Consider the following 110,799-nt stretch of genomic DNA (forward strand, 5'->3'; position numbering starts at 1 on the left):
CACATGCACCAACGCGCCCGCCTGGTTCAGATGGGTCAACGTAAACGAAATGCCGAACTTAACCGGAGAAAAGCCGATGCCTTTCTTGATCACGCTGTTCTCGGCGTTCCACTTCTGGATGGCTGCCTTGCGCGCGTTGTAGTCGCTGGATTGCAGCAACTTGGCAGTCATGCCGTGCAGTTCGAAGTCACTGACCTCCATCCCGTACGGCGTGGTATTGCCACCTGCGGGCAAGGGACGCACCGGGGCGTTGCCCATCTCAACCGCGCCTCGGCTGGTCAGGTCCTCGTGCGGGTCAGGATGGCCCAGCGGCTTTTCAGCGATCACGGGATCCGCAACAACATGCGCCGGCTCATAGTAGTTCCGGCGACGCAATTCGACCGGGTCCATGCCCAGTTTATACGCGGCGTGATCCATCACGCGTTCGATCCCGACCATACCCTGAGGTCCGCCGAACCCGCGATAGGCGGTAGCGGATTGAGTGTTAGTCTTCAGCCGGTGGCTTTCGATCCGGGCATTCGGCAACAGATAGGCATTGTCCGAATGCAGCATCGCACGGTCCGCGACCGGCAGGGACAGATCCTGTGCCCAACCACAAATCGCATGATGCAGGAAGGAAACGCCTTGGATGTGGCCGTTCTCATCAAATCCGGCCTTATATGCAATCCGGAACGCGTGGCGCTTGCCGGTTATGATCATGTCATCATCGCGGTCATAGCGCATCTTGCAGGCTTTGCCGGTTGCACGTGCCGCGATAGCGCAGGAAACAGCCAAAGCGTTGCCCTGACTTTCCTTGCCGCCAAAGCCGCCGCCCATACGGCGCGTTTCAACGCGAACCGCGTGCATCGGAACACCCAGAGCGTCCGCTACTTTGTGCTGAATCTCGGTCGGGTGCTGGGTCGAAGAATGCACCAACATATCCGCGCCCTCATTGGGCACGGCCAGTGCAGCCTGACCTTCCAGATAGAAATGCTCCTGACCGCCAAGCTCGAATCCACCTTCGATCACATGCGCCGAACCCGCAATGGCCGCATCCGCATCGCCCTTGGCGTAGATGCGCGGACCGTCCTCGAACCGACTGTCTGCGGCAAGCGCCTCTTCAACCGTCAGGATTGGGGTCTCTTCGGCATAATCGATCTGGCCCAAACGCGCCGCTTTCCGCGCGGCAAGGTGGCTGGTCGCAATGACGAGGAAAACGGGCTGCCCGATATAGTGCACCGTGCCATCAGACAGCAGAGGTTCATCATGGATCGACGGTGAGACGTCATTGGCAAATGGCAGATCGTCGGCTGTCATCACCATGACGACACCTTCAGCTGCCTTCACCGCCGACAGGTCCATCGTGGTGATCTTACCCTTGGCAATCGGGCTAATTCCAAAGGCTAGATGCAACGATCCTTTGGGTGTCGGAATGTCATCTACATAGCGTGCGGTTCCCGCGACATGCAGTGGCGCCGCGTCGTGGGGGAGGGGTTTGGTCACGCTCATGCGGACACCTCCAATACATTTGTCACTTCGCCTTGATCCTCAAGGAAATATCGTTCGAGCAGCGCTTTGGCGGTCTGCAGCCGATAGTTGGCCGATGCGCGCATGTCCGTCATTGGCGTGAAATCACTGTCGAAGGCCGGAATGGCGGACTGAACGGTCTCATGCGTCCATGGCTTGCCAACCAGCGCGGCTTCGACATTTGAAGCCCGTTTGGGAGTTCCGGCCATACCACCAAAGGCAATACGGGCATCAGTAACCATTCCGTCCGAAACAGAGATGTTGAAACACCCACACACGGCCGAGATATCCTGATCGAACCGTTTGCTGAGTTTGTAGGCCTTCAAACGATCCGCCTGACGCGGAAAACTTACGGATTCGACAAACTCGCCAGGTGTCCGGTCTTGTTTGCCGTAGTCGATAAAGAAGTCCTCCAATGCGACCGAGCGACGTTCGTCGCCCTTGCGCAGATGTAGCGTCGCGCCCAGGGCGATCAGTGCAGGAGGATTGTCTCCGATGGGCGAGCCGTTTGCGATATTTCCGCCCACGGTGGCCGCGTGCCGCACCTGAACGCTGGCGTAGCGCCGGATCATTTCGGCGTAAGACGGGTGCAGGTCCGCCAGTGCTTCGCCCATCCGGTTCATATCGACCATCGCGCCGAACAGAACCTCGTCATCCGTGATGGTGATCTCTTTCAGATCATCACAGCGGTTCAGAAAAATCACTGGGTCGAGGTCACGCAGTTGCTTGGTCACCCAAAGCCCAACGTCCGTTGCGCCGGCGACCAGAGTGGCGTCCGGGTGTTCCGCATAGATTTTGGCCAATTCATCCGAAGACTCCGGCAACATCTGCGATGTGACCCGCGTGGCGACTGGCTTGTCTTTCACCCAAACTGGCACGGGAACTTCTTCGGCAACCTTGGCGGCGCGAATGATCGGCGCGTAGCCGGTGCAGCGGCACAGGTTGCCAGCAAGCTGGGTGTCATGATCCGTCGCGCCATTTGCATGACTTGCCACCATCGACATGACGAAACCGGGGGTGCAGAAGCCACATTGCGAGCCGTGCAGATCAACCATCGCCTGCTGGGCTGGGTGCGCCTCGCCGTTGGGGCCACTGGCGCCTTCGACCGTGCGAACCGCCTTACCATGCAGTTGCGGCAGAAACAGGATGCAGGAATTCAGCGCCTTGTGGCCACCTTCATCCGTCACCATGACAGTGCATGCCCCGCAATCGCCTTCGTTGCAGCCTTCTTTGGTGCCGGTCAGGCCGCGATCCTCACGCAGCCAATCCAGCAGGGTCGCTGTCGGATTGACATCCGCCAGTTCCACTGTCTCTCCGTTCAGAAGAAACGTGATATTCATTCGAGAAACCCGTCGCCTTACCCGGTTGCGCCCTTGCGTGCCCCCCTTCGATGCGACGTAGAAAGAGTAGCGGGCGGATAGCTTGCCATCTGATGTTAGAAACAGCGCAGGTTGTCTGGCAAGAAAAACTACCTATGTGATACACCATTGAGCACTGACGCTGCGTGATTGTTATCTTCGTTTAGCGATCACTGGATTGAAACTAAAGCGTTTTTTGTCTTTGGCTACTGCCGGGCTCCGAAGCACCTTCTGGAAAAGCCGAATAATCAAAGCCCATCTTTTTGGCAATCCAAAGCCAAGGTTCCTGCTTTTGCCGGGCGCGCGGCTGGGATAGCGTGGCAGTCATGAGCAGTACTCCTCGATTCATTCACCTCCGTGTTCACACCGAATATTCCCTGCTGGAAGGCGCCGTGCGGCTGAAAAAGCTGCCCGGTCTGTGTGATAAGATGGATATGCCCGCCGTCGCTGTGACGGATACTAACAGCATGTTCTCGGCTTTGGAGTTTTCGGTCACCGCCAGCGGGGCCGGAGTGCAGCCGATCATGGGTTGTCAGGTTGACCTGACCTATGTGCAGGCGCAACCGGGCGAAAAGCCCAAAACACCTGCGCCGGTGGTTTTGCTTGCCCAGTCCGAGGTCGGGTATGAGAACCTGATGAAGCTCAGCTCGTGCCTTTATGTGGATAAGGGTGGGCAGTTGCCGCAGGTGACGCTGGAAGAGCTTGCGGACCGATCCGACGGGTTGATCTGCTTGTCCGGTGGGCCGGATGGACCGGTTGGGATGTTGTTGCAGCAGGGTCAACGCCCTGCGGCCGAGGCCTTGGTGGATCGGTTGTCAGCGATGTTCCCCGATCGTCTCTATATCGAACTCCAACGTCATCCGGGCGAGGGTGGTCAGCCAGAGGCCGAGCGCCTGACTGAGCGCGGCCACGTCGAAATGGCTTATGCTAAAAATCTTCCTCTGGTCGCCACCAATGACGTCTATTTCCCGACCACAGATATGTACGAAGCGCACGATGCGCTGATTTGTATCTCGGAAGGGGCCTATGTCGATCAGCAAGAAGGCCGCCGCCGCCTGACCGCGCAGCACTATTTCAAGTCGCAGCAGGAGATGGCGACCTTGTTCGCCGACTTGCCCGAGGCCATTGAGAAAACGGTCGAGATTGCCAAGCGCTGTGCGTTCATGGCCTATCGCCGCGATCCGATCCTGCCGAAATTCGCTGATGACGAAGTTGCCGAACTGCGCCGTATTGCGAATGATGGTTTGCAAAAACGTCTGGCAGTGATCCCGCACGCAGTAACGCCAGAGGAATATCAGGAACGCTTGGACTTCGAACTCGATATCATCGAAGGCATGGGGTTTCCCGGCTACTTCCTGATTGTTGCCGATTTTATTCAGTGGTCCAAGGATCAGGACATCCCGGTGGGGCCAGGTCGTGGCTCGGGCGCGGGATCTCTGGTGGCCTATGCGCTAACGATTACTGACCTTGATCCGCTGCGCTATTCGCTGCTTTTCGAACGGTTCCTGAACCCGGAACGGGTTTCGATGCCGGATTTCGATATCGACTTCTGCATGGATCGCCGAGAAGAGGTGATCCGCTACGTGCAGCAGAAATACGGCCGCGACAAGGTGGGGCAGATCATCACCTTTGGTGCGTTGCTGTCGAAAGCTGCCGTGCGCGACATTGGGCGCGTTCTGCAGATGCCATACGGGCAGGTCGACCGCCTGTCCAAAATGATCCCGGTGGAAGGCGTCAAACCTGTCTCCATCGAGAAGGCGCTGAAAGACGAACCTCGTCTGCGCGAAGAGGCGCGCAACGAAGAGGTTGTGGACCGCCTGCTGACTTACGGGCAGCAGGTAGAGGGGTTGCTGCGAAACGCGTCGACCCACGCGGCGGGAGTGGTTATCGGAGACCGTCCGCTGGATGCGCTGGTGCCGCTGTATCAGGACCCGCGATCCGACATGCCGGCCACTCAGTTCAACATGAAATGGGTGGAACAGGCCGGGCTGGTTAAGTTCGACTTTCTTGGTCTGAAGACGCTGACGGTGATCCAGAACGCGATGGATCTGATCTTCAAATCTGATCGCCCGTTGCATGTCGCTGCTGATGGTACGGAGCTTTACGAACCCGCTGAAGGGGCGGAGAATCAAATCAACGCCATCCCGCTGGATGATGAGGCAACGTACAAACTTTATTCGGCGGCCAAAACGGTGGCGGTGTTCCAGGTGGAATCCTCGGGCATGATGGACGCGCTCAAGCGGATGAAGCCTGACTGTATCGAAGATATCATTGCCCTCGTCGCGCTCTACCGACCTGGCCCCATGGAGAACATCCCCAAGTTCTGTGAGGTCAAGAATAAGCTGAGCGAACGGGACACGCTGCACCCGTCCATCGACCATATCCTGGACGAGACGCAAGGCATCATCGTCTATCAGGAACAGGTGATGCAGATCGCCCAGGAAATGGCGGGCTACAGCCTTGGCGGTGCGGATTTGCTGCGCCGCGCGATGGGTAAGAAAATCCAGGAGGCGATGGACGCAGAGCGGCCCAAGTTCCTCAAGGGTGCTGCTGAGAACGATGTGGATGAGGCCAAGGCGACCGAGGTTTGGAACCTGCTGGATAAATTCGCCAACTACGGGTTCAACAAATCCCACGCGGCCGCCTATGCGGTTGTCAGCTATCAGACCGGTTGGCTGAAGGCGAACCACCCGGTCGAGTTCATGGCGGGTGTCATGAACTGCGATATCCACCTGACCGACAAGCTGGCCGTATATTTCGAAGAGGTCCGTAAGGGGCTGGAACTACCTTATGTACCGCCTTGCGTGAACCGGTCGCTGTCGACATTCGACGTGGTGGACGGGCATCTTATTTATGCGCTGGGCGCGCTAAAGAATGTAGGTGTCGAAGCGATGAACCTTGTGGTCGCGGGTCGCGAAGGCAAGCCGTTCGTGAACCTGTTCGACTTTGCCCGCAAGGTTGATCTGAAGAGGGTGGGCAAGCGCCCGCTAGAGATGATGGCGCGGGCAGGGGCCTTCGATCAGCTAGACAAGAACCGCCGTCGCGTGTTTGAAAGCCTCGATCCGCTGGTGCAGTATTCGGCGGCGATCCATGACCAAAAGAACTCGAACCAGGTGTCGCTGTTTGGCGAGGCGGGCGATGACCTGCCCGAACCGCGCTTGTCGCCTTCGCCTGATTGGCTACCGGCGGAACGTCTGAGCGAAGAATTCAAAGCCATCGGTTTTTACCTGTCGGGCCATCCGCTGGACGACTATATGCCCGCACTGAAGCGAAAGCAGGTTCTGACGCTGGATGAGGTGACCGAAAAAGCACGCTCTGGCCCCTTTATCGCCAAAATGGCTGGTGTTGTTGCCGGACGGCAAGAGCGTAAATCCGCGCGTGGAAACCGGTTCGCCTTTGCGCAATTGTCGGATCCGACGGGCGCTTACGAGGTCACTCTGTTTTCAGAAACGCTCGAAAAGTCACGCGAGTATCTGGAAACCGGAGCGCAGGTGGTGCTGACCGCCGAAGCGACGATGGAAGCCGACCAGCTCAAGCTGCTGGGGCGCTCGGTCGGCCCTGCGGATTCCGTGGTGGCAGAAGCCGGGGCGACGGGGCTGCGTATTTTTGTTGACGAAGCGCAAGCGGTGCCAACCGTAGCAAAAGTTCTTGAGGATGCCGCAACTGCCACCAAAGGCGCAGCGCGCGGTCCGATCCAATTGTTGTTGCTCGACCCAAGTCTGCCGGGTGATGTCGAAATGGATCTGGGCGTTGAGTTTCCGATCAACCCGCAGATCAAAGGCGCGATAAAATCGCTAGAAGGTATTCTGTCCGTCGAAGAGATCTGACCTCTCTTTGTTGCCAGACAGTTAGCACCCCGCTAGGCTGACCCAACAGAGATGTCTTTGGGTCATGCCGCAGGAGGGTGTTGATATGACAATTGCAGGTCTCAATTTCAGAAGAGTTTTGTTCGGGGTGGCGGCATCGCTGGCCTTGGTTGCAGCCTCGGTCGCGTCGGCGGACGACAAGAAGAAAAAGAAGACCCTTGAGGGCGCGCTGATCGGCGCAGGTGTTGGAGCGATTGTCGGTGACGGAAAAGGCGCAGCGATTGGTGGCGTGGCCGGAGCTATTATTGGACATAACTGGAAGTGATTGTGATGCGTTTTTTCAAACTCAAAATGTCCGCTTGCGCCGCAATCCTGGCGGCTCCGTGTGTGGCTGCGGCCGATGAGGCGGCTGAGCAGATGGTACAGGATGCATTGCCCGTCATGCACTATACTTGCGCCTCGATTGCAGAAGAAGCGGATGGTGATGAAGAATTTGTTGTGACTGTTGTCGCAAAGATGACTGCCCTGTCTCTCCACAATCGCCAGATCAATATCGAAGATCATGCGGCCACAGATGAGGAAAAGGCCCAGTTGCGTGAAGCCTTCATAGCCGCGCTGTCAGAAGGATGCGCCGCAGATAAGGATGCGCTTTTGGGCGGAGTGGTCGACAACGCGGTGAAATCGACGCTGGGGTTGTGACCTGCGGTGACTTTGGGCGCGCTAGAGCGTGCCCACCGCGCAACGAACCAGAGCCCAACCTTTTTCCATCCCGGCGGCCTTGAGGCCAGCGACAAGGCGGTCGGACAGGAACAGTAGTGAAGGGACTTTGGGGTCCAGCCATATGTCTGGGCCACTTACCGCTTCAGGAGTAACGACCAACTGGTCTTCTTTCCCGCTTACCGGAAGATACGCTATCCCGCCTCCTCGGCAGTTTAGAGGCGCTCGAATATCGCCTTCCGGGCCAAGCGCTTCATAATTGCCCATGGATCGTTTGTTGCCCACATTCAGCAAATAATACGGCTCTGGAGTTGACAGCCGGGCCTCGTCTGAATCCATCACTGTCAGCGGGTGAAAGACCGTTTCTCCTAGATCGAACTGTTCAAGAACAGCCTTTGCCGACTCGGATACTAGTGGATAACCACCGCCACTGATGAACGGAGGCGGGACATATTCGGGATGTGTATTGTAATACCAGATATCGCCAACCTGCTCTTTGGTCAGAATTTCACCGCGCTTCCAGCCACCAGATTCATCAATCATTCTGCTGGACCATTCCTGTTCTTCCGGAGATCGCCCCCTCAACCAAGTATCTCCGTACTCCTTTCGGAGAACCGCTTGAATTGCGTTGATGTTGTTTACTGTTGTGGAAATCCAGACGCAGAGGTCACCGTTCACATCTTTCGCCATCAGTCAAACCTCAATAATGCGGCGGGCGTTCGTCGCCCAAAACGATTCCGCCCGAGCCTTCCTGTGCCCGTTCGCCTTCGCGGCGCATCAGCATTTCGACACGGCGTGTCAAACGATCAATCTCGTCCTGTTGGCGGGTGACGACCGAGTTGAGGTCTTCGACCGTACGGGCAAGATGGGCGATCTGCTCTTCCAGATGCTGCATGGGGGACTCCTGTGTCTTAGGCCGGTCATAGCGACCCGGACAACGCATGGCCAGCGAAAGCGCGCCTTGCCCCGATGAAGGCCATGGGATAGACCGCGCGCGGAACAAGGCAACTCCCAAGGACGTCCCACATGGCCAAGCCCAAGAAACAGCCCCGCCCCAAGGCCGTAACGCCAAAAGGGTTCCGTGACTATTTCGGCCAGGAAGTCACGCAGCGCACCGAGATGCTGCGGGCTATTGCGGACGTCTATCATCAGTACGGGTTTGACGCCTTGGAAAGCAGCGCGGTTGAAACCGTCGAGGCGCTGGGTAAGTTCCTGCCCGACGTAGATCGCCCGAACGAGGGTGTGTTCGCGTGGCAGGAAGTCGACGAGAATGACAAGGGCGACTGGATGGCCCTGCGCTATGACCTAACCGCGCCTTTGGCCCGGGTTTACGCGCAGCACCGCAACGATCTGCCGACGCCTTATCGTCGTTATGCGATGGGACCAGTCTGGCGGAACGAAAAGCCGGGGCCGGGGCGTTATCGCCAGTTTTATCAATGCGATGCGGATACGGTGGGAACGGCCTCGATGGCCGCTGACGCCGAGATTTGCGCGATGCTGTCGGACACGCTTGAGACCGTCGGCATTCCGCGCGGCGATTATCTTGTGCGGGTCAACAACCGCAAAGTTCTGAACGGCGTGCTTGAGGCGATGGGGCTTGGCGAAGACGTCGTTGCCCGCGACAACGTTCTGCGCACCATCGACAAGTTCGACAAAGTCGGCGAGCAGGGCGTGCGAGAGCTGCTGACCAAAGGCCGTCTGGACGCCTCTGGCGCGTTTATCGACGGTGTTGGTCTTAGCGAGGATCAGGCTGAGCCGGTGATCGCGTTTCTGACCTCCAAGGCCGCGGAAACCGCCGGAACATTGGCCAACTTGCGCGCCGCCGTAGGCGACAGCAAGATCGGCGCGGACGGGATCGCCGAGTTGGAACAAATCGGCACCTTGTTGGATGCGGGCGGGTACGGCGCGGACCGGATCGAGATTGACCCTTCGGTCGTGCGCGGTCTGGGTTACTATACCGGGCCGGTTTATGAGGCCGAGCTGACCTTTGAGATTTTCGATGAGAAAGGCCGCAAGCGGCAATTCGGATCGGTTTCGGGTGGTGGTCGCTATGACGATCTGGTCAAACGCTTCACCGGGCAGGAAGTTCCGGCGACCGGCGTCTCCATCGGTGTCGACCGTCTGCTGGCTGCCCTGCGCGAAAAAGGCAGGATAGCCGCGCAGGCTACGGGTCCTGTAGTCGTGACCGTTATGGATCGCGACCGGATGGCCGATTATCAGGCGATGGTGGCAGAACTGCGCAACGCAGGTATCCGGGCAGAGGTTTATCTGGGTAATCCCAAGAACTTCGGCAATCAGCTGAAATATGCGGATAAACGGAACTCTCCGATTGCAGTGATCGAGGGCGGTGACGAGAAAGCCAATGGGATCGTGCAGATCAAGGACCTGATCCTTGGCGCGAAGATTGCCGAAAGCGCCACGCTCGAGGAATGGAAAGAACGCCCCAGCCAGTTCGAAGTGTCACGTGGTGATCTGGTCGCCAAAGTGCGCGAAATTCTGGACAGTCAGGACTGACCGATGCCCAATCGTTCCCAGATACAGGCCCGCGCCGCGATGATGCGGGTCCGGTTCGAGGCTGCCGGGGCGCAGGTTGTGGATACACCCCTGCTGCAACCGGCGGAAACGCTATTGGACCTTTATGGTGAGGATATTCGCGCCCGGGCTTACGTTACCTCGGATGCGTTGCGCGGTGAGCAGATGCTGCGCCCCGACTTCACCCTGCCGGTGGTGCAGATGCACATGACCGAAGGGGCTGAACCCGCACGCTATACCTATTCAGGCGAAGTCTTCCGTCGGCAAGAGCATGACCCGGATCGGTCCAACGAGTACATTCAGGTCGGTTATGAAGTTTTTGACCGCAATGATCCCGCCGGGGCCGATGCCGAGGTGTTTTCTCTGTTTGCCCTGCAATTGCGGGGGCTGCCCCTGCGCGCGGCAACCGGTGACATCGGCATCCTTACGGCGGCTGTTCAGGGGCTGCGCACCACGGATCGGCGCAAGGCCGCGCTGATGCGCCACCTGTGGCGTCCACGTCGGTTCCGCGTCCTGCTCGATCGGTTCGCCGGGCGAAAGCCCGAGCCGGAACACCGCACAATGCTTTTGGAGGCCGCAGACCCGATGGGGTTTGACGTTCCTATGATCGGCAAACGCCGCGCTGCCGAGATCGAGGCGCGCATCGACGCGTTGCGCGAAGATCGCGACACGCCACCGATTTCTGACAACGAGCTTGCAGGCCTGGAATCTCTGCTGACCGTTCGGGAAACCATGCCCTTTGCTTTGGAGCAGTTGCGGGATGTGGCCGTTGACCTGCCTCAGATCACCCCGGCGCTGGACAGGCTTGAGGCAAGAATTGCCGCCCTGCATGCGCGTGGTGTTGACGTGAGTAGGTTGGATTTCGAGGCTGCCTATGGGCGTACGTCGATGGAGTATTACGACGGGTTTGTCTTTGGGTTTTATGCCGAAGGTCGCCCCGATTTGCCTCCGATTGCCACCGGCGGGCGTTACGATGCGCTGACGCGACAACTGGGCAACGGGGCAGAAATTCCAGCTGTTGGCGGCGTGTTGCGTCCGGACCTGATGCTGGAAATCGAGGAGGCCGCGCAATGACCCTGAAACTGGGTGTGCCCTCGAAGGGCCGATTGATGGAGAAGACCTTTTCGTGGTTCGAAAAGCGCGGCATCACATTGTCGCGCAGCGGATCAGACCGGGAATATGCCGGTAAGGTTGAAGGGATCGACGGAGTCTCGCTGATCCTGCTGTCTGCCGGGGAAATCCCCCGCGAACTAGCAGCTGGCCGCATTCATATGGGTGTCACGGGAACCGATCTGGTGCACGAAAAATTGCCACGGTGGGAACAGCAGATTGAAGAAGTCTCCGAGTTGGGCTTTGGCAAAGCCGACTTGATTATCGCGACACCAGCCTGCTGGGTCGATGTCGAAACTCTGGACGATCTAGATGCTGCCGCGGCAGCGTTTCGCAAAACCCACGGGCACCGGTTGCGGATTGCGACCAAATACCACCGATTGGTGCGCGAGTTTCTGACGGACGCTGGGGTTGCAGATTACACTCTGGTGGACAGCCAGGGCGCAACCGAAGGCACTGTGATGAACGAAACCGCCGAGGCGATTGCCGATATCACCTCGACAGGTGAGACATTGCGCGCAAACCACCTAAAAATCCTGTCGGACGGCCTGATCCTGCAATCACAGGCCACGCTGTGGCGTAGTCGGGTTGCCAGCTATGGTGTGGGTGAAAAAGAGGTTCTTTCCGAATTGCTTGACCGGCTGAGCTGATTACAGCACGCCGATGTCCGCCAACGCGCGATTCAGATCGTCGGGCAGGGAATCATCCTCGGCCCGTCCTTTGGGAAGATCGGCAGGCGTATCTTCGGATTTAAGGTATCGCCACCCTTGGAACGGGCGTTTCAAGGCATTCTGTGTGCGGTGCACCTCAGGGTCCAGCACGATGGCGCAGCGGCGTATACCGTCCTCGCCGCGCACTTCGTCCAGCCGCAGGATCTTCTGGCGGCACTGTACGACACCCTTGATCACCCAATAGATTGATCCGCCGTTCAGAATCTCGGCCTCGCGCTTGGGCCACATGCGGGTGACGTGGCGCGGCAAGCCGTCTTCATAAAGCGGTTTGCGGCTATCCTGCCATTCCATCAGCGTGTCGACGCTTTCCGATCCGACGGAGAGTTTTATGAGGTTTATGTACTTATCCACAGCTTTCCCACAGAGTCGTCCCAAGACCGTCTATACATTGTAGCTCAAGAAAGCCTGTCATCAAGGTGTTGTGGTTAAGGTGTGATCTGGGATAATCTGGATACCTCTTTCAGAACAGGGAATCACCAATGAGCCGCTTTGCCGCCCCCATCGCCGAGCAGATCTGGGACATGAAATATCGTTTCAAACAGGCCGATGGCACTCCCATTGACCAAACGGTTGAGGACAGCTGGCGGCGTATCGCTCGCGATCTTGCGCAGGTCGAAAAAGACCCGGCGCATTGGGAGCAGAAGTTCTTCGAAGCGCTGGAAGATTTCAAATACCTGCCTGCTGGCCGTATCACCGCTGGCGCAGGCACTGCGCGACGTGTGACGCTGTTTAACTGCTTTGTCATGGGCACGGTGCCGGACAGCATGGGCGGTATCTTCGATATGCTGAAAGAGGCCGCGCTGACCATGCAGCAGGGTGGGGGGATCGGCTATGACTTCTCGACCATTCGCCCGCGCGGAGCGGATGTGCATGGGGTCGCGGCGGATGCATCCGGGCCTCTGAGCTTTATGGATGTATGGGACGCGATGTGCCGCACCATCATGTCCGCAGGTTCGCGCCGGGGTGCGATGATGGCGACCATGCGCTGTGACCACCCGGATATCGAACAGTTCATCACGGCTAAGTCCGACCCTGCACGCCTGCGCATGTTCAACATGTCTGTGCTGGTCACCGATCCCTTTATGGAAGCTGTCAAAGCCGATGGCCCGTGGGAGCTGGTGTTCGACGACAAGGTTTACCACACAGTTCAAGCGCGTGATCTGTGGAACAAGATCATGCAGGCCACCTATGACTATGCCGAACCGGGTGTGATTTTCATCGACCGGATCAACAAAGCCAACAACCTCAGCTATGCCGAAACCATCGCGGCGACAAACCCGTGTGGCGAGCAGCCTTTGCCGCCTTATGGCGCGTGCCTGCTGGGTTCGATCAACCTTGCCCGTCTTGTGGCAGAGCCGTTCGAAGATGCGGCCCATCTGAATGAGGCTGCCCTGCAAGAGCTGGTCGCGACAGCCGTCCGCATGATGGACAACGTTGTCGACGCGTCGAAGTTCCCGCTGCCGGAACAGGCCGCCGAGGCGCAGGCCAAGCGCCGTATCGGGCTGGGCGTGACCGGACTGGCGGATGCTCTGCTGATGCTGGGTCTGCGCTATGGATCGGACGAGGGCGCGCGTCAGACCGAGCTCTGGTTGAAAGCGATAGCGCGCGCTGCGTATCTGGCGTCGGTCGACTTGGCGAAGGAAAAAGGGGCGTTCCCCCTATTCGACGCCGAGAAATACTTGGAAAGCGGCACGATGCAGCAGATGGATGATGACGTGCGCGATGCAATTCGCGAACACGGTATTCGCAACGCTTTGCTGACTTCGATCGCGCCGACGGGGACAATTTCTCTCTATGCAGGGAATGTGTCGTCAGGGATCGAGCCGGTCTTTGCCTATGCCTACACGCGGAAGGTCCTGCAAAAGGATGGCTCGCGCACTGAAGAAGAGGTCGTGGACTACGCGGTGCAGATGTGGCGCGACAAATTCGGCGACAAAGAGCTGCCAGACTATTTCGTCAACGCACAGACGCTGTCCCCGTCCGATCACGTTAAGATGCAAGCCGCGGCTCAGAAATGGATCGACAGCTCGATCTCGAAGACGATCAACTGCCCCGAGGACATCAGCTTTGACGCTTTCAAAGATGTCTACATGCAGGCCTGGGATCAGGGGTGCAAAGGGTGCACGACCTATCGTCCGAACGATGTGACGGGGTCCGTCCTGACCGTGTCAGAAAGCGAAGATAAAGCGCCGGGTGAAAGTGCAAGCGCACCGCATGAAATTGACGGTGGCGACGTGATCTACATGTCGGAGCCTCTGGATCGCCCACAATCTCTGGAAGGTTCGACCTATAAGTTGAAGTGGCCCGACAGCGAGCACGCGATCTATCTGACGATCAATGATATTGTCATAGGTGGCCGTCGTCGTCCGTTCGAAGTGTTCATCAACTCGAAGAACATGGAGCATTACGCCTGGACGCTGGCGCTGACCCGCATGATCTCGGCCGTATTCCGCCGGGGTGGGGATGTGTCTTTTGTGGTGGAAGAACTAAAAGCGGTATTCGACCCGCGCGGTGGCGCATGGGTTCAGGGCAAGTATATCCCGTCGATCCTGGCCGCAATTGGTGGTGTGATCGAACAGCACATGATCAATATTGGCTTTCTTGAGGGCGAGGGCATGGCGCTCAAATCCGACCCCCAGGCTCAGGTCGTCAACATGGACGCGCCACGCGGCAAAGCCTGCCCATCCTGCGGCCAGTACGACATGGTGATGATCGAGGGTTGCATGACCTGCCGCAGCTGCGGTCATTCAAAATGTGGCTGATGTCGTGAAATTCAGCGCCGGTTTCAAATTGGTCTGACCAAAGAAGTGCCAAGCCTGTGTTGAGCAGGTTTGGCATTTTTTTTGAAAGCCCTGCAGCACGCAGGCCAAGGACGAGCGGGACGTATTGTATTGAAGGTCGTAATTCATCAAGGTTTCCATAAAACGGGCACAACGACCCTGCAAAAGACGCTCTCGAAAAATCGGGAATACCTGAAAGATCGCGTGAATGTTCTATTGCCTGATGACTTGCAAGAAGCCAGCCTGGCTGCACGGCGGTATGCGGTCGCCCCCAAGGATCGCACCCTTCGCAATTTCGGAGCAATCGTTCGCGAGGCGCTGAAGCCTTTTGCGGACCATGGTGGCAAACCCCTGCTGATCAGCAATGAAGAATTCGCTGGTTTGATCCCCGGTCGCAAAGGGGTTTGGTCATATGAGCAAACGCACGTTCTTGCCAAAATTCTGTTGGATGAGGTCTTGCGCCTGACTGATGCCGGGGATCGCATTATCTTTCTATTTACGACCAGAAACGCGGCTGATTGGATCAGAAGTACGTATTGGCAAAACCTTCGCAGCCACAGAATCCGCGAGGATCTGACACAATACGGCAAGGCGTTGCAACAGGGTGCAGATCTTGAGGCGGTGGTCCGCCGCGTGAAAGAGGTGGTTTCACCGCGCGCCGAGGTGGAATCTGTCAACGTTTCTGGTCCGGACGATCACGATTTCCCGTTGATTAAGGCACTGTCCATTCTAAACGTGAGATCCGATAGGCTCATCACAAGTGACAATCGGAACGTCCAGCCAGCCGGAGGCACGGACTATTTTCTGGACCTGAACCGATCGAATTTGAGCGATGAAGAGGTAGCGGCCGCGAAACGAGCTTACTTGGACAAGCTGAAGCGATCGAATGGCATCCATTGATGAGTTGAAGCAAGGGCAGGCCCAGATTGGTACCACTGCCCAATTTAGTTGCTGTAATGCAACGATCGGACGTCTCAAATCGGATGCCCTGATAGGATTGGATGAACCAGAATATCATGGTTTCCGAAATACCGCTGGGAATTGGTGGTGCATGAAGAGCGAATACCTTAGGTATAATTTGCAATTTAAAAACAAATATTTGAGTAGAGAATCGCTTTGAGCTTTCTTGAGGTTGGTCCATCGCCTTTTTTTCAAAAACAATCTAAGGTTGAATTTATTTCACTTTTAGTATCAGTTTGACTTGACACACCGGAAACATTTACGTGATTGCTGCGCTTCGGTCTCTTTTCCGCCAGATTCTGTCCTGATAAGAAGGTGCAGTAAGCAGTGATTTGTTGAAAGGTACAGGCGGATACAATGACAGCCGGGGACAGCGGTCGCATATCCATTTCGTGGACGCAGACAGAGTTAAACGGACTTGAGGCGGCGCCTCAGTCTTTTTTGAAAATCGGAGCCGCATGGTCGTGGCGTGGGCAGGCTCTTTCATTGGCCAGTCCGGCCGAGCAGGGCCTTGTGTTGTCAGGCCAGGCCGAAGTTTATTCCTCAAAATTGCAAAGCAGCATAGCACCGTCGCCGAATCTGGCGGACGGGGCGCTGGGTCGTATCGTTCTGACCAATGGCGCGCAAAAGTACACGGCGCTCCTGTTTTTGGTCGCCGGAGAAGCAAACCCAACGCTGGTTTTTGAAAACGGGTATCCCGCGCGCGATCAGGAATTCTGGGTCAGTGCGTATACCGAGTTTGAATGCGAAAGCGACTCCAGCCTCCCAGACCAAACTGTTGTCGCTTTCCCGACACGGTCGCCGATGGACAATGGTTGGGAAAACGCAGTTGCGGGCGTCCGAAGCGTAGCAGACTAAGGTTCCAACCAGGCTGCCTGCATTCGCACATAGCAAAAAATCCATAGCCGTGTTGACTCCGCCAGTTCTGCGGATATAAGCGCGGCTTCATTGGTGTTGGTGGGCCCCGTAAGGGGATTCCTGTCATGGGGGAAACCTCAAGAGGACAACGCCCTTCATAGTGGCCTTTGTGGGCCTCGACCTAAAGAAGGAGATCAGCCGTGACCAAACGCACGTCTGCCAAGTACAAAATTGACCGCCGGATGGGTGAAAACATCTGGGGTCGTCCGAAATCCCCGGTCAACCGTCGCGAATATGGCCCCGGCCAGCACGGCCAGCGTCGCAAGGGCAAACTGTCGGACTTCGGTCTGCAGCTGCGCGCCAAGCAGAAGCTGAAAGGCTACTATGGCGACCTGACCGAGAAGCAGTTCCGCCGCATCTACGCCGAAGCCGTACGTGTGAACGGCGACACCGGTGAAAACCTGATCGGTCTGCTGGAGCGTCGTCTGGACGCTGTTGTCTACCGCGCCAAGTTCGTTGCGACCGTCTTTGCTGCACGTCAGTTCGTGAACCACGGCCACGTCAAAGTGAACGGCAAGCGGGTCAACATCCCCAGCTACCGTGTCAAAGAAGGCGACGTGATCGAAGTACGCGACAAGTCCAAGCAACTGGCTGTAGTTCTGGAAGCCGCTGCTCTGGCCGAGCGTGACGTGCCTGACTACATCGACGCCGACCACTCGAAAATGACCGCGACCTTCGTTCGCGCGCCGGGCCTGGGCGATGTGCCTTACCCGGTCGTCATGGAACCGAACCTGGTCGTCGAATTCTACGCGAAGAACTAATCTTCGCCGACATCCAGAATTCCAGGGCCGCGCAATTTGCGCGGCCCTTTTTTGTTTGGACATGCGATGACGCGTATTGGGTTTGAAGGCTGATCCAGCAAGTTGCATCTCGGCTATTAGAAAATATCCACCGAAGTGCCCCAATGGAACGCCTGCAGTGGGTGGGAATGCTGAAGTACACGCTTGGGTGGCGCAGGCTGTGTTTTGAATTGAACGCGTAACAACCTACGAGCAGTATTCCAGCCTGACCATTGAAGAAGTCCGCCGAAGGCGCTGGGTCAAATTGGCAGGGGCCTGCTTTCGGCGATGGCCTCCATCGCAAAGTACGAGGTCACACTGTCTAGTTCGACCTTGTCGATCAATCGCTGATACACCTTGTCATATGACGTCATATCTTGCGTGACGACTTTCAACTGATAGTCATAGTCGCCACCAATGCGGTGAAAATCCACCACCTCGGGGATGGTTAGGACATGGCTTCGAAAGGCTTGCAGCCATTCCGCCGAATGGTGCCGGGTGCGCAGCATAACAAAGACCACAAGGTTCAGCCCCAATTTTTCGCGGGCGATCCGCGCGGTCGAACCGGTAATGACGCCATTTTCGTTCAACGCCTTCAGCCGCCGCCAACAGGCATTTTGCGACAACCCGACCCGGTCCGCCAACTCACGCTGGGACAGTGTTGCGTCTGTTTGAAGTTCGCGAAGGATGCGCTTGTCAATATGATCTAATTTTTCTGCCATAAAGAAGCATATGACACAAAATTTTAGATATCTACCAAAAGAAAGGTGAAGTTTCTGCATCCCTATTCAATCATATTTGGTGATGCAATACGGAGAATTAATCATGACCTTGTCCAAATTTCGCGCAGACCTCCAATCCACCACTCGCAATTCAACCCTGCGCGACGGGCTGATCGGAGAGAATGTTCTGATCCCCGGTCTGAATGGGGACGTGCCGCTGGTTTATGCGGACTACGTCGCTTCGGGTCGTGCGCTGCAGCAGGTAGAGGATTTTGTCGCCCATGAGGTGCTGCCTTTTTATGCCAACAGCCACACTGAGGCCTCCTATTGTGGGTCGTATATGACCCGTCTGCGCCGCGAAGCGCGCGCGGAAATAGCCCGCATTGTTGGAGCAAAGGAAGACGACGCGGTGATCTTTACCGGGTCCGGCGCCACTGCGGGTCTTAACCGGCTGGTCAGTTTGATGGGAATTGAGGGGGCTGACCGGCCGGTTGTTTTGATCGGGCCGTATGAGCATCATTCGAACATCCTCCCCTGGCGGGAAAGCAAAGCGCAGGTCATCGAAATCCCCGAAGCGCCCGAAGGCGGCGTTGATCTCGGTGCACTTGAACGGACATTGGTGGACAATGCCGATTCCGATCTGATTGTCGGTTCTTTTTCCGCTGCCTCTAACGTAACCGGCATCATTACAGACCCGGACCCGATCACGCGGCTGCTCAAGTCTCATGGCGCTGTTTCGATCTGGGATTACGCTGGTGGTGGACCATATTTGCCGATGGACATGGGGCCGGAAGATGCGCGCAAGGACGCCATCGTAGTATCCCCGCACAAATTCCCGGGCGGCCCGGGCGCGTCCGGTGTGCTGATCGTCAATCAGAACGCAGTTCGCCGCACTTGCCCAAGTTGGCCTGGTGGCGGCACTGTCAGCTTTGTGTCGCCCTGGCGCCATGACTACAGCGAGGATTTGGCCACGCGAGAAGAAGCCGGAACACCCAATGTGATCGGAGATATTCGCGCCGCGCTGGCCTTCATCGTTAAGGATGTCGTCGGCACGGATGAAATTGCTGAACGGGAAGCCCGGTACAATGAAATGGCATTGAAAGGGTGGGGCGACAATCCGAACCTGACTTTGCTAGGTACTGAAAACCCGCATCGTTTGCCGATCTATTCTTTCCTTGTGCGGGACAACTCTGGCCAGCCGGTGCATCAGCAGCTGTTTACCCGGATGCTCAGCGACATCTACGGCATTCAGGCGCGCGGTGGTTGCGCGTGTGCCGGGCCATATGCGCATCGCTTGCTGGAAATCGACCGTGAAACGTCCACTGAATTGCATGCTGCTTTGTCCGCAGGGGAAGAGATGAAGAAACCCGGATGGGTCCGCCTGAATTTCTCTTACCTTATGAGCGAGGAGACGGTTCAGTTCATCATCGATAGCGTCAATGATCTGTCCCACCGGACTGAGGAATTCACCCCTTATTACAACGCGGACCCGGCGACCGCCCGCTTCAAAGCGGCGTGACGGAATTGCCGCTTTTCTCAACGCGTTGAGACGGGTATGAGAGGCTCCAACAACGGAGCCTCTTATGAACAAGATCACCCCGCAGCCCGGCATTATGGACATCGCGCTCTATCAGGGCGGCCAGTCGCATGTGGCGGGGGTAGAGCATGTGATCAAGCTCAGCTCCAACGAAAACCCGTTCGGTCCCAGCCCCAAGGCGATCGAGGCCGTGCGCGATAGTGCGGCGACGCTGCATCGGTATCCCAGTACCGATCACGCAAGCCTGCGCTCAGCGATTGGTGAACGGCACGGGTTGGACCCGGCACGACTTATCTGCGGCGTTGGCAGTGATGAAGTGCTGCAATTCATTGCCCAGGCCTATGCCGGACCGGGTGATGAGGTCATCTATACCGAGCACGGGTTTTCAATGTACCCGATCATCGCCCGCATGGCCGGCGCGACACCGGTGATGGTGGCCGAGCGCAATCGCCACGTGGATGTCGAAAACATTCTGGCCGCCGTGAGCGATCAGACCCGGATCGTGTTTGTGACGAACCCGGGCAACCCGACCTCGACTATGATCCCCGAGGCTGAGTTGCTGCGTCTGGCCGAAGCATTGCCTAAGACCTGCCTGATGGTGATCGACGGGGCCTATGCCGAGTTTGTCGATGGGTTCGACGGTGGTGCATCGCTGGTGGATCGGTTTGACAACGTGATCATGACGCGGACCTTTTCCAAGGTGTACGGTCTGGGCGGAATGCGTGTCGGTTGGGGCTATGCTGCGCAATCGATTATCGACGTACTGAACCGGGTGCGTCAGCCCTTTAACCTGTCCTTGACCGCTTTGGCGGCAGCAGAGGCTGCGGTGAATGACATAGAATTCCTGTCCTATTGTCAGGCTGAAAATGCGCGCCTGCGGGTGTGGCTGTCGGAAGAACTGGCCAAGATCGGCGTGCCCTCGGATGCGTCCTGCACCAACTTTATCCTCGCCCGCTTTGCCGATCGGGCAGAGGCTGAGGCGTGTGACGACTATCTGAAGACACAAGGTTTGATCGTGCGCCGTGTGGCGGGCTACAACCTGCCAAACGCTTTGCGGATCACCGTGGGCGACGAAGAAGCCTGCCGCCGCGTTGTTGCGGCCATCACCGCGTTCAAAGGGGGCGTCGCATGAGCCAAGTTTACGACCGTGTGGCCTTGATCGGGCTTGGCCTGATCGCCTCGTCCATGTTCTGGGCGATCAAACGTGCCGGGCTTGCTGGCGAAGTGACTGGCTATGCCCGATCCGAGACCACCCGCGACACGGCCCGCCGCATCGGCTTGTGTGATCGCGTCTGCGATACCGCGCAAGAGGCGGTCGAGGGCGCGGATCTGGTCGTTCTCTGCGTTCCTGTCGGCGCGATGGGCGCTGTGGCAAAAGATATTGCACCTGTCCTGAAACCCGGGGCGACGGTGACTGATGTCGGCTCGGTCAAGCGTCACGTTATTCAGGCCGTCGGGCCGGTAATCCCGGATGGTGTGCATTTCATCCCCGCGCACCCCCTGGCAGGAACTGAGCATTCTGGCCCGGAATCGGGTTTTGCAGAACTCTTTGACAACCGCTGGTGTCTTTTGGTCCCGGTTGAAGGCTCGGACCCGGATGCGATTGCCCGTTTGCGGGCGCTTTGGGAAGGCATGGGGTCAAACGTTGATGAGATGGACGCGGATCACCATGATCTGGTTCTGGCCGTCACATCGCACGCGCCGCACCTAATCGCCTATACGATGGTGGGCGTTGCGGATGATCTGCGCCGGGTCACCGATACCGAGGTCATCAAGTATTCCGCCGCAGGATTCCGAGACTTCACCCGCATCGCGGCCTCTGACCCGACCATGTGGCGGGACGTGTTCCTGACCAACAAGGATGCGACGCTGGAGATCCTTGGCCGGTTCACCGAAGAACTGTTTGCACTGCAGCGCGCGATCAGAACAGGTGACGGCGAGCAGTTATTCGACTATTTCACCCGTACGCGCGCCATCCGCCGCGGCATCATTGATGCAGGCCAGGATACGGATGCGCCTGATTTCGGACGGGGAAAAACGAACCCATGACGCAGGGCTGGAGAACCATTCTGACCGGATTTGCAGCGCTTTGCGCAATGTCAACTCAGGCTGGTTCGCTGGAACGTTCGTTAATACCGATATCGCGACCTCAGGCTACACTTGCGGTCCTTAGCAGCGCAGTGCCTCAGCTGCCTCCGGCCACCATACGACCAGAATTGCGGCCGGATTCACCGCAGGTTTTGGCAGCAGCGGCACGGCCTGCAGAGCTGCCTCTGCTTGGCCCGGACACGTCGCTGATGCCTTACTTGCGGCCCAAAGCCTTGGAGCAGGAGGCGTTGTTCAAAAAGCGCAAACTGCGTAAGGGGTCGGTATGCGGCGACATCGATATTCAGGGTAAGCCTGTCGGGACGGTACCGGGCAGGATCAAGGCTTGCGGGATCAAGGACGCTGTTCAGATCACCTCGGTCTCAGGTGTGACGCTTAGCCGTCCCTCCACGATGGATTGTGGAACGGCAATTGCGCTGAACAAATGGGTTGAGAAAGCGGTCAAGCCGACGTTCAAGCGACGCGGGCCTGTGGTTCAATTGCAGGTTGCCGCACACTACGCGTGTCGGACGCGCAACAACCGGAAGGGCGCCCGCATTTCCGAGCATGGAAAAGGCCGCGCGATTGATATCTCGGCCTTCAAGATGGCCGATGGAGAGGTTGTGACGGTCCTGAATGGCTGGCGCAAGAACCCATCGCAAAAACAACTGGTCAAGATCTGGCGCGATGCATGCGGGCCGTTTGGCACCGTATTGGGGCCAAACGCGGACCGGTATCACCGGGATCATTTCCATCTGGATACAGCCCGCCACCGTCGCGGGCCATACTGCCGTTAACGCAGGATCAGGCGGGGCGCAGGCCCCAGCGGCAACGGCCCCAGCGCCACGAAACCGTCCCGGAAGTTAAGCTGCAGATCCAGCGCATTTGGGTTCCCACCCAGCCCGGCCATGAAATTCAGCGCTCGTGTCACAGGATCAACGGCCTGATCGGGCAGGGCGCCTGCAGCATTAGCCATGGCGATCATGTCACGCCAGTTTTCAGCTTTGACCGCAATCTCGCCCGTTGGGATGCCCTGGTGGTCGATATCAAGCTCGCCTGCTGCAAACAAACGCAAAGCGCCCCATTTCATCTCGGCAAGGTTCAGGTCAATCTTCACCGGCTGTGGTCTACCCTGCTCCAGAGCCGTACGATCCCACGGTTTGTTGAACGTGGCCGTCATGTCCAGTTCGAGCGTCTCAAACGCCTGCGGCAATGTGGTCGCGGACCGCATCAAATCGCGCAGACCATCTCCCGGGGTGAACCCGTCTATTCGAGCGCCGATGGCGTATGTTACCGGAATAGAGGTCTGTTCCATAACCAATGTCAGCGTATCGCCGCCAGCCAGCGCTTCGGCATCATCGGTGATCAACCATGAACCCGCGGTCAAAGCCATTTTTTCCAGCACCAGCGCCACACCGGGTTGCAGCTGCAGCTCGGCTTGCAGATCGCTGGCTTCAATGGTCGCCGTCTGATCAAAATAGGACAGGCGCTGATGGGTGTCAGCAAAGCGCAGCACCTGGCGTCCGGGCCAGATGGCGGGACTTTGGAACTCAATCCAATCCGCGCTCCACGCGGTGCCGTTGACCGGGTCTGCCAGAGCAGGACTGTTCAGGCGCGTAACGTGACGAAACGGATACCCGGCTGTCGAAACATCGGAAAAGTCCGCCTGCCAGCCTTGTTCCTGCTGATTGTCGAACCAGGCGATGATTGCGTTGCGCAATCCGAATCCGGCGACGAACCAATAGGCGCTCCAGATAACCGTTAAGAAAATGACTACTCGTATTAGACCGCGCATGGCAGTTGGCCCTTTTTCCCGCGTTGAATTTGATGTTTATAGGCCGAAACGGGCAAGGACCAGAGCTATGACGATGTGGGTTTTCGGATATGGATCATTGCTGTGGAATCCGGGCTTTCCGGTGGCACGCAGCGAACACGCCACGCTGCATGGGTATGCCCGGTCATTCTGCATGAGTTCAATTCACCACCGCGGTACCGAAGAACACCCCGGCCTTGTACTGGCACTGGACGAACAGGCCGATGCCAATTGCACCGGCTTGGCACTTGCGGTCGAGGCCGGCCATGAAGAGCGCACCTTGCATGAATTGCGCGAGCGTGAGCTGATTTCGTCAGCCTATGTCGAGAAAAACCTTGATGTGCATTTGAACAACGGCGAAGTCGTCACCGCCGTGACTTATGTGATCGACGCAGAACATGTCCAATACTGTGGTGGCATGTCGTTAGAGGAGCAGGCGCAGATCATTGCACATGCGATTGGCGGGCGCGGACCGAATACGGAATATCTGTATAATACTGCGGAACATCTGGCCGAGATCGACCTGCGCGATCCTGATCTTGAGTGGTTAGCGCAACGGGTACGCAGTATCACAGCATAAACCCTTGGCGTCACCGGCGGATTTTGGCTAGATTCAAGCCAGAGCAGGCAAAAACCGGGAAACACGCGCATGGCGCAGGCACATCAGGGCGCGAGACCCCATTTCTCGCATCCCATCCGTCAGATTGTGATGATGTTGGTCGCAATTGGTCTGGCGGGGTTGGGCGTCTTCATGGCGCTGCCTTATGTGCTGCCGGTGTTTCAGGCCAACCCGTACCTGAACGGTTTTATCATTCTGGTTTTCATAATCGGCGTTTTTGCCTGTTTCTTTCAGGTGACACAGCTGATTGGCTCGGTTCGCTGGATCGAGGCTTTTGTTGGCGGCGTTGTTCGCGAGGACGCGCGCACGCCGCAATTGTTGGCGCCCCTGGCATCGTTGCTGCGGGAACGTGGTGCCCGGTCACAGATCAGTTCCAGTTCGACCCGGTCGATCCTGGATTCGGTTGCAGAACGCGTCGAGGAAGAACGTGAGATCACGCGCTATATTACCAATGTTCTGATTTATCTGGGCCTTTTGGGCACGTTCTTTGGATTGGCGACCACTGTCCCAGCTATTGTCGACACGATCCGCAGCCTGAACCCGCAAGAGGGCGAAGAAGGACTGGCCGTGTTCAACCGCCTGATGGTGGGGCTTGAGGCCCAGCTACAAGGAATGGGCGTGGCATTCGGTTCGTCCCTTTTGGGCCTTGCCGGGTCTCTGATCGTCGGGTTGCTGGAACTGTTCACGGGTCACGGTCAGAACCGGTTCTACCGCGAGCTTGAGGAATGGTTGTCCTCAATCACCCGTGTTGGCTTTGCCGCGGCTGAGGAGGGTGGGGCGGAAATTGCGGTCCTGACACCCGTTCTAGACGCGATGTCTGAACAGATGGACGCGCTGCAAGACCTGTTTTCGGGGCAAGAGGCTGATCGCGCCACCGTGTCGGTCAAGCTGGGCCAGTTGGTCGACGCGATTGGTGAGATGAATGTGCGACAGTCTGAATCCGAAGGGGTGACAGCCGCATTGGAACGCGTGGCCCTTGGGCAGGACGCCCTTCTGGATCACATGCGTGATCAGGGCACGGGTGAAGGAATTGACGCCGAAAGCCGGATGCGCCTGCGGTCGATGGACGTTCAGCTATTGCGCATCCTCGAAGAAATCTCGGCCGGTCGTCAGGAAAGCATGAGCGAACTGCGCAAGGATATCGAATTGCTGGTCAAAGCTCTGACATTGCCCCGAGGCGCCGTGCGCACCGCTCCGGAAGGAGAGTAATCCATGGCTCTGTCCCGTCGCACAGGTCAGCGTTTTCAGGGCTCGGTTTGGCCGGGTTTTGTTGACGCGATCACCGGTTTGCTGATGGTGCTGACCTTCGTTCTGACCATCTTTATGGTGGTGCAGTTCGTGTTGCGCGAAACCATTTCCGGGCAAGAGGACGAATTGACCGCCCTGTCGGACGAAGTCGCAGCGCTGGCCGGGGCATTGGGATTGGAGGAGCGTGAGAATAACCGCCTGGAGGCCCGTCTTGGCGCGTTGAACACGACCCTGTCGCAAACTGAAGATACGCTGGCGCGGGCCGAAGTGGACCTGGCCTTGTCGCAGGCACGTATCACGGATTTCGAGGCGCAGGTCGCCGCACTTCTGACGGATCAGGAGCGGGCGCGCGGTGCTATTGCAACACTGGAATCCCAGCGCGCCAAGTTGCTGGAGGACCAAGAGGCGCTGAACCTCGCACTGGCGCAAAGCCGATCTGAGATCGACGAACAGGCCGAAGCCGCCCGGCTGGCTGCCGCCCAACGCGAGGCGCTGGAGGCGTTGGTTGCGGATCTTGAACAAAGCGACGCGGCGCAATCCACCCGGATCAGTGAACTGGAAGAACAGATCAGTGCGGAAGAGGCCGCCAAGCTAGCCGAAGCTGCAGCTGCCGAGAACCTGCGCAACCGTCTGCAGGATGCAGATGCCGAGTTGACAGCAATGACACTGGCCTTGGAAGCACAGCGCAAAGAAGCTGAGGATACATTGACCCTGCTTGCCGCAGCACAAGCCGCCAGGGCCGAGCTTGAGCGCCAGTTCGGTGCGCTGGATGCGGACGAGTTGCAGGCGCAACTACAAGCCGCTTTGGCTGCGCAGACCGCGGCACAGGCCGAGGCACAATCGCAGCGATCATTAGCCGAAGAGCGTGCAAACCTATTGGCTGTGGCCCGTGAAGCGATCTCGGCGGAGAAAACGATTTCCGCAAAAGCGCAGCGAGAGACGGCGTTGTTGAATCAACAGATGGCGGCGCTGCGCCAACAACTTGGCGGGTTGCAGGCGTTGTTGGACGACTATGAAGAACGCAACGCCGCTTCGGACATTCGAATTCAGACCCTGGGTCAGGACCTGAACGCAGCTTTGGCCCGCGCGGCCTCGGAAGAACGTCGCCGGCGCCTGCTGGAAGAGGCTGAGCGTGTCCGGCTTGAAGCCGAGGCAGAAGCTCTGTCTGGACAAAATCAGGAACTGGCGGCGCAGGCCGAAGATCTGCAGCGCTATCGGTCAGAGTTCTTTGGAAGACTGCGCGACGTTCTCGGGGATGAAGAAGGCGTTCGGATCGAAGGCGACCGTTTTGTATTCTCGTCCGAGGTCCTGTTTGACACGGGTTCGGCCGTCTTGTCACCGGCCGGGCAGCAGGACATCGCCAAAGTGGCCAATATCCTGCGCAGCGTGGCGGCTGAAATTCCCGAAGGCCTAAACTGGGTGATCCGCGTCGATGGTCACACCGATAACGTGCCACTTGCCGGGTCCGGGCGCTATCGCGACAATTGGGAGCTTAGTCAGGGCCGCGCCTTGTCCGTGGTACGCTACATGGTCGATGCGCTGGGCATCCCGCCGAGCCGGTTGGCCGCAAACGGTTTTGGTGAGTTCCAGCCCGTAAATCCGGCAGACACCCCGGAGGCCCGGGCACAAAACCGCAGGATCGAGCTGAAACTCACCGAAAGGTAACCGAGACACTCGTTAAGGGTACGGGTCAGCGACGAGCAAACCGAAAGCTGTTATCTGGCTTACCCGCAAAGCAGCGCGGGACGACCGGGTAACTTTCAGTCAGGAAATAGGCATACGTTCCAGATGGATATTCAGGCGAAATCGTAAAGGCTCCGTTACATTCATCCAGATTTCCGGCGCCTGCTACATAAGCGTAGTCCTCATTGAACGTGCCATCATGCTTTCCGTCGGGAGCGCTTCCTCCAGGGCGGTTGCCGCTTTTCAATCTGTACGACGCCTCCATTTGCGTCACTTTCCCATCCAAAACGCCGGTCATTGCGTAAATCGGGAAGCCGTCCGCCGCGTATCCGATCAGCGGTGAATGTCGGCTGGGTGTATAGTTCAGCAGCTCAATAAAGCCCGTGGGGATGCCGTGGTAATGATATTTTCCATTGGGTTGCACATGGGCATAGTTTTCGTCGAACCCCAAAGTAACCGCGCCTCCAAGCGCATTGTAGGACCAGCCTGAGCGGGGATTGCCCTGCCAGAACTCTGCGGCCAACGGGTCGAACACGACGCCGTTCAGAGACACACCAAAGTTCCATCCCATTTCAAGCGGGGTGGTGGATCGATTGGATTTCGGGTTCGTCGGTACTTTCAAGTTGACGCGCTGCTCGGAAATGCTGTGCGGATTGCCTTGGTTCGGAAAGCGCCCGACAAGGTGATCGGGGATCCCGTTGGCCGAGACGCGTATACTTTTGCGGGTCTCAGAGATTTCAGAGTGGCTGCTGCCCGGATCAACCGTTGCGGGCTGCAGGCGCAATGGCTGCGTTTCCGTTTCGTCATGATACCGAAATCTATGCTGAGCGGTTGCTATGGCGGCAACGGCAGAAAGGGCGAATGCTACGCTCCAAACGGCGACGGTTTTGGTCATCAAAATCCCCTTTGCAATTTATCAGTGATAATGAAACGCGCAGGTTTGGCTGTTCCGTCGAAAAAGTTTGTGGCCGAAACGAAATCGCCCGGCTGCTGAACAACCGGGCGATTAGATTCGTTACGCGAATGCGGCGTCTTAATCCGCCGTCAAAAGCGGAGGTTTGTCGCCCGGAATTCGTGGCTGATCGGGGCCAAGGATATCCAGGTTCAAATCGCCTTTTTTGACAGACACGCGGACCACACCACCCTTGGCTAGCTTGCCGAAAAGCAACTCCTCGGCCAGTGGTTTCTTGATGTGTTCCTGAATGACACGACCCAGAGGACGTGCACCCATCTTGTCGTCATACCCTTTTTCAGCCAGCCACGCGGCAGCTTTGGGTGTCAGATCGATGGTCACATTTCGATCCAGCAATTGCGCTTCAAGCTGCAGAACGAACTTCTCGACCACCTGCAGGATGACCTCTTTCGGTAGTGGCGCGAATGAGATCACGGCGTCCAGGCGGTTGCGGAATTCCGGCGTGAACATCCGCTCGATTGCGGCCGTATCCTCACCTTCGCGACGGTCACGGGCAAAGCCTATTGCAGCCTTGGCCTGTTCCTGCGCACCCGCGTTCGAGGTCATGATCAGCACCACGTTGCGGAAGTTCACCGTACGTCCGTTGTGATCGGTCAGCTCACCGTGGTCCATTACCTGCAACAGGATGTTGAACACGTCCGGATGGGCTTTTTCGATTTCATCCAGTAGCAGCACGCAATGCGGATGCTGGTCGACGCCGTCGGTCAGCAGACCGCCCTGATCAAAGCCGACATAGCCCGGAGGCGCGCCGATCAGACGGCTGACGGCGTGCTTCTCCATGTACTCAGACATGTCAAAGCGCAGCAGTTCTACACCCAGCGTATCCGCCAGCTGTTTCGCAACTTCGGTCTTACCCACACCGGTCGGGCCAGCGAACAGATAGTTGCCGATGGGCTTTTCAGGTTCACGCAGACCGGCACGCGCCAGTTTGATCGCACTGGACAGCGCCTCGATTGCCAGATCCTGGCCGAATACAACACGTTTCAACGAAGCCTCGAGATCTTTCAGCACCTCGGCATCATCTTTGGTGACGTTCTTGGGCGGGATGCGGGCGATCTTGGCGACGACCGCCTCGATTTCCTTGACCCCGATGGTCTTGCGCCGTTTGCTCTCAGCCACCAGATGCTGCGCCGCACCGGCCTCATCGATTACATCGATGGCCTTGTCGGGCAGTTTACGGTCGTTGATGTAGCGGGCCGATAGTTCCACTGCGGTCTTGATGGCATCGGCGGTGTATTTGATCTCGTGATGTTCTTCGAAATAAGGCTTCAGACCGCGCAGAATTTTCACGCTGTCTTCGACTGAAGGCTCGCTTACGTCGATCTTCTGGAACCGGCGGCTCAGCGCGCGGTCTTTTTCAAAATGCTGACGGAATTCCTTGTATGTGGTCGAGCCCATGGTGCGCAATTTGCCGCCCTGCAGGGCAGGTTTCAGCAGGTTCGACGCATCCATCGCACCGCCCGAGGTGGCACCGGCACCGATCACGGTGTGAATTTCGTCAATGAACAGCACCGCGTCGGGGTGGTCCTCCAACTCGGTCACAACCGCCTTCAGGCGTTCCTCGAAGTCTCCGCGATAGCGGGTACCTGCCAGCAGAGCACCCATGTCGAGAGAATAAATTGTGGTCTCTGACAGCACATCTGGCGCTTCGCCACCAACAATCTTGCGTGCCAGGCCTTCAGCGATGGCGGTCTTGCCCACGCCGGGATCACCTACCAGCAGCGGGTTGTTCTTGCGGCGGCGGCACAGGACCTGAATACAACGCTCAACCTCATCAGCACGGCCGATCAGCGGGTCAACATCGCCTGCGCGCGATTTAGCGTTCAGGTCAATGCAGTACTTTCCAAGCGCGCTTTCCTTCTGTTCGCCTTCGGTGACGCCAGGCTGAGCCTCTTCCTCGACTTGATCCGCGCCCGAAACCGAGCGGTTTTCGCCGTACGCAGGGTCTTTGGCCACACCATGCGCGATGAAGTTAACCGCGTCATAGCGCGTCATGTCCTGCTCTTGCAGGAAATAGGCTGCATTGCTTTCACGTTCGGCGAAGATAGCGACCAGAACGTTTGCGCCGGTCACTTCGGTCCGGCCCGAGCTTTGGACGTGGATCGCCGCGCGTTGTATGACACGCTGGAAAGCGGCCGTTGGCACGGCCTCGGAACCGTCGATATCCGTGACCAGATTGGACAGGTCTTCGTCAATGAATTCAACCAGAGTGCTGCGCAGTTCTTCCAGATCGACGCTGCAGGCTTTCATGACGCGGATGGCGTCAGGTTCTTCCAGTAACGCCAAAAGCAGATGCTCTAGCGTGGCAAATTCGTGACGCCGTTCATTCGCAGCCGCCAAGGCCGCGTGGATGGCTTGTTCTAATGTGCTCGAGAATGAAGGCACGCGGGTGCTCCTCTGTCTTGGGTCGAAAGGGGCAGGCTTCGGCCGGAACCCCATCCCAACCATGTCCTCATACTATTAGAGTTTGGTTGATCGTGGCCCGGCTTCAAGGGTTTTCTTGCTCTTGACAGTCACATTTCACGTGACCGTGGCCGTGAGGAAGGCAATTTGGGTACTAAAAGCTGTCTTTTCTAGTCCGAATTTCAGCAAAAACTTCTGCGGGGTCCGAATTTTGCATACCCAAATGCGCCTGAATCGCCGGGTCAGCGGCCCGCAAGAACGGGTTTGTGGCCTTTTCCAGCGCCATCGTCGAAGGAACCGTGGGTTCTCCGGCAGCGCGCGCGCGGTTGATATCATCAGCGCGTTTTTGCAGTGCGGCATTGGTTGGATCGACGGTTAACGCGAATTTTGCGTTTGATTGCGTGTATTCGTGGCCGGAGCATACGATTGTCTCATCGGGAAGCGCGGCCAACTTGCCGAGCGAGGCCCACATCTGTGGCGCCGTGCCTTCGAACAAGCGCCCACACCCCAATGCCATGAGGCTGTCCGCGGTGAAAACAACTGCGCTGTTCGGCATGTAAAAGGCGACATGGCCAACAGTATGGCCGGACACATCCAGCACCCGAATCTGCTCGCTTCCGAATTCAAATGTGTCACCGTCGCTGACCTGCTGATCCAGCGGGGGCAGGCGATGCGCATCGGCGGCCGCGCCAACAACTTTGGCCGGATGTCTTTCCAAAATGGCAGACAGGCCATCCACATGGTCCCAATGGTGATGAGTTAAAAGAACATGGGATAATGTCCAGCCGCGCTTGTCCAAATCGGCCAGAATGGGTCCGGCTTCGGGCGCGTCGACCAGTGCGGTATTGCCGCTTGCGGCGTCATGCGCCAGAAATGCGTAATTGTCGCTGAGACATGGGATGGTAACGACCTCAAGAGGCATGGCCTTTTGCCCTTTCGTTGCTAGACTGCGCCCAGCTAAGCCGATTGACCGGGTGTCTGCAATGCATCTTGATGTGCAGGATTTGAGGAACTTCTACTATCGCAGCACTCTGGGTCGTGCCGCGCAGGCGGCGATCCGTGGGCGACTGATCGAGCAATGGCCCGAGGCCAAGGGGCAAACGGTTGCAGGATTCGGCTTCGCGGTTCCATTGCTGCGTCCTTATCTTGCGGACGCCCGCCGCGTGATCGGTTTGATGCCAGGCCCGCAAGGCGTCATGCCTTGGCCGGCCGGAATGCCCAATGTGTCGGTTCTGACCGAAGAAACCCTGTGGCCCATTGAAACGGGCCATGTCGACAAGCTGATTGTGATGCACGGGCTTGAGACGTCGCAGCGGCCTAGCCAATTGCTGAGCGAGTGCTGGCGGGTGCTGGGGCCGGGGGGGCGCGCATTCTTTGTTGTGCCCAATCGGGCAGGGCTGTGGTCGCGGACGGATAAGACACCATTCGGTTTTGGGCGGCCGTACACGGCTTCGCAGCTGGAAAGTCAGCTCAAGGCGCATCACTTCATCCCGGAAAGTCATTGCTCGGCTCTGTATCTGCCGCCGTCATTCCGTCGTTTCTGGCTGAAGTCGGCGAGCCTGATCGAAAAGACTGGCCAAAGGCTGCCAACAGTCATGGCAGGCGGAGTGCTTATGGTTGAGGTGACAAAACACATCCGACCGCCCAGCGGCAGTGTTGCAAAGGATGCCGAACGTCGTCCGATAAAGGCGCTTGATGGCCTTCTGAAACCAGCCTGAGCAGCCCGGTCATTTCCCCTCTTCAATTCGCAAAAATTGAGGGAAAAAGGACACAGGAATCGCAAAAACCTACACTTTCGTAACATTTTTCGTCTGTTTCAGCCGGATAAAAGGGTCGCACCCTCCTTAAGTAATTGAAATTGAACATTTTGTGGATAAACCTGTTGCCGTGATAATATATTGCTAGCTGGGTTCGGCTCTGCTACATCCCCGGTGATTTTGATCCCCGACCGTCTGGCCGGGGTTTCTTCACGCCCCCGGGGTAGCTGCCGCAACGCGAATTCGGGGCCCAAAATATCGGAAGGGTGGACGTGTCCGAACCAGCTTCGATTTCCACAGGCATTGCCAAGCGCTATGCCACCGCGATCTTTGAGATCGCCAAAGAGAATAATGACCTCGCAGGTCTGGAAACCGGAATCAACGATCTGGCAGCAGCATTGGGCGAAAGCGCCGAACTGCGCGACCTGATCGCATCGCCTCTGGTTTCGCGTGCCGAACAAGAAGGCGCCATTACCGCAATCGCTGACAAAATGGGTCTGCACGCCATCATGCGTAACACGCTGGCTCTGATGGCTCAGAAGCGCCGTCTGTTCGTAGTTCCCGAGTTGGTGCAGGTTCTGCGCGACATGCTGGCGAACGAACGTGGCGAAGTGACCGCCGATGTCGCGTCGGCCAAGGCGCTGACCAAGACACAACTGGAAAAACTGTCCAAGACGCTGTCCGAGCGTGTGGGCAAGACCGTGACAATAAATGCGACCGTTGATGAAAGCCTCATTGGCGGTCTTGTCGTTAAAGTGGGCTCGAAGATGATCGATAGCTCGATCCGTTCGAAGCTCAACTCCCTACAGAATGCAATGAAAGAGGTCGGATAAATGGGAATCCAAGCTGCAGAGATTTCTGCAATCCTGAAGGACCAGATCAAGAATTTTGGTCAGGAAGCCGAAGTGGCCGAAATCGGTCGCGTGCTGAGCGTCGGTGACGGGATTGCCCGCGTATACGGTCTGGACAATGTGCAAGCGGGTGAGATGGTCGAATTCCCCGGTGGCATCATGGGCATGGCGCTGAACCTGGAAAGCGACAACGTTGGTGTTGTTATCTTCGGTTCCGACCGTGACATCAAAGAAGGTGACATCGTCAAGCGCACCAACTCGATCGTGGACGTTCCGATTGGTAACGGTCTGCTGGGTCGTGTTGTTGACGGTCTGGGCAACCCGCTGGACGGCAAAGGCCCCATCGAATCCACCGAGCGTGGCGTTGCTGACGTCAAAGCACCTGGCATCATCCCGCGTAAATCGGTTCATGAACCGATGGCAACCGGCCTGAAATCGGTTGACGCGATGATCCCGATTGGTCGTGGCCAGCGTGAGCTGATCATTGGTGACCGTCAGACCGGTAAAACTGCCGTTGCTCTGGACGCCATCCTGAACCAGAAAACCTACAACGATGCAGCAGGCGACGACGAGTCGAAGAAGCTGTACTGCGTTTACGTTGCGATCGGCCAAAAGCGTTCGACCGTTGCGCAGCTGGTGAAGAAACTGGAAGAGTCCGGCGCGATTGACTACTCGATCGTTGTGGCCGCAACCGCGTCCGACCCGGCGCCGATGCAGTTCCTGGCACCCTATGCCGCAACCGCAATGGCCGAATTCTTCCGCGACAATGGCCGCCACGCACTGATCATCTATGATGACCTGTCGAAACAGGCTGTGTCTTATCGTCAGATGTCGCTGCTGCTGCGTCGTCCGCCCGGACGTGAAGCCTATCCTGGCGACGTTTTCTATCTCCACTCCCGCCTGCTGGAGCGTTCGGCGAAGCTGAACGAAGACTTCGGTGCTGGTTCGCTGACTGCTCTGCCGGTTATCGAAACGCAAGGTGGTGACGTTTCGGCGTTTATTCCGACCAACGTGATCTCGATCACCGACGGCCAGATCTTCTTGGAAACCGAACTGTTTTATCAGGGCATCCGTCCTGCTGTGAACACCGGTCTGTCGGTTTCGCGTGTGGGCTCTTCGGCTCAGACCAACTCGATGAAGTCGGTTGCCGGTCCGGTTAAGCTGGAACTGGCTCAGTACCGCGAAATGGCTGCGTTTGCGCAGTTTGGTTCCGACCTTGACGCCGCGACCCAGCAGCTGCTGAACCGTGGTGCGCGTCTGACCGAGCTGATGAAGCAGCCGCAGTACTCGCCGCTGACCAACGCTGAAATCGTCTGTGTCATCTTCGCCGGCACCAACGGTTACCTCGACAAGATCGACGTTTCCGATGTTGGCCGTTACGAAGCTGGCCTGCTGGCGCACCTGCGCGGCAAGCACGCCGACCTGCTTCAGTGGATCACCGACGAAGATCCCAAGATCAAGGGCGACGCTTCCGACAAGATCAAGGCTGCGCTGGACGAATACGCCGCAACCTTCGCTTAAGGGAGAGGCGGGCACATGCCAAATCTTAAGGATCTTAAAAACAGGATCGAGTCGGTCAAATCGACCCGCAAGATCACCAAGGCCATGCAGATGGTCGCGGCTGCAAAACTGCGCCGCGCCCAGGAATCTGCCGAAGCCTCGCGTCCCTATGCTGAACGGTTCAATGCCGTGATGGCCGGGCTGGCGGCATCGGTCGGGGGCAGCGACAGCGCCCCCAAGCTGCTCCGTGGTACGGGCAGTGATGATGTCCACCTGCTGGTTGTCATGACAGCTGAACGCGGCCTGTGTGGCGGCTTCAACTCGAGCATCGCCAAGCTGGCCCGTGTCAAAGCGGAAGAGCTGCGCCTGAAAGGCAAGACGGTCAAGGTTTTGACTGTCGGCAAAAAAGGCCGCGACGCGCTCAAGCGTGACCTTGGCGATCTGTTCGTTGGACATATCGACCTGAGCGAAGTCAAGCGTCTGGGTTACACCAACGCGCAAGACATCGCCAAGGGCATCCTGTCCCGTTTCGATGGGGGTGAGTTCGATGTTGCCACGATCTTCTACTCGAAGTTCGTCAACGTTGTGACCCAGATCCCGACGGCACAACAGGTCATCCCAGCCTCGTTTGAGGATACCGAGGGCGACGACAGTGGTGCCGTGTTCGACTATGAGCCCAGCGAAGAGGCCATTCTGGCCGACCTGCTACCAAAGGGGGTTGCGACTGCAATCTTCTCGGCTCTGCTCGAAAACGGAGCCTCGGAACAGGGTGCACGTATGTCCGCGATGGACAACGCAACACGCAACGCGGGTGAGATGATCGACAAGCTGACGATCCAGTTCAACCGTTCGCGTCAGGCCGTGATCACCAACGAGCTGATTGAAATTATTTCCGGCGCTGAGGCGCTGTAGAGACAAACCGGAGACGAAACATGGCGAATGCAAAAGGCAAAGTCACACAGATCATCGGGGCCGTCGTCGACGTGCACTTCGAAGATCAGCTGCCTGAAATTCTGAACGCGCTGGATACAACCAACAACGGCAAAAAGCTGGTTCTGGAGGTTGCACAGCATCTGGGCGAAAACACTGTCCGCACCATTGCGATGGACGCAACCGAAGGTCTGGTTCGCGGCGAAGCTGTAACTGACACCGGCGCACCGATCGCGGTTCCGGTCGGCAACGCAACACTGGGACGAATCCTGAACGTTGTGGGCGAACCTATCGACGAAAAAGGCCCCGTTGAAACCAAAGAAACGCGCGCCATTCACCAGCCTGCGCCAGACTTTTCGGATCAGGCAACGGAATCCGAAGTTCTGGTTACCGGCATCAAGGTTGTTGACCTGCTGGCCCCTTACGCCAAAGGCGGTAAGATCGGTCTGTTCGGCGGCGCCGGCGTTGGTAAAACAGTTCTGATCATGGAGCTGATCAACAACATCGCCAAAGTGCACTCGGGCGTGTCCGTGTTCGCGGGTGTTGGCGAACGGACCCGTGAAGGCAACGACCTGTATCACGAGATGATCGAATCCGGTGTTATCGTTCCCGAAAAGCTGGAAGATTCGAAAATCGCGCTGGTGTACGGCCAGATGAACGAGCCTCCGGGTGCACGTATGCGGATCGCTCTGTCGGGCCTGACCCTTGCGGAACAATTCCGTGACGCAACCGGTACCGATGTTTTGTTCTTTGTCGACAACATCTTCCGCTTCACACAGGCAGGTTCCGAAGTGTCCGCCCTGTTGGGCCGTATCCCTTCGGCGGTGGGCTATCAGCCGACGCTGGCGACCGACATGGGCGCGATGCAGGAACGGATCACCTCGACCAAGTCGGGCTCGATCACCTCTGTGCAAGCCGTCTACGTCCCTGCGGATGACCTTACCGACCCCGCGCCTGCGACGTCGTTCGCGCACCTCGATGCGACCACCGTTCTGAACCGTGCGATCTCGGAAAAGGGTATTTACCCTGCTGTTGACCCGCTCGATTCGACCTCGCGTCTGCTTGATCCGGCAATCGTCGGTGAAGAGCACTATACCGTAGCGACCGACGTTCAGCAGATCCTCCAGCGCTACAAGTCGCTGCAGGACATCATCGCCATCCTCGGCATGGACGAACTGTCGGAAGAGGACAAACTGACCGTGGCCCGTGCCCGTAAGATCGAACGCTTCATGTCGCAGCCGTTCGACGTGGCACAGGTCTTCACCGGCTCGCCCGGCGTTCAGGTTCCTCTGGATGTCACCATCGCGTCGTTCAAGGCCGTTGTGGCCGGCGAATACGATCACCTGCCCGAGGCAGCCTTCCTGATGGTTGGCGGCATCGACGACGTGATCGCCAAAGCGGAGAAGATGGCCGCAGAAGCCGCCTAAGGAGCAAACCTGATGGCAAACACGATGCAATTCGACCTCGTCAGCCCCGAGCGGAGCCTTGCTTCGCTCAGCGCGACCGCGGTCCAGCTTCCCGGCGCGGACGGGGACATGACGGCGATGCCTGATCATGCCCCCACCATCACGACGCTGCGCCCGGGTATCCTGAAGGTCGAGGCACCCGAAGGGTCCAGTGAATATCTGGTCACCGGCGGGTTTGCTCAGATCAATGGCGATGGCCTGTCGGTTCTGGCTGAAAAAGCCATTCCGGTCGCCGAAGTGACACGGTCGCATCTGGACGATCTGGTCGCCGAGGCGCGTGCTTCGCACGAAGCAGCCAAGGCAGGCGATGATCAGACAATTGTCGATGACGCTGCCAAACTGTTGGCCGACATGGAAGCCCTTGGAACGCATATGAGCCTGTAAGGCTCACCGCATTCCGACAGTTAGAAACGGCCCCGTAAACACGGGGCCGTTTTTTTTATCGTGATTTTATCAATGCGACGGGTTAAGGTCCGGAATTACATAGATAAAGACAAATCAATGAAGACGTTTCGAACCCATCCAATTGGTATTGACCAAGGCGAGGCAGTTATTTTTTCCGAATTCGCCGATGGTGGCGAAATGTGGACGGGCGAAGGACCGCGCCAGCGGCGTTCGAGCGTTATGTTCAACCAACCCTTCCGATCAAATCCGGTGGTTCAGATCGGTGTCTCTTTGTGGGATGTGGATACATCTTCCGCTCTGCGCGCCGAAGTCACGGCTGAAGACATCACGCCAGAGGGCTTTAGCGCCGTTTTTCGCACATGGTCCGATACACGGATCGCCCGGATACGGGTCACATGGACCGCCATCGGAGAGGTGGCCCATGACGACGATTGGAATATCTCTTAACGCATCCCGGGGCTAAGGTCTGGCAATACCTTTGTTATTTTTGCTCATAGTTACTGCAGCGCAGAATTGAAATATTCCAAGAACTGAATGGGAAATCCTGTGAAGCGGACGGTCGAATAAGTCGCCAAAGCACCGATTAGAAAGTACACCGGCACTCGAACCAGCGCATATCTGCGCAGAAGAACGCCAACTAACCCAATGACGATCGAGGCAACAAGCAATAAAACCGAAGTATGAAAAGCAATCGAAAGAACTGATACGCGGTCTCGGTTGCAACTTTTGTAGCTCCGGCTCCTAGAATTAAGCTTGTGCATGCACAAACGCCGAATATCAGGCCTAAAACAGAACTAAGCGTCCGCGCCCTTTTGGACGCCGTGCGGTTCTGACCCGGGCCTGTTTCTGACCCGTCGGAGATTGGTTCGTTCCCCTGTTTATTGGCCGCAGTGAAGCCTCGGTACATCAGGACAACGCCAACCACCAGCGCCACCGCGCCCGCAAGCCCCAACCCGGCTGCTGCACCGATCCCGTAGCTCTGCTTTATCGCTTCGTAGTTTTCGTTCGCCTGCCTTACCGCATGTTGTCCGGTGCTCATTAACACAGCGCCAATCAATACCTTTCCGTAATTTGGTCGGGATGACGGGGTTTTGGCAGCCCTTTGTGCAAGAGCAGAATTCGGCTGTGGGCTTTTGGCGTTGATGCGTTGAATTCGATCTTGAAAATTGGTGTTTGACATATGGTATCTTCTTTCAGCTTCGAAATCACTTCATCGTGCCGACGGAATGTGGTGACAATTGGTCGGGAGGGAGCTTCTGAGTTTTCCCAAACAGGCGCAACGTTGAAACCCGTTGTAACTGGGTGTGCGACAAGGACGGGCGGCTAGGCTGAACCACCCACCCGGTTCATAGGGGGCAGGCGCTACATGTTTGCATCCGTGTCGTGGACACGCGGTGATGCACTTAGTTTCACTTTGAATGGCCTTTGGAACGGAGCCCTAACCGTCTTTTTCTTCGATCATGTCCACACGGGTTGCGTGACGCCCGCCTTCGAACTCGGCCTCCAGAAACGCATCTACGATATCCAGGGCCTGACCTTCACCCACGACACGTGCGCCAATCGACAGCATGTTGGCGTTGTTGTGCGCGCGGATCATGCGGGCCGAGAAGGCGTCAGAACACACGCCACAGCGAATGCCCGGAACCTTGTTGGCCGCCATCATGATGCCCTGACCTGTACCACACAGGACGATCCCAAGGTGGCAATCGCCCGAGGCAACGGCCTGAGCCGCAGCTTTACCGTGGATGGGATAATGTGTGCTTTCAGGCGTCTTGGGGCCGATATCGACGACCTCCCAGCCTTGCGCTGCGATGTGGTCGGCGACCGCTTGGCGCAGCTCGATAGCCGCGTGGTCGCTGGAAAGAACAATGCGTTTTGAGGCTGTCACGGGTACGTCCTGTCTTGCTGTGTTGACAAAAAAGGGCGGCTGTAACGCCGCCCAACTCGGTCAGTCCATGTGATACATCGACTCGTAGATCGGTGTCAGTGTCTTGTCCTCGAACAATGAAGACACGCTTGTTCCGTTCCAGATGTTCAGGATCGCCTGAGTAAAAATAGGCGCGGTTGGCACGATGCGGATGTTCTTGGCGTTGGTGATCTCTTTGGTGGGCTGGATCGTGTCGGTCAGCACCAAAGATTTCATTACAGAATTCGTCACACGTTCGACCGCCGGACCGCTCATGACGCCGTGGGTGATGTACGAATGTACCTCTTTCGCGCCGTTATCCAGCAGGACCTGAGCGGCCTTGCAAAGCGTACCGGCAGTGTCGCACATGTCGTCGACGATCAGGCAGATTTTGTCTTTGACGTCGCCAATCACTGTCATCTCAGCCACTTCGCCAGCCTTTTCGCGGCGCTTGTCCACGATCGACAGGGGCGCGTTGATGCGCTTGGCCAATTCCCGCGCGCGGGCAACGCCACCAACGTCAGGTGATACGACCATAAGCTCGTCCAGATTGTCCTGGAACTGGTGTTTCACATCCAGCGCAAAAATCGGCGATGCATAAAGGTTGTCGACAGGCATGTCGAAGAACCCCTGAATCTGTGCTGCGTGCAGGTCCATGGTCAGGATCCGCTCGATCCCTGCACCGGTCAGCATGTTGGCCACCAACTTGGCGCTGATTGGCGTCCGCGCCTTGGTGCGGCGGTCCTGACGGGCGTAACCAAAATAAGGGATCACGGCGGTGATACGCTGTGCGGAAGACCGACGCAGCGCGTCAGCGATGATCAGCAGCTCCATCAGGTTGTCATTCGCCGGATTCGACGTCGGTTGGACAATGAACATATCCTCGCCGCGCACGTTTTCGAAAACTTCGACGAAAATCTCGCCGTCATTGAAGCGCTCGACCCGCGCATCGACAAGATTCTGATCGACGCCGCGATACAGGCTCATGCGTCGCGAGATAGATTCGGCAAGAGGAAGGTTGGCGTTCCCAGCGATAAGCTTGGGTTCGTTGAGTGTCGGCATCGGCTGAGGTCCCCGGGCAGCAATGGCAATGTGACAGATTCGTGATGTTGACACCGCTTAGCACGGGTCTAACGTCCAGCAAAGATAACGCAGCGGAGAAAGTGCAGATGACCCAGATTGACTACTATTTTGCGACACTCTCGCCCTATACCTACCTTGCAGGTATGCGGTTGGAAGAGGTGGCGGCGAAACATGGCGCGACGATCAACTACAAACCGCTGGATATTGTCGCTCTGTTTGGGCGTACGGGGGGCACTCCTCCCAAAGACCGCCACATCTCTCGCATCGAATATCGGGCGCAGGAACTACAGCGACAGTCCAAGCAACTTGGTATGGAATTCAATCTACAGCCCGCGCATTGGCCGACCAATGCGGCGCCGTCATCCTATGCGATCATCGCTGCGATCAAGGACGGGTCAGGGGATGTTGGCAAACTTGCGCATTCCTTCGTGCGGGCCTGTTGGGCCGAGGAGAAAGACATCGCGCAGGACGATGTGATCCGCGATTGCCTGACAAAGGCCGGTTTTAATCCGGGGCTGGCGGATAGCGGCCTTCTGGTGGGCGCGGAAACTTATGCCGCCAATCTGGAAGAGGCCGTGGATCGCGGTGTATTTGGCGCGCCGTTTTACATCACCGAAGACGATCAGCGGTTCTGGGGGCAGGACCGGCTGGATGATCTGGACCGCCATTTGTCGGAACTGAAGGGGTGAGGGACACCCCCCTGGCAGACAACACTTTTGTCAGAACGTTGGGGCAGGGCGCGCGCGAGGTGCTCGCCCTGCACTGCACAATCGCGCATTCCGGGGCGTGGTCGGGGCTGGCGACGGCTCTAGAGGGCGAGGCGACATTTACGGCCCCCGACATGCCGTCCCATGGCCGCAGCGCGGACTGGGATGGGCACGGGGATCTCTTTGACCAAGTGACCCAACTGTCGGCCGCGCATTTGACCGAACCGATGGACGTGATCGGGCATTCCTTTGGCGGGATGCTAGCCCTTCGGCTGGCTGTCGAGTTTCCGGACCTGGTCCGCAGTGCGGTCCTGATCGAGCCAGTGTTTTTTGCGGTTGCGATTCAGGACACGCCCGATTTGGTGCGGCAACATTATGAAGAGGCGAAACCTGTCTCTGATGCGCTCGCGGCCGGAAATTTTGAGCAGGCCGCCCGTTTGTTCAACCGGATGTGGGGCGCACAGGACGGCCCACGATGGCCCGAATTGCCAGAGCGGACACGCGCGGGAATGATCCGTGGTATTCACGTTGTGCCCGCCGTTGATGACGCTTTGTTCCTTGATCAGAAGGGGATGCTGAACCCTGGCGTTCTCGACCGCGCATCTATGCCGGTTCTGATCCTGAGCGGGTCTGAGACGCACCCCGTCATGCCCGCGATCGGAGAAGGTCTTGCCCGGCGGCTTCCCAATGCCGGAACGGGCGTTGTTTCGGGTGCTGACCACATGGTCCCAATCACTCACCCGGTTCAGACAGCTGCCGTCATTCGAAAGTTTTGGGGTGGTCTATCCTGAACCATGTTGTGGACAGGATGACGCCCCTAATCCCTGAAATCACAACAAGCCGATGAACCGGTCGATATCATTCGAGTTGATCGACCAGTCGCAGACCAGTCGACAGGCCAGGATCTCGTCGTCATCCGTACCGTCCAGCTCTGCGCCCCACAGATGATAAACCGCACCCGCTTGGTGCAACTGCTTGTGACGCGCGCGCGAAAACTGCGCAAAGATCATGTTGGCTTGCGGCTCATGTAGAAAGGTTGCGCCTTTGCCGCGTAGACCATCGGCCAGATGCGCGCAGTTGGCGTTGGCTTGTCGCGCCATCTGCAGCCACAGATCATCGTTCAGATATGCGGCCATCTGGGCGGACAAGTAACGATGCTTGGAGAACAGATGCGCACCACGCTTGCGCCGCAGTTCGAATTCCCAGGCCTTGGATTCGTCAAAGAAAACTACCGCTTCGACACCCATCAACCCGTTCTTGGTGCCGCCAAAGCTGACCGCATCGACGCCCGCTTTCCACGTCATCTCAGCAGGCGAGCAATTGAGCGCGACCAACGCGTTGGTGAACCGGGCACCATCCAGATGAACTGGCAGGTCGTATTCTTTGGCGATACTGCAAAGCGCCTGCAATTCGGCCAGTGAGTAAACCGAGCCACGCTCTGTCACCTGAGTGATCGACACGGGCCCACGCTGGGGGCCGTGCACGCCACGTGTTTCTTCGGCCAAAATCGAGCGACGCAGCGCTGCGGGCTCCATCTTGTCGCCGCCCGGCACCAGTGTCAGCTTTGCGCCGCTATAGAACTCGGGCGCGTTGCATTCATCCTCGTGGATATGCGCGACGGGTGAACAGAACACGGTTTCCCATGGGTTTGAGAGTGTCGCCAGAGCCAGCGAATTCGCGGCTGTCCCGGTGGCCACCAGATAAACTGCGGCCCCTGGCGCTTCGAAGATTCCGCGAATACGATCGCGCACTTCGTTCATCAGGGTGTCCGCGCCATAGGCCATTTGATAGCCCTGATTGGCTTCGTTCAACGCGGCCATGACCTGTGGGTGAACCGGACCGGAATTGTCAGAGGCGAAATACATCAGCTGGGTTCCTCAATGATATAGTCTTCCCACTCTTCCAAGGGGGTTTCGAATTCGGACACCGTGCGCCCCTGAACTGACATGCCAGCTGCGTGCACGCTGTCCGGTGTACCTGATATCAGGGGATGCCATTCGTACAGCGGTTTCCCCTCCCACAGCAGTCGATAGGCGCAGGTTTGGGGCAGCCAATAGGCGTGATCGTCGATGTTGTTGGGCTTCATCACGATGCATTCCGGGACGAATTGGTGGCGGATGTCGTATTGTGTGCAGCGGCAAGTCTCATCGTCCAGCAGACGGCAGGCGACGCAGGTCAGGGCGACCTCGCCGGTGTCCTCATCCTCAAGCTTGTTCAGGCAGCATTTGCCGCAGCCGTCGCACAAGGCTTCCCATTCGCGCTGGTTCATCTTGGTCAGCGGTTTGCGTTCCCAGAACTGCGGGCCAAGGCCTTTGCGATTGATCGGATCGGTGGTCATAGCGCGGCCAGCAGGATGCGCGCCTTGTCACAATCGGCATCCATCTGCGCGATCAGGGCATCCAGCCCGTCAAACGTCATCTCGGGGCGCAGGTATTCGACAAGGCCGACGGACAAGGTCGAACCATATAGATCGCCTGAGAAATCGAACAGGAAGGTCTCGATATTCGGAACCTCTCCGTTGAACATTGGCCGTACGCCGACAGAGGATGCGCCGTGATAGCTGCCCTGATGAGGTCCGTCGAGCACATCGACCAGCACCGCATAGACGCCAAATTTTGGCGGGTGCAAACCTTCGATAGACATATTCGCGGTGGGGAACCCAAGCTCGCGCCCGCGTTGTTCGCCGCCGATCACTTCGCCCTCGACGCGGTGCCAATGGCCCAGCATTGCCGCGGCGTCGCAGGGGCGGCCATCGGTCAACGCGGTGCGGATACCAGTCGAGGATACCACATCGTCAGACCGTTCCATCAGCGGTGCAATGGTGACGCCAAACCCCATCTCTTGCCCGAACCGGGCCATATCTTCGGCGGTGCCACTGCGCCCTTTGCCGAAACAGAAATCCGCGCCGACCACGACGTGCGATAGACCAAGTCCCTCGCAGATGACATTGCGGGCAAAGCCTTCGGGCGTCAGACCGGCAAGCGCTGCATTGAACGGCAATTCGTACAGCTTTTGTACACCCAGTTTCTCCAACCGGTGCGCACGTGCGTTTCCGCGCATCAGACGAAAAGGTGGGGCATCGGGTGCAAAGTACTCGCGAGGGTGAGGCTCGAACGTCAGAACACCAAGCGGAGCATCCGGGGCCACGCTTTGTGCAAGTTCAATCACCGACTGATGGCCCACATGTACGCCATCGAAGTTCCCGATTGCCACACTGGCACCGCGGTCTTCTGGCTCGACAAACTGGAAATCACGGATGATCTGCATGCAGCTTGCCTAGCGGGACTGGAGACCGGGTTCAAGCACCTGATTGGTCCAAATGCTGCGCAACAAAAAAGGGCACCGTTTCCGGCGCCCTTCAAAAGGATAGAGGTATCGAGGCTTCAGTCGAATTTGCGCGACGGGGCCAGAACCATCGCTTCGCCCACCAACACCTTCTTGCCGTCGACCGCACAGTGACAATCCAGTTTCACGCGACGCTTGGCAAAATCAATATCGATCACTTTGACCTCGGCATAGACCATATCACCGGGGCGCACCGGAGCCAGAAATTTGAGAGACTGACCCATATAGACCGTGCCGTGGCCCGGCAGCTGCTCGCCGATCACGGCCGAGATCAGGCCCGCCGTCAACATGCCGTGGGCGATACGCCCTTCAAAGATCGTGTCGCGGGCATAGTCGTCGTCCAGGTGTACCGGATTCCGGTCCGTCGAAACCTGCGCGAACATCTCGATATCTTCGTCCGTCACCACTTTGCGCAGGTGGCGGGTCATGCCCATCTCGATGTCTTCAATACAGATCGTGCCGCGTGGAAGATTATCCAACATGTCGCCCTCACTCGAGTTCAATGGGCAACAAAACAACTCAAGTTGCCCCGGTTTGGCAACTTTATTACTTCGCAACTGCAGAAAATCAAGTCTTTTCTGACTACCTCAATCGACCGATTGTGTAGGTAGGATTGATGTTTTCCTTTGCAATATAATCACTTAGGGATTCATGATGCGGATGATGCTCAGTTTTTGTTTCCGCTGCGGCCAAACCACCCGAGATGAACAGAGAATCAATCCCTTCGCCCATACCGCCGAGAATGTCCGTATGTGGGCCGTCGCCGATCACAAGAATGTCGCCATCAGGGATGTCATGACCCAATTCCTGCAGCCTGCGCCGCGCAAGATCATAGATCGGCGGGTGGGGTTTTCCGAAATACAGGCTCTCGCCTCCCATCTCGGTATACAGCTTCGCCAACGCGCCCGCGCACCATTCGCGTATCTCGCCCCGGTCAACAACGATGTCGGGGTTGGCGCAGAGCAGCTTCATGCCTTTCTGCTTGGCATAGAGGAAATCGGCGCGATTGACCGCCGGATCCGCCATTGGGTCGAACGGCCCGCAGCAGACGATCCCTTCGGCCTCATCCAGCGGGACACGTTCGATGTGGATCGGATGGTGTAGTATTTTTAGCGGCTCAAAGAAACCCGCGTCGCGTTCCCATTCCCCCATGAAATAGACTTTTTCACCAACCGCCCCACGGAACATGGCCGACCGAGCCGAGTCCCCGCTGGTTGCGATGGTGTCATAGGCATCTGCGGGGACATTGAATTGTCCAAGCTGCTCAGCCACGCCAGCACGCGGTTTGGGTGAGTTGGTGACCAGCACAACGATCCCGCCTTGCGCCCGGTAGTTTTGCAAAGCCGCGACCGCATCGGGATAGGCAGTGATGCCGTTGTGAACGCATCCCCACAGGTCAACGAACAGTGCCTTGTAGCGGCCTGAAATCTCGGAAAGCGTGTGGATGATCTGGGTCATGGGAGCCTCGGGACCTGAAATTCTGAGTTGTGACAGCTATGGCAAAGCTTTCACCTCTTGGCCATCCCGCAATACCAATTGCGGGTCGAACACGGTGTGTCTGATCGCGTCATTCGACGATTTCTTCGACATCGGGTGCTTGTTGGACGTTTTCGGTGCCCAATATGATCTGTGCTCCGATCCTGTTCTGGAAACGCACTACGACCAGATAACCCGGCCCCAGTTCTTTCTGAAGTACGTCGACCAAAGGCGTGTCGCGCAGAGTCTCGGGTAGCAAACCGGCGATCGAGGATACTTTGTAAGCGGCTTCAATCGGAAGGTCCACGATCAGCCAAATATCGGCTTGTTTACGTTTGGCATTCACGTCCACGCGGATGATCTCGACCGACACCGGATCGGCCCAGTCCCGGATCGTTTGCGCCAACTGCGCCTCTGTCCGGGTTTCGAGGTAACGGTTGTAGGTCGACTTTCCCAGTTGAAGGACAACGAAGGCTAGGAATGCCAGTGTCACCACCACGCTTGCGGTGAAGTTCAGCTTGCGCCGACCCTTGCTAAACACCACCGCCCGCGCTGCATATACGATGTAAATCGCGCAGGCCGACAGAATGATCGCTCCAAGGTTGGTGGCAAAAAGAAGACCGGCCTCATAGGCCTCGGCGGGCTCGTCGAAATACAGCAACACACCCGAAGCAGACAGAGGTGGCACCAAGGACACCCCGATGGCTGCACCGGGAAGCAGGCTGGCCTCGGACCGGTTGATTTGAACGTAAGCTGCGGCCACTCCGGCGGCGAGGGCAACGATCAGATCCTCGGTGCCCGGATCCGTTCTGGCGAGAATCTGATCGGGGATCAGAATGCCGCGCGGGACGTCTGCGACATAGACAAGAAGCCACGCCAGCAAGACGCTGATTACCGCGGCGCCGCAGACAATCAAAGCCAGTTTGAACGCGCGACCCAGCCATCCCATCACCATCGCCGCCGCAACCCCAAGGATCGGCGTCATCAATGGCGCAACAAGCATTGCGGCAATGACGACCGCACTGGAATCTCGCAGCATGCCCATCGTGGCGATCACCACGGATAACGTCAGAAGCATGGCAAACCGCCGCCAATAGGCAGATTTGTCCTTGCCTTCAAATCTCAGGATGTCGCGTGTGGTGCTGAACTTGCGGGAACTCATGAACGTCGTCTGACCCAATTCGCTGTCTGGCTATTGATGGCAGACTACCAACGGATGCCGTTCGCGCAAAACATTAGTAGCAAAGAAAAAAGGCGCCCGGGTGGGGCGCCTTTCGGTTGGGATGTTTGTCAGCGTCAAACCTTGAGGTTCGGGATGATCTGTTTTTTGCGGCTCATGATGCCGGGCAGGACTACGGCATCGCCGTCCACGCTTGCGCCAAAGCTCTTTTCCGCGACGCCTTTGACTAGATCGTTCGGCACCAGCAGGGTGGCCTCTTCGTTCAGGATATCGACCACGAACAGCAGAACCTGATCAACGCCGTCTTCCTTGGCCACGTCAGCCATCGAACCCGCTAGGCTTGCCTTGCGGTCTAGCACAACGCCCGGTGCGGTGGTTTCCAGAACCGAAACGCGGAACTTGGTACCGTCGACCTCATATTCCTTGCTGTCCATGCGGATCAGTTCGGCGTCCGAGAAAGACGACACATCCGATTTGGCCGCGAACATTTCCGCGGCATAGGTCGCGACGTCCAGACCCAGCTCGGCAGCCAGCTTCTCGGCCACTGCACGGTCATGTGCGGTGGTGGTGGGTGAGCGGAATTCCAGCGTATCCGACAGGATGCAGGTCAGTGCGGCGGCTTTGATGGCGTCGGGCATCTTGGCGGCGTCGTCACCGATCAGGTCCATCATGATGGTCGCCGTGCAGGCCAGCGGGCGCACGGTGATGTCGATCGGGCCTTTGGTTTCCAGGCCACCAACCAGCTTGTGGTGGTCGATGATTGCGCGGATGTCGGCGCTGTTTACGCTAGCTGGCAGCTCGGCCGGGTTGTTGGTGTCCACGATGACTACCGGTGCGCCCTCGGCCACGTCCTCGATGATGCGCGGCTTTGGCAGGTCCCAGCGCTGCAGCAGGAATGCCGCTTCGGTGTTGGGTTCGCCCAGCAAAACCGGCTCAGCCTGTTCGCCTTTGATTTCGTTCAGGTACCATGACCACAGGATAGGTGAGCCTGTGGAGTCGGTGTCGGGGGATTTATGTCCAAATACGAGCGTTGTCATGTCAGCGTCCTGAGGGTGATCATTTTGCGCGCCTTATAGGGCGGTCCGCCGGGGTTGTCACCCAACAGTGTTTACGCTGCGACGGTTGGTCTGAAATCGAGGTGGGGTCAGAACGGGGCGCGGGTCAGGGTGTACCCAGTCTGTTGCAATTGGTTCAGCAGCCCGTAGTCGCCCCCAAGATGCCCGGCACCGACCGCGATCACGACAGTTTGGTCCTGAATGTTTAGAATTTTCTGCATCCAGTTGCTGTTGCGCTCGACCAGGAGTGTTTGCTCGAAATCATTCCATTCCTCGTCGAATACTTCGGGCGACAGGCCCGAGTCTTCCAAGCCCTGCAGGCGGGCGAGTTGGATGATTTCGACATGTTTCTCTTCCAGGTAGGCGTTGGCCATCGTCGCCAGTTGATCCTCGCTGCCGCCCATGGCACCGGCCATCCGCACAAGGGACTGGACCTGCTTTTCGATGGGGTGGCTGTCGAACATACTCATAAGATCGGAAATCTGTTCAAGCGAGCGTTTGGGGATGCCCAATTCGTCAGCCAGCTGATCCAGACGGGCGTCCATCCCGTGGTTTGCAGTGGGGTCCTGCATCATGCACGGGGGGATGCCCAGCATCATGCTTAGAAACCACGGCCGCATTTTGGCTGCCATCCAACCAGGGATACCGCGTTCGGATAACCCGTCAGACAGGGCAGACCAGTCCTCCTCGGACATCAGGTCAATCAGGCTGGGTCCCGAGGTGATCATCACCGGGCTCATGTCCTTGGCCAGGTCTTGTTCGAACGCGTCCATTTCTTCCTGCGTTACCTCGAAATAATACGCGTCCGCATTGCTGAGAGCCGGCGTTAGCCGTTCGACCACTGCGTCCATGCGTGGGTCATTGGCATGCAACGTTCCAACAAGGTGCAGGATCGTGTCGCCCTTGGACGCGATCCAGTGATTACCTTCGGGAAACGGGATATCGGCCACTGCCTGTTGCAGTTCGGACTTTACCGCAGGGTTCAGTCCCGGCCTCAGATCATTCCCTTCGCATGCGGCCTGTACGGCGGCGGGCAGGAATAGGAAAAGCAGAGGTGCAAACAAGCGCATAAGGATCATCTCGGAATCTTCAGTGTGACAGCGACATTGCCTTTGCGCAGCATTGTATTCAAGCCAGATGCAGGTGATGGCTGGCGTTCGCGGCAAATTTGCATAGCATGGCGGAATGGACCGCGAGCAGGATCTATACCCGCCGATCAAGGCGCTGTTCGAGCGTCAGGGCTACACCGTCAAAGGCGAAGTCGGTGCTGCCGATATCGTCGCTGTTCGGGATGGCGATGAGCCGGTGATTGTTGAGCTGAAGCTGCGGTTCTCATTGGCGCTGTTTCATCAGGCGATCACGCGGTTAAGGGTGACTGACCAGGTCTATGTCGGCGTGTGCAAACCCAAGGGGCGAACGGCGCGGCGTGCGTTAAAGGACAATTTGGCGCTGTGCCGCAGACTTGGTCTCGGTCTGATCACTGTACGTGCTGACGGCGCGGTCGAGGTGCAATGTGACCCTGGCCCGTATGCACCGCGAAAAAACAAAGCAAAAGCGGCTCGTCTTTTGCGTGAATTTGACCGGCTTGAAGGTGACCCCAACGCAGGTGGGGCCACCCGGCACGGGATCGTGACGGCCTATCGTCAGGACGCGCTGAAATGTGCAGCCCATCTGGCCGAATGCGGCGCGACAAAGGGGGCGGAAGTTGCCCAATCCACCGGCGTCGCCCAGGCCACGCGCCTGATGCGGGACAATCACTACGGGTGGTTCGACAAGGTCGAGAAAGGGGTCTATGCGCTGTCGGCTACGGGGGCCGAAGGGTTGAAGCACTGGGCGTATAGCTGGGAAGATGCGAACTAGTCAGGCCGTGCGGCGATTTCGGAAATCATGGCGCGGCCAATATCTGAAAGGACGGCATTGCGTTCAGGAAATGGCGCATCGCTTTCGGTCAGATAGATGGCGGCCAGATAGGTGCGGGGCTCGGGGGTCTGCAAAAAGGCAACGATCGCTCGGCTGCCGTGGCCTCCGGCACCGGTCTTGTCCCCGATCGTCCACCCGTCAGGCACGTGCGCGCGGATAAGACCGTCGGCCACTTGATCGTCTATCATCCATTGCCTGAGTTGAGCAGAGGATGCGGGTGAGAGCGCCTGGCTAAATAGCAACCGGTCCAGCGTCGCCAGTATTGTCCGAGGCGTTGTAGTGTCGCGCGGATCGCCTGGAGTGGCTTCGTTCAGGGCCGTCTCCCATCGATCAAGGCGGGTGATGTCGTCGCCATTTGTCCGAAGAAACTCGGTCAGTCCGGCAGGCCCATCCAAGCGGCGCAACAGCAAATTGGCCGCAGCATTGTCGCTGATCGTCATCGTTGCTTCGCATAACGCTCCGACAGTCATACCGGTCTCAACATGTTTGCTGGTGACAGGGGAGTATTCTACCAGGTCCGTCGTCTGGTACGTGACGTGATCTGACAGGCTTTCCCTACCTGCATCCACCTCTGCCAGCACGGCGCCGCACAAGAGCGATTTGAACGTGCTGGACATCGGAAACAGCTCATCGGCGCGGTATGAAACTTCCCATTCGTTGCTGGGATCATATAGGAGCAGCCCGATCCGGGCATCAAGGCGGCGCTCCCAGCTCTGAACCGTTTCGGTAAGGGGCTGCGCCTGTGCTGATGTGGCTAAACCAACAGTAATAGTAATTAAAAACAACAGGGTAGTTGTGATTTTCCGGAGCCCACGCATCGAATCTGCCTTGGTCAAATGTGGTTGCCATCACCTTAGTTGGCTAGGGCGCTGTGTAAACCGGGCGTTCTGGGGCTCTGCGTGCGAAAAATATTCAGGCAACTTGTTGACTCGGTCATTTCGACCCCCTAGCTATGCGTCGTTATCACTCTCTACTACCGAGTGCTAACGCCTCGCTGAAAGGCGGGGGGAGGATAGATAAACTTTGAGCCCAAGGAGCTGCAAAGATGGCATTGAAACCGCTTCATGACCGTGTGCTGGTTCGTCGTACCGAAAGCGATGAGAAAACCGCAGGCGGGTTGATCATTCCCGAAAGCGCAAAAGAAAAACCCAGCGAAGGCGAAGTCGTTTCGACCGGTGAAGGCGCGCGCAAGGACAGCGGCGAACTGATCGCAATGGCTGTAAAAGCTGGCGACAAGATCCTGTTCGGCAAGTGGTCGGGCACCGAGGTTCAGGTCAACGGCGAAGAGCTGCTGATGATGAAAGAAAGCGACATCATGGGGATCATCGAGTAAGCGCCCACGCTTCTCTGATCTTCATTTCCAACATTTTTCTCAAGGAGAAACAACATGGCTGCTAAGGACGTCAAGTTCGACACCGATGCCCGCAACCGCATGCTGTCAGGTGTGAACATCCTGGCCGATGCTGTCAAAGTAACCCTGGGCCCCAAAGGCCGCAACGTGGTGCTGGACAAATCCTTCGGCGCACCGCGCATCACCAAAGACGGTGTATCGGTTGCCAAGGAAATCGAACTGGAAGACAAGTTCGAAAACATGGGCGCGCAGATGGTGAAAGAAGTCGCCAGCCGCACCAATGATGAAGCTGGCGACGGCACCACCACTGCAACTGTCCTGGCTCAGTCGATCGTCAAAGAAGGTCTGAAGCAGGTTGCTGCTGGTCTGAACCCGATGGACCTGAAGCGCGGCATCGACCTGGCAACTGCCAAAGTCGTTGAAGGCATCAAAGAGATGGCGCGTGAAGTCAAAGACTCGGCAGAAGTCGCTCAGGTTGGCACCATCTCGGCCAACGGCGAAGCCGAAATCGGTCAGCAAATTGCAGACGCGATGCAGAAGGTTGGCAACGAAGGCGTTATCACTGTCGAAGAAAACAAAGGTCTGGAAACCGAGACCGATGTTGTCGAAGGTATGCAGTTCGACCGTGGCTACCTGTCGCCTTACTTCGTCACCAATGCTGACAAGATGATCGCAGATCTCGATGATTGCATGATCCTGCTGCACGAAAAGAAACTGTCCTCGCTGCAGCCGATGGTTCCGTTGCTGGAGCAAGTGATCCAGTCGCAAAAGCCTCTGCTGATCATTGCTGAGGATGTTGAAGGCGAAGCGCTGGCAACTCTGGTTGTCAACAAACTGCGCGGCGGCCTGAAAATTGCTGCTGTCAAAGCACCGGGCTTCGGCGATCGCCGCAAGGCCATGCTGCAGGACATCGCAATCCTGACCGGCGGTCAGGTCATCAGCGAAGATCTGGGCATGAAGCTCGAGTCCGTCACTATGGACATGCTGGGCACTGCCAAGAAAATCGAAATCACCAAAGACGAAACCACCATCGTCGACGGTGCTGGCGAGAAAGCCGAGATCGAAGCACGTGTTGCTCAGATCCGCACTCAGATCGAAGAAACCTCGTCGGACTACGACCGTGAGAAGCTGCAAGAGCGCGTTGCCAAACTGGCAGGCGGTGTTGCTGTTATCCGCGTAGGTGGCATGACCGAAGTTGAAGTGAAAGAGCGTAAGGATCGTGTTGACGATGCTCTGAACGCAACGCGCGCAGCCGTTCAGGAAGGCGTTGTTGTGGGCGGTGGCGTTTCGCTGGTTCAGGCCGGTAAAGCACTGGACACTCTGAAAGGCGCAAACGCTGATCAGGACGCAGGCATCAATATCGTGCGTAAAGCCATCGAAGCGCCGCTGCGCCAGATTGCTGAGAACGCGGGCGTCGACGGCGCAGTTGTTGCAGGCAAAGTTCGCGAATCTTCGGAAGCGGCCTTTGGTTTCAACGCTCAGACCGAAGAGTATGGCGACATGTTCTCGTTCGGCGTTATCGATCCGGCCAAAGTTGTCCGCACTGCGCTGGAAGATGCAGCATCGGTTGCTGGCCTGCTGGTCACCACCGAAGCAATGGTTGCTGACAAGCCTGCCAAAGACGGCGCGCCTGCTGGCGGCGGCATGCCCGACATGGGCGGCATGGGCGGCATGATGTAAGACGTCGAATTCGCCTCGGCGAATTCTGACGGTCCCGACAGGCGCTTGGCTGTAAGGCCAAGCTGCCGAAGGGGAAGCCTTAAAATATAGGGACGGGGTCGCCTTCGGGTGGCCCCGTTTCGTTTTACGGACCACCCGCGGGGATGTGAGTGTGCAAAACGCGCCGAAACCGGTTATGCGGTTGATATGAAACTGTTCCTACTCACGTGCCTGACGATGTGCGCCTTTGCGTCCAACTCAATACTTAATCGTCTGGCGATTGATAGTGGCGCCAGCGATCCTGCTGCCTTTGCCGTGGTGCGGGTCTTAGCTGGTGCAGTGGTGCTGGCCGGGTTGGTTCTTCTAAGGGCTGGCCACTTGCCCCTGTTTGACCGACACAGGATTGCCGGGGCGGGGTCGTTGTCCCTGTATATGATCGGATTCTCGGTCGCCTATCTGACGCTGGACGCGGGTCTTGGCGCGCTGATCCTGTTTGGGGTGGTGCAGGTGACGATGTTCACTGTGACATCAGTGAAAGGCACGCTGCCCACTGGTCGGCAGATCGCGGGCGCCGCAATCGCGTTGCTGGGGTTGGTCTACGTGCTGTGGCCGTCCGGATCGATACAGGTCAACCCGATCGGGGCTGTCCTGATGATCGCCGCCGGGATCGGCTGGGCGATCTATTCGTTGGTTGGCAAGTCCGAACCGGATGCCTTATCCGGCACTGCGGCCAATTTTGTCGTGGCATTGCCCGTGACAACGCTGGCTTTGTTGGCGACAGGAGGGGCCTGGCACATGACCGCTAACGGATACTTGCTGGCCGCGTTGGCCGGCGCGGTTACTTCGGGGATGGGGTATGCGCTTTGGTATCAGGTTTTGCGGGAATTGACGCCCACAACGGCGGCCGTCGTGCAACTCAGCGTTCCGATCATAGCCATTGTTGGCGGTGTCCTCCTGCTGGGCGAGGCCGCCAGTCTGCGCCTGATCCTGGGGGCGGGTCTGGTATTGGGCGGAATTGCACTGGCCGTTCTGCGCAGGACGCCGCGGTAGGGGTTTATTCGGTGGACGTTAGGCCTTATCTGGCGGCTATGCGTTGTTTGCTTGCACTCTTTCTGTTCTTTGTGCCTGCCATTGTGCAGGCAAAATGCGTGGTCCTGCTGCATGGGCTGGCACGGACCGAAGCGTCCTTTACCGTGATGGAGCAGCTGTTCAAGACGCATGGTTATACCGTCGTGCGCCCGGGATATCCGTCCACTGACCTACCTATTCCCGAATTGGCTGCACAGACACTGCCGGACGCGTTTGCTGAATGCGGTGACGATAAAGTCAATGTGGTTGCGCATTCGATGGGTGGTATCCTGTTGCGCTATTGGCTGCAGGATAACCATCCGGAGAATCTGGGCCGCGTAGTCATGCTCGGGCCGCCCAATCAAGGAAGTCAGCTGGTGGACGAACTTAGCGCGTATGAGGTGTTTGGGATGCTGAATGGCCCAGCTGGCCTGGCGCTGGGCACAGGCCCCGAAGGTATCCCAAGGCAACTGCCGCCAGCGGATTTCGAACTGGGTGTCATCGCCGGTGAGAATTCGCTGAACCCGCTGTTTTCGTCGATGATTGACGGTTCGGATGACGGCAAGGTCTCGGTTGAGACCACCAAGGTCGAAGGGATGGCGGACCATATCGTTTTGCCGGTGACACACACATTCATGATGAACAACCCGCGCGTAATGGCGCAGGCGTTGCATTTCATAGAGTTTGGGCAGTTTGACCCACAGATTACTTGGTTGGACGGGGTGATGGAAATCATCGACGAAATCTGCATCGGGCAGGATTGTTCGGAACCCGCGTCGGAGCCCTCCCAATGACTGCACTTTCTCTGACTTTAACCGGCGCAGAGGTCTTGTTGCCGGACCAAGGGATGACTCGTGCAGACCTGCCCATTGCCGAGGGGATCGTGCAAGAGGACCGCGCAGGCAGAACAATCGATCTATCGGGATATCTTGTGATGCCCGGTATTATCGATCTGCACGGTGATGGGTTTGAGCGTCATATCGCACCGCGCCGCGGGGCGATGAAGCAGATGGGCGAGGGTATTTTGTCGGTCGAAGCTGAACTGGCCGCCAACGGGATCACGACGGCGGTCCTGGCCCAGTTCCTGAGTTGGGAGGGCGGCGTACGCGGCCCTGAATTCGCTGGCCAAGTTTTTGATGCTATTGCGTCGGTCAAAGATCGCGTCGTGACCGATCTGCTGCCTCAGCTACGGTTCGAAACACACATGCTGGCGGAATACCCCAGCCTGCCTGAACGCATCACCGATTGGCAGGTGCCCTATGTCGTGTTCAACGACCACTTGCCGCATGACCGGTTGGCCGAGGGGCGCAAGCCGCCACGTTTGACGGGGCAGGCGCTTAAGGCAGGGCGCAATCCGGACGCACATTTTGAGATGCTGCTGTCCATGCATGCCCGCCGGGATGATGTGCCCGCTGCCTTGGACACGCTCTGTACGGCGCTGGCCGAGCAGGGTGTCCGTATGGGCAGTCATGACGACGCAACCGCCCAAACCCGCGCCGATTGGCGGGCGCGGGGGGCGCAGATCGCGGAATTCCCAGAAACGCTAGAGGCAGCCGAGGCTGCACGGGCTGCTGGGGATCACGTAATTCTCGGATCGCCCAACGTGGTGCGTGGCGGATCGCACAAGGGCAACGTCAGTGCGTTGGATCTGATCACGATGGGGCTGTGTGATGCCTTGGCATCGGACTATCACTATCCCAGCCCGCGGCGCGCTGCGCTGATGCTTGCCAAATCTGGCCTGCTGGATTTGGCAATGGCGTGGGCGCTGGTGTCATCAGGGCCGGCGCGAGTTCTTGGGTTGCAGGACCGGGGCACACTTGCCCCTGGTCAGCGCGCAGACATGGTGATCCTTGATGCTCGGTCCCACCGCGTCGCCGCCACGCTGGCTGGTGGGCGGGTTAGTTTCATGTCCGGCGATATCGCCGCACGGTTCGTGGGCTGAGTCACCGCGTGATGCGGTTGAAATGCGCCATCTTGCGGCCCGGTTTGACCTCAGCCTTGCCATAGAGATGAAGCGCCACGTCGCGTTCCCGTGCCAATTCCGGCACACGGTCCATATCATCACCGATCAAGTTCTCCATGACCACGTCCGAATGGCGTTGACCATCACCCAGGGGCCATCCCGCCACAGCGCGGATATGCTGTTCGAACTGATCCACCGCGCAGCCGTTCTGTGTCCAGTGACCCGAGTTGTGCACCCGAGGCGCAACCTCATTCACGATCAACCCTTCTGACGTGACGAACAGTTCGACACCCATGACACCGACGTAATCCAGCGCGTTCAAGATATTGGCGGCCAGAAGAACAGCATCGGTTCGTTGCGCCGGGGCAAGGCGGGCGGGTACCGTGGTGGTGTGCAAGATGCCATCGCGGTGCACGTTTTCACCGGGGTCGAAACAGGACACTTGACCGTCGATGCTGCGGGCGGCGATGACCGATACCTCGTAGTTGAAATTTACGAACCCTTCGAGGATTGCTGGCGCGCCTGCCATATCGGCCAGTGCGGCCTCGGCATCCTCGGGGCCGCGCAACCGCGCCTGTCCCTTGCCGTCATAGCCGAAACGACGTGTTTTCAGGATGGCTGGCGTGCCAATCTGGTCAATCGCTGCCTTTAGGCTGTCCAGATTGGTGATGTCGGCGAACGGCGCTGTCTTCAAACCCAACTCGGCAAGGAAAGTCTTTTCGGTCAGTCGATCTTGACTGACACGCAGCGCCTCGCGCCCCGGATGGATAGGGCAATGTGCTTCCAACAGGTCCAGCGCTTCGGTCGGGATATTTTCGAATTCATAGGTGATGACATCGACGGACTCGGCAAAGGCCTTCAGTGCCGCAGCGTCATCATAAGCTGCAGTCGTCACATGATCCGCCACCTGACCGGCGGGTGGGTTGGCTCCCGGCTCAAAGATGTGGGTTACAAAGCCCAACCGGGCCGCCGCGACGGACAACATCCGGCCTAATTGGCCACCGCCCAGAATTCCAATCCGCGCCCCCGGAGCAAGCATGTCCGTCATCAATCAGTCTCCAACCTTTTTCCAATCGCCTGCAGGGCCGAGCGCAGCGCATCATGTGCGTTGCCCGCATGCAAGGCCTGCGTCATTTGCAGGCTGAGTGTTCCATCAGTTGCCAGCCCGTCCCGTTCTTCGGCCAAACGCCCGGCTTGCCCGGTTTGCATTGTGTGCAGAAACCCGGATAGCAGCTGTGTCGTATAAAACTCTGAGGCATCCGCGTCGCCCGTTTGCTCGGCCAGCCACTCGGCACCCGTTGCCAACACGTCCAGAATGCCCGGGACCATGGCGCAGACGGCAAAATGTGCATTCAGCGCGGCCTCGTTGGATACCTTGACGACCGGGTTTTCGGGCTCGAACAATTCAGCCAGCAAGGCGTCGTTTCCGAACGCTGCAAGCGGGCATCCACCTTGCTGAAGAAAACCCAATGGGATCGTTTGCACAAAGTCAGTTGCGGGGGCGCATAACGCAGCAAGCTGATCCACCGATACAGCCGCCATCACTGACACGATCTGCTGATCCGAGCGAAAGTTTAGCTGTTCCAATACTTCCGGGGCGATTTGGGGGCGCAGGCAAAGAAAAACGATATCTGATGCGTCAAGAACCGCTTGTGGGTTCGCGACCACGACATCCAGTTCAGCTTTCAGTTCGGCCGAGACTGTGGCGTTGCGCTCTGTCACAGCGATCTCGTGCCCTTTTGCCGCAAGAAAACGCGCAATGGGGGCTGCAATATGTCCGGTTCCGATGAAGCCGATACGGCTCATCCCTGCGGTTCCTCGGGGATCGAGGCCGAAAGGGCCGCGCGCCAGGCATCCAGGCGATCAGCCAGCGCTGGGTCTTGCAGAGCAAGGATACCGGCCGCCATCAACCCGGCATTGGCCCCACCGGCCGAGCCGATAGCCATCGTCGCCACCGGAAAGCCTTTGGGCATCTGCACAATGGAATACAGCGAATCGACGCCGGACAGGGCCCGCGTCTGCACAGGCACGCCGATCACCGGCACGCGGGTTTTTGAGGCCATCATCCCAGGCAGATGCGCAGCACCGCCCGCACCGGCGATAATCACATCCAGGCCGCGCTGAACGGCGGTTTTGCCATAGTCCCAGAGGCGATCAGGGGTGCGGTGGGCCGAAACGATGCGTTTTTCATACGCAATGCCCAGTTCATCCAGAATATCTGCGGCTTCTTTCATCGTGGGCCAGTCCGACTGGCTGCCCATGATGATCCCCACTTTCACATCGCTCATCCGCTTGTCGCCCTTGCCTGTCGAAAGAGCGCGCACTATAGCCAAATCGGCCTATCTGGCAATGCGGTACAGGGCCTTCAGGCGATGATATCCGGGGTCAGACGATCCTCGATCAGGCGAATGATGTCCTTAAGGCGCAGTTTCTGCTTTTTCAGCCGCTTGATCGTCAACTGATCCGACGTCCCCGTGGCTTGCAGCGCCTCGATCGCTTCGTCCAGATCGCGGTGCTGGCGGCGAAATACCTCCAGCTCGACCCGAAGAACTTCATCTGTTTTCATTGAAATGTCAGTGGGCGCGTTCATGGACGACTCGGTTGTTGTTGTGGTGCTTTCCACACAAGATAGTGTGTCAGGGTTTATCCGGCCAGACCTTGTGGACATCCCTGCATATTCCCATATTCTATCATACGCGGTTGCCAAAACGGGACCGCACCACACGTCGCTTTGGCAATAAAGGACGAAAATACGTGTCGAAACTTACTCTTGGCTCATACCCGCATCTTTTGGGGTTCGAGCAATTGGAACGCCTTCTAGAACGGTCTGCAAAGGCCGGAAACGAAGGATACCCGCCCTATAACATCGAGCAGACCTCGGATTTTTCCTATCGCATCACCCTGGCTGTGGCCGGCTTTGCGGAACAGGACCTGTCGATTACCATCGAGGATCGCCAACTGGTGATCCGGGGCCGTCAACGCGACGATAGCGAGGGGCGCATCTTTCTGCATCGCGGCATCGCGGCGCGTCAGTTCCAGCGCATGTTTGTGCTGGCGGACGGTGTCGAGGTAGGCGAAGCGATCATGGAAAACGGTCTGCTGCATGTGGATCTGACCCGCGCCGTGCCTGAAACCGTGGTTCAGACAATCAATATACGGAAGGGGTAAGAGCAATGAATACACCGATTGAAATCAACACCGAAGGCGACCGGATCGTCTATGTAAAAGCCGTCGATGTTGCTGACCTGCCGCGCGAAGTGCGCGAACAGGCCGGTGATCTGGATCAGCTCTACGCTGTGCATGACTCGGATGGTCAGCAACTGGCCCTGGTCGCAGATCGCAAGCTGGCCTTTATTCTGGCGCGCGAACATGACTTTTCCCCGGTGGCCGTGCACTAAATCGGTCCCCGCAGCGTGTGATTTTCCCGTGACATCCGCCGCCCCACGGGTGAGATATGCGAACCAATACGGGTTCGCAGGGCGGAGGCACCAAACATGAGTTGGTTTGATTTTGACTGGGTGGACGCATTCAGCGACCGCGCCTTTGGCGGTAATGGATGCGCCGTGGTGCATGGTGGGGCCGTCCTACCCAAAGATGTCTGCACGGCATACGTGCGCGAAACGTCCTTGGTCGAATGTACCTTTACCGGGCCGTCTGACGTGGCCGACTTCCAAGTGCGCTATTTTCTGGCCAGCCGTGAAATCCCTTTTGCGGGGCATCCAACCATTGCCACTGTCGCGGCGATGCGGTCGCGTGGGCTGTTTCAGGGGGATGCACTGACACTGGACACCGGGGCAGGGATCGTTTCCATCCAACTCAATGGTGATGAGATTGAAATGACGCAGGTTGCCCCGCAATTTGGTGCGATGGTTCCTGCCGATCTGGTTGCCGCCGCCATCAGCCTGCCGGAAAGCGCGATCATCTCCCCACCTCAGATGGTATCCACAGGGTTGCCTTTTTGTGTCACCGTTTTGCGTGATCATGAAGCCTTGCGCGCCGCGAAGTTGGTTGAAGAACCTTTGCGAAAAGTGATCGAAGCAGGCAGGTATTCGGGGTCGGACATGGCCGAGCCCTTCCTTGTGACGCTGGAAGGTGCGACCGAGGCGGGCGACACATTCTCACGTCTGTTGATGCTGCCGCCCAGCCCGCCCGAGGATCCCTTCACGGGATCCGCAACCGGGGCGATGGCAGCTTATCTTTGGAAGTATGGTTTGATGCCCAAAGATACGTTTACGGCAGAACAGGGCCACGACTTGGGCCGCCCCGGCCAAGCGACCGTTACACGCGTTGGACCCGCCGATGCGATGACCGGTATCAAGGTGGCGGGTCGCGGCTATATTCTAATGCGCGGTCAGGTCAATTTTCCCGGGCAACTGTCATGACCGAACCCGCGATCGCCATCCTGCCTTACGGGCATCGATTAGGGCCGAAACTGGCTTCGGTTCCATTGTCCGATCTGATCTGGCCCGAAGGGTGCCCCGAGCGCTTGATGGGCAAAACAGTTGGCGATCTTGAGCGTACCGACCATCTGATTATGTATCCCAATTCTACCGTGCATTTGCGCCTGCGCCGGGGCACCCGCGCCCGGATTTCGCTGATGATGGGCGAACCGTCGGCAATTCACGCCAAGCACGACAAGATGCTCCGCTACACATGGCGGCGGTTCTTTCGGGTGATGACGTTTCATGATGTGCTGTTGCGAAACCTTCCCAATGCGGTGTTTCTGCCCTACGGCGTGACGATGGTGCCGGATTGGCGTGACCTCAACGTAGAGAAAACGAAGTCCTGCTCGCTCATTGCCTCAGCCAAACGCGATCTGGAGGGGCACCAACTGCGCCATTCGGTGATTGACTGGGTGCGGGAAACGGGTGCTGACGTTGATATCATGGGGCGGGGATACATGCCATTTGACCGCAAATCCGACGGCTTGGCCCCGTATCGCTATTCCGTTGTGATCGAGAATGTTCGCGAGAAGAACTATTTCTCGGAAAAGCTGACAGATGCGATCTTATGCTCAACGGTCCCGATCTATTGGGGGTGTCCGAATATAGGGGACTTCATGGACACAGCCGGTATGATCCTCTGCGAATCCGAGGCCGACATTCAGCGCGCGATCAACAGCCTGTCCGCTGACGACTATGCCGAACGCCTGCCGCATCTGAAAGCTGCGCAAAGCAAGGCGGCAGAGTTCGGTGACTTTGAAGGCCGTGCGGTGCGGACCCTGCGCGAACAGATAAACGCGGCCTAGTGGTGCGATGGCCGCGGGGCCAGCCACCCCACCGGCAAGATCGGATTCGCCGAGGCGTCGATCCCATGTCGAAGGCAAAGCCGCTGCAGATATGATCCGCTGACCGGCAGCCCGGCGGTTTTGCCTGCCATGAACTTTTTCTGATGTCCGTAGATGTGGACTGAATGCACCTTATCCCGTTCGATCTCGGCCGTGGAAATGCGCGGATCGTGCAGTTGCCATAGCTGATCCTTGTCCAAAGGATAGAACACTTCCGGCTGCATCGCGTGGCTGTCTTCGCCAGTCTGGCGCAGAAAGAACTCCAGCGCCTTGGGGCCAGAGCTGCCCCAGGGCAGTGTTTCAATGCCCCAGGTTTCACCGTTTCGGATGCGCCTGCGATTGTGTCGAAGCAGCCGACCGCCGCGCCAGGGCTGTGTTGGGTTGGCAGAGGTCACGAAGTCAATCCATAACGCCAGTGTCTCTGAACCTTCCGGCAGCCGCAGGACGCCGTTGGGAAAGGTGCCTGATTGCGACGACCCGAAAACGTAAGCCGAAGAAAAGTCGAATGGCCTGACGCAATATGCATCCAGATCGACCCAGATGAACGGAGTTTTCTGCATAAGCCGCAGTCGAAAGATGTCAGAAAACACTGCGACCCCTAACCGGTCTTCCGGTCGAAAATCAAACGGCGCTGGCCAAAGGATATCAGAAGCGGGCCGTATCTCGGTGCCGCTAGGCACGCCTTGGATGTCATGCACGGTATACAGTATAAACCGGTGACCGTTATCCAGATAGGATTGAATGCATAACGCCTCGAGCCAGCTCAAGTCTGAACCAAACCAGAAACTGGCAATTGCAGGCAGGTCGCGGGTCATGGGCACATTGCGTTTTGGTTAGGGTCTGCATTTGCACCAAGGCAGCGTGCGCTTGTCAATCCAACAAAAAAAGCGGCCAATGCTGGCCGCTTTGCTTGTTCGTTGTAGCAGTTAGGATGCTGCAATGAGACCCATGCTTTCCAGTTTCAGGAGAACTTGATGGGCGCAGTTGTCGACCTCGACATTTTCGGTCTCGACGCTCAGTTCGGGGTCCGCGGGAACATCATAAGGGTCCGAGATTCCGGTGAACTCTTTGATCTTGCCTTCGCGGGCCAGCTTGTACAGTCCCTTGCGGTCGCGGCGTTCGCATTCCTCAATGGTGGTGGCCACATGAACCTCGCAGAAGGCGCCGAATTGCTCGATCTCTTCCCGGACCGCACGGCGGGTCGTGGCATAGGGCGCGATCGGGGCGCAGATTGCGATGCCGCCGTTCTTGGTTATCTCGCTGGCTACATAGCCAATGCGGCGGATGTTCAGGTCGCGGTGTTCCTTCGAAAAGCCCAGCTCTGACGATAGATTTTTCCGAACGATGTCACCATCCAGCAATGTGACAGGGCGGCCGCCCATCTCCATCAGTTTGACCATAAGCGCGTTGGCGATAGTGGATTTGCCCGAGCCCGAAAAGCCGGTGAAGAACACAGTAAAGCCCTGCTGGCTGCGCGGTGGGCGGGTCTTGCGCAATTCGGCGACAACCTCGGGAAAGCTGAACCATTCCGGGATCTCCAGACCTTCGGCCAGACGACGGCGTAACTCGGTGCCCGAGATGTTCAGGATAGTGACATTGTCCTTGTCCAGAATCTCATCGTTTGGCTCGTATTGCGCGCGTTCCTGCACATAGACCATGTGTTTGAAATCGACCATCTCGACGCCGATCTCATCCTGGTACTTGCGGAACAGATCCTGCGCATCGTAGGGGCCGTAGAAATCTTCGCCCTGACTGTTCTTGCCCGGGCCCGCATGGTCACGGCCGACGATAAAGTGGGTGCAGCCATGATTTGCGCGGATCAGCCCGTGCCAGACGGCCTCGCGCGGGCCGGCCATGCGCATTGCCAGGTTCAACAACGACATCGATGTGGTCGAGGCCGGGTATTTGTCCAGTACCGCCTCATAGCAGCGCACGCGGGTGAAATGATCCACGTCGCCCGGTTTGGTCATGCCCACGACCGGATGGATCAGCAGGTTGGCCTGCGCCTCTTTCGCGGCGCGGAAGGTCAGTTCCTGGTGCGCGCGGTGCAGCGGGTTGCGGGTCTGAAACGCAACGATACGCCGCCAGCCGACTTTGCGGAAATAGGCGCGCAGCTCGTTCGGAGTGTCGCGGCGCGCGCGGAAGTCATAATGGACCGGCTGTTGAATACCGACCACAGGCCCGCCCAGATAAACTTTGCCCGCGACGTTGTGCAGGTAGTTCACCGCCGGGTGGGCGTCGTCATCTGCACCAAAGACTTTTTCGGCCTCGCGTGCCTTGTTAGGCGTCCAGCGGTCCGTGACTGTCATGGTGCCCAGAATGACGCCTTCCTGATCACGCAGAGCGATGTCCTGGCCCAATTCGATTTTGTCGGCGAACGCCTCGTCTACGTCCAGAGTAATGGGCATCGGCCACAGTGTGCCGTCGGCCAGACGCATGTTCTCGACGACGTTGTCGTAGTCCGCCTCGCCTAGGAAACCTTTGAGAGGGTTGAACCCGCCGTTCATCAGCAGTTCCAGATCACAGATCTGGCGCGGGCTCAGGTCCCAGCTGGTCAGATCTGCGGCTTCCACCTTCAGTTTCTGTGCTGAATCGTAGGACACGAACAATTCGGGGATCGGGGCCAGGTTACTTAACATCGTCATGGGATTACTCTTGTAAAAGTGCTGCTTTGCCATTGATTAAGGGGCGTTTGCCCCGGCTTTTGGGTGAAGTCCATATACATTGGTGAAACAAAGGACGATATGCGCGGTTTTTTCACGCAATGGAAGGATATTCCGGTTTGTGTGGCAATCTGCGAAGCTGGTTCCCGAGGTGGGCAACAATTCCACCCAATTCAGGGCGAGTGTTCTTATGCAGCCGCACTGGCGCTCAAATCCGCCGCTTTAGGGACGGGCAGGGCGGGAATCGGTCGCGTCACGCCACGCAGGTCGAAAGGGCGAACCTGCCGCATATCGCCGTCATATCCTGCCGCCAGCAACAACTCTTCTGAGACCAAAAGTTCGCAGCCCAAGTTCTTGGTTTCCGCCTCTAACCGGCTGGCCACGTTTACGGTGTCGCCGATGATTGTACGGGCGGCGTGGCCCGCGGCACCGATTTCACCCAGAACAAGGTCCCCCAGATGCAGGCCCATTCCGATGCGGATCCGAGGGCTGCCCTCTGTTTCCAGCTGCTGGTTGAAACGCTGCAAGGCAAGGCTGATATCAATGGCCGCTTTCATCCCTGCCCGAGCAGAGCTTTGGGCGTCGTTGGTTTCGAACACGGCCAACAGGCCGTCGCCCATGTATTTGTCGACCACTCCGCCCTCGGCCGTGATCGCGGGGACGATGGCGTCGAAAAAGCGGTTTAGCAGGAAAACGATGTCGTAGGGCAGTTGGCCAGCGGTGCGCGAGGTAAAGCCGCGCATGTCCAGAAACAGGACCGCCAATTGCCGTTCCTGACCCTGGCTTGCATGTGCCCGGTGTCGGGCGCCATCTGGGCGGAACATGCGAAACGCTGTGATCGGAGCCATCGGTCGGATTTGACATGCCAGCCGGGCACCCGCCGGGGCGCTGACCGCAGCTAGGCTTCGGGCTTCGACCTCACCAGGTTCAGGCAGTTGATCCCCGCCCGCCTCGACAATCACGCGGCAGGTGGTGCAGCGCCCTTTGCCACCGCATAGCGCCGTGTGTGGAATGCCGTTGGCTTGGGAAATTTCAAGCAGGGTCATCCCTTTTTCGGCAACGACCTCAGGGCCTTGAGCGTACTTGACGCGCACGGAATGTCGGCGGCGCCACAGCTTGCGGATCGCAAATACCGCCAGGGATGCGCCAAGGGCCACCCAGAACGCCATGAGCGCATTGTCTTTTACGCTGAACAGGTGCTGGAAGTCTTCGGGAGAGGGCCAGTTGTAATGCTCGATATATTGTTCGCGCAAAAACGGGTCTGCAAAATCAGCCCAGATACGGCGCCCCTCCGTCAACACTCCGGCAAGGGCAAATGTCGGAACAAACACAGCCAGGCCAATCAGATATGGCACCAATTTGGGCCACCAGCGGGTCAGCCGCAGCCACATGTGCAGTCCGATACAGCCATGCACCCACACCACCAGCAACAACAGGCTTTGCATCCAGACCGCGTAGCTCGGCCACATCAGAACGATGATATAGCCCATTTCATCGTTCACATCGTAAACCGTGTTCGCATAGCGCGTTTGCACGATATGCGAGATCAGCTGCAATGGGATCAACAACCCCAGAACCATCTGCAACCCCGTGCTGAACGGCATGCGCAAAGTCCGGCGCTGGCTGATCGAGTACAGGGCTAACCCCGCGTGAATCAAAAGAGCAGCATAGAGTATTATGCTGCCTACATCGTGACGTGTGATTACATGCCGGGCATCCTGCATGTCATGCAGGTAGTCCGTGTGAAACAGACCAAGGCCGATGTTGATGAAGTGAAAGAACGCAAAGGCGAACAGAACTAGGCCGCTGCCGATCCTCAGCCGGGTCGCCCACCCGCCTTGCCACAGAACAGTTTTCAATCAGATCACCTGCGTTGGTCTCGCTTGAGGCCGAGTCTGATACGCCGCAGCTTAGCGGTCAAGCGCAGGTTGCGGATAGGGCGGTGTCCAATCTGTTGACGGCGTATTCACACGGATCAGCGAAGGAGACGGGTCGAACAGGACAATGTGGCTGAGTTCGGGGCGCGAGCGTGAGCTGTATAGCAACCCGTCAGCGCCTGCGTCACGCGCGCGGTCCGAGAACGTCCATGTCGGCGAGGTGCCCTGCTTGGCGTGAATGTCCTGCCAAACGACCGATGCCTTGCGCTGTCCACGTAAGTCGACCAGTTTTGCGCCTGTCACGGTTGCCCGCTGTAAGACCCGTGGTGGATCGCCCGCCGAAACATATCTTCGAATAGCGACCCCAGCACCTTCTGCGCTGAGCGAGGCGTAAAACGCCGTCTGCCCCGAGTAATGAAAACGCCCCTCTGGCGCCCGAGCAGGGGCCAAAGGGGCGTCCAATTGCGTCAGAAAAAGAATTCTCCAGACCGGGCCAGAGAATTCCAGCATCAGATCAATCCTGTTCGGCCAGGAAACGCTCGGCATCCAGCGCGGCCATGCATCCCATGCCGGCGCTGGTCACAGCCTGCCGGTAGATATGGTCCGTCAGATCCCCGGCGGCAAATACACCCGGCACCGAGGTCTCGGTCGAACCTGGCTTGGTCACGACATAGCCGCCCATATGGCTTTCCAGTGAGTCCTTGACCAGTTCATTGGCAGGTGCGTGTCCGATCGCGACAAAAACGCCTTTGCAGGGGATCTCGGTAATCTCGCCGGTCTTCACGTTTTTGACCCGCACACCTTCGACACCCAGCGGGGCATCGGTGCCGGTCACTTCTTCCAACTCGTGGAACCACAGGGGTTCGATTTTTTCATGCTTCAGCAGCCGGTCCTGCAGGATCTTTTCCGCGCGCAGCTCATCACGACGATGGATCAAAGTGACCTTGCTGGCAAAATTGGTCAGAAACAGCGCCTCTTCTACGGCGGTGTTGCCGCCACCGATGACCACGATTTCCTGTCCGCGATAAAAGAAGCCGTCGCAGGTCGCGCAAGCGGAAACGCCAAAGCCCTTAAATTTCTCTTCCGACGGCAGGCCCAGCCATTTGGCGCGCGCGCCGGTGGCCAGAATGACGGCATCTGCTGTGTAAACAGTGCCGCTGTCGCCGGTTGCGGTGAACGGGCGTTTGCTGAGGTCCAGATCGTTGATGATGTCACCGATGATTTCACAGCCCATCGCCTTGGCATGGTCCTGCATACGCACCATCAGGTCGGGGCCTTGAACCTCGGTGTCTCCGGGCCAGTTTTCGACCTCGGTCGTTGTGGTCAGCTGGCCGCCCGGCTCGATGCCCTGAACCAGAATCGGCTCCAGCATCGCGCGGCTTGCATAAACGCCGGCCGTGTAACCGGCCGGTCCCGATCCGATGATCAGAACCCTGGTGTGTCGTGTTTCGGCCATAGTACCCCCAACTCGATCTGCCTGATTGGGGCGCGTGGCCCCTGACGGATGGATATAGCGAGCGTCGCGCAGGGCTTAAACCCCCAACCTTTTGACAGGCAGTCATGCATTTGCGGCAAGGTGCCCAAAAAAAGAACATTGAAAATATAGAATATTGCGCAGGTGCGAAAGATAATTGCGCATTGGTCGGGTGCTGATATAACAACCGAAAAATTAGGAGCATTTCATGGTCGCGATACGGCTGGATGAGATTGACCGCAAGATTTTGGCAGAATTGCAGGCAGACGGTCGCATGACCAATGTCGAGTTGGCAAAACGCGTAGGTATTTCAGCGCCGCCTTGCCTGCGGCGCGTGCGTACGTTGGAAGAATCCGGGCTTATTCGCGGCTACCATGCCGATGTGAACTCACGCGAGTTGGGGTTCGAGGTTCAGGTCTTTGCCATGGTGGGGTTGGAAAGCCAGGCCGAATCCGAACTTAACGCATTTGAGGAACGCTGCCGCGAATGGCCGCTGGTTCGGGAATGCCACATGTTGAACGGCGAGGTGGACTTTATCCTGAAATGCGTCGCCCCCGACCTGAGCAGTTTTCAGCAGTTTCTGACGGGCGAGCTGCTGACTACGCCCAATGTAGCCAGCGTAAAAACATCGCTGGTTATTCGCGGCGCCAAGGACGAACCCGGCGTTCCCTTCGACGTTCTGGAAGAACGAATGAACCGGACGGCGTGAACATCATTCGCTTTTGATGCGATTTTGACGGCGGCAGAAATGCTGCGACCGTCAATGATAGAACCCAACTAATTATCAGCTGCATAATGCCCCCACACTGCAGTTAGTTTTTTGTTTTCAGGCCGTAAGCGCATCTATCTCACCGTCTCCGGCGCGTGGCAAAACCAGCGGGCCAAAATCGCTCAGCGATTCGATATGCGCAAACAAGTTCAGGTAGATCGATCTGAGCGATTGGCTAACCTGGCGTGCGGCATTGACTCCTGGATGGTATGATTCGAATTGCAGGCCATCGACCTTGATGACCGAATGACGTTTCAGGCAGATGTGAAACAGCTCAATCGGGGTCGGCGGCAATGTTTCGATCACGCTCATACCGTCCTGGAATTCATGGACAGGGGTCAGAATTTCGGCCCCGTCGTGTAAATGGCGCAGATGCGCAGGTGTGCCCAGCAGACGTGCTGCGGGTCCCGCGATTACGCCGGACAGCGGCTTTTGCATTCCAAATGTATCGGCCATGATCCGAGTTAGCGGGCGTGTTCGACCACGCGAATCCTCGCGTCCGGGAATCAGGGTCACCGACCCCTTCCACAACACGGTCTGCAGCGCGCCATCCTGTGTCAGAACCAAGTCGCCCGGCAGCAGATCTTCGATCGCCAATGGGCCGTTTTCGGTTTCCACCAGGGATCCGCGTGTAAAGGCACAAAAGGCGTCTTCGAACATGGGCAATGCCGGAGCGATGTGGCGCGTTTGCGAAACATCTCCGTTTGGCATCAAGGTACTGACCTCATAGCGCCGCAACTGGGCCTTTGGTCTTGCGTTTGTCCTCGGAATTTCGCGCAGCATGGCCGAAGTTTCGACCGCGTTTCTGGCTGCGCGCGTCAAGGAATGTGGAATTGTCATTTTCATTCCGTCCCCTCTAAAATACCGTTCAGACGGGTAAAGCCCTCCGTACAGGGCAACCTGACCGGCGTTTTCTTTGTCTTTAATGAGAGAGCGACCATTATGGGCACGCCATTCCGGCGTCGCGACGCGATAAGTTTTTGCTTTTCTTTGGTCAACACACTGACCCCCCAGACAAACTCACTAAAACGCAGGCGGAAATTACCTGCGCACACACACCCCTGAACATGGCCGCTGGAAATTTCAGCGGTTAGTCACACATCGGCCCGGAGCACCCCTCCGATGTGCGTCTTGACCCTTGGAACCGGCAGCATGGTTCCTTGGGCTTTTGGTCAGCGTTGGCGTGCCAAGCGGCGCGCGACCCTGACCGAAGTACTGGAAACCCGTTTCCACGGCATTTCCGGTGCCTGCTCTCGCGTCGCCGCAACAACGGCGCTAAGAAAGCGAGATTTAACCTTCATGTTATTATTCCTGCTCGTATCGGGGTGAACACCCGGTTTCCCTTGTCGGATCACTGTGATGCGTCAATACGGCACCGATAAGGCTGATCCGGGGTTAAAGCAGCAAAGTTGAAAGTCAGCAGATCCTCTTCTTTCGGAATGCCTCGCACTGCTGGATAATCGTTTGATAAACACCTGAGTACGGACAATAAAAATCAAAATGTCTCGACTCAAACAGACACAACAAATGTGGCAAAAAAGCGGCGTTTTTGCCACATTTGGGACGAGCCCTATAATTTTATGGCGGAAATCAGGCGGCCATAGTCGACTTCTTTCGCGTGGGTGGAGCGGCGGTAGGAATAAAACCTGTCCGGGTCCGAATAGGTGCAGTGCCGCGTCCATTCGGCCTCACCCACCCCGGCTTGCCGCAATTTGTGCAGACCATAGGCGGGCAGGTCGAACTGCAGTCGATCCCCATTGCCATTCGCAAAGAACCTAAGGTTTTCGGGTGAATCCGCCGCGAATTCATCCAGAAAATCTGGACCGACTTCATAGGCGTTTTGAGAAATCGTAGGACCAATGACAGCCACGGTGTTTTCCCGCTTTGCGCCCAATGCCTCCATCGCGTCCAGGGTTGCCTCCAATACACCGTCCAAAGCACCGCGCCACCCGGCATGCGCAGCCCCGATCACATTCGCGTCAGAATCGGCAAACAGGACCGGTTGGCAATCCGCTGTCAGAATCGTCAGTGCCAGTCCCGGGGTTGCGGTGACAACCGCATCCGCTTTGGGTTTGTCGCCATTTATCGGAGCGTCCACCGTCAGAACAGTTGGAGAATGCACTTGATGCACGCCAACCAAAGCGTCTGGGCTGACTTCCATCGCGGCGGCCACGCGCTGACGGTTCACTGCCACCGCTTCGGTTTGGTCCGACGAGCCATAGCCGCAGTTCAAGCCCGCGAATATTCCGGAAGAGGCACCGCCCCGACGGCTGAAGAACCCGTGGCGGACAGGCGATAAGATGTCCGAGGTCAGAATTTCCAATGTCATGGTTCCAGTCCCGGTGGAGGTGCAGCGTAAGAAGGATAGAGACCCAGTACTTTGAACAGATTTCCCATTTCCTCGGGATGCGTCAACCGGCGATGTGCAGCAATGAGCGTCTCAAGCTCAGACCCGCCGAGTGGCGCAGCCAGCGCCTGTGCGCGGGCCGTGATGCCCAACCGTTCCAGAAACATGCCCTGAGGTGTCAGCTTTGTATGGGCGCAACCGGCGGCCCGTGCGGCTATGGCAAGGGGCTCGAAATCTACATGCGCAGTCAGATCCGCCCGACCCGGAGCTTGCAGGGGATCAACACGTTCATGTGATTGCAAAGCTTGAAACGTGTCGCCCAGCGAATGCCAGTCACCGTAATCCACGATCAGACCCGCCCCGCCATAAGTGGCGATCCGCCCGGCGATCACGGTCAGGATCGGAATTGCGGCCGCGCAGAGTTCAACCAGATCGCCATCTTGGGTGTCTATCATGCGATCCGTTAGCGCGACCTGAGCTGTGTTCGGCCCCAGCCCATACGTCAGCGATTCACCCTGCACACCGATCAGACGTTCGCACCAGCCATCGCCGTCACGTATGAATTGGCGGACTGGCAGGGCATCAAAAAATTCGTTCGCCACCAGAAACAGGGGTGCATCGGGGAGGTCTGTGAGCATATCGATCCAACGCGGGTTGTGACCGCTCAGCGATTGCGCCTGTCTGTCCCGCAGGGCAGGGGAGGCTTCGAACAAAACAATTTCTGCGGCCTCGTGAAACCCGGATACGCTGCTGGTTGCGCGCAGGATATCCGCCATCAGGGTGCCGCGACCCGGTCCCAACTCTGCTAGAATGAATCTGTCCGGCTTGTCCTGATCCATCCAGCTTTGCGCCAGTGCAAGTCCGATCATTTCTCCGAACATCTGGCTGATTTCCGGGGCGGTGGTGAAATCCCCCTGCGCGCCCAGCGGATCACGAGTGGTGTAGTATCCAAACTTGGGGTTCAGCAGGCATTCAGTCATGAAATCGGCCACGCTCATCGGGCCATTCAGCGCAATTTGCGCCAGTAGGTGATCCTTAAGGTTCATTGAGTGCGTCGCGCGCGCAGCGCAAACCACAGGCCAAGCGCGATCATTGGCAGCGACAGCATTTGCCCCATGGTCAGGCCATAACCACCCACGTGCCATGCCAGCCCCAGCGGATTCCCGGCCGAGACGAACTGTGCGTCAGGCTGACGAAAGAACTCAACAATGAAACGCGAGGCACCATAACCTGCCAGAAATACACCCATCACCAGACCGGGCTTGTGAAACGCCCCACGTCGATAGGCCATCCACAGCAAAAGTGCGCCCAGCAACAAACCTTCCAGTGCGGCTTCATAAAGTTGTGAAGGGTGTCTGGCACACATCCCGGCTACAACACCCGGGCAGTCCTGTGCGGCACCACCTGGAAAGATCACCGCCCATGGAACGTCGCTGGGTCGCCCCCAAAGCTCGGCATTAGTGAAGTTCGCCAACCGCCCTAACAACAGCCCGGGCGGCACAGCATGTGCGATCAGATCAGCCAAAGACAATACCGGCACCTGGTAACGCCGAGCATAGAGATAGGACGCAACGACAACCCCCAGCAGACCACCATGGAAGGCCATGCCGCCCTGCCAGATCATCAAAATCTCTAGTGGATGCGATAAGTAATAGGCCGGTTGATAAAACAGAACGAATCCCAGTCGCCCGCCGAGAATCACCCCAAGGATGATCCAGGTGATCAGATCCTCTAGTTGCTGCGGTTTCATCGGTGGTGTTTGATCAGGCCAAAGGGCCGGACGCTTCAGCGCCGCAGTACCCAATCGCCATGCGATCAGAATACCGGCGATATAGGCCAGCGCGTACCATCTAAGTGCGAACTCCATCCCGAACAGCGAGATCGAGAAAACTTCGGGCGAAAGGTCGGGGAAATTCAGAACAGCCTGCATGTGCGTCTCATTGCCCGGGGTTAGCGGGGCAAGTCAACCTTGAGCCCGGGCCATTCTTTACCCATATAGAGACCAACCGCGATACCGGAGTAAAGCCATGCAAACCCGTAACAAGATTCTTGATGACGTTTCCCAACTGATGACCAATGCCATGGGCGTGGCCCAAGGCGCGAAAGACGAGGCCGAAAACGCGATGAAGTCGATGATCGACCGCTGGCTGGCCGACCGCGATTTCGTCACGCGCGAAGAGTTTGATGCTGTGCGCGCCATGGCCCAGAAAGCGCGCGAAGAGAACGCCGCACTTGAGGCGCGCATTGCGGCGCTTGAAGCCAAACTGGACAAATAAGTTCCGCACACTCGAGATTTTGAAAAAAGAAAACCGCCGCGCAATCCACGCTGGGATTGTGCGGTGTTGTGTATTCTGACGCCTTACCAAATTTAATCAAGACAAAGCTGGCGGTAGCACCAATATTTTGATCGCCGTTGCTGACTGTCCACAACTTATTGCTGTTATCCCCAACAAATAGGGTTGCCAGATCCCTGCCCGCGGCGCACCATATCTAGTACAGGCAGACTGGGGAAGCCCGGCTTGTAGAGCAAGCAACTAGCGCTGGGGCGCTGCCAGCCCCTAAAAGGCTAGAGATTAGTGAGGTGGCATTATGGCCCTTTCCGAACAGTTTCTCGAAGAAGACCTTCATCCAATCGACATTGTTGAACATCTTGCCGAACACCACGACTGGGATTTCGACCGGATCGGGGATGATCAGATTGCCATGGCTGTCGAAGGACAGTGGCGCACCTATTCGATCACCTTGGCCTGGTCCAACTATGACGAAACGCTCCGCATGGTGTGTTCTTTCGAAATGGAGCCGCCTTCCGAGCGTGAAAACGTGCTTTATGAGCTGCTCAACAAGATGAACGATCAGTGCTGGGCAGGGGCGTTCACCTACTGGGCCAATCAAAAGCTGATGGTCTACAGGTATGGTTTGGTTCTAGCGGGTGGCCAGATGGCCAGCCCGGAACAGATCGACACGATGATCACCGCTGCGGTTCTGAGCGCCGAGCGCTATTACCCCGCGATCCAACTGGTCACCTGGGGCAACCGCGATCCCGAGGATGCAATGCAGGTCGCCATTGCAGAGGCCTACGGCCGCGCGTAAAGCTTTGCCCCAAACCGGATAAGGAGAGGGGCAATCATGGACATGTCACGCGTCGCCGAGCAGGGGCTGGTTCTTCTGGGGTGCGGCAAGATGGGTTCGGCCATGCTCGCCGGTTGGCTGGAGCATGGCCTTCCTGCGTCAGCTGTCTGGGTGATTGATCCGTACCCCTCAGAATGGCTGAAGGCGCAGGGCGTCAATATCAACACTCCATTACCCGAGGCCCCGGCGGTCGTGCTGGTTGCCGTCAAGCCGCAAATGATGGGCGATGCGCTGCCATCGATCAAGGCGCTGGGCGGTGGCGGTAGCCTTTTCGTCTCGGTCGCGGCGGGTACGTCTATTGCAACCTTCGAGAATGTACTAGGCGAAGGCACTCCGATCGTGCGCGCCATGCCGAACACTCCGGCAGCAATCCGGCAGGGAATCACGGCGCTGATTGGCAATTTGGTTGCATCCGATGCTGATGTTTCTCTTGCCGAAAACCTGCTGTCCGCCATCGGTGACACAGTTCGCCTTGAGGAAGAATCGCAGATGGATGCGGTGACAGGTCTTAGTGGCTCTGGTCCGGCTTATGTCTTTCATCTGATCGAAACGCTGGCCGCTGCCGGGCAGGCTCAGGGTCTGCCGCACGATCTGGCGATGAAGCTGGCCAAATCCACGGTGGCCGGGGCAGGAGCTTTGGCAATGGCGGCCGACGAGGACCCTTCGCAACTGCGCGTCAACGTAACGTCGCCCAATGGTACGACGCAGGCCGCGCTTGAAGTGCTGATGCATGAGGAAGAAGGTTTCCCGGACCTGCTGCACCGCGCCGTCAAGGCCGCAACTGACCGATCCAAGGAGCTGTCCCGTGAGTGAGATTTCATTCGACGATTTTCTGAAGGTCGACATCCGCGTCGGCAAGGTCATCCGGGCAGAACCCTATCCTGAGGCCCGTAAGCCCGCGATCAAGATGTGGATCGACTTTGGTGACGATATTGGCGAGCGCCGAACCTCAGCCCAGATAACGGCGCATTACGATTCGGAGACGCTGGTGGGCAAACAGGTGATGGCCGTTGTCAATTTCCCGCCGCGCCAGATCGGCAAGTTCATGTCCGAGGTTCTGGTGCTGGGCCTGCCCGATGACAAGGGCGAGATCGTTCTGATCGGTCCGGATGGCGAGGTTCCAACCGGCGGACGGATGCACTGATGAAACTTTTGATCGCACGCCCCATGACCGCCGCTGTCGAGGCGCGCGCCCGCGCCGAGTTCGACGTCGAAATCCGCAGCAGCACGCTGCCAATGTCGCCCGACGAAATGCGGCGCGCATTGGCTGAGTTCGATGTGGTGGTTCCGACGCTGGGGGATCAGTTTTCGGCCACAATCTTCTCCGAAGTGCCGCAGCCGCGCTGTAAACTGCTGGCCAATTTCGGTGTGGGGTACAACCATATCGACGTCGCTGCCGCACAGACCGCAGGGATTCAGGTCACTAACACCCCCGGTGCGGTTACCGATGCCACTGCTGACATCGCGATGACCTTGCTGTTGTCGACCGCGCGCCGCGCGGGCGAGGGAGAACGGCTGGTCCGCTCGGGCAACTGGCAAGGCTGGCATCCGACGCAAATGCTGGGGCATCATGTGACCGGAAAACGCGTTGGGATCGTCGGGATGGGCCGTATTGGTCAGGCGATCGCGTGGCGTTGCCATTTTGGTTTCGGGATGGACGTGGCGTACCAGTCGCGCAGCCCGAAAGAGGTGGAATTTCCCGCAGAAAACATACCCGACCTGAAAGAACTGGCCGCTGCGGTCGATTTCCTGGTGCTCGCCGTGCCCGGCGGTGCGCAAACGCGCCACCTGATCAATGCGCCGGTGCTGGAGGCGATGAAACCTTCGGGCATCTTGATCAACATCGCGCGCGGAGAAGTTGTGGACGAACCCTCCCTGATCGCTGCCCTGCAATCCGGTCAGATCGCAGGCGCGGGCCTTGATGTTTATGAGTTCGAACCCACCGTTCCGCAGGCCCTGCGCGATATGGAGAATGTGACGATATTTCCCCATCTTGGCACCGCGACCGAAGAGGTCCGCACCGATATGGGGCATATAGCGCTGGACAACGTTACAGCTTTCGTCGCGGGGCGATCTTTGCCGAACCCGGTCTAGCGCCCGACGGCCTCGCGCCAATGTTTGCGGCAGAGCGAAACATAGGTTTCATTGCCGCCGATCTGTACCTGCGCGCCTTCGGTGATGGCGTTGCCGTTTTCGTCCTGACGGATGACCATCGTGGCCTTGCGCCCACACTCGCAAATGGTCCGCACTTCGCGCATCTCGTCCGCCAACGCCAGCAAGGCAGCGGAGCCGGGAAACAGGTGGCCCTGAAAATCCACGCGCAAGCCATAGGCAAGGACAGGCACCCGCAGATCATCCACCGCGCGGGCCAATTGCCAGACTTGCTCTTCGGTCAGAAATTGCGCTTCATCAATAAAGACGCAGGTGACGTTCCCTTTTTTCAGGCGCTGTTCAATCATCGCAAAAACGTCGGTTTCGGCGGCGAACGTGTCCGCATCAGCCGATATGCCGATCCGCGACGCAATCCTGCCAACACCGGCCCGGCCATCAAGGGCCGCGGTCATCAAATAGGTGTCCATCCCCCTCTCACGGTAATTGTGCGAGGCTTGCAGCAACACGGTCGATTTTCCCGCGTTCATCGTCGAATAATTAAAGTATAGTTTTGCCATGGGTTGGGTCTAAAACGCCTGTCCAATTCGGGCAAGCCATCAATAGCCTTCAATAAGCGACGCCGCCATTATCGTTGCGGAGGTCGAGCGTAAGCCCATTGGGGATGGATCCCCCCGCCCCAACAACGGCGACGCCGTCGGCCAACATGCGGCCTAACCGTAGCGGGACAAGAATACCGACCCGCAATCACTCATTACCGGCATTAAATGCCGCCACTCACTCACAAAACCCCCGCATATCTGAGGGATAGCCAACATATGACATTTCAATTATGAATCGAGTATGGGAATTTTCTTTTCCCTTTCCCCCGCAATGGCAGATTTAGTGGGGCGTGCAGGCAGTAAAGGTAAAAACATGGCAGATATCGGGGCCTACCTGAAAAAACACACAGAAGCGCTGGTTAAAGACGTGGGAATCGAATCCGCGTGCGAGATTACCGGCAAATCCAAAGCCACGTTGGGCCGTTATTATTCTGACAATGTCGAACATACTGATCGGTTCATGCCGGTCGATGCGGTGGCGCGGCTTGAGGCAGTGGCAAACTTCCCTCACGTCACCTCGGCGCTTGCCGATCTGAAGAATATCACCCTGTCCTATGACGGGCGCAATGACGACAGCCCCCGCACCGGTGGAGTGAATTCCGACGTCATCGCGCTGAGCCAGCGGTTTGCGATGCTGATGACCGAATATCAATCGGCGATCGAGGATGGCATCATCACGGTGAACGAAGCCAAGCGTCTGTTGAGGGAAACGAGCCAGCTGCAACAGGTCCTGCTGGACATGAAGCTGCACCTGGAAGAGGAAAGCGTGAGCTGACGGCGGTTTGCTTTGTTTTTGCTACGGTCAATTACCCCTCGCATGGGGATCACGCGATCAACTATGTTTGACTTCCATACGCCCAAGCTTCCTAAACCTCTGAATCTTGACCTTGCCTTGCTGAACGGCGGCGGGTCATGCCCGAGCCAGTTCTATGGCCAAACCCATGACGAACAGGATGTTTATGTTCGCTACCGAGGCGGTCGGCCGAGCGTTCAGATTGCTGAAAAACCAGGTGCCGACCCCATCAGCGCCGAGCCTATTTTGTCAGTTGATGTTGGCCCGACCTTAGACGGAACGATTTCGCAGAGGCAGTTCTGCCACTATTTTGGTGTCACTGTTCAGGGTGTTGTACCCACGGAAACCAGCCCTGATGCAGACAGAAACACTGACCTGTCCGGACAAACAACCTACCTTCGAGCTTACTTGGACCGGATCACGCTCGAAACGTCTCGGGTAATTTTAAAGGTCTGCACGCAGGCTTTTCCGAATGCGATTTTGGTGCGTCCGGTCTTGGACGAAAAGTTCAGGCTGAAAGAGTTGGCCGAGGTGACAACGGATGTAACTGATGATGGTGTTTGGCTGATCGACGGTACAACAAGCGTTGCGGACATAAAAACATGCCCAAGCCGTTACGTTTTGCCAAAGGAGGGGCAACTCCAGATTCATTTGAGATTCGATCTTTGGAAGTGGCCCCGCCCTCGGTACTCTCAAAGAAGCTGTGAAATTGCCTCTCAGGATCTGGGACGAAAGCTGATTGTCGCTGGTTTAAGGGGAATGCCCAAAGATGAAGAAGTGGCGTTTTCCAGTTTTCAAATTTCGACACAATTCCCGACGTCGGATATTGCGGCGCGGGCCGGGTTGTCCGCACTAGGTGATGCGCTGAAAGCGAAATTGCCCGAAGCTGGTTTAAAGCAGGTCAATTTGGACACGGATCAGGTTGTAGCGACGTTCACTCGGCCACTAGACCCAGCCTTGTACCAATGGTGTAAGTCAGAGCCAAACCGTTGGTTGGAAGTAACACGCGAGAGCCGCGACGGCCCTTGGCTTGGTGTTTGCCCCGAGTGATCTCGGCATATCACCCGTGCCGCTTTACAATCACCGACCCAACCGAATACCCCGCACCGAACGAACAGATAAGGCCGACATCTCCGTCCGACAGGTCATCCGAATACTTGGAGAACGCGATGATGGACCCGGCCGAGGAGGTGTTGGCATAATCCTGCAGGATGTTGGGCTGTTCGCTTACTTCGGGCTCGCGTCCCAGAACCTTTTTGCCGATGAAATCATTCATCGTCTTGTTGGCCTGGTGCAGCCACAGGCGCTTCAGGTCATCGCTGTTCACGCCTTCCGCGTCCATGTGATCTGAGATGTGTTTGCTGACCATTGGCAGCACTTCTTTGAAGACTTTGCGTCCGTTCTGCATGAACTGCATGTCACGGCGGTCGACCACCCCGTCAGGGCGTGAACGACGCAGGAAGCCGTTGTTGTTGCGGATATTGTTCGAGAATTCGGTCGCGCAGCGTGTCGACAAAATTTCGAAATGCGGACCCTTCGCGTCTTCGACCCGCTCGATCAAAGTGGCGGTGGCCACGTCGCCAAAGATGAAATGACAATCGCGGTCGCGCCATTCCAGATGGCCTGAACAAATCTCGGGGTTCACTACCAATGCGGCGCGGACCGAGCCAGAGCGGACCATGTCCGCGGCGGCCTGGATCCCGAAAGTGGCCGAAGAACAGGCGACATTCATATCAAATCCGAACCCGTTGATGCCCAGGGCCTGCTGAATCTCGATGGCGACGGCAGGATAGGCGCGTTCGTGGTTCGAGGCAGCGCAGATCACCAGATCAACGTCCTCGGCGCAGCGCCCGGCTTGTTTCAGCGCTTTTTTGCAGGCGTCCACGGCCATCTCGGTCATAATGCCCGGTTCGTCATCGCCACGTTGACGCAACAAGGGATGCATCACGTCAGGGTCCAGAACACCGTCCTTGTCCATCACATAGCGTTTCTCGATGCCGGAGGCCTTGAAGATGAACTCTTCCGATGAATGCTGCATCGGCTCAATCTCACCTGCCGCGATTGCGTCTGCGTTTTGGGCGTTCATCTTGTCGGCATACTTATTGAAAGCCGTGACAAGCTCGGCGTTGGTGATGACGTTTTCGGGGGTGAAAACACCTGAGCCAGTGATCGCGGGCGTGTACATGATAAGACCTGAATGTTTCGGATTCGCCCAAAATGCAGTCATATATGGGTTAGATCAAGAGACGTTGACCCAAGGGAATGTCAAAGTTTGCGCTGAAACCCACTTCACATCTTGAATAGTTCATATTTCGAAGTATATGCGAGGCCAAAGTTACAAACGGATTCACCGATGACCCATGACGACAGTGCGCTGATCCGCTGCCTCAGCCCCGAAGTGCAGGCGATGATGGGGGTCTATGCGCTGTACTGGAAACTGGAAGAAAGCCTGGACGCACTAGAGGTCGGGCTGAGCCATCAGGAATGCCATATGATGGTCAAGCTTGAGCGACCCAAACGCATGGGCGTTTTGGCTGCAGACATGCTGACGGTGCCGTCCACCATCACGTCAACCGCTGACGCGCTAGAAGAGGCAGGATACCTGACCCGCCAGCGCGATCCGGAGGACCGTCGGGCGTGGTTGTTGGTTCTGACGGACAAGGGGCTTGAGATGCGGCAGGTGCTGATGTCCGAAGCGGGGGATCTGTTCCGCCGAGCCTCTGGGCTGGATGCTGACGAAACTGCCGAATTTGCACGACTGGCCCGGAAAATCCGGGAAAATATAATGAAAACAGGAATTCCTGAGGGATTGAAGAAATGAAACTCTTCACTGTACTGAGCGTCGCTCTGACCGTGTTCGCCACTTCCGTTTTGGCGCAGGATAGCGCCAAACCCGTAAAACTAATGATGGTCCAAGAGACATCGCCCGGTTTCTCGCGCCAGTTTTTTGGACGCGTCGCTGCGCGACAGACGGTCGACCTGGCCTTTCAGGTTTCCGGGCAAATCGTCGAAATGCCGGTGACCGAGGGGTTCGTGATACCCAAGGGCGAGCTGATCGCACAATTGGATCAAGAACCATTCCAGCGCCGCTATGACCGCGCTGTCCTGCAAAAGGATCAGGCAGATCGTACCGTCGCCCGCCTTTCCCGCCTGCGCGGAACCACAGCCAGTCAGGTGGCAGTGGATGACGCGGAAACCGAAGCGCAACTGGCGGATATCGCCGTCCGCGATGCAGAATACGATCTGGAACATGCAACACTGACCGCGCCGTTTGACGCGCTGGTCTCACGCCGAACGGTCGAGGCTTTTACGACTGTAAACGCAGGGGCGCCCATCGTGCGTATCCACGATATGTCCGAATTGCGGATCGAAGTAGATGTTCCGGAAATCCTGTTCCAACGATCGGGTCAGGAAGATGACATTGCGATTACGGCGAAGTTTCCAACCAGCGATGAGGTCTTCCCTCTGCAGATACGGGAATTTGATGCCGAAACCTCAAGCGTGGGTCAAACTTTCCGTATCCAATTTGGCCTTACCCCACCTGAAGGGTTGCAGATATTGCCGGGTTCGTCGGTGACCGTGAATGTGAAGGTCCAGGACGCTCGGACAGGTATCGTTGTGCCCGCAACGGCCATCATTTCGGACGCTGAGGGCGGTCTGGGCGTCATGGTGTTTTCACCAGTTGGGGCCGATGAAGGCGCCGTCCAGCTTGTGCCGGTTACCATCGAACCCACACAGACCGGCGAAGTCCGTGTTCTGACAGGGTTGAAAGATGGCGATGAGATCGTCGTCGCGGGTGGCAGCACCTTGACAGATGGTCAAGCCGTTCGCCGCTTTGCTGGCTTTGCGAACTGAAGGGCGGATCGATGAACATTGCGCGCGCATCCATTGACCGCCCGATCTATACGTGGCTGATAATCCTGATCGCCCTGTTTGGTGGCGTCTGGGGTTTCCTGTCGTTGGGACGTCTGGAAGATCCGGCCTTCACCATCAAAAACGCGGTCATCGTGACCCAATATCCCGGTGCAACCGCTGAACAGGTGGCGCTGGAGGTATCCGAGCCTCTAGAATCCGCCATCCAGCAAATGGGTGAGGTTGATACGATCACATCCGTGAACCAGCCCGGTCTTTCGCTGATCGAGGTTGAGATCCAATCAACATATGACGGAACCGAATTACCTGAAATTTGGACCAAGCTGCGCGCCAAGGTGCGTGACACGGCCCGTAGCCTGCCGTCCGGAGTGCAGGCGCCGCTGGTCAACGACAGGTTCGGCGACGTGTTCGGGCTGTTCTATGCAGTAACGGCTGATGGGTTTTCAGACGCTGAAAAACACGAACTGTCGACCTACTTGCGGCGCGAATTGCTGACCGTCGAAGGCGTCGCAGACGTAGAAGTGATGGGCCTGCCGCAAGAAGCGATCTTTGTAGAGCCCGATCTGGCCATCTCGGTGAACCAGAATGTGCCACTGCAGTCCCTCAACGAGGCCATTGCCAATGCGGATTCGGTGAACGCTTCGGGCTCGGTCCGCTCAGAGAATGACCGCACGACCATCCTTACTGCCGAAGGGTCGGACAGTGTCTCAGCAATTGCGGGATTGTCGGTAGGCTCGCAAGGGCAGGTGATCAACCTGTTTGATATGTCCGACGTGTATCGTGGTCGCCAGACCGACCCCGAGGTGATGATCCGGTTCAACGGGACCGAAGCTTTCACATTGGGCATTGCGGGTCTGTCTACCGAAAACATTGTCGAGGTCGGCAAACGCGCTGATGCAAAACTCGCCGAGCTGGACTCGCAAATCCCGTTTGGCGTCGAAATCCTGCCGATCTACCAACAGCACGTGGTGGTCGAGCAGGCCTCGAATGACTTTCTGGTAAATCTCGCCATGTCCGTGACCATTGTGGTTATCGTACTCGCGGTGTTCATGGGATGGCGCGCGGCGGTTGTTGTCGGCTCAACCCTGTTGTTGACCGTGGTGGGAACGCTGCTGTTCATGTCGATGTTCTCAATCGAGATGGAGAGGATCTCGTTGGGTGCGCTGATCATCGCGATGGGTATGTTGGTGGATAACGCCATCGTTGTGGCTGAGGGCATGCAGATCGCGATGTTGCGCGGGAAAAACTCGCGCGATGCCGCGGATGAAGCTGCTTCCAAGACGCAAATCCCGTTGTTGGGCGCAACCGTCATCGGGATCATGGCCTTTGCAGGGATCGGTCTCAGCCCCGATGCGACGGGCGAGTTCCTGTTCTCTCTGTTTGCGGTGATCGGTATTTCACTGCTGCTGAGCTGGGTGCTGGCTCTGACGGTGACACCAATGCTGGGCCACTATTTCTTCAAGCAGGGTGAGGCAGGCGCTGTGGATGCCTATGGCGGGATCATGTTCCGTGTCTACGGCAGCATCCTGCGCTGGGCGCTCCGGTTCCGATGGCTGGTTGTTGCCGGTTTGATTAGCGTCACTGTTGCCTGTTTCGCCGGGTTTGGACTGGTCAAACAGCAGTTCTTCCCGGATTCGAACACGCCGCTGTTCTTCGTGCACTACAAACTGCCGCAAGGTACGCCCATCGCGCGAACGGCCGAGGATATGGCTGTATTCGAAGAATGGCTGGACAAACGCGACGATGTCGTTGCCGTCACCACATTTGTTGGGCAGGGCGCAACCCGGTTTCTGCTGACCTATTCGGCAGAGAAACCGAACCCCAGCTATGGCCACATGATCATCCGTACCGAAACTCTGGATGACATTCCCGCATTGCAGGCTGATCTAGAGGCGTTTGGCTCAGCTCAATTCCCGGAAGGCGAGTTCCGCACCAAGCGTCTGATCTTTGGCCCCGGCGGCGGTGATCCGATCCAGGCCCGGTTCTCGGGTAGTGACCCGGCCGTTCTGCGGCAGCTTGCGGACGAGGCGATTCAGCGGATGCGCGGTGCGTCCGAGAACGCTTTGCATGTCTATCAGGACTGGCGTGAGAAAGAACTGGCGGTTCAGCCTATCTATGCGACAGAACGAGCGCAGACTGCCGGTGTCACCCGTGAAGATATCGCGGGAACGCTGCAATTTTCGACCGATGGCATCAGGGCGGGTGTCTTCCGGGAACGCGACCGTTTGATCCCGATCATTATCCGCCGGCCTGCGGACGGAGATTACTCGATCGTCGATCAGGTCGTGTACTCGGACCAGTCCGAAAAGTTTGTGCCAATCGAACAGATGGTCGACGGGTTCGAGTACAAATCGCTCAACACGCTGGTTCATCGTCGTGACCGGGTGCTGACCATTACCGTCGGCGCCGAAATTCCGGCGGGTCTGACGGCGGCTCAGGTCCACTCGGAAGTGCGCGCTGCCATCGAAGAGATGGAACTGCCCGCAGGGTATCGCATGGAGTGGGGTGGCGAGTTCGAAAACGCCGGTGACGCCAACGAAAGCCTGGGCCGTCAGCTGCCGGTCAGCCTGCTAATCATGGTGCTGATTTCGGTGCTGATTTTTAACGCCATCCGTCAGCCGATAATCATCTGGTTGCTGGTGCCGATGTCCGTGAATGGCGTAGTCATTGGGCTGCTGGGCACGGGACTGCCGTTCACATTCACGGCGCTGCTGGGTCTGCTCAGCCTGTCGGGCATGCTGATCAAGAACGGAATTGTTTTGGTCGAGGAAATCGATCTGGTCCGCGAAACCGGCAAAGGCCTGCGCGAGTCGATCATCGAGGCCTCGGTCTCACGTCTGCGCCCAGTGATGCTGGCCGCGATCACCACTATTCTGGGCATGGCGCCATTGCTGACGGATGCGTTCTTCAAGTCCATGGCGGTGACGATTATGGGCGGCCTGGCCTTCGCGACAATCCTGACGATGGTCGCAGCGCCCGTCTTCTACATGATCTTCTTCGCGCGGGATGAAAAGCGTGAGATGAAAGAAGCCGCTGCGTAAGATGTCCCGGGCGGCGATTTCAGCCGCCTGGGTCCCTTGCCGGGTTGTAGTGATAGAAAATCAGGACAGCTTGTTCCCATCGGGATCACGCAGATAAGTGACATAAAAATCAGGTGCGAAAAAGTTCGTCGACTCGGTGCCGCAGCCCGCACGTTTTTAAATCAGCGGGACAAAGGGCACATCACACGCTGCAAGCGTCATCATTGCGGCGAAAACCATAAACCTGCGCATTTGTTTTTTCCTTCTGCTCAATCACAGAAAAGATGCGCGCCCGGCGACATAAGGTCAACGGGCGCGCGAAACGTTCGGGTGTGTAAGCAGGTTAAGGCCGATCAGCCCTGCAGCGATCTAACCTCGACATCACCCTCGGCCTGCGCCTTGATCGCCAGCGCGGCGGCGTGGCTTGCGGCAGCTGTCGTGTAGTACGGGATCTTGTCATACAGTGCGATGGATCGGATGGCTTTGCTGTCCTCAACCGCTTGAGCACCTTCGGTGGTGTTCATCAACAGCTGAACCTGGCCGTCTTTCAACATATCGACCACGTCCGGGCGGCCCTCATAGACCTTGTTGACGATCTCACAGGCAACGCCCTGCTCGGCCAGCCAGCTTTGTGTGCCGCGGGTCGCGACAAGCGAGAAGCCTTGTTCCGTCAGAACTTGAGCGGCTTCAAGCATAGCGGCACCTTTATCGGCGTCCTTGATCGAGATAAATGCGCGACCCGAGGACGGTAGAACCATGCCTGCGCCCATCTGCGCCTTGAGGAAAGCACGCGGGAAGTCGCGGTCCCAGCCCATGACCTCGCCAGTGGAACGCATTTCCGGGCCCAGAATGGTGTCAACGCCGGGGAAGCGGGCAAAAGGCAAAACAGCCTCTTTCACCGAGAACCACGGCATGTCCGGATCGGCCAGCGTCATCTGGTCGGCAATCTTGGTGTCCTGACCTTCCTTATAAGCGGGGCGCATGGGGAAGTTCGACAGTTTCTCACCGGCCATGACGCGCGCTGCAATCGAAGCAATCGCACTGTCGGTCGCCTTGGCCACAAACGGTACGGTCCGTGAGGCGCGCGGGTTCACTTCGATCAGGTAGATCTCATCGTCCTTGATCGCGAACTGCACATTCATCAGGCCGACAACGTTCAGTGCCTTGGCCAGCTTGAACGTCTGGCCCTTGATCTGATCGATAATCTCTGCCGATAGCGAGTAGGGCGGCAGCGAACAGGCCGAGTCGCCGGAATGTACGCCCGCCTCTTCGATATGCTGCATAATGCCCGCAACATGCACGTCGGTACCATCGCACAGCGCATCCACGTCCAGCTCGACCGCACCGGCCAAGTAGCTGTCCAGCAGCACAGGGCTGTCGCCCGAGACGACCACGGCCTCGTTGATGTAGCGCCTCAGTTGATCCATATCGCGCACGATTTCCATCGCACGACCGCCCAAAACGTAAGAGGGGCGGATCACCAGCGGAAAACCGATCTCTTCAGCAATATCCAGCGCTTGCGCGTCGGTTGAAGCGATGCCGTTTCTGGGCTGTTTCAGGCCCAGATCATTAACCAGCGCCTGAAAGCGTTCACGGTCTTCGGCCAGATCGATGGCATCCGGAGTGGTGCCCAGGATCGGGATGCCTTCGGCTTCCAGCGCGTTGGCTAGTTTCAGGGGGGTCTGACCGCCGTACTGAACAATCACGCCGTGCAGTGTTCCGTTTTCCTGTTCCTTTGTCAGGATTTCCATGACGTGTTCAAAAGTCAGCGGTTCAAAATACAGACGATCCGAGGTGTCGTAGTCGGTCGACACGGTCTCGGGGTTGCAGTTGATCATGATGGTTTCATAACCAGCGTCGGTCAGCGCGAAACAGGCGTGGCAGCAGCAATAGTCGAACTCGATGCCCTGACCAATCCGGTTCGGGCCACCGCCAAGGATGACGACTTTCTTGCGGTCAGACGGACGCGCCTCGCATTCTACGTCACCCATCATGGGGGCTTCGTAGGTCGAGTACATATAGGGCGTCTGCGCCTCGAACTCGGCGGCGCAGGTGTCGATGCGTTTGAACACGGCTGTAACGCCCAGATTGCGGCGCGCCCGGCGGACGTTGTCTTCGTCACGACCAGTCAGATTTCCCAAACGCGCGTCAGTAAAGCCCAGCATCTTGAGCTTACGGATGCCTTCCTCGGTCACGGGCAGGCCGTCTTTGCGTACTTGGCGTTCGGCTTCGATGATCTCGCGGATACGGGCAAGGAACCAAGGGTCGAACTTGGTGACGCCAAAGATCTCATCATCGGTCAGCCCGTGGCGCATTGCTTGAGCAATGGTGCGCAGACGATCAGGCGTCTGCTGGCTGATTGCCTTGATAACGGCGGCCTTGTCTACGGCTTCGTCCCAGACGCCTACGTTCAGGCCGGGGATTTCAATCTCATCAAACCCGGTCAGGCCCGATTCCATTGAAGCCAGCGCCTTTTGCATCGATTCGTGGATAGTGCGGCCGATGGACATCGCCTCACCCACCGATTTCATCGCGGTGGTCAGGTAGGGCTCGGAGCCGGGGAACTTTTCGAACGCGAATTTTGGGATCTTGGTGACAACATAGTCGATGGTCGGCTCAAAGCTGGCCGGGGTGACCTTGGTGATGTCGTTGTCCAACTCGTCCAGCGTGTAGCCCACAGCCAGCTTGGCGGCGATCTTGGCAATCGGGAAACCGGTTGCCTTTGACGCCAACGCCGAAGACCGCGATACGCGCGGGTTCATCTCGATCACGACCATCCGTCCGTCGACCGGGTTGATCGCCCATTGCACGTTCGATCCGCCGGTCTCGACCCCGATCTCGCGTAGTACGGCAATCGAGTGATTGCGCATGACCTGGTATTCTTTGTCGGTCAGCGTCAGGGCCGGGGCAACGGTGATCGAGTCACCCGTGTGCACGCCCATTGGGTCGATGTTTTCGATGGAACAGACGATGATGGCATTGTCGGCGGTGTCGCGCACCACTTCCATCTCGTATTCTTTCCATCCCAAAAGGCTTTCGTCGATTAGGATCTGGCCCACTGGCGAGGCATCCATGCCGGTGCGACAAATATGGATATAGTCTTCGCGGTTATACGCCACGCCGCCGCCTGTGCCGCCCAGCGTAAAGGCGGGGCGAATGATGGCGGGTAAGCCGACATTTTCAAGGGTTTCGAGGGCCAGCGCCACACCGGCGTCCAGGTCTTTCTTGCCGCTTTCGTTCTTGGGGGCAGTCACGATCTCGGCCTTGGGATTTTCGATGCCCAGCCGGTCCATCGCCTCGCGGAACAAGGCGCGGTCTTCGGCCATTTCAATGGCGTCGCGCTTGGCACCGATCATCTCGACGCCAAACTTGTCCAGCACGCCCATCTCTTCCAGCGCGAGCGAGGTGTTCAGGCCGGTCTGCCCGCCCATGGTGGGCAGCAGCGCGTCGGGGCGTTCTTTTTCAATGATCTTGGCGACAACTTCTGGCGTGATCGGTTCGATATATGTCGCGTCGGCCAGCCCGGGGTCGGTCATGATCGTGGCGGGGTTTGAGTTCACCAGAATGACCCGGTATCCTTCTTCCCGTAGTGCCTTGCAGGCCTGAGCGCCGGAATAGTCGAACTCGCAAGCCTGACCAATAACAATGGGGCCCGCCCCGATGATCATGATCGACTGAATGTCGGTTCTTCTCGGCATGGCCACGTTCCTTCGATTGTCCGCGATTCAGGGCACCCCCAAGCGCCCAAATTGTCCTGCGTTATAGGGACCGCGCGAAAAGGTGCAAGGGGGATCGGAAACAGGGGCGAAATTGCCGCTTTCCCCCCTTTCCCTTGGCGGCGTATTCTCTATACCGCGCAGCACGGCAAATGAGGATGCAATTGCGTATTCGTTTTGATCAGGGGCCAGCCGGGTCAGGAACCAGTTTTGACCGGCCAGCCGAGATGATCCGCGCGGACAATGCGGAGGACGTGCCCCAAGCGTTGGAGGCGCTGGACGAGGCGCGCGCGCAAGGGGCTTGGTTGGCTGGCTATGCTAGCTATGAGCTGGGGTACGTGCTGGAACCGCGCCTGTCTGACCGCATGCCAGATGGCCGTCGGCTGCCTTTACTATGCTTCGGCGTTTATGATCACCCCATTCAGCGGGAATTGCCCGCTGCATCCGGTGGGGTGACCCATTTTGAACCGCGCTGGGACGAGGCGCGGTACACGCAGGCGTTTCAACATGTGCATGACGCCATTGGGGCAGGGGATATTTATCAGGCCAACCTGACATTCCCGATTGATATGACCGTACAGGGCAACAGCGCCGCGCTTTATGCCGCGCTCACAGCCGGACAGCCCGTAGGTCATGGCGCGCTGATCCAGCAGGATGGGTTGCCCGATCTACTCAGCCGGTCTCCCGAGCTGTTCTTTCGCACGAACGCGGACCGCGGGATCGAAACCCGCCCGATGAAGGGGACCCAACCCCGCAGCGAGGATATGGCTGAAGACGCCCGGCGTCGGGCGTTCCTGGCGGTCGACGAAAAGAACCGGGCTGAAAACCTGATGATCGTGGATCTGTTGCGCAACGATATCAGCCGCGTCGCGATGCCCGGATCCGTCAAGGTGCCCGAGCTGTTCAAGGTCGAAACCTATGCGACTGTGCATCAGATGATCTCGCTGGTGCAGGCGCAGCTGCACATGGGCGCCGAGCTGTCCGATATCCTGACGGCTCTGTTTCCCTGCGGTTCCATCACCGGTGCTCCCAAAATTCGAGCCATGGAGATTTTGTCCGATCTCGAACCCTGGCCTCGCGATGTTTATTGCGGTGCGATCGGCTGGGCCGCGCCGGACGGGCGTTCAGAATTCAACGTGGCGATCCGGACGCTGATGGTCGAGGATGGCTCGGCCACCCTCAACGTCGGCGGTGGAGTGATCTGGGACAGCACGGCCCCATCGGAATATGAGGAAGCGCTATGGAAAGCTCGCTTTGCCCACCAGCTGACCCTGACTTCCGCCTGATCGAAACACTGGCCTTTCGACCCGGGCAAGGGTTCGTTCGCCGAGATCGGCATCTGGCCCGTATGGCTCGGTCAGCTGTGGCCATGGGCATTCCTTTCGATGCGGGCGCCGCTATCCAGGCACTGGACAATGTCGTAGGGCAATCACCTCAGCGTTGCCGGCTTACGCTGGCAGTTGATGGAACATACGATGTGACAACCGGAGTACTGGCCGGTAACCCACCATTATGGCGGGTCGCGGTCACTAAAATGCGGCTTTCCGCGTCGGATGTTTGGTTGCAGCACAAGACGACCCAACGCTCTGTTTACGACACGGCTCGCGCATCGCTGCCGGACGGAATAGACGAATTTCTGTTCCTGAACGAGCGTGACGAGCTGTGCGAAGGGACCATCACCAACCTGTTCCTGCACATGCCGGACGGCCGACGTCTGACGCCAAAGCTGACCTGCGGATTGCTTCCGGGAATTCTACGTGAAGAACTGATTGATAATAAACAGGTTACCGAAAGCGTCTTGTTCTTGACCGATCTGAAAAACGCGGAAAAAGTTTTCGTAGGGAATTCCTTACGTGGCCTGATCCGGGCGGAGTTGGCGGTATTGTGAGCAAACAAAGCGATTGGGCGCATGAAGGGGCGCATCACGGGCGGCTACGGCTGGAGTTCGGTCTGTTCTTTGTCGCAGTACCAGTTCTGATTGCAGTCTTCTTCCCTCCGAATTGGATGTTTCCGTCGCTGTTCACGTTCACGGCCATCGGTATCATCCTGCTCCACTACACACCTGGCTTTGCCTGGGCCGAACTTCGGTACAATTGGCGCAATTGGACGTGGCGCGAGCTCGCTCTCTTCACTGTCGCCATGACGGCGTTTTGCTCGGCGGTCGTTATGGCGATGCGACCGGACGTTGCATTTCGCATGCTTCTCTACCGGCCCGAATTCCTGGCAGTGATCTGGCTGGCGTACCCGATCGCTTCGGCTCTGCCGCAAGAGCTTTTGTTCCGATCACTGTTTTTTCGCCGCTACCAGGCGATCCTTCCAAACGGGAAGGCGGCTTACCTACTGAACGCGTCCCTGTTTTCGCTGGCCCACCTGATGTACTGGAGCTGGATCGTCGCCATCATGACCTTTGGCGGAGGGCTGTTGTTCACTTGGGCCTACCGCCAACGCGGGTCGTTTTTCTACGCGGTCCTGCTGCACGCTATTGCGGGGAACGTTATCTTTGCGGCGGGTCTGGGCATCTATTTCTATTCCGGCAACGTGCAAAGGCCGTTTTGACGGCGCGACCTGCCTTGACTTTCCAAGCCTGACAGGGTGTACCGGCGCGACGAATTCTACGCCCGAAGGGATAAATCCATGCACGCCTACCGCAGCCACACCTGCGCCGCACTGACCGCCGCCAATGTCGGTGAAACCGTCCGCCTGTCCGGTTGGGTGCATCGGGTACGAGATCACGGCGGCGTGCTTTTCATCGATCTGCGCGATCATTTCGGTGTGACACAGGTTCTGTGTGATGGCGACAGTGCAGCTTTTGCCGAGCTTGAGAAAGTACGTTCGGAATGGTGTATCCGCATCGACGGCACCGTCAAAGCACGTGACCCGGAACTGGTGAACTCGAAACTGCCGACCGGTGAGATTGAGGTTTACGTTCGTGAACTTGAGGTTCTGGGTGCTGCGGACGAGCTGCCGCTGATGGTGTTCGGAGATCAGGAATACCCCGAGGAAACGCGTCTGCGCTACCGTTACCTGGACCTGCGCCGCGAGGCGATGCAGAACAACATGACCTTGCGATCGGACGTTGTCGCCTCGATGCGCAAGCGTATGTGGGATCTGGGCTTCCGCGAGTATCAGACGCCGATCATCACCGCATCTTCGCCTGAAGGCGCGCGTGACTTCCTTGTGCCGTCGCGTTTGCACCCGGGCAAGTTCTACGCGCTGCCGCAGGCCCCACAGCAGTTCAAACAGCTGATCATGGTGTCGGGCTTCGACAAGTATTTTCAGATCGCGCCCTGCTTCCGTGACGAAGACCCACGTGCCGACCGCTCTCCCACCGATTTCTACCAGCTTGACCTTGAGATGTCGTTTGTCGAACAGCAGGACGTGTTCGACACGATCCAGCCGGTTCTAACCGGTGTGTTCGAAGAGTTCGGCGGAGGGCGTAAGGTCGATCAGGAATGGCCGCAGATTTCCTACAAGGATGCGGCGCTGTGGTACGGTTCCGACAAGCCTGACCTTCGGAATCCTATCAAAATGCAAGTGGTCTCCGACCACTTCCGCGGGTCTGGCTTCGCGATTTTCGCGAAGCTGTTGGAGCAGGAAGGCACCGAAATCCGCGCAATCCCCGCGCCGACCGGTGGTAGCCGAAAATTCTGTGACCGCATGAACGCATTCGCTCAGAAAGAGGGTTTGCCCGGCATGGGTTACATCTTCTGGCGCGATCAGGGCGAAGGGATGGAGGCCGCAGGTCCGCTGGCCAAAAACATCGGCCCCGAACGCACCGAGGCCATCCGTCAGCAATTGGGGCTGGGCGTTGGTGATGCGGCGTTCTTCCTGGGTGGTAAGCCGAAAGCCTTTGAAAAAGTCGCAGGCAAGGCGCGTGATGTGATCGGTGAGGAACTGAATCTGACCGAGAAAAACCGCTTCGCCTTTGCCTGGATCGTAGATTTTCCGATCTACGAGCAGGACGAAGAATCCGGGGCCATCGACTTTGAACACAACCCGTTCTCGATGCCGCAAGGCGGGATGGAAGCGCTGCTGGGGAACCCCTTGGACGTGCGTGGCTATCAGTACGATCTGGCCTGTAACGGGTATGAGCTGGTGTCGGGTGCGATCCGGAACCACAAGCCGGAAATTATGTTGAAAGCCTTTGAACTGGCTGGATACGGCGAAGAAGAAGTGAAAAGCCGTTTTGGGGCGCTGTTCAACGCCTTTCATTATGGTGCCCCGCCGCACGGTGGCTGCGCCGCTGGTATCGACCGTATCGTGATGCTGTTGGCCGATGAAGCCAACATCCGCGAGGTCATGATGTTCCCCATGAACCAGCGTGCCGAAGACCTGATGATGGACGCACCATCCGATCCGACCTCGGATCAGATGATGGAGCTGGGCTTGCGGATCATCCCTCAGGACTGAGAATAACAAAACCCGCTGCTTACCCTGCAGCGGGTTTTTTCATGGTTTGCACTGTTGCAAAGGTCATGGCTATGGACCGGTATTCATAGCTTGGTCGCAGGTCTGCATAGCCCGTTAGTCGGGGGTCTATTCCCACGGGTCCCTAAATGACTTCCGGCTAGAGCGAATATCGCGGGCGGTGGCGCGAGTTTGCCAGTAGACCCAAAGGCACAGGATCGTTGCGGTTATGAAGTAAGCGGTCGTCATCTCAAATCGCCTCACGCTGTTCCAAACGGGACTGCACAATCCCGGCGACCTGAGCGGCCACGGCCGTTACTGGGGTCCCGTCTGCCCGGGATTCGGCAAGCCGCTGCGCCGCTTCTGCCAGGACTGTATCGTCGGCATCGCGGGCGACCCCGCGCAGAAACTGTGCCGCGTAATCCAGCGTGCGCTGATCATTCGGACCGGCCAGAATGTCGGCGATATGGGCCATGTCATCCTGATAGGCCAACGGATCGGCGTTAATGATCTCATCCCGGACGGCATGCAGGCTGCTGGGGCGGCGATCTTCGGGCAAACGTTCCAAAACGGATGTCTGGAAATAGGCCAGCGATTTGAGGGGTTTTTCCAGAAACCCATCAGCACCGGCCCGCATTGCGGTGCGTTTCATGTGGTCATCCCCGGACATGCCAAGAATGGCCCCAATACGGGGCGCAGCCTTAGACAGATCGGCGATCAGATCCGCGCCGGACCCGTCCGGCAGACCCATGTCCACAATGATGACAGACGGGCGGTAGATCTGCAGGTGACGCCGTGCCGATTGCAGGCAGTCCGCCCGCCTGATGCGCGCGCCGCTGTGCAGGCACATCAACCGGATGGCGTCGCAGGCATAGCGGCTGTCTTCCACAACCAAAATAGTTTGTCCCAGCAGGGGCCGCGTGGCCGTCGGCTGCGCGGGAGAGGCGAAGGGGCTCGAATCGTCCATGGCGGAACTCCTAATCAGCAGATGCCTCACGCTAGGAACTTCTGGCTAACAGGGCGTTAACGGCAATTTGGCGCACTTGTTCTTTGTTCAACCAGCCCCCATAACCGCTGCAACGCAGAACAGAGGAGAGTTCCATGATTGGTCGCCTGAACCACGTAGCCATTGCCGTACCCGATCTTGAGGCCGCCTCTGAGCAGTACCGCAACGCGCTGGGCGCGAAAGTCGGCGCGCCACAGGATGAGCCGGATCACGGCGTCACAGTTGTGTTCATCGAACTGCCCAATACCAAGATAGAACTGCTCTATCCGATGGGCGATGACAGCCCGATCAACGGGTTTCTGGAAAAGAACCCCTCTGGCGGCATCCACCATGTCTGCTATGAGGTCGAGGATATCATCGCTGCCCGCGATCACCTGAAGGAAACCGGCGCACGCGTGCTGGGTTCGGGTGAGCCCAAGATCGGTGCGCATGGTAAACCGGTGCTGTTCCTGCACCCTAAAGATTTTAACGGCTGCCTGGTCGAGCTGGAACAGGTGTAACCTAACCCCGGAGGGGATGAGATGTCGATTACTGGTGCGGCCGTTCTGTTCGCCGTGATCTGGTTCATGACCTTGCTGGTGGTGCTGCCAATCCGCATCAAGACGCAGGGCGATCTGGGTGATATCGTTCCGGGCACCCACGCGGGCGCACCGGAAGAGCATCACCTGAAGAAAAAGATGTGGATCACCACCGGTATCACGGTGGTGCTCTGGGCCATTATAGCAGGCATCATCCTGTCCGGCGTGATTTCTGTGCGTGATTTCGACTGGCTGAACCAGCTGGAGCCGCGCGGTTGATCTTTAAGCCATAGGCCCTGATAGCTTGTGGTAGATATGGGTGAACGTTGCGACGCCAAGGATTGGGATCACAAGGTTCACCAGGGGCACGGATAGCGGGATCGCCATCAAAATGCCTGCCATCCAGATGGTCGTTGCGTGTTTGGCGCGCAGCTTACGTGCACCTTCCCGACCCAACCTGCGCATGGCAGCCAACGTAAAGTATTCTCGTCCCAACAAGAAACCGTTCATGCCCCAGAAGATGAAGGGGGCGAGCGGAGTAAAGATCGCATAGAGGATCAGGGCCAGCAGATTGGCAACGACCAAAACCCCCATGAAGCTCAGCCCGTCGCGCAGGCTTTCGCTGAACGGAATGCCGGGAACAGTTGGCAAAGATGGGTAATGCTTGTCTTCGACCGCTTGCGCAACGTCTTCCAGAAACATCGACGTAATCGCCGAGGCCACCGGGACCATCAGAAATACGGGCAGGATCAGGACCACAAAGATGCCGGAATAGTTCAGCACGTCGTTCAGCCACGGCACGGCACCAATAAAGGGCAGAGAGATCTCGTTCCCCGACAGCCGGTTGATCAGCCAGATTGCCAAAGCACAGGCGGCGATCAGCAAAACGATCGTCAGACCAACGCCGCGCAACAGGACAGCCCGGAACTTTGGGTCGCCGATCTGTCCCAGCGCTGCAAAAAAGGCGTTGAGAATGGTCATTCCGAAACCCACTGCGTCAACCCATCCACGTCAGGGCGGGGTCTTTCGGGCGGTGCTTTGCCCTCGGTCGCGATATGGACCAGACCCGCGACGCGTTCGTTTTCTTGCAGCCCGAACGCTTTTTGGCAAAAGTCGCGGTCGTGGGTCTGCCAACCGGACAGCCAGTTTGCGCCCCAACCCGCAGCAAGTGCCGCGTTCAGCAAAGCCAGGCACACTGCGCCAGCGGAATAGGTCTGTTCGATTGCAGGGATTTTCGCGGAGGGTTTTTGAACCTCGATCACGGCGACCGCCAGATGGCCCATGTCGAACTGGTTGCGGGCCTTGGCTATGTCCTCAGCGGATTTACCCAGCGCCGAGCCACATTCTTCGGTCAATTGCGCAAGGCGCGGCATGGCACTATTCTCAAGCACGATAAAACGCCAGGGTTCCAGCTTGCCATGATCCGGGCTGCGTGCAGCGGCGGTCAGCAGGGGCAACAGCTGGTCCCGCGTGGGGGCGGGTTCAATCAGCGTTTTTGCAGGGCGCGACCGGCGCGATTGCAGAAACTCCAGAGCGGCCGGATTCTTCAAGGACATATGTTAACTTCCTTTACATAGGCGGTTGTGTATGTGGTTGAACATCTGGCGGGTTTCAAGGGCAAGTGGCTGGATGCAGGAGATCAATTTCACTCCCTGAGCGTTCGTGCAAGGGTGTTCAAGAAGAAGAAAGGGAAGATGGCCAAACCAAAGCTGCGAAATGTACCGGATCTGAGTGCGCGCGCCGTACCCGATGAAGGGATCGAGGTCCGGGTCACGCCGAAAGCTGCGAAGGATGGGATTTTGACCGATCAGGGAAACATTCGCATCTTCGTCACCGCGCCGCCCGAAAACGGCAAGGCAAACGAGGCGGCGCGTAACATATTGGCCGTGGCCATGGGGGTGGCACCGTCTACTCTGATTCTCAGGCGGGGGCAGGCGTCGCGCGACAAGGTATTTGTCTATTTACCCTGATCCGGTGTTTCCCGGATTTGGTACACGCCTTCCGGCAGATCTAAAGCCGCCGCCAGATCGCGCACCTGTTCAGGGGATAACGTGATCCTCTGAATCTGATCCGTGCGCGGGTCCAATTGTTCAAGCGTCACACATTCGGCGAAGCTGTTGATGACGACATCCTCTTGCAAAGGCTTTGGGCCTTCGTCCACCAGAGTAATGACTGTCGAGTCGAATTCATGCTCAATCGAAAACATGAAAGCAGAGTGCAGGTCAGCCGAATGCAATGCAACCCGTAGCTTACCAATCGGGCTGTGGTGATTGGCGCGGCTCCGCGCTATGGTCGTGAAAACGGGCCGACCGTTTCAAAGGATTATGAATGTATCGTCTGATCTGTTTGTTTCTTCCTCTTTTTCTGGCGGCCTGTAGTGCTGGCGAGATGCGATTGCAGCCCGCGACCCAATGGTCGGGGACCTTGGGTGAGTATCAGGTAGAGGCGGCTGCGGTTCGGGATGTCAGCCGCTCCATCGGCAAGGAAGCCCGGGCAGAGTGTCTGAAGCGGGCCAAAGTCAAAAATTGTGATTTCACGGTTCTTGTTGATCTCAATCCACAAGCGGAAGCGAATGCGTTTCAGACCTTGGATGACAGGGGCCAGCCGGTGATCATAATGACCCGATCCATGATTCAGTCGGCGCAAAATCCAGATGAGCTGGCATTTGTACTCGGGCACGAGACTGCTCATCATCTGCTGCGTCACATTCCGCGCCAGGCCGAAAACGCGCAGGAAAGCGCAGTCATATTCAACAATCTGGGCGAACTCTTTGGAGAAGAGGGAGAAGACCTGGAGCGTACACAGAAAATTGGGGCGGAAGTGGGTGTGCAATTGAATGTTAAGGCCTTCGAGCTTGAGGCTGACCAGTTGGGCACAATCATTACCCACAATGCCGGATATAACCCGTTGATCGGTGCAAAGTACTTTGACCGCATCCCGGACCCGGAGGACAGTTTTCTGGCGTCACATCCGCCGAATGCGCAGCGTGTGCAGATGGTTCAGAACACGGCCCGAAAACTTGGGCTGACGCAATGACCCAAATAACAAGGCTGGGCGTAATCCTGACGGATCGTGGATCGAAATACGCGGTGTCGGGGGCTGCTGTGCAAACGCGCGAGGACGTGGATGCCGTTCTGCAAGACCTCAAGTCCGACAAAGCCTATGCCAAGGCGACGCACAATACCTGGGCGACGATCTTGCCGACAGGGGCTCTCAAGGCCGACGACGGAGAAAGCGGTGCCGGAATGGTCATCCTGCGCATGCTCGAAAGGGCTGGACTGGAGGGCCACGTCATCATTGTCACCCGCTGGTACGGGGGCAAAAAACTGGGCGGTGACCGCTTTCGCAGGGTGCAGGATGCCACCCGCGCCTATCTGGACCATATCGGCGCCGGGTCTTGACCTGAGTCAAATGCCTGTTCGGGCCGCTGCGCTATCCTGTCAGAACTCTGCGACAGGGAGACAGCGCAATGCTTGGCAAAAATACTCTGAAACGACATGCGGAACTGGTCGACCAGATGGCAACCCACGTCGGGGTCGATCTGGAAGATGCGGCCATAGGTGGTGATGTCTCGATTGACCAGATCTCTGATGCGGTCCTGCGTTGCAGTGATTGTTCGAACCCAGATCATTGTGCGCAATTTCTGGCACAATCTGCCCAAGACCAGAAAACCCCGGAATATTGCAGGAACACGTCCCTGTTTGACCGCCTCACTTCGCTGTCGGAAAGCAAACTCGACGGCTAGGAATAATCATGCCCCGCCATCGCCGCGTTTGATGGCGCTTTGTGCAAACAAAAGGCAGATCTGCCAATGACCCGAGACAATCTGGGCGACGTGGAGAAACACTTTTGGCTAACCCGGTCGGTGGCCAGATGTATGGATGTTTCGTTGACCGAAGCGATGGCCGAGGGGCGGTTGACCACCAATGGTTATGCGGAGATCGTGACGCGCTGTCGTGCCTCTGGGTGCAGCGACCAATGCGAATTGTGGCTGTCGAAACAACAGGTCAAAGCCGATTCGGCCCCTGAATTCTGCGCGAATGCGGAAACGCTGAACGCTTTGAAGACTTAGTCAGAGCTTGGAATGCGAACCGTCGCACAGCGGCGGATTGGCCGTTTGTTTGCACCCGCAAAAGAACACCTTCTTGCTGGTCTCGGCAGTAAACTTCACCGGTTCAAACTGGGTTCCCTTGTGTGAACCATCGCAGAAGGGCTGACGCTCTGACTTGCCACAGGCACACCAGAAATAGGTTTTCCCTTCGGTCACTTCGACCGGGTAGGGGGCTTTTTGGGCAGGTTTCGGCTGATCTGACATGTGGCTGCTCCGCTTTTGGCTAATGTCGTGAAACAACTATAAGGCCTTCGCGCGGGGCGGGTAGAGCGCTTATGTTTCTTTATGTAAGCAGCATGGTTTTGCCGCTCTCACGAATCTGTGATTGATTTTGTTGCAATAATATCAACGAGGTCGTATTTTGAGACTGGCCCCAGATAATAGGGCAATATGAGAAAATTTTTAGAGGAATGACGGACATGAAACTTAAATTTGCTGCCGTTAGCGCAATTGCCCTGGTTCTGGCTGCATGCTCGCAGCAGGAAGAGCCGACGCCGGTTTACATCACACCTGAGTACGACAAGTTCGGCACACCGAGCTGCCCGGCTGGAACCGAGCTGGCCACGACCGAAGCGGGACAGACCATCTGTAACCCGGTCGCTCAGTAAGAATTCTGCGGGCGGTCTTGTTTTGGCCGCCCGCTTACTCAACGCAGCCGACCGCCCTTGTTGGGCGGTTTTTTTGTGCCCGCTTTATGCCGACGCGGACTCGGATCAGAATACGTCGGTAATTGGCAATCATCACCTCACCAGCCGTCAGTAACCGTGTCCAAATGACTTGCGGTTATAGTGTTGACGCTTTGACCCGTACCGTGGCGCATAAAGGTAGCGATAGGATTTCTTTTTTAGCTTTTGCTGAACGTAGGGCGCGTTCTTAGGAACCGGGTTTGGGTGGTAGACTTTGGGTGTGTGGACTTTCGGAGAGTAATAGTGCCGGTGAATGCGGATTTTATTGCGGCTATGAGCATTCTGCGAATTTGACCCAACAACAATTTGGCCGATCGTTCCAACGGTGATGCTGCCTGCGGTAGCCGGGAAGGCAAAAAGTTGGGACGCAAGTATCGCGGCCATGCAATTGAAAGAGATTGCACGAAAGTATGCCATGAAAACCCTCCTTCTAGCGAGTTGAGGTTTTCATTCATGGTCCGGGAAAATCCCGTCTCAAGCCAATAAACTTAAATCACGCTCTGCCTATCGAGGGTGAACGGCACATTAGGCTTAGGTGCGTGTACCCCATAAATCGTATTCGCCGGCCTCATCAATCTCGACCGACACGATGTCACCAGGTTTCAGGTCATCAAAACCCTCATCGATGAACAGATTCCCGTCGATCTCGGGCGCGTCTGCCTTGGTGCGGCACGTGGCGGCTTCGTCATCAATCTCGTCCACGATCACGTCGATGGTCTGGCCAACCTTGGCGGCCAGCTTAGCCTCGGAGATGGCCTGCGCTTTTTCCATGAAGCGGTCCCAACGCTCTTGTTTGACCTCGGCTGGTATGTGATCCGGGAGGTCGTTTGATCGCGCGCCATCGACGTTTTCGTATTGGAAGCAGCCAACACGATCCAGTTGCGCCTCGTCCATCCAATCCAGAAGGGTCTGGAACTCGGCCTCGGTCTCGCCCGGATAACCGACGATAAAGGTCGACCGCAGCGTGATGTCCGGGCAGGTTGCGCGCCATGCGGCGATCTCCTCCAAAGTCTTGGCTGCCGCTGCCGGGCGCGCCATACGTTTCAGAACGTCCGGATGGGCATGCTGGAACGGAATATCCAGATAGGGCAGGATGTTGGATCCGGCGTCTGCCATAAGGGGGATCAACTCGCGAACATGCGGGTAGGGGTAGACATAGTGGAGCCGAACCCAGGCATCCAACTGCCCCAGCTCACGCGCCAGATCGGTGATGTGGCTGCGCACCTCGCGGTCCTTCCACGGGTTCACATCGTATTTCCGATCCAACCCATAGGCGGATGTATCCTGCGAGATCACCAGCAATTCTCGTACACCATTGTCGACCAGCTTTTCAGCTTCGCGCAGTACCGCGTGGGCTGGGCGGCTGGCCAGTTTGCCGCGCATGTCGGGGATGATGCAGAACTTGCATTTGTGGTTACAGCCCTCGGATATCTTGAGATAGCTGTAATGGCGTGGTGTCAGTTGCACACTTGCGGCGGGCAGCAGGTCCACAAACGGGTCAGGATCAGGCGGCACTGCCGAATGCACTGCATCCAGCACCTGCTCGTATTGGTGAGGGCCGGTAACGGCCATTATGCGCGGGTGATGTTCGCGGATGTAATCCGGTTCCGCACCCAGACAGCCGGTCACGATGACTTTGCCATTCTCCACCAATGCCTCACCAATAGCGTCCAGCGACTCGGCCTTGGCACTATCCAGAAACCCGCAGGTATTCACGATCACGGCATCCGCGCCTGAATAGTCGGGCGAGATGCCGTATCCTTCGGCACGCAGGCGGGTCAGTATACGCTCACTGTCGACCAAAGCCTTAGGGCAGCCCAAAGAGACCATACCGATGGTCGGCTGGTTCGAACGTGGCGTCTCGGGGATCCGGGCGGCAGGCGCCAGGTCGGGGCGGAGGTTTGGCGGGTTCGTTGTCATTGCGCGGCATATAGTGGGGAACGCTTCCCCTTGCAAATGCGGCGCAGGCTTTGGATGATCTTTTTAACGCATGAAAAAGGCGGAGAGCAGAATATGAAGTGGCTGTTGCGCATAGTTTTCCTGTTGGTGGCGGTTTTTGGCTTGGTCATCGGGGCATTGCTGCTGATGCCCGGCGACAAGCTGGCCACCATATTGGCTGAGCAGGTCCGCACCCAAACCGGGCGCGACCTGAAGCTTACGGGCGATGTGAACCTGTCTTTCTGGCCCGTGCTGGGGCTGGAAACTGGTCCGGTGACTTTTGGAAATGCGCAATGGGCCGGTCCTGAACCCATGCTAAGCGCCGAAAGCCTGGCCGTGGGGGTTGATGCTGCCGCGCTGATCTCAGGGGACCTGCGCATCAAACGGGTGGTCGCCGATAATCCGGTTCTGCGGTTGGAACTTTCGGATGGGCGCGGGAATTGGGAGCTTTCGGCACCCGCAAACGCAGCCTCGGTAGGCGCCACAAGCGGCGCGGCACCGCAAGGGCAGCAGGGCGAGGTGACGCTGGATCATCTGAAGCTGACGAATGCACGTTTGGTCTATATCGAAAACGGCGCAACTAAATTCGATTTTGCCAATGTCGATCTGGCGGCCAGTTGGCCGGACGTTTCGGCGCCTCTGCAGGTTCAGGCTCAGATGGCAGTGCCCGAGGGGGCGGTCGATGTCGACCTCAAGATTCAAGATCTGCCAGCTTACGCGTCCGGCGCGGTAACGCCGCTGGATTTGACCATGACCGCGCCCGGCGGAGAGTTCGGTTTTGCAGGCCGGGTCAATCTGGCTGGTGAAATGGATGGCAGAATGCTGGCCAAAACGACGAACACGGAACGTATGCTGGCTGCTTTTGGTCAGGCCGGTGTTGGGGTGCCATTGGGTCTGGGGCGCGAGGCCGACGTGGCCGGGCAAATGACCTATACCAGCGATGGTCGGATTTCGCTGCGCAATTTGGTGGCGTTGCTGGATAATAATCGCCTGACTGGTGAGGCAGATATCGTTATCTCGAACCCGCCGCAGATTACCGCGCGGCTGGAAGGCGGTGACCTGGATCTTACTCATTTCAATGATACGCCTGGTGGCGCTGGCGGCGGGTCGGCGCCGTCACCTGACCAAGGGTGGTCGACCACCCCGATTGATGCGTCTGCGCTGGCCTTGGCGAATGGCAAAATCCGCCTCAAAGCCAATTCCATTGCCGTACCGGGTCTGACGCTGGGACCCAGCGATCTGACGCTTAACCTTGATCGATCCAGAGCGGTTCTTCAGATGAACCCTGCCACATTGTTTTCAGGGCATCTGAACGGGCAAGTGGTCGCCAACAACCGGAACGGTTTATCGGTCGGCGGCAATCTGACCGCGGATGGCATGGATGTGCAGCAAGCTCTGTCCGCCCTTGGCGGGATCGAGCGGTTGTCCGGCACCGGATCAGGGTCGTTTGAATTTCTGGGAGTTGGACAGACCGAGGATCAGATTATGCGCTCACTCAGCGGCAAGGGTCGTGTGGACGTGGGCAAGGGCGTGATCTCGGGATTTGATCTGGACCGCCTGATGGGCCGCAGCGGGGGCGAGCGCGGCACAACGGTGTTCAACAGCTTGTCTGCCAGCTTCACCATGGATCAAGGGGTGTTGTGGAACAACGACCTGTTGATGTCGCTGGATAACTTCCGGGCCGACGGTTCCGGTCGGGTCGGAATCGGCAACCGCGATATCGACTATCTTTTCACACCTGTGGCGCTGCGCGCGAACTCGGGAAACGGCATCGCGGTACCAGTGAAAATTGTCGGGCCGTGGAGCGACCCGTCGATCAAGCCGGATCTAACCAAAGTCATCGAAGCTGTTGCTGAAGGAAAGGCCAAAGAGCTTGAAGATGAGGCCAAGCAAAAAGTTTTGGACAAGGTCGGGGACGAGCTGAATACGACGATTTCGGACAGCGATCAGATCGAAGACGCGATCAAGAACAAACTGGAAGACGAAGTGAACAAGGGGCTGCTGAAGCTGTTTGGCGGCAACTAATCAGCGCCAATACGCAAGGGTTTCGGGGCAGAAAGTGCCCCGAAACGCAGTAGCGCTTAGATGGTCTGATCGTAGTCGCCAACACCGGGTTCCGTGCGAATAACCGCGTCGATATCGCCAAAGATTGCGCGCATCTCATCCTCGCTTTCGCTGCTTTCGCAGACCACGACAAGGTTCGGAGTGTTCGAGGATGCGCGCACCAAACCCCAGCTGCCATTGTCCAGAATGACACGAGCCCCGTTGACGGTGACAACCTCTTTGATCGCGCGACCGGCAAAACTGTCTCCGGCATCTGCCTTGGCAACCAGCTTGCCGACCAGCCGCTGAAGGATGTCATACTTCTCAGTATCGGCAGCATAAGGCGACATGGTCGGGGTAGACCAGGTTTTTGGCAGCGCCTTGCGCAAATCCGACATCCTTTGATCCGGGTTGCGATCCATCAGCTTGCAGATTTCAACGGCGACGCGCATCCCGCAGTCGTAGCCGCGCCCGATAGGTTCAGCCAGAAAGTAATGACCAGACTTCTCAAAGCCGGCCAGCGCGTTGATCTCCTTGACCCGACGCTTCATGTGGCTGTGGCCGGTCTTCCAGTAGTCCGCTTTGACACCAAGGGCCTGCAATTCGGGATCGCTGGCAAACAGACCAGTGGATTTCACATCTGCCACAAAGGTCGAGTTCGGATAAAGTTTCGCCAGATCGCGCGCCATGATCACACCGACCTTATCGGCGAAAATCTCTTCCCCCTCATCATCCACAAGACCGCAGCGATCGCCGTCGCCGTCAAAACCCAGAGCCAAATCGGCGCCGCTGGCTTTCACCGAGGCGGACATGTCGTGCAACATCTCCATAGCCTCGGGGTTGGGGTTGTAGTTGGGGAAGGTGTAGTCCAATCGGGTGTGGCTGGGTACCATTTCGACACCAATGCGCTCGAAAATCTCAGGTGCAAAGGCCGAAGCCGTTCCGTTTCCAGTTGCGCATACGACTTTCAGGGGGCGGGACATTTTGAAATCGCCGACCAGATCGTCGATGTAGGCTTCTTTTACACCATCAACAAATTCGTATGTTCCGCCTTCATGCGGGGTGCCTTCACCGTTCAGGACAATGTCACGCAATTCCGACATCTCATCGGGGCCGTGGGTCAGTGGGCGGTCAAAGCCCATCTTCACCCCTGTCCAGCCGTTCGGATTGTGGCTGGCTGTGACCATGGCTACGGCGGGCACATCCAGATGGAATTGCGCGAAATAGGCCATCGGGCTAAGCGCAGGGCCAATATCTTTAACCTGAATACCCGCCTGCATCAGGCCCAGGATCAGCGCGTTTTTGATCGCCAGTGAGTAGTCGCGATAGTCATTACCCACCGCGATCACCGGTTCGATCCCACGCTTGCGCATCTGTGTGCCCAGACCCAAGCCAAGCGCGGTCATGCCGGGCAGGTTGATCTCTTCCGGGTATTTCCAGCGCGCGTCATATTCGCGAAAGCCGGTTGGCTTGATCATCGGATCGCGCAGAAAACTCCAGGTGTTCGGGGTCACCTCTGGGATGGGTTTGGTCATGCTATTGCTCTTGCTTAAATCTGTATAGGATTGGCCTTGGCCAATGCATCAAAGCGCATCAATGTGTCAATCAATTGAGGCATTTGATCCAGATAGATCATGTTAGGCCCGTCTGACGGAGACTTGTCCGGGTCTTCGTGTGTTTCAATAAACACAGCACCTACGCCGATGGCGGCGGCTGCGCGCGCCATCACCGGAGCAAATTCACGCTGACCGCCGGTCGAACCTCCAAGCCCTGCAGGCTGCTGAACCGAGTGGGTTGCGTCCATCACAACCGGATAGCCTGTCGCCGCCATCTGCGGGAGCGAGCGCATATCTGTCACCAAGGTGTTGTACCCAAACGAGGTGCCACGTTCTGTCAGCAGAATATTCGAGTTACCAACACTCTCGATCTTGGCGACAATGTTCGCCATATCCCATGGTGCCAGAAATTGCCCTTTTTTGACATTGATCGCTGCGCCTGTTTGGGCTGCGGCCAACACCAAGTCGGTTTGACGGCACAATAACGCGGGAATCTGCAAAACATCACAAACGTTGGCCGCGTCTGCACATTGCTCTGGCGTATGTACGTCAGTCAGGACAGGCACCCCAATTTGTTTTTTTACATCATCCAGAATGTCCAGTCCTTTAGCAATTCCGGGTCCACGGACACCTGAAATTGAGGTGCGGTTCGCCTTGTCATACGAGGCCTTAAAGACGTACTGCGCACCGGCGGCATCACAGGCTTCTTTCATTTTGCCTGCGATCATCTGCGCATGATCCGCGCTTTCAAGCTGACAGGGGCCGGCAATGATCGTCAGAGGCAGATCATTGCCGACCGTGAGGTCGGAGATTTTTACATGTTTCATGTGTCTTACGAGGATACCTGTTCACGAAGGACCGACGCGGTAAGCGAGATCAACAGGTAGATACCAGCAAACAACAGAAAAGCCAAAATCGTATTTTCGAACTTGCGCGGATAGGTGGGTTCCTGACTTGGCACCGGCCTCACAGACACTGTCAAATAGCGCACTTTACGGTTTGCTTCGGTCCGCGTGGTTTCCATTTGCTGCATGGCTGTCTGCAGCATCATGTCCCTGGCAACAAGATCGGCTTGTGCCATCTGAATTCGTAAGCTGAGCCGGGCAAGCGAGTTTTCGCCTGCAGACACATCCAGCATTTCCGAGTTGAGTTCTTCCAACACAGTCTCAAGCCGCGCAATGTCCGCGCGGGCACCATCCACCTTGGCCTGGTTCGGACGACGGTTGTCCAGCAAAGCGGCCAGCTGCAGCTCTTTTTCTTGAATCTGTGTTTCCAGGGCGTCGATGCGGCCGCGCAAACTGACGATGACGTTTTGCGGGTCCAGCAGCGCGCCTTGAATCTGAAGTTCGATCAGATCTTCCTGTGCTCTCCTGCGCTCCTTCTGTGCCATTTCAAAACCATCCAGCGCGTCGCGCATCTGGTCCTCGCGCTTGAGTTCTGTGAGCCCGTTTATGGTTTCTTCGGCGTAGGACAGAAGACGGTCAGAGATGGCCACCGAAATCTGCGGATCAGGTGCCGCAACTTCCATTCGGATAATGCCATCGCTCGGGTCGTATCCGATGGTGATCATGCGCCGGAAAAGCTTGTAGGCTTCTTCCAGCGTGGCGTCCGGCGAAAGCCGTTGAATAGGGTCGATCCAGTCTTGCTGGAAAATCTCTGCGAAGCCCATGTCACGTTCAAGCCTCAGCAGCGCATCCTTGGACTCAAGAAATTCCTGAGTAGCGACAGAATCCTGTGCGGTGGCGAATTGTGTGCCCGCCAAAAGCCCGCCAAAAGCTGCACCGCCCCCGTCCGCCTGCAGGATCGAAAAGGCCGAGTCGCTGGCATACATGGGCGTCGCCACACGGTAGAAATAGAACCCGACAATAAAGGTGGGCAGGAAGACGAAAACCGTCAGGCGGGCAAACAGGGCAAGCAGTTTGCGACGGCGACGGCGGGCGATGTCTTTTTGTATCTCGCCAATTTCAAGCTCGCGTCGTTGCGCAGGAGACATCTCGGGCCCGGGCAGGGTCTTTCCACCTTCACTGACCGTTTGCGGCAAATGAATCGTGACTTTGTCCTTGGCTTGATCCTCGGTCTGTGCCGTTTCACCGGCCATCCCCAGCAAATTGGCGCGATGAAACGCGTCGATGCCCTTTTGGCGTAGCAAACGCACCGCATCATAGTCCGAGGTCGCCTCTAGGCCGTTCTTTTGCGCCAATCTGCGTGCCAACCGCAATTGGCGCCCGGTCAGTCCCTCGCGTTTGATGGCGTCAATCTCGGTATTGGACTCCGAGTCATTGGCCGCAGTGGGTGGCTGGGTCGCGTTGCGAATGCGTGAAATGGCATCAGCGCGGTCTTCTTCCGTTCCCGCGTTGCGGCGTTTGCGGCGCCAGTTGTAGATGCTAGCCTTGGGTTTGGTAGTCATATAGCTGCTTTGCCTCTTCCAAGGTGTCGAACATATAAAGCTGGCCATCCATCAAAACGGCAGCCTCTTGCGCAAATTTCTCCAGCACGGCGGGACTGTGCGACACGATCACCATTGTAGTCGTGCGTAGTTTTTCCCGAAGGATGTCGCCGGCCTTCCTGTTGAATTCCACATCCGTCGACGCCGGCATCCCTTCGTCAATCAGGTACATGTCGAAATCCAGGGCCAACATCAACGCAAACGTAAAGCGCGCTTTCATACCGCTGGAGTAAGTGGCCAAAGGTTGGTTGAAATACTCCCCCAATCCGCATAGCCATTTGCAGTAGGCTTCGACGTAATCGGGGTCCATCCCGTAGATGTTGGCGACGTAGCGCGCGTTTTCCAGGGCGGACAGTTTGTTTGCGACACCTCCGGTGAAACCCATAGGAAAAGACACTCGGCAGGACTTTCGAATCACGCCTTCATCGGGCTTTTCCAGGCCGGCCATCATATTGATCAAGGTAGTCTTGCCGGTTCCGTTAGGTGCAAGAATGCCAATCGAACGGCCCAATTGAACCCGAAACGAGACACTGTCCAGGATCACCTTGCGGCGTGTCCCGGTCCAGAAGGACTTACTGACATTTTCAAACTCAAGCATTGAGGGCCTGCTGCTTGCACCATTTTATAAGTACCGGATGTGCCGGTAATCGGGTTGTTATCCTACGTTTTATGTGGGCCATATTATGTCGAGTTTTGGTGGCAATGATCAATGTACCGGCACGTGTGCTGTTGGTAATGTGACTTTTCCATCGGTTGGACCCACGCATTGCGTTGACTATCTTTCAGGGTGACCGTCAACCAATTTGATGCAGGAAACCTTGCCATCTGATGAATTCGCTACAGAAAGAAATCTCGGCCTGCCGTATTTGCGCGGAAAGATTTGCTGCGACAGAGACCGCGCATCAGCCGCGCCCAGTGGTCTGGTTTCAGCCGGGAACGCCGATTTTGGTTGCCGGTCAGGCCCCTGGCGCACGAGTGCATGAGTCGGGCCGACCGTTCACCGATCCGTCCGGAGATCGCTTACGGGACTGGCTTGGGGTGGATGAAGCTGTGTTCTACGATCGGTCACAGGTTTCGATCGTGCCGATGGCTTTTTGTTTTCCGGGGTATGATGCGCGCAAGGCGGATTTGCCGCCGCCCCCCGTCTGCGGGCAAACCTGGCACAACAAAGTCATGCAAACGCTGGGGGAAATACCCCTTACTATTTTGGTGGGTGGGCACGCTCATAAATACCACCTGCATGTGCGCAGCTCGGTGACGGAAACGGTTCGCAACTGGCGGGACCATGCGCCGCGCGTCTTTGCCTTGCCTCATCCCTCGTGGCGGAATACGGCATGGATGAAGAAAAACCCGTGGTTCCAGACCGACCTTCTGCCGGTTCTGCGTGCACGGGTGCAAGAGGTTCTGAATGACTGAAACCACGGCTCTGGACACTACCTACGCCGCAATGACTGCCGCGCCACAAGATGATGCAGCGCGATTGAGGTTCTTCGAACGGCTTGCCGACAGCGAGCTGTTTCTGATGCTGACAGAAGAGGCGAAGGGCGAAAACATCTCACCCGAGTTGTTCGACGTCGCCGATGGGCGCTTTGTGCTGGCCTTTGACCGAGAGGACCGGTTGGCGCAGTTTGCCGAACGTCCTGTCCCTTATGTGGCGCTTTCGGGCCGGGTGTTGTCCTCCATGCTCGCGGGGCAAGGGATTGGGCTGGGCCTCAACCTCGAAGTTGCGCCGTCCTCTATGCTGATCCCGTCCGAGGCGCTGGGCTGGCTGGCGGAAACTCTGCAACATGAGCCAGAGGAGGTTCAGCAACGGTTGGCAGAGTTCTTGCCCCCTGCGGGCCTGCCCGACGATCTGTTGACCGCGCTAGACGCAAAACTTGCCACCGCAGTTGGGCTGGCGGAAGCTGCATATTTGGTGGGAACGAAGTCCGAAGGCGGCGGTTCCGGTCACCTGCTTGGGTTCATTGGTGCGGTAGAAGGGGCAGAGCCCGCACTGGCCAAGGCCGCGTCCGAGGCGCTGACGTTTTCCGGGATTGAGGCCGGGGCAATGGATGTCGGGTTCTTCGGTGCACACGATCAGGTTGCTGCCTCATTGGCGCGGATCGGTTTGCGGTTCGATCTGCCACAGCCAGAGGCGCGTGTTGTCGCGCAGACGACACCCGGCAGCAACCCGGATAAACCGCCTATTCTGAGGTAGGAAAAAAGCCCCGCGCACAACTGATCTGCGGGGCTTTTTGTGATTATTCCGCAGCTGCTTCCAGTTTGTCCTGGGTGCGGGTTTCGAAATCGCTGGCCTCGTGACGTTCGTGCAGCTGGGTATGTGGCTCACCGAACGGGCGGTTGACCATGCGGCCCCGCTGAACGGCAGGGCGTGCGTCGATCGCCTTGGCCCACCGCATGACGTTCTTGTAGGATTCCACGTCTAGGAACTCGGCGGCGCTGTAAAGGCGGCCCAAAACCAGCTGGCCATACCATGGCCAGATCGCCATATCCGCGATGGTGTAATCCTCGCCTGCGATATACGTCTTGTCGGCCAGTTCGCGATCCAGAACGTCCAGCTGGCGCTTAGTCTCCATCGTAAAGCGGTCAATTGGGTATTCGAACTTTTCCGGCGCATAGGCGTAGAAATGGCCAAACCCACCGCCCAGATAGGGTGCACTGCCCATCTGCCAGAAGACCCAGTTCATGACTTCCGTACGTTCCGGTCCGGACGCGGGCAAAAACGCCCCAAACTTTTCGGCCAGATGAAACAGGATCGAAGCGCTTTCGAACACGCGTGTCGGCCTATCGCCCGAGCGATCCCAAAGAGCGGGGATTTTAGAATTTGGGTTGGCCCCGACAAAGCCCGAGCTGAACTGATCGCCTTCGCCGATATTGACCAGCCAGGCGTTGTATTCGGCACCTTCGTGACCCAGCGCCAGCAGTTCCTCCAGCATCACGGTCACTTTCACGCCGTTCGGCGTGGCCAGTGAATAGAGCTGCAGGGGGTGCCGTCCAATTGGCAGATCCTTGTCGTGGGTGGCGCCAGCGATTGGGCGATTGATGTTGGCAAATTGGCCGCCATTCTGGCTGTCCCATGTCCAGACCTTTGGGGGCGTATAGGTCGGTTGCTCGCTCATTTCTTGCCTTTCTTCGCAAAGTGCAGGTGAATTGTCCGTCCATCACAACAGCTAATGTTGCAAAGCACCAAGTCCAACCCCCCAGAGCGCAGCGTTTTTGTAACAATCCTCACCCTACATCTCACGAATTCTCATTCAACGTCACAGCGACGCGAGGGGGACTTCGCAAGCGGTCTGAATCACCTATTGTATGTTCAGACCCGCAAGTTCGGGCAAATCAACAACCCCGAGGACAAAAGGACTTACCACCATGAAACGTTTTGCCCTGACTGTAGCTGCGGCTCTGACCCTTGCCGCTCCGGCCTTTGCTGGTGACCAGTATATTGACGGCACCGGGTTCGCCGTGTCCGGCTACGATGTCGTCGCATACCGTGGTCTAGATCAGGTTGCGGTTGGTCAATCTCAGCCCGCGCCTGTGCGCGGCCGTGCAGACATCACCGCGGAATACAATGGTGCCACCTGGGCATTCTCGTCTGAAGAGAACCGCGACAAATTTCAGGAGAACCCAGCCTTCTACGCGCCGCAATATGACGGACATTGCGCATACGGTGTGTCGAAGGGCGGCAAAGTCCCGGCGAACCCGAACCTGTGGCGCATCGTCGATGACAAGCTTTACCTGAACATCACCGATGTCGTCGTCGGTTTCTGGGAAGAAGATGTGCCCGGCAATATCAACCTCGCCGAAGGCAACTGGCCGGGGATCGAACCCGATGGCGCATCCTCCAGCGTGATCCCGAAATTCACCTCGGAAGGCCCGATTTCAAACTAAGTGGCCACTCACCAAGCCAAAGCCCGGCGCATTTAAGCCGGGCTTTTTCGTCAATGCGCAAACGAGAATTCGTCCCGCATTTGCTGATCGGCATCGAACCGAATGCGAACGCTTTTGGCCCCAGGGAACGTACGCGCAGTAATCGCTTCGGGCACAACAACCTCGCCACCGCCAGAGTCGTTGGACTGGAAATTCAGCACCTCGGTTTCCGTCTGGCGTGAACTCGCCAAAACCGATGTGGGCAATGCCACGCGGTTTGCACCTTCATAGACCGGCGTTGAGACAAAGAATGTCAAATGGCGGCCAAAGAACCCGACCGCATCGGGCACATGGTCCGACTTGCACATCAGCTCGGAATACGGTGTTTCAACCTCGTCTGATCGGTCCGGCAACGCGTTGTTCAGCAGGGCGCGGCATGCGTTGATATCGGCGGTTTCCAGTGTCAGAATACGACGGCGCAGTTTCGGGCGCCGGGGTTTTCCCGATCCAACACCCTTGCCCGCCAACCCTTCTTTACGCAAAAAATCATATGCATCCTTGGCGCGGGTAAATCCGGAACTATCGCCCTCGGCCTGGTCGGGATGACCATGGAACGCAATGTCCCGCCAAGCGCTTCTGATGTCGTCCGAACTGGCGTTT

At 57.6% G+C, this 110,799-nt stretch carries 115 protein-coding genes (2 of these 115 cut by a window edge); 63 read left to right on the plus strand and 52 right to left on the minus strand.

Translation table 11 applies throughout. The features are described from left to right. Positions 1 to 1,488, minus strand: partial view of a xanthine dehydrogenase molybdopterin binding subunit gene (gene xdhB / locus AC2FID_RS05530; protein WP_496835810.1) — the 5' portion only. Its footprint begins 915 nt before the window's first position; 1,488 of the gene's 2,403 nt are visible here — the first part of the coding sequence; it begins with the start codon at positions 1,486 to 1,488; the stop codon falls past the left edge of the window. After that, the gene (gene xdhA, locus AC2FID_RS05535) at positions 1,485 to 2,846 is read right to left on the minus strand and encodes a xanthine dehydrogenase small subunit (protein ID WP_496704842.1); all 1,362 of its coding nucleotides are present in this window, start codon (positions 2,844 to 2,846) and stop codon (positions 1,485 to 1,487) included. The genes xdhB and xdhA overlap by 4 nt, the downstream gene beginning before the upstream one ends. Positions 2,847 to 3,190: 344 nt before the next feature. On the opposite strand from xdhA, the gene dnaE reads away from it, so the two are divergent. From dnaE to AC2FID_RS05550, 3 genes are all read left to right on the plus strand, one after another. Next, positions 3,191 to 6,691 carry a DNA polymerase III subunit alpha gene (gene dnaE, locus AC2FID_RS05540; protein WP_496835812.1) on the plus strand — a complete coding sequence of 1,167 codons (3,501 nt, stop codon included), beginning with the start codon at positions 3,191 to 3,193 and terminating at the stop codon, positions 6,689 to 6,691. Between the two features lie 85 nt (positions 6,692 to 6,776). Next, positions 6,777 to 6,995, plus strand: a complete 219-nt coding sequence (locus AC2FID_RS05545) for a YMGG-like glycine zipper-containing protein (RefSeq protein WP_496835814.1) — start codon at positions 6,777 to 6,779, stop codon at positions 6,993 to 6,995. Between the two features lie 5 nt (positions 6,996 to 7,000). Next, the gene (locus tag AC2FID_RS05550) at positions 7,001 to 7,369 is read left to right on the plus strand and encodes a hypothetical protein (RefSeq protein WP_496835815.1); all 369 of its coding nucleotides are present in this window, start codon (positions 7,001 to 7,003) and stop codon (positions 7,367 to 7,369) included. 21 nt (positions 7,370 to 7,390) lie between these two features. On the opposite strand, the gene AC2FID_RS05555 is transcribed toward AC2FID_RS05550, so the two are convergent. Both AC2FID_RS05555 and AC2FID_RS05560 read right to left on the minus strand, forming a co-directional pair. Continuing rightward, positions 7,391 to 7,930: an imm11 family protein gene (locus AC2FID_RS05555; protein ID WP_496835817.1), complete on the minus strand. Its 540-nt coding sequence runs from the start codon at positions 7,928 to 7,930 to the stop codon at positions 7,391 to 7,393. Between the two features lie 157 nt (positions 7,931 to 8,087). Continuing rightward, a complete protein-coding gene (locus AC2FID_RS05560) occupies positions 8,088 to 8,282 on the minus strand; it encodes a SlyX family protein (RefSeq protein WP_058275721.1) in 195 nt (64 codons plus the stop codon). A 131-nt stretch (positions 8,283 to 8,413) separates the two neighbouring features. Between AC2FID_RS05560 and hisS the strand changes: the two genes are divergently transcribed. The 3 genes from hisS to hisG are packed head-to-tail and all read left to right on the plus strand — an operon-like array spanning position 8,414 to position 11,679. Then, positions 8,414 to 9,901 carry a histidine--tRNA ligase gene (gene hisS / locus AC2FID_RS05565; protein ID WP_496835819.1) on the plus strand — a complete coding sequence of 496 codons (1,488 nt, stop codon included), beginning with the start codon at positions 8,414 to 8,416 and terminating at the stop codon, positions 9,899 to 9,901. Positions 9,902 to 9,904: 3 nt separating this feature from the next. Next, on the plus strand, positions 9,905 to 10,993 hold the full coding sequence (locus AC2FID_RS05570) for an ATP phosphoribosyltransferase regulatory subunit (RefSeq protein ID WP_496696217.1): 1,089 nt from the start codon (positions 9,905 to 9,907) through the stop codon (positions 10,991 to 10,993). Beyond that, on the plus strand, positions 10,990 to 11,679 hold the full coding sequence (gene hisG / locus AC2FID_RS05575) for an ATP phosphoribosyltransferase (protein ID WP_058276022.1): 690 nt from the start codon (positions 10,990 to 10,992) through the stop codon (positions 11,677 to 11,679). The genes AC2FID_RS05570 and hisG overlap by 4 nt, the downstream gene beginning before the upstream one ends. Here the strand turns inward: hisG and AC2FID_RS05580 are convergent, their stop codons facing one another. Then, entirely contained in the window at positions 11,680 to 12,111 is a 432-nt protein-coding gene (locus AC2FID_RS05580) for a DUF1489 family protein (protein ID WP_282168994.1), read from the minus strand. Between the two features lie 128 nt (positions 12,112 to 12,239). Between AC2FID_RS05580 and AC2FID_RS05585 the strand changes: the two genes are divergently transcribed. From AC2FID_RS05585 to rpsD, 4 genes are all read left to right on the plus strand, one after another. Then, on the plus strand, positions 12,240 to 14,522 hold the full coding sequence (locus tag AC2FID_RS05585) for an adenosylcobalamin-dependent ribonucleoside-diphosphate reductase (RefSeq protein WP_282168993.1): 2,283 nt from the start codon (positions 12,240 to 12,242) through the stop codon (positions 14,520 to 14,522). Between the two features lie 129 nt (positions 14,523 to 14,651). Beyond that, entirely contained in the window at positions 14,652 to 15,440 is a 789-nt protein-coding gene (locus AC2FID_RS05590; protein WP_496835823.1) for a hypothetical protein, read from the plus strand. 417 nt (positions 15,441 to 15,857) lie between these two features. Next, positions 15,858 to 16,358: a hypothetical protein gene (locus AC2FID_RS05595; protein ID WP_496835824.1), complete on the plus strand. Its 501-nt coding sequence runs from the start codon at positions 15,858 to 15,860 to the stop codon at positions 16,356 to 16,358. 200 nt (positions 16,359 to 16,558) lie between these two features. Next, positions 16,559 to 17,179 (plus strand): 30S ribosomal protein S4, encoded by a 621-nt coding sequence (rpsD, locus tag AC2FID_RS05600; protein ID WP_058275494.1) that lies wholly within the window; start codon positions 16,559 to 16,561, stop codon positions 17,177 to 17,179. Positions 17,180 to 17,457: 278 nt separating this feature from the next. On the opposite strand, the gene AC2FID_RS05605 is transcribed toward rpsD, so the two are convergent. Then, the gene (locus tag AC2FID_RS05605; protein ID WP_496755295.1) at positions 17,458 to 17,919 is read right to left on the minus strand and encodes an Lrp/AsnC family transcriptional regulator; all 462 of its coding nucleotides are present in this window, start codon (positions 17,917 to 17,919) and stop codon (positions 17,458 to 17,460) included. Between the two features lie 103 nt (positions 17,920 to 18,022). Here AC2FID_RS05605 and AC2FID_RS05610 point away from each other — a divergent pair, with 103 nt between their 5' ends. From AC2FID_RS05610 to AC2FID_RS05625, 4 genes are all read left to right on the plus strand, one after another. Further along, the gene (locus AC2FID_RS05610) at positions 18,023 to 19,438 is read left to right on the plus strand and encodes an aminotransferase class V-fold PLP-dependent enzyme (RefSeq protein WP_496835827.1); all 1,416 of its coding nucleotides are present in this window, start codon (positions 18,023 to 18,025) and stop codon (positions 19,436 to 19,438) included. A gap of 64 nt (positions 19,439 to 19,502) precedes the next feature. Continuing rightward, positions 19,503 to 20,588, plus strand: coding sequence for a histidinol-phosphate transaminase (gene hisC / locus AC2FID_RS05615; RefSeq protein WP_496835829.1), 1,086 nt, complete (start codon positions 19,503 to 19,505; stop codon positions 20,586 to 20,588). Further along, the gene (locus tag AC2FID_RS05620) at positions 20,585 to 21,505 is read left to right on the plus strand and encodes a prephenate/arogenate dehydrogenase family protein (RefSeq protein ID WP_496696203.1); all 921 of its coding nucleotides are present in this window, start codon (positions 20,585 to 20,587) and stop codon (positions 21,503 to 21,505) included. The genes hisC and AC2FID_RS05620 overlap by 4 nt, the downstream gene beginning before the upstream one ends. Further along, entirely contained in the window at positions 21,502 to 22,338 is an 837-nt protein-coding gene (locus AC2FID_RS05625) for an extensin-like domain-containing protein (protein ID WP_496835832.1), read from the plus strand. Before AC2FID_RS05620 ends, AC2FID_RS05625 begins: the two co-directional genes overlap by 4 nt. On the opposite strand, the gene AC2FID_RS05630 is transcribed toward AC2FID_RS05625, so the two are convergent. Further along, the gene (locus AC2FID_RS05630; protein WP_496835834.1) at positions 22,335 to 23,336 is read right to left on the minus strand and encodes a DUF2125 domain-containing protein; all 1,002 of its coding nucleotides are present in this window, start codon (positions 23,334 to 23,336) and stop codon (positions 22,335 to 22,337) included. The genes AC2FID_RS05625 and AC2FID_RS05630 overlap by 4 nt on opposite strands. Before the next feature lie 67 nt (positions 23,337 to 23,403). On the opposite strand from AC2FID_RS05630, the gene AC2FID_RS05635 reads away from it, so the two are divergent. From AC2FID_RS05635 to AC2FID_RS05645, 3 genes are all read left to right on the plus strand, one after another. Then, entirely contained in the window at positions 23,404 to 23,934 is a 531-nt protein-coding gene (locus AC2FID_RS05635) for a gamma-glutamylcyclotransferase (RefSeq protein ID WP_496835836.1), read from the plus strand. Between the two features lie 69 nt (positions 23,935 to 24,003). Continuing rightward, positions 24,004 to 25,182: a biopolymer transporter ExbB gene (locus AC2FID_RS05640; protein WP_282118959.1), complete on the plus strand. Its 1,179-nt coding sequence runs from the start codon at positions 24,004 to 24,006 to the stop codon at positions 25,180 to 25,182. 3 nt (positions 25,183 to 25,185) lie between these two features. Beyond that, entirely contained in the window at positions 25,186 to 26,886 is a 1,701-nt protein-coding gene (locus tag AC2FID_RS05645; RefSeq protein WP_496835838.1) for a peptidoglycan -binding protein, read from the plus strand. 25 nt (positions 26,887 to 26,911) lie between these two features. Here the strand turns inward: AC2FID_RS05645 and AC2FID_RS05650 are convergent, their stop codons facing one another. The 3 genes from AC2FID_RS05650 to gloB form a co-directional block, all read right to left on the minus strand. Further along, positions 26,912 to 27,799 (minus strand): YHYH protein, encoded by an 888-nt coding sequence (locus tag AC2FID_RS05650; protein WP_496835840.1) that lies wholly within the window; start codon positions 27,797 to 27,799, stop codon positions 26,912 to 26,914. Positions 27,800 to 27,937: 138 nt separating this feature from the next. After that, entirely contained in the window at positions 27,938 to 30,262 is a 2,325-nt protein-coding gene (clpA, locus tag AC2FID_RS05655) for an ATP-dependent Clp protease ATP-binding subunit ClpA (RefSeq protein ID WP_058275504.1), read from the minus strand. Positions 30,263 to 30,434: 172 nt separating this feature from the next. Next, positions 30,435 to 31,202, minus strand: coding sequence for a hydroxyacylglutathione hydrolase (gene gloB / locus AC2FID_RS05660; protein WP_496835842.1), 768 nt, complete (start codon positions 31,200 to 31,202; stop codon positions 30,435 to 30,437). Positions 31,203 to 31,263: 61 nt separating this feature from the next. Between gloB and AC2FID_RS05665 the strand changes: the two genes are divergently transcribed. From AC2FID_RS05665 to AC2FID_RS05695, 7 genes are all read left to right on the plus strand, one after another. After that, positions 31,264 to 31,998: a class I SAM-dependent methyltransferase gene (locus AC2FID_RS05665; protein WP_058275506.1), complete on the plus strand. Its 735-nt coding sequence runs from the start codon at positions 31,264 to 31,266 to the stop codon at positions 31,996 to 31,998. Between the two features lie 311 nt (positions 31,999 to 32,309). Next, positions 32,310 to 32,870: a F0F1 ATP synthase subunit delta gene (locus AC2FID_RS05670; RefSeq protein ID WP_496835844.1), complete on the plus strand. Its 561-nt coding sequence runs from the start codon at positions 32,310 to 32,312 to the stop codon at positions 32,868 to 32,870. Then, on the plus strand, positions 32,871 to 34,409 hold the full coding sequence (gene atpA, locus AC2FID_RS05675; protein WP_058275507.1) for a F0F1 ATP synthase subunit alpha: 1,539 nt from the start codon (positions 32,871 to 32,873) through the stop codon (positions 34,407 to 34,409). 15 nt (positions 34,410 to 34,424) lie between these two features. Beyond that, a complete protein-coding gene (locus AC2FID_RS05680; protein WP_058276006.1) occupies positions 34,425 to 35,300 on the plus strand; it encodes a F0F1 ATP synthase subunit gamma in 876 nt (291 codons plus the stop codon). A 20-nt stretch (positions 35,301 to 35,320) separates the two neighbouring features. Further along, positions 35,321 to 36,745: a F0F1 ATP synthase subunit beta gene (gene atpD / locus AC2FID_RS05685; RefSeq protein WP_058275509.1), complete on the plus strand. Its 1,425-nt coding sequence runs from the start codon at positions 35,321 to 35,323 to the stop codon at positions 36,743 to 36,745. Between the two features lie 12 nt (positions 36,746 to 36,757). Next, positions 36,758 to 37,168 (plus strand): F0F1 ATP synthase subunit epsilon, encoded by a 411-nt coding sequence (locus AC2FID_RS05690; protein WP_058276005.1) that lies wholly within the window; start codon positions 36,758 to 36,760, stop codon positions 37,166 to 37,168. Between the two features lie 117 nt (positions 37,169 to 37,285). Continuing rightward, a complete protein-coding gene (locus tag AC2FID_RS05695) occupies positions 37,286 to 37,636 on the plus strand; it encodes an H-type lectin domain-containing protein (RefSeq protein WP_058275511.1) in 351 nt (116 codons plus the stop codon). Positions 37,637 to 37,826: 190 nt separating this feature from the next. On the opposite strand, the gene AC2FID_RS05700 is transcribed toward AC2FID_RS05695, so the two are convergent. From AC2FID_RS05700 to AC2FID_RS05710, 3 genes are all read right to left on the minus strand, one after another. Next, positions 37,827 to 38,369, minus strand: a complete 543-nt coding sequence (locus AC2FID_RS05700) for a hypothetical protein (protein WP_496835848.1) — start codon at positions 38,367 to 38,369, stop codon at positions 37,827 to 37,829. Positions 38,370 to 38,627: 258 nt separating this feature from the next. Continuing rightward, a complete protein-coding gene (rpiB, locus tag AC2FID_RS05705) occupies positions 38,628 to 39,077 on the minus strand; it encodes a ribose 5-phosphate isomerase B (RefSeq protein WP_496755275.1) in 450 nt (149 codons plus the stop codon). A gap of 60 nt (positions 39,078 to 39,137) precedes the next feature. Next, positions 39,138 to 40,157 (minus strand): ribose-phosphate pyrophosphokinase, encoded by a 1,020-nt coding sequence (locus AC2FID_RS05710; protein ID WP_058275513.1) that lies wholly within the window; start codon positions 40,155 to 40,157, stop codon positions 39,138 to 39,140. Between the two features lie 107 nt (positions 40,158 to 40,264). On the opposite strand from AC2FID_RS05710, the gene AC2FID_RS05715 reads away from it, so the two are divergent. Continuing rightward, positions 40,265 to 40,867, plus strand: a complete 603-nt coding sequence (locus AC2FID_RS05715) for a 2-hydroxychromene-2-carboxylate isomerase (protein WP_058275724.1) — start codon at positions 40,265 to 40,267, stop codon at positions 40,865 to 40,867. Continuing rightward, entirely contained in the window at positions 40,864 to 41,676 is an 813-nt protein-coding gene (locus AC2FID_RS05720; RefSeq protein WP_496835850.1) for an alpha/beta fold hydrolase, read from the plus strand. The genes AC2FID_RS05715 and AC2FID_RS05720 overlap by 4 nt, the downstream gene beginning before the upstream one ends. A gap of 39 nt (positions 41,677 to 41,715) precedes the next feature. Here the strand turns inward: AC2FID_RS05720 and AC2FID_RS05725 are convergent, their stop codons facing one another. The 8 genes from AC2FID_RS05725 to AC2FID_RS05760 all read right to left on the minus strand — a co-directional run bounded on the left by AC2FID_RS05725 (position 41,716) and on the right by AC2FID_RS05760 (position 49,020). Beyond that, entirely contained in the window at positions 41,716 to 42,750 is a 1,035-nt protein-coding gene (locus AC2FID_RS05725) for a threonine aldolase family protein (RefSeq protein WP_496835852.1), read from the minus strand. Further along, positions 42,750 to 43,223, minus strand: a complete 474-nt coding sequence (locus tag AC2FID_RS05730; RefSeq protein WP_496835854.1) for a YcgN family cysteine cluster protein — start codon at positions 43,221 to 43,223, stop codon at positions 42,750 to 42,752. The genes AC2FID_RS05725 and AC2FID_RS05730 overlap by 1 nt, the downstream gene beginning before the upstream one ends. Continuing rightward, positions 43,220 to 44,152: a bifunctional riboflavin kinase/FAD synthetase gene (locus tag AC2FID_RS05735; RefSeq protein WP_496835856.1), complete on the minus strand. Its 933-nt coding sequence runs from the start codon at positions 44,150 to 44,152 to the stop codon at positions 43,220 to 43,222. Before AC2FID_RS05735 ends, AC2FID_RS05730 begins: the two co-directional genes overlap by 4 nt. Positions 44,153 to 44,268: 116 nt before the next feature. Beyond that, positions 44,269 to 44,712 (minus strand): MaoC family dehydratase, encoded by a 444-nt coding sequence (locus AC2FID_RS05740; RefSeq protein ID WP_058275996.1) that lies wholly within the window; start codon positions 44,710 to 44,712, stop codon positions 44,269 to 44,271. Between the two features lie 100 nt (positions 44,713 to 44,812). Beyond that, the gene (locus tag AC2FID_RS05745; RefSeq protein ID WP_282151786.1) at positions 44,813 to 45,688 is read right to left on the minus strand and encodes a TIGR01459 family HAD-type hydrolase; all 876 of its coding nucleotides are present in this window, start codon (positions 45,686 to 45,688) and stop codon (positions 44,813 to 44,815) included. Between the two features lie 109 nt (positions 45,689 to 45,797). Continuing rightward, positions 45,798 to 46,868: a DUF389 domain-containing protein gene (locus AC2FID_RS05750; RefSeq protein WP_496835859.1), complete on the minus strand. Its 1,071-nt coding sequence runs from the start codon at positions 46,866 to 46,868 to the stop codon at positions 45,798 to 45,800. Positions 46,869 to 47,002: 134 nt separating this feature from the next. Continuing rightward, a complete protein-coding gene (locus AC2FID_RS05755) occupies positions 47,003 to 47,923 on the minus strand; it encodes a manganese-dependent inorganic pyrophosphatase (protein WP_472723122.1) in 921 nt (306 codons plus the stop codon). Positions 47,924 to 48,030: 107 nt separating this feature from the next. Next, positions 48,031 to 49,020: a TraB/GumN family protein gene (locus AC2FID_RS05760; protein WP_496835861.1), complete on the minus strand. Its 990-nt coding sequence runs from the start codon at positions 49,018 to 49,020 to the stop codon at positions 48,031 to 48,033. A gap of 106 nt (positions 49,021 to 49,126) precedes the next feature. Here AC2FID_RS05760 and AC2FID_RS05765 point away from each other — a divergent pair, with 106 nt between their 5' ends. Further along, positions 49,127 to 49,801, plus strand: a complete 675-nt coding sequence (locus AC2FID_RS05765) for a DUF2161 domain-containing phosphodiesterase (protein WP_496755261.1) — start codon at positions 49,127 to 49,129, stop codon at positions 49,799 to 49,801. Here AC2FID_RS05765 and bla read toward each other — a convergent pair. Then, complete coding sequence (gene bla, locus AC2FID_RS05770; protein ID WP_496835863.1) at positions 49,798 to 50,679, minus strand: class A beta-lactamase; 882 nt, start codon at positions 50,677 to 50,679, stop codon at positions 49,798 to 49,800. The two genes, AC2FID_RS05765 and bla, sit on opposite strands and share 4 nt — an antisense overlap. A 227-nt stretch (positions 50,680 to 50,906) precedes the next feature. Here bla and AC2FID_RS05775 point away from each other — a divergent pair, with 227 nt between their 5' ends. From AC2FID_RS05775 to AC2FID_RS05795, 5 genes are all read left to right on the plus strand, one after another. Next, the gene (locus AC2FID_RS05775; protein ID WP_058275523.1) at positions 50,907 to 51,194 is read left to right on the plus strand and encodes a co-chaperone GroES; all 288 of its coding nucleotides are present in this window, start codon (positions 50,907 to 50,909) and stop codon (positions 51,192 to 51,194) included. Positions 51,195 to 51,248: 54 nt separating this feature from the next. Further along, entirely contained in the window at positions 51,249 to 52,892 is a 1,644-nt protein-coding gene (gene groL, locus AC2FID_RS05780) for a chaperonin GroEL (RefSeq protein WP_058275524.1), read from the plus strand. 186 nt (positions 52,893 to 53,078) lie between these two features. Further along, entirely contained in the window at positions 53,079 to 53,921 is an 843-nt protein-coding gene (locus AC2FID_RS05785; RefSeq protein ID WP_496835865.1) for a DMT family transporter, read from the plus strand. Positions 53,922 to 53,959: 38 nt separating this feature from the next. Beyond that, positions 53,960 to 54,733 carry an alpha/beta fold hydrolase gene (locus AC2FID_RS05790; RefSeq protein WP_496755257.1) on the plus strand — a complete coding sequence of 258 codons (774 nt, stop codon included), beginning with the start codon at positions 53,960 to 53,962 and terminating at the stop codon, positions 54,731 to 54,733. Then, positions 54,730 to 55,881 (plus strand): alpha-D-ribose 1-methylphosphonate 5-triphosphate diphosphatase, encoded by a 1,152-nt coding sequence (locus AC2FID_RS05795; protein ID WP_058275526.1) that lies wholly within the window; start codon positions 54,730 to 54,732, stop codon positions 55,879 to 55,881. Before AC2FID_RS05790 ends, AC2FID_RS05795 begins: the two co-directional genes overlap by 4 nt. 1 nt (position 55,882) lies before the next feature. Here AC2FID_RS05795 and AC2FID_RS05800 read toward each other — a convergent pair whose 3' ends face one another. From AC2FID_RS05800 to AC2FID_RS05815, 4 genes are all read right to left on the minus strand, one after another. Beyond that, positions 55,883 to 56,950, minus strand: a complete 1,068-nt coding sequence (locus AC2FID_RS05800; protein ID WP_496835867.1) for a 5-(carboxyamino)imidazole ribonucleotide synthase — start codon at positions 56,948 to 56,950, stop codon at positions 55,883 to 55,885. Next, positions 56,950 to 57,708: an NAD(P)-binding domain-containing protein gene (locus AC2FID_RS05805; RefSeq protein WP_496835869.1), complete on the minus strand. Its 759-nt coding sequence runs from the start codon at positions 57,706 to 57,708 to the stop codon at positions 56,950 to 56,952. Before AC2FID_RS05805 ends, AC2FID_RS05800 begins: the two co-directional genes overlap by 1 nt. Continuing rightward, positions 57,705 to 58,190, minus strand: a complete 486-nt coding sequence (gene purE / locus AC2FID_RS05810) for a 5-(carboxyamino)imidazole ribonucleotide mutase (protein WP_058276051.1) — start codon at positions 58,188 to 58,190, stop codon at positions 57,705 to 57,707. Before purE ends, AC2FID_RS05805 begins: the two co-directional genes overlap by 4 nt. Before the next feature lie 77 nt (positions 58,191 to 58,267). After that, positions 58,268 to 58,492 carry a YdcH family protein gene (locus AC2FID_RS05815; protein ID WP_058275529.1) on the minus strand — a complete coding sequence of 75 codons (225 nt, stop codon included), beginning with the start codon at positions 58,490 to 58,492 and terminating at the stop codon, positions 58,268 to 58,270. A gap of 164 nt (positions 58,493 to 58,656) precedes the next feature. Here AC2FID_RS05815 and AC2FID_RS05820 point away from each other — a divergent pair, with 164 nt between their 5' ends. The 4 genes from AC2FID_RS05820 to AC2FID_RS05835 all read left to right on the plus strand — a co-directional run bounded on the left by AC2FID_RS05820 (position 58,657) and on the right by AC2FID_RS05835 (position 61,150). Further along, positions 58,657 to 59,070, plus strand: coding sequence for an Hsp20 family protein (locus tag AC2FID_RS05820; RefSeq protein ID WP_058280036.1), 414 nt, complete (start codon positions 58,657 to 58,659; stop codon positions 59,068 to 59,070). A gap of 5 nt (positions 59,071 to 59,075) precedes the next feature. Next, positions 59,076 to 59,300 (plus strand): DUF1150 family protein, encoded by a 225-nt coding sequence (locus tag AC2FID_RS05825; RefSeq protein WP_058275531.1) that lies wholly within the window; start codon positions 59,076 to 59,078, stop codon positions 59,298 to 59,300. A gap of 96 nt (positions 59,301 to 59,396) precedes the next feature. Continuing rightward, the gene (locus tag AC2FID_RS05830) at positions 59,397 to 60,284 is read left to right on the plus strand and encodes a PhzF family phenazine biosynthesis protein (protein ID WP_496835871.1); all 888 of its coding nucleotides are present in this window, start codon (positions 59,397 to 59,399) and stop codon (positions 60,282 to 60,284) included. Continuing rightward, the gene (locus tag AC2FID_RS05835; protein ID WP_496835872.1) at positions 60,281 to 61,150 is read left to right on the plus strand and encodes a hypothetical protein; all 870 of its coding nucleotides are present in this window, start codon (positions 60,281 to 60,283) and stop codon (positions 61,148 to 61,150) included. Before AC2FID_RS05830 ends, AC2FID_RS05835 begins: the two co-directional genes overlap by 4 nt. Here the strand turns inward: AC2FID_RS05835 and AC2FID_RS05840 are convergent. From AC2FID_RS05840 to trxB, 5 genes are all read right to left on the minus strand, one after another. Further along, positions 61,147 to 62,004 carry a hypothetical protein gene (locus tag AC2FID_RS05840; protein WP_496835874.1) on the minus strand — a complete coding sequence of 286 codons (858 nt, stop codon included), beginning with the start codon at positions 62,002 to 62,004 and terminating at the stop codon, positions 61,147 to 61,149. The two genes, AC2FID_RS05835 and AC2FID_RS05840, sit on opposite strands and share 4 nt — an antisense overlap. A 111-nt stretch (positions 62,005 to 62,115) precedes the next feature. Continuing rightward, the gene (locus tag AC2FID_RS05845) at positions 62,116 to 63,834 is read right to left on the minus strand and encodes a bifunctional sulfate adenylyltransferase/adenylylsulfate kinase (protein WP_496696156.1); all 1,719 of its coding nucleotides are present in this window, start codon (positions 63,832 to 63,834) and stop codon (positions 62,116 to 62,118) included. Positions 63,835 to 64,040: 206 nt separating this feature from the next. Further along, the gene (locus AC2FID_RS05850; protein ID WP_496760838.1) at positions 64,041 to 65,711 is read right to left on the minus strand and encodes an adenylate/guanylate cyclase domain-containing protein; all 1,671 of its coding nucleotides are present in this window, start codon (positions 65,709 to 65,711) and stop codon (positions 64,041 to 64,043) included. A gap of 51 nt (positions 65,712 to 65,762) precedes the next feature. Next, on the minus strand, positions 65,763 to 66,239 hold the full coding sequence (locus tag AC2FID_RS05855) for an RES family NAD+ phosphorylase (RefSeq protein WP_282118986.1): 477 nt from the start codon (positions 66,237 to 66,239) through the stop codon (positions 65,763 to 65,765). 4 nt (positions 66,240 to 66,243) lie between these two features. Then, entirely contained in the window at positions 66,244 to 67,185 is a 942-nt protein-coding gene (gene trxB / locus AC2FID_RS05860; RefSeq protein WP_282118987.1) for a thioredoxin-disulfide reductase, read from the minus strand. Between the two features lie 226 nt (positions 67,186 to 67,411). Here trxB and AC2FID_RS05865 point away from each other — a divergent pair, with 226 nt between their 5' ends. Further along, positions 67,412 to 67,912, plus strand: coding sequence for an Lrp/AsnC family transcriptional regulator (locus AC2FID_RS05865; protein WP_058275538.1), 501 nt, complete (start codon positions 67,412 to 67,414; stop codon positions 67,910 to 67,912). A gap of 117 nt (positions 67,913 to 68,029) precedes the next feature. On the opposite strand, the gene AC2FID_RS05870 is transcribed toward AC2FID_RS05865, so the two are convergent. The 5 genes from AC2FID_RS05870 to lgt form a co-directional block, all read right to left on the minus strand. Then, positions 68,030 to 68,812, minus strand: coding sequence for a Hint domain-containing protein (locus tag AC2FID_RS05870; RefSeq protein WP_282169096.1), 783 nt, complete (start codon positions 68,810 to 68,812; stop codon positions 68,030 to 68,032). A 332-nt stretch (positions 68,813 to 69,144) separates the two neighbouring features. Next, the gene (locus tag AC2FID_RS05875) at positions 69,145 to 69,273 is read right to left on the minus strand and encodes a hypothetical protein (protein WP_282118988.1); all 129 of its coding nucleotides are present in this window, start codon (positions 69,271 to 69,273) and stop codon (positions 69,145 to 69,147) included. A gap of 269 nt (positions 69,274 to 69,542) precedes the next feature. Next, positions 69,543 to 70,301 (minus strand): peptidoglycan editing factor PgeF, encoded by a 759-nt coding sequence (gene pgeF / locus AC2FID_RS05880; RefSeq protein ID WP_496835877.1) that lies wholly within the window; start codon positions 70,299 to 70,301, stop codon positions 69,543 to 69,545. Beyond that, positions 70,298 to 71,365 (minus strand): class I SAM-dependent methyltransferase, encoded by a 1,068-nt coding sequence (locus AC2FID_RS05885; protein ID WP_496835879.1) that lies wholly within the window; start codon positions 71,363 to 71,365, stop codon positions 70,298 to 70,300. The genes pgeF and AC2FID_RS05885 overlap by 4 nt, the downstream gene beginning before the upstream one ends. After that, positions 71,362 to 72,249, minus strand: coding sequence for a prolipoprotein diacylglyceryl transferase (gene lgt, locus AC2FID_RS05890; RefSeq protein WP_109313258.1), 888 nt, complete (start codon positions 72,247 to 72,249; stop codon positions 71,362 to 71,364). The genes AC2FID_RS05885 and lgt overlap by 4 nt, the downstream gene beginning before the upstream one ends. Before the next feature lie 97 nt (positions 72,250 to 72,346). Here lgt and AC2FID_RS05895 point away from each other — a divergent pair, with 97 nt between their 5' ends. The 5 genes from AC2FID_RS05895 to AC2FID_RS05915 all read left to right on the plus strand — a co-directional run bounded on the left by AC2FID_RS05895 (position 72,347) and on the right by AC2FID_RS05915 (position 75,542). Further along, complete coding sequence (locus AC2FID_RS05895) at positions 72,347 to 72,595, plus strand: accessory factor UbiK family protein (protein ID WP_108859295.1); 249 nt, start codon at positions 72,347 to 72,349, stop codon at positions 72,593 to 72,595. Between the two features lie 313 nt (positions 72,596 to 72,908). Beyond that, on the plus strand, positions 72,909 to 73,409 hold the full coding sequence (locus tag AC2FID_RS05900; RefSeq protein WP_058275545.1) for a type III secretion system chaperone family protein: 501 nt from the start codon (positions 72,909 to 72,911) through the stop codon (positions 73,407 to 73,409). 36 nt (positions 73,410 to 73,445) lie between these two features. Next, positions 73,446 to 74,261 carry a pyrroline-5-carboxylate reductase gene (gene proC, locus AC2FID_RS05905; protein WP_108859296.1) on the plus strand — a complete coding sequence of 272 codons (816 nt, stop codon included), beginning with the start codon at positions 73,446 to 73,448 and terminating at the stop codon, positions 74,259 to 74,261. Then, entirely contained in the window at positions 74,254 to 74,592 is a 339-nt protein-coding gene (locus AC2FID_RS05910) for a tRNA-binding protein (RefSeq protein WP_496835882.1), read from the plus strand. The genes proC and AC2FID_RS05910 overlap by 8 nt, the downstream gene beginning before the upstream one ends. Then, complete coding sequence (locus tag AC2FID_RS05915; RefSeq protein ID WP_496835883.1) at positions 74,592 to 75,542, plus strand: 2-hydroxyacid dehydrogenase; 951 nt, start codon at positions 74,592 to 74,594, stop codon at positions 75,540 to 75,542. The genes AC2FID_RS05910 and AC2FID_RS05915 overlap by 1 nt, the downstream gene beginning before the upstream one ends. Here AC2FID_RS05915 and AC2FID_RS05920 read toward each other — a convergent pair. Next, a complete protein-coding gene (locus AC2FID_RS05920) occupies positions 75,539 to 76,117 on the minus strand; it encodes a thymidine kinase (protein WP_108859299.1) in 579 nt (192 codons plus the stop codon). The two genes, AC2FID_RS05915 and AC2FID_RS05920, sit on opposite strands and share 4 nt — an antisense overlap. Before the next feature lie 355 nt (positions 76,118 to 76,472). Here AC2FID_RS05920 and AC2FID_RS05925 point away from each other — a divergent pair, with 355 nt between their 5' ends. Beyond that, a complete protein-coding gene (locus AC2FID_RS05925) occupies positions 76,473 to 76,934 on the plus strand; it encodes a hypothetical protein (protein WP_058275729.1) in 462 nt (153 codons plus the stop codon). A gap of 63 nt (positions 76,935 to 76,997) precedes the next feature. After that, the gene (locus AC2FID_RS05930; protein WP_496835886.1) at positions 76,998 to 78,002 is read left to right on the plus strand and encodes a hypothetical protein; all 1,005 of its coding nucleotides are present in this window, start codon (positions 76,998 to 77,000) and stop codon (positions 78,000 to 78,002) included. Positions 78,003 to 78,012: 10 nt separating this feature from the next. Here the strand turns inward: AC2FID_RS05930 and AC2FID_RS05935 are convergent, their stop codons facing one another. Next, a complete protein-coding gene (locus tag AC2FID_RS05935; RefSeq protein WP_496835887.1) occupies positions 78,013 to 79,137 on the minus strand; it encodes a beta-ketoacyl-ACP synthase III in 1,125 nt (374 codons plus the stop codon). Between the two features lie 168 nt (positions 79,138 to 79,305). On the opposite strand from AC2FID_RS05935, the gene AC2FID_RS05940 reads away from it, so the two are divergent. From AC2FID_RS05940 to AC2FID_RS05950, 3 genes are read left to right on the plus strand one after another with little or no spacing between them, the layout of a single operon-like run. Then, on the plus strand, positions 79,306 to 79,773 hold the full coding sequence (locus AC2FID_RS05940; RefSeq protein ID WP_058275550.1) for a MarR family winged helix-turn-helix transcriptional regulator: 468 nt from the start codon (positions 79,306 to 79,308) through the stop codon (positions 79,771 to 79,773). Then, positions 79,770 to 80,807, plus strand: a complete 1,038-nt coding sequence (locus tag AC2FID_RS05945; RefSeq protein WP_282168956.1) for an efflux RND transporter periplasmic adaptor subunit — start codon at positions 79,770 to 79,772, stop codon at positions 80,805 to 80,807. Before AC2FID_RS05940 ends, AC2FID_RS05945 begins: the two co-directional genes overlap by 4 nt. An 11-nt stretch (positions 80,808 to 80,818) precedes the next feature. Further along, the gene (locus AC2FID_RS05950) at positions 80,819 to 83,866 is read left to right on the plus strand and encodes an efflux RND transporter permease subunit (RefSeq protein ID WP_496835889.1); all 3,048 of its coding nucleotides are present in this window, start codon (positions 80,819 to 80,821) and stop codon (positions 83,864 to 83,866) included. Positions 83,867 to 84,198: 332 nt separating this feature from the next. Here the strand turns inward: AC2FID_RS05950 and carB are convergent, their stop codons facing one another. Further along, the gene (gene carB, locus AC2FID_RS05955; RefSeq protein WP_496835891.1) at positions 84,199 to 87,543 is read right to left on the minus strand and encodes a carbamoyl-phosphate synthase large subunit; all 3,345 of its coding nucleotides are present in this window, start codon (positions 87,541 to 87,543) and stop codon (positions 84,199 to 84,201) included. 176 nt (positions 87,544 to 87,719) lie between these two features. On the opposite strand from carB, the gene AC2FID_RS05960 reads away from it, so the two are divergent. The 4 genes from AC2FID_RS05960 (at position 87,720) to aspS (ending at position 91,971) form a co-directional block, all read left to right on the plus strand. After that, on the plus strand, positions 87,720 to 88,847 hold the full coding sequence (locus tag AC2FID_RS05960) for an aminodeoxychorismate synthase component I (RefSeq protein WP_496835893.1): 1,128 nt from the start codon (positions 87,720 to 87,722) through the stop codon (positions 88,845 to 88,847). Further along, positions 88,802 to 89,449, plus strand: a complete 648-nt coding sequence (locus AC2FID_RS05965) for an aminotransferase class IV family protein (protein WP_496835746.1) — start codon at positions 88,802 to 88,804, stop codon at positions 89,447 to 89,449. Before AC2FID_RS05960 ends, AC2FID_RS05965 begins: the two co-directional genes overlap by 46 nt. Next, a complete protein-coding gene (locus AC2FID_RS05970) occupies positions 89,446 to 90,117 on the plus strand; it encodes a CPBP family intramembrane glutamic endopeptidase (protein ID WP_496835894.1) in 672 nt (223 codons plus the stop codon). The genes AC2FID_RS05965 and AC2FID_RS05970 overlap by 4 nt, the downstream gene beginning before the upstream one ends. A 78-nt stretch (positions 90,118 to 90,195) precedes the next feature. Further along, the gene (gene aspS / locus AC2FID_RS05975; RefSeq protein WP_496835895.1) at positions 90,196 to 91,971 is read left to right on the plus strand and encodes an aspartate--tRNA ligase; all 1,776 of its coding nucleotides are present in this window, start codon (positions 90,196 to 90,198) and stop codon (positions 91,969 to 91,971) included. Positions 91,972 to 92,218: 247 nt separating this feature from the next. Here aspS and AC2FID_RS05980 read toward each other — a convergent pair whose 3' ends face one another. Further along, positions 92,219 to 92,935 carry a response regulator gene (locus AC2FID_RS05980; RefSeq protein WP_496835896.1) on the minus strand — a complete coding sequence of 239 codons (717 nt, stop codon included), beginning with the start codon at positions 92,933 to 92,935 and terminating at the stop codon, positions 92,219 to 92,221. A gap of 134 nt (positions 92,936 to 93,069) precedes the next feature. Between AC2FID_RS05980 and mce the strand changes: the two genes are divergently transcribed. Continuing rightward, positions 93,070 to 93,474 carry a methylmalonyl-CoA epimerase gene (gene mce, locus AC2FID_RS05985; RefSeq protein ID WP_496755218.1) on the plus strand — a complete coding sequence of 135 codons (405 nt, stop codon included), beginning with the start codon at positions 93,070 to 93,072 and terminating at the stop codon, positions 93,472 to 93,474. Positions 93,475 to 93,495: 21 nt separating this feature from the next. Further along, entirely contained in the window at positions 93,496 to 93,771 is a 276-nt protein-coding gene (locus tag AC2FID_RS05990; protein ID WP_058275562.1) for a DUF1467 family protein, read from the plus strand. A gap of 3 nt (positions 93,772 to 93,774) precedes the next feature. On the opposite strand, the gene AC2FID_RS05995 is transcribed toward AC2FID_RS05990, so the two are convergent. Continuing rightward, entirely contained in the window at positions 93,775 to 94,473 is a 699-nt protein-coding gene (locus AC2FID_RS05995; protein ID WP_282119006.1) for an EI24 domain-containing protein, read from the minus strand. Then, positions 94,470 to 95,048: a nitroreductase family protein gene (locus AC2FID_RS06000; protein ID WP_496696120.1), complete on the minus strand. Its 579-nt coding sequence runs from the start codon at positions 95,046 to 95,048 to the stop codon at positions 94,470 to 94,472. Before AC2FID_RS06000 ends, AC2FID_RS05995 begins: the two co-directional genes overlap by 4 nt. Before the next feature lie 138 nt (positions 95,049 to 95,186). Here AC2FID_RS06000 and AC2FID_RS06005 point away from each other — a divergent pair, with 138 nt between their 5' ends. Further along, on the plus strand, positions 95,187 to 95,462 hold the full coding sequence (locus AC2FID_RS06005; RefSeq protein WP_496696119.1) for a DUF167 domain-containing protein: 276 nt from the start codon (positions 95,187 to 95,189) through the stop codon (positions 95,460 to 95,462). Here AC2FID_RS06005 and AC2FID_RS06010 read toward each other — a convergent pair. Then, a complete protein-coding gene (locus tag AC2FID_RS06010; protein ID WP_058275565.1) occupies positions 95,450 to 95,698 on the minus strand; it encodes a DUF8831 family protein in 249 nt (82 codons plus the stop codon). The genes AC2FID_RS06005 and AC2FID_RS06010 overlap by 13 nt on opposite strands. A gap of 122 nt (positions 95,699 to 95,820) precedes the next feature. Between AC2FID_RS06010 and AC2FID_RS06015 the strand changes: the two genes are divergently transcribed. The 4 genes from AC2FID_RS06015 (at position 95,821) to AC2FID_RS06030 (ending at position 97,564) form a co-directional block, all read left to right on the plus strand. Next, a complete protein-coding gene (locus AC2FID_RS06015) occupies positions 95,821 to 96,528 on the plus strand; it encodes a M48 family metallopeptidase (RefSeq protein WP_496696118.1) in 708 nt (235 codons plus the stop codon). Further along, the gene (locus AC2FID_RS06020; RefSeq protein ID WP_496696117.1) at positions 96,525 to 96,893 is read left to right on the plus strand and encodes a YigZ family protein; all 369 of its coding nucleotides are present in this window, start codon (positions 96,525 to 96,527) and stop codon (positions 96,891 to 96,893) included. The genes AC2FID_RS06015 and AC2FID_RS06020 overlap by 4 nt, the downstream gene beginning before the upstream one ends. A gap of 68 nt (positions 96,894 to 96,961) precedes the next feature. Continuing rightward, positions 96,962 to 97,237 (plus strand): DUF6455 family protein, encoded by a 276-nt coding sequence (locus AC2FID_RS06025; RefSeq protein WP_496696116.1) that lies wholly within the window; start codon positions 96,962 to 96,964, stop codon positions 97,235 to 97,237. 66 nt (positions 97,238 to 97,303) lie between these two features. Continuing rightward, positions 97,304 to 97,564, plus strand: coding sequence for a DUF6455 family protein (locus AC2FID_RS06030; RefSeq protein WP_058275569.1), 261 nt, complete (start codon positions 97,304 to 97,306; stop codon positions 97,562 to 97,564). Here AC2FID_RS06030 and AC2FID_RS06035 read toward each other — a convergent pair whose 3' ends face one another. Next, positions 97,565 to 97,807, minus strand: coding sequence for a CDGSH iron-sulfur domain-containing protein (locus tag AC2FID_RS06035; protein WP_058275570.1), 243 nt, complete (start codon positions 97,805 to 97,807; stop codon positions 97,565 to 97,567). It abuts the gene before it with no gap. 215 nt (positions 97,808 to 98,022) lie between these two features. On the opposite strand from AC2FID_RS06035, the gene AC2FID_RS06040 reads away from it, so the two are divergent. Then, positions 98,023 to 98,211 carry a hypothetical protein gene (locus AC2FID_RS06040; protein WP_058275732.1) on the plus strand — a complete coding sequence of 63 codons (189 nt, stop codon included), beginning with the start codon at positions 98,023 to 98,025 and terminating at the stop codon, positions 98,209 to 98,211. A gap of 147 nt (positions 98,212 to 98,358) precedes the next feature. Here the strand turns inward: AC2FID_RS06040 and AC2FID_RS06045 are convergent, their stop codons facing one another. Continuing rightward, entirely contained in the window at positions 98,359 to 98,706 is a 348-nt protein-coding gene (locus AC2FID_RS06045; RefSeq protein ID WP_496835759.1) for a hypothetical protein, read from the minus strand. Positions 98,707 to 98,820: 114 nt separating this feature from the next. After that, a complete protein-coding gene (rimO, locus tag AC2FID_RS06050; RefSeq protein WP_496755206.1) occupies positions 98,821 to 100,209 on the minus strand; it encodes a 30S ribosomal protein S12 methylthiotransferase RimO in 1,389 nt (462 codons plus the stop codon). Between the two features lie 93 nt (positions 100,210 to 100,302). On the opposite strand from rimO, the gene AC2FID_RS06055 reads away from it, so the two are divergent. Beyond that, positions 100,303 to 102,252 carry an AsmA family protein gene (locus AC2FID_RS06055; protein WP_496835901.1) on the plus strand — a complete coding sequence of 650 codons (1,950 nt, stop codon included), beginning with the start codon at positions 100,303 to 100,305 and terminating at the stop codon, positions 102,250 to 102,252. A gap of 56 nt (positions 102,253 to 102,308) precedes the next feature. On the opposite strand, the gene AC2FID_RS06060 is transcribed toward AC2FID_RS06055, so the two are convergent. Genes AC2FID_RS06060 through AC2FID_RS06075 form a run of 4 tightly spaced genes read right to left on the minus strand, consistent with a single transcriptional unit; the run spans position 102,309 to position 106,870 of the window. Continuing rightward, positions 102,309 to 103,805 carry a phosphomannomutase/phosphoglucomutase gene (locus AC2FID_RS06060; RefSeq protein ID WP_496835902.1) on the minus strand — a complete coding sequence of 499 codons (1,497 nt, stop codon included), beginning with the start codon at positions 103,803 to 103,805 and terminating at the stop codon, positions 102,309 to 102,311. Positions 103,806 to 103,819: 14 nt separating this feature from the next. Next, positions 103,820 to 104,653 (minus strand): 3-deoxy-8-phosphooctulonate synthase, encoded by an 834-nt coding sequence (kdsA, locus tag AC2FID_RS06065; protein WP_282119015.1) that lies wholly within the window; start codon positions 104,651 to 104,653, stop codon positions 103,820 to 103,822. A gap of 5 nt (positions 104,654 to 104,658) precedes the next feature. After that, positions 104,659 to 106,233, minus strand: coding sequence for a KpsE/RkpR family capsule polysaccharide export protein (locus tag AC2FID_RS06070; RefSeq protein WP_496835904.1), 1,575 nt, complete (start codon positions 106,231 to 106,233; stop codon positions 104,659 to 104,661). Further along, positions 106,211 to 106,870: an ABC transporter ATP-binding protein gene (locus AC2FID_RS06075; RefSeq protein WP_282119017.1), complete on the minus strand. Its 660-nt coding sequence runs from the start codon at positions 106,868 to 106,870 to the stop codon at positions 106,211 to 106,213. Before AC2FID_RS06075 ends, AC2FID_RS06070 begins: the two co-directional genes overlap by 23 nt. A 230-nt stretch (positions 106,871 to 107,100) precedes the next feature. On the opposite strand from AC2FID_RS06075, the gene AC2FID_RS06080 reads away from it, so the two are divergent. Further along, positions 107,101 to 107,688 carry a uracil-DNA glycosylase family protein gene (locus AC2FID_RS06080; protein WP_496755200.1) on the plus strand — a complete coding sequence of 196 codons (588 nt, stop codon included), beginning with the start codon at positions 107,101 to 107,103 and terminating at the stop codon, positions 107,686 to 107,688. Next, on the plus strand, positions 107,681 to 108,469 hold the full coding sequence (locus tag AC2FID_RS06085; protein WP_496835907.1) for an SseB family protein: 789 nt from the start codon (positions 107,681 to 107,683) through the stop codon (positions 108,467 to 108,469). The genes AC2FID_RS06080 and AC2FID_RS06085 overlap by 8 nt, the downstream gene beginning before the upstream one ends. 43 nt (positions 108,470 to 108,512) lie before the next feature. Here the strand turns inward: AC2FID_RS06085 and yghU are convergent, their stop codons facing one another. Further along, positions 108,513 to 109,391, minus strand: a complete 879-nt coding sequence (gene yghU / locus AC2FID_RS06090; protein WP_496835909.1) for a glutathione-dependent disulfide-bond oxidoreductase — start codon at positions 109,389 to 109,391, stop codon at positions 108,513 to 108,515. Between the two features lie 250 nt (positions 109,392 to 109,641). On the opposite strand from yghU, the gene AC2FID_RS06095 reads away from it, so the two are divergent. After that, a complete protein-coding gene (locus tag AC2FID_RS06095) occupies positions 109,642 to 110,160 on the plus strand; it encodes a YHS domain-containing (seleno)protein (RefSeq protein ID WP_058275938.1) in 519 nt (172 codons plus the stop codon). 50 nt (positions 110,161 to 110,210) lie between these two features. Here the strand turns inward: AC2FID_RS06095 and AC2FID_RS06100 are convergent, their stop codons facing one another. Next, positions 110,211 to 110,799 carry the 3' portion of a J domain-containing protein gene (locus AC2FID_RS06100; protein WP_496835911.1) on the minus strand. It continues 62 nt past the right edge of the window, so only the last 589 of its 651 coding nucleotides appear in the window; its start codon lies beyond the right edge, outside the window — the gene reads right to left on this strand; its stop codon occupies positions 110,211 to 110,213.

The organism is Ruegeria sp. CDSC068 (assembly GCF_059610545.1).

Excerpts from the sequence above, each read along its gene's own strand:
- AC2FID_RS05815 (WP_058275529.1), bottom strand. The coding sequence starts at position 58,492 with ATGAACGCGCCCACTGACATTTCAATGAAAACAGATGAAGTTCTTCGG.
- AC2FID_RS06030 (WP_058275569.1), top strand. The coding sequence starts at position 97,304 with ATGACCCGAGACAATCTGGGCGACGTGGAGAAACACTTTTGGCTAACC.
- carB (WP_496835891.1), bottom strand. The coding sequence starts at position 87,543 with ATGCCGAGAAGAACCGACATTCAGTCGATCATGATCATCGGGGCGGGC.
- AC2FID_RS06075 (WP_282119017.1), bottom strand. The coding sequence starts at position 106,870 with ATGCTTGAGTTTGAAAATGTCAGTAAGTCCTTCTGGACCGGGACACGC.
- groL (WP_058275524.1), top strand. The coding sequence starts at position 51,249 with ATGGCTGCTAAGGACGTCAAGTTCGACACCGATGCCCGCAACCGCATG.
- AC2FID_RS06005 (WP_496696119.1), top strand. The coding sequence starts at position 95,187 with ATGGCCAAACCAAAGCTGCGAAATGTACCGGATCTGAGTGCGCGCGCC.
- AC2FID_RS05695 (WP_058275511.1), top strand. The coding sequence starts at position 37,286 with ATGAAGACGTTTCGAACCCATCCAATTGGTATTGACCAAGGCGAGGCA.
- AC2FID_RS06025 (WP_496696116.1), top strand. The coding sequence starts at position 96,962 with ATGCTTGGCAAAAATACTCTGAAACGACATGCGGAACTGGTCGACCAG.
- pgeF (WP_496835877.1), bottom strand. The coding sequence starts at position 70,301 with ATGACATTGGAAATTCTGACCTCGGACATCTTATCGCCTGTCCGCCAC.
- AC2FID_RS06045 (WP_496835759.1), bottom strand. The coding sequence starts at position 98,706 with ATGGCATACTTTCGTGCAATCTCTTTCAATTGCATGGCCGCGATACTT.
- AC2FID_RS05725 (WP_496835852.1), bottom strand. The coding sequence starts at position 42,750 with ATGTATTTCGCCTCTGACAATTCCGGTCCGGTTCACCCACAGGTCATG.
- AC2FID_RS05625 (WP_496835832.1), top strand. The coding sequence starts at position 21,502 with ATGACGCAGGGCTGGAGAACCATTCTGACCGGATTTGCAGCGCTTTGC.
- AC2FID_RS05650 (WP_496835840.1), bottom strand. The coding sequence starts at position 27,799 with ATGACCAAAACCGTCGCCGTTTGGAGCGTAGCATTCGCCCTTTCTGCC.
- AC2FID_RS06000 (WP_496696120.1), bottom strand. The coding sequence starts at position 95,048 with ATGTCCTTGAAGAATCCGGCCGCTCTGGAGTTTCTGCAATCGCGCCGG.
- AC2FID_RS05865 (WP_058275538.1), top strand. The coding sequence starts at position 67,412 with ATGGTCGCGATACGGCTGGATGAGATTGACCGCAAGATTTTGGCAGAA.
- AC2FID_RS05630 (WP_496835834.1), bottom strand. The coding sequence starts at position 23,336 with ATGCGCGGTCTAATACGAGTAGTCATTTTCTTAACGGTTATCTGGAGC.
- AC2FID_RS06060 (WP_496835902.1), bottom strand. The coding sequence starts at position 103,805 with ATGACCAAACCCATCCCAGAGGTGACCCCGAACACCTGGAGTTTTCTG.
- AC2FID_RS05895 (WP_108859295.1), top strand. The coding sequence starts at position 72,347 with ATGCAAACCCGTAACAAGATTCTTGATGACGTTTCCCAACTGATGACC.
- AC2FID_RS05545 (WP_496835814.1), top strand. The coding sequence starts at position 6,777 with ATGACAATTGCAGGTCTCAATTTCAGAAGAGTTTTGTTCGGGGTGGCG.
- trxB (WP_282118987.1), bottom strand. The coding sequence starts at position 67,185 with ATGGCCGAAACACGACACACCAGGGTTCTGATCATCGGATCGGGACCG.
- AC2FID_RS06080 (WP_496755200.1), top strand. The coding sequence starts at position 107,101 with ATGAATTCGCTACAGAAAGAAATCTCGGCCTGCCGTATTTGCGCGGAA.
- AC2FID_RS05960 (WP_496835893.1), top strand. The coding sequence starts at position 87,720 with ATGCAATTGCGTATTCGTTTTGATCAGGGGCCAGCCGGGTCAGGAACC.
- AC2FID_RS05735 (WP_496835856.1), bottom strand. The coding sequence starts at position 44,152 with ATGCAGATCATCCGTGATTTCCAGTTTGTCGAGCCAGAAGACCGCGGT.
- proC (WP_108859296.1), top strand. The coding sequence starts at position 73,446 with ATGGACATGTCACGCGTCGCCGAGCAGGGGCTGGTTCTTCTGGGGTGC.
- yghU (WP_496835909.1), bottom strand. The coding sequence starts at position 109,391 with ATGAGCGAGCAACCGACCTATACGCCCCCAAAGGTCTGGACATGGGAC.
- AC2FID_RS05885 (WP_496835879.1), bottom strand. The coding sequence starts at position 71,365 with ATGAACCTTAAGGATCACCTACTGGCGCAAATTGCGCTGAATGGCCCG.
- kdsA (WP_282119015.1), bottom strand. The coding sequence starts at position 104,653 with ATGAAACATGTAAAAATCTCCGACCTCACGGTCGGCAATGATCTGCCT.
- AC2FID_RS05715 (WP_058275724.1), top strand. The coding sequence starts at position 40,265 with ATGACCCAGATTGACTACTATTTTGCGACACTCTCGCCCTATACCTAC.
- AC2FID_RS06040 (WP_058275732.1), top strand. The coding sequence starts at position 98,023 with ATGAAACTTAAATTTGCTGCCGTTAGCGCAATTGCCCTGGTTCTGGCT.
- AC2FID_RS06070 (WP_496835904.1), bottom strand. The coding sequence starts at position 106,233 with ATGACTACCAAACCCAAGGCTAGCATCTACAACTGGCGCCGCAAACGC.
- AC2FID_RS05645 (WP_496835838.1), top strand. The coding sequence starts at position 25,186 with ATGGCTCTGTCCCGTCGCACAGGTCAGCGTTTTCAGGGCTCGGTTTGG.
- AC2FID_RS05930 (WP_496835886.1), top strand. The coding sequence starts at position 76,998 with ATGTTTGACTTCCATACGCCCAAGCTTCCTAAACCTCTGAATCTTGAC.
- AC2FID_RS05855 (WP_282118986.1), bottom strand. The coding sequence starts at position 66,239 with ATGCTGGAATTCTCTGGCCCGGTCTGGAGAATTCTTTTTCTGACGCAA.
- AC2FID_RS05760 (WP_496835861.1), bottom strand. The coding sequence starts at position 49,020 with ATGATCCTTATGCGCTTGTTTGCACCTCTGCTTTTCCTATTCCTGCCC.
- AC2FID_RS05995 (WP_282119006.1), bottom strand. The coding sequence starts at position 94,473 with ATGACCATTCTCAACGCCTTTTTTGCAGCGCTGGGACAGATCGGCGAC.
- AC2FID_RS05570 (WP_496696217.1), top strand. The coding sequence starts at position 9,905 with ATGCCCAATCGTTCCCAGATACAGGCCCGCGCCGCGATGATGCGGGTC.
- AC2FID_RS05640 (WP_282118959.1), top strand. The coding sequence starts at position 24,004 with ATGGCGCAGGCACATCAGGGCGCGAGACCCCATTTCTCGCATCCCATC.
- AC2FID_RS05560 (WP_058275721.1), bottom strand. The coding sequence starts at position 8,282 with ATGCAGCATCTGGAAGAGCAGATCGCCCATCTTGCCCGTACGGTCGAA.
- AC2FID_RS06015 (WP_496696118.1), top strand. The coding sequence starts at position 95,821 with ATGTATCGTCTGATCTGTTTGTTTCTTCCTCTTTTTCTGGCGGCCTGT.
- AC2FID_RS05825 (WP_058275531.1), top strand. The coding sequence starts at position 59,076 with ATGAATACACCGATTGAAATCAACACCGAAGGCGACCGGATCGTCTAT.
- AC2FID_RS05750 (WP_496835859.1), bottom strand. The coding sequence starts at position 46,868 with ATGAGTTCCCGCAAGTTCAGCACCACACGCGACATCCTGAGATTTGAA.
- AC2FID_RS05980 (WP_496835896.1), bottom strand. The coding sequence starts at position 92,935 with ATGGACGATTCGAGCCCCTTCGCCTCTCCCGCGCAGCCGACGGCCACG.
- AC2FID_RS06020 (WP_496696117.1), top strand. The coding sequence starts at position 96,525 with ATGACCCAAATAACAAGGCTGGGCGTAATCCTGACGGATCGTGGATCG.
- AC2FID_RS05595 (WP_496835824.1), top strand. The coding sequence starts at position 15,858 with ATGACAGCCGGGGACAGCGGTCGCATATCCATTTCGTGGACGCAGACA.
- AC2FID_RS05965 (WP_496835746.1), top strand. The coding sequence starts at position 88,802 with ATGGAAAGCTCGCTTTGCCCACCAGCTGACCCTGACTTCCGCCTGATC.
- AC2FID_RS05800 (WP_496835867.1), bottom strand. The coding sequence starts at position 56,950 with ATGACGGACATGCTTGCTCCGGGGGCGCGGATTGGAATTCTGGGCGGT.
- AC2FID_RS05550 (WP_496835815.1), top strand. The coding sequence starts at position 7,001 with ATGCGTTTTTTCAAACTCAAAATGTCCGCTTGCGCCGCAATCCTGGCG.
- lgt (WP_109313258.1), bottom strand. The coding sequence starts at position 72,249 with ATGCAGGCTGTTCTGAATTTCCCCGACCTTTCGCCCGAAGTTTTCTCG.
- AC2FID_RS05875 (WP_282118988.1), bottom strand. The coding sequence starts at position 69,273 with ATGAAGGTTAAATCTCGCTTTCTTAGCGCCGTTGTTGCGGCGACGCGA.
- AC2FID_RS05740 (WP_058275996.1), bottom strand. The coding sequence starts at position 44,712 with ATGTTGGATAATCTTCCACGCGGCACGATCTGTATTGAAGACATCGAG.
- AC2FID_RS05835 (WP_496835872.1), top strand. The coding sequence starts at position 60,281 with ATGACCGAACCCGCGATCGCCATCCTGCCTTACGGGCATCGATTAGGG.
- xdhA (WP_496704842.1), bottom strand. The coding sequence starts at position 2,846 with ATGAATATCACGTTTCTTCTGAACGGAGAGACAGTGGAACTGGCGGAT.
- AC2FID_RS05795 (WP_058275526.1), top strand. The coding sequence starts at position 54,730 with ATGACTGCACTTTCTCTGACTTTAACCGGCGCAGAGGTCTTGTTGCCG.
- AC2FID_RS05900 (WP_058275545.1), top strand. The coding sequence starts at position 72,909 with ATGGCCCTTTCCGAACAGTTTCTCGAAGAAGACCTTCATCCAATCGAC.
- AC2FID_RS05635 (WP_496835836.1), top strand. The coding sequence starts at position 23,404 with ATGACGATGTGGGTTTTCGGATATGGATCATTGCTGTGGAATCCGGGC.
- AC2FID_RS05945 (WP_282168956.1), top strand. The coding sequence starts at position 79,770 with ATGAAACTCTTCACTGTACTGAGCGTCGCTCTGACCGTGTTCGCCACT.
- AC2FID_RS06010 (WP_058275565.1), bottom strand. The coding sequence starts at position 95,698 with ATGTTTTCGATTGAGCATGAATTCGACTCGACAGTCATTACTCTGGTG.
- AC2FID_RS05755 (WP_472723122.1), bottom strand. The coding sequence starts at position 47,923 with ATGACAACGCTCGTATTTGGACATAAATCCCCCGACACCGACTCCACA.
- AC2FID_RS05915 (WP_496835883.1), top strand. The coding sequence starts at position 74,592 with ATGAAACTTTTGATCGCACGCCCCATGACCGCCGCTGTCGAGGCGCGC.
- atpD (WP_058275509.1), top strand. The coding sequence starts at position 35,321 with ATGGCGAATGCAAAAGGCAAAGTCACACAGATCATCGGGGCCGTCGTC.
- gloB (WP_496835842.1), bottom strand. The coding sequence starts at position 31,202 with ATGCCTCTTGAGGTCGTTACCATCCCATGTCTCAGCGACAATTACGCA.
- AC2FID_RS05700 (WP_496835848.1), bottom strand. The coding sequence starts at position 38,369 with ATGTCAAACACCAATTTTCAAGATCGAATTCAACGCATCAACGCCAAA.
- dnaE (WP_496835812.1), top strand. The coding sequence starts at position 3,191 with ATGAGCAGTACTCCTCGATTCATTCACCTCCGTGTTCACACCGAATAT.
- AC2FID_RS05555 (WP_496835817.1), bottom strand. The coding sequence starts at position 7,930 with ATGATTGATGAATCTGGTGGCTGGAAGCGCGGTGAAATTCTGACCAAA.
- aspS (WP_496835895.1), top strand. The coding sequence starts at position 90,196 with ATGCACGCCTACCGCAGCCACACCTGCGCCGCACTGACCGCCGCCAAT.
- AC2FID_RS05665 (WP_058275506.1), top strand. The coding sequence starts at position 31,264 with ATGCATCTTGATGTGCAGGATTTGAGGAACTTCTACTATCGCAGCACT.
- AC2FID_RS05950 (WP_496835889.1), top strand. The coding sequence starts at position 80,819 with ATGAACATTGCGCGCGCATCCATTGACCGCCCGATCTATACGTGGCTG.
- AC2FID_RS05935 (WP_496835887.1), bottom strand. The coding sequence starts at position 79,137 with ATGTACACGCCCGCGATCACTGGCTCAGGTGTTTTCACCCCCGAAAAC.
- AC2FID_RS05605 (WP_496755295.1), bottom strand. The coding sequence starts at position 17,919 with ATGGCAGAAAAATTAGATCATATTGACAAGCGCATCCTTCGCGAACTT.
- AC2FID_RS05830 (WP_496835871.1), top strand. The coding sequence starts at position 59,397 with ATGAGTTGGTTTGATTTTGACTGGGTGGACGCATTCAGCGACCGCGCC.
- AC2FID_RS05765 (WP_496755261.1), top strand. The coding sequence starts at position 49,127 with ATGGACCGCGAGCAGGATCTATACCCGCCGATCAAGGCGCTGTTCGAG.
- bla (WP_496835863.1), bottom strand. The coding sequence starts at position 50,679 with ATGCGTGGGCTCCGGAAAATCACAACTACCCTGTTGTTTTTAATTACT.
- AC2FID_RS05710 (WP_058275513.1), bottom strand. The coding sequence starts at position 40,157 with ATGCCGACACTCAACGAACCCAAGCTTATCGCTGGGAACGCCAACCTT.
- AC2FID_RS05620 (WP_496696203.1), top strand. The coding sequence starts at position 20,585 with ATGAGCCAAGTTTACGACCGTGTGGCCTTGATCGGGCTTGGCCTGATC.
- AC2FID_RS05745 (WP_282151786.1), bottom strand. The coding sequence starts at position 45,688 with ATGACCCAGATCATCCACACGCTTTCCGAGATTTCAGGCCGCTACAAG.
- AC2FID_RS05785 (WP_496835865.1), top strand. The coding sequence starts at position 53,079 with ATGAAACTGTTCCTACTCACGTGCCTGACGATGTGCGCCTTTGCGTCC.
- AC2FID_RS05940 (WP_058275550.1), top strand. The coding sequence starts at position 79,306 with ATGACCCATGACGACAGTGCGCTGATCCGCTGCCTCAGCCCCGAAGTG.
- AC2FID_RS05805 (WP_496835869.1), bottom strand. The coding sequence starts at position 57,708 with ATGAGCCGTATCGGCTTCATCGGAACCGGACATATTGCAGCCCCCATT.
- hisS (WP_496835819.1), top strand. The coding sequence starts at position 8,414 with ATGGCCAAGCCCAAGAAACAGCCCCGCCCCAAGGCCGTAACGCCAAAA.
- AC2FID_RS06095 (WP_058275938.1), top strand. The coding sequence starts at position 109,642 with ATGAAACGTTTTGCCCTGACTGTAGCTGCGGCTCTGACCCTTGCCGCT.
- mce (WP_496755218.1), top strand. The coding sequence starts at position 93,070 with ATGATTGGTCGCCTGAACCACGTAGCCATTGCCGTACCCGATCTTGAG.
- AC2FID_RS05610 (WP_496835827.1), top strand. The coding sequence starts at position 18,023 with ATGACCTTGTCCAAATTTCGCGCAGACCTCCAATCCACCACTCGCAAT.
- AC2FID_RS05680 (WP_058276006.1), top strand. The coding sequence starts at position 34,425 with ATGCCAAATCTTAAGGATCTTAAAAACAGGATCGAGTCGGTCAAATCG.
- rimO (WP_496755206.1), bottom strand. The coding sequence starts at position 100,209 with ATGACAACGAACCCGCCAAACCTCCGCCCCGACCTGGCGCCTGCCGCC.
- AC2FID_RS05790 (WP_496755257.1), top strand. The coding sequence starts at position 53,960 with ATGCGTTGTTTGCTTGCACTCTTTCTGTTCTTTGTGCCTGCCATTGTG.
- AC2FID_RS05585 (WP_282168993.1), top strand. The coding sequence starts at position 12,240 with ATGAGCCGCTTTGCCGCCCCCATCGCCGAGCAGATCTGGGACATGAAA.
- AC2FID_RS05840 (WP_496835874.1), bottom strand. The coding sequence starts at position 62,004 with ATGACCCGCGACCTGCCTGCAATTGCCAGTTTCTGGTTTGGTTCAGAC.
- AC2FID_RS06085 (WP_496835907.1), top strand. The coding sequence starts at position 107,681 with ATGACTGAAACCACGGCTCTGGACACTACCTACGCCGCAATGACTGCC.
- AC2FID_RS05870 (WP_282169096.1), bottom strand. The coding sequence starts at position 68,812 with ATGACAATTCCACATTCCTTGACGCGCGCAGCCAGAAACGCGGTCGAA.
- purE (WP_058276051.1), bottom strand. The coding sequence starts at position 58,190 with ATGAGCGATGTGAAAGTGGGGATCATCATGGGCAGCCAGTCGGACTGG.
- AC2FID_RS05775 (WP_058275523.1), top strand. The coding sequence starts at position 50,907 with ATGGCATTGAAACCGCTTCATGACCGTGTGCTGGTTCGTCGTACCGAA.
- AC2FID_RS05690 (WP_058276005.1), top strand. The coding sequence starts at position 36,758 with ATGGCAAACACGATGCAATTCGACCTCGTCAGCCCCGAGCGGAGCCTT.
- hisC (WP_496835829.1), top strand. The coding sequence starts at position 19,503 with ATGAACAAGATCACCCCGCAGCCCGGCATTATGGACATCGCGCTCTAT.
- AC2FID_RS05845 (WP_496696156.1), bottom strand. The coding sequence starts at position 63,834 with ATGACGATGTTAAGTAACCTGGCCCCGATCCCCGAATTGTTCGTGTCC.
- AC2FID_RS05990 (WP_058275562.1), top strand. The coding sequence starts at position 93,496 with ATGTCGATTACTGGTGCGGCCGTTCTGTTCGCCGTGATCTGGTTCATG.
- AC2FID_RS06035 (WP_058275570.1), bottom strand. The coding sequence starts at position 97,807 with ATGTCAGATCAGCCGAAACCTGCCCAAAAAGCCCCCTACCCGGTCGAA.
- AC2FID_RS05925 (WP_058275729.1), top strand. The coding sequence starts at position 76,473 with ATGGCAGATATCGGGGCCTACCTGAAAAAACACACAGAAGCGCTGGTT.
- atpA (WP_058275507.1), top strand. The coding sequence starts at position 32,871 with ATGGGAATCCAAGCTGCAGAGATTTCTGCAATCCTGAAGGACCAGATC.
- AC2FID_RS06055 (WP_496835901.1), top strand. The coding sequence starts at position 100,303 with ATGAAGTGGCTGTTGCGCATAGTTTTCCTGTTGGTGGCGGTTTTTGGC.
- AC2FID_RS05730 (WP_496835854.1), bottom strand. The coding sequence starts at position 43,223 with ATGACCACCGATCCGATCAATCGCAAAGGCCTTGGCCCGCAGTTCTGG.
- AC2FID_RS05920 (WP_108859299.1), bottom strand. The coding sequence starts at position 76,117 with ATGGCAAAACTATACTTTAATTATTCGACGATGAACGCGGGAAAATCG.
- hisG (WP_058276022.1), top strand. The coding sequence starts at position 10,990 with ATGACCCTGAAACTGGGTGTGCCCTCGAAGGGCCGATTGATGGAGAAG.